At 53.8% G+C, this 114,058-nt stretch carries 115 protein-coding genes, 1 tRNA gene and 2 riboswitches; of the genes, 27 read left to right on the top strand and 89 right to left on the bottom strand.

Going from position 1 to position 114,058, the window contains the following annotated elements; all coding sequences use genetic code 11:
- Window positions 1-20: 20 nt before the first annotated feature.
- Both B9A13_RS00570 and B9A13_RS00565 read left to right on the top strand, forming a co-directional pair.
- The gene (locus B9A13_RS00570) at window positions 21-1,181 is read left to right on the top strand and encodes an FtsW/RodA/SpoVE family cell cycle protein (protein WP_242942738.1); all 1,161 of its coding nucleotides are present in this window, start codon (window positions 21-23) and stop codon (window positions 1,179-1,181) included.
- Window positions 1,182-1,424: 243 nt separating this feature from the next.
- Window positions 1,425-2,750, top strand: coding sequence for an Ig-like domain-containing protein (locus tag B9A13_RS00565; RefSeq protein WP_143806826.1), 1,326 nt, complete (start codon window positions 1,425-1,427; stop codon window positions 2,748-2,750).
- A gap of 589 nt (window positions 2,751-3,339) precedes the next feature.
- On the opposite strand, the gene B9A13_RS00560 is transcribed toward B9A13_RS00565, so the two are convergent.
- Complete coding sequence (locus tag B9A13_RS00560) at window positions 3,340-5,094, bottom strand: Rqc2 family fibronectin-binding protein (RefSeq protein WP_084233096.1); 1,755 nt, start codon at window positions 5,092-5,094, stop codon at window positions 3,340-3,342.
- A gap of 45 nt (window positions 5,095-5,139) precedes the next feature.
- A complete protein-coding gene (locus tag B9A13_RS00555) occupies window positions 5,140-5,556 on the bottom strand; it encodes a Mini-ribonuclease 3 (RefSeq protein ID WP_084233095.1) in 417 nt (138 codons plus the stop codon).
- A 228-nt stretch (window positions 5,557-5,784) separates the two neighbouring features.
- On the opposite strand from B9A13_RS00555, the gene B9A13_RS00550 reads away from it, so the two are divergent.
- The 4 genes from B9A13_RS00550 to B9A13_RS00535 all read left to right on the top strand — a co-directional run bounded on the left by B9A13_RS00550 (window position 5,785) and on the right by B9A13_RS00535 (window position 8,070).
- Window positions 5,785-5,860, top strand: a tRNA-Ala gene (locus B9A13_RS00550).
- A gap of 114 nt (window positions 5,861-5,974) precedes the next feature.
- A complete protein-coding gene (locus tag B9A13_RS00545; RefSeq protein WP_084233094.1) occupies window positions 5,975-6,598 on the top strand; it encodes a hypothetical protein in 624 nt (207 codons plus the stop codon).
- Between the two features lie 30 nt (window positions 6,599-6,628).
- Entirely contained in the window at window positions 6,629-7,093 is a 465-nt protein-coding gene (locus tag B9A13_RS00540; protein WP_084233093.1) for a WapI family immunity protein, read from the top strand.
- A gap of 530 nt (window positions 7,094-7,623) precedes the next feature.
- Entirely contained in the window at window positions 7,624-8,070 is a 447-nt protein-coding gene (locus B9A13_RS00535) for a hypothetical protein (protein ID WP_143806824.1), read from the top strand.
- A gap of 192 nt (window positions 8,071-8,262) precedes the next feature.
- On the opposite strand, the gene B9A13_RS00530 is transcribed toward B9A13_RS00535, so the two are convergent.
- The 5 genes from B9A13_RS00530 to B9A13_RS00510 form a co-directional block, all read right to left on the bottom strand.
- The gene (locus B9A13_RS00530; protein ID WP_084233091.1) at window positions 8,263-9,618 is read right to left on the bottom strand and encodes a sensor histidine kinase; all 1,356 of its coding nucleotides are present in this window, start codon (window positions 9,616-9,618) and stop codon (window positions 8,263-8,265) included.
- Entirely contained in the window at window positions 9,615-10,301 is a 687-nt protein-coding gene (locus B9A13_RS00525) for a response regulator transcription factor (RefSeq protein WP_084233090.1), read from the bottom strand. Before B9A13_RS00525 ends, B9A13_RS00530 begins: the two co-directional genes overlap by 4 nt.
- Before the next feature lie 57 nt (window positions 10,302-10,358).
- On the bottom strand, window positions 10,359-10,643 hold the full coding sequence (locus tag B9A13_RS00520; protein WP_084233089.1) for an SHOCT domain-containing protein: 285 nt from the start codon (window positions 10,641-10,643) through the stop codon (window positions 10,359-10,361).
- A 21-nt stretch (window positions 10,644-10,664) separates the two neighbouring features.
- Entirely contained in the window at window positions 10,665-10,850 is a 186-nt protein-coding gene (locus B9A13_RS00515) for an SHOCT domain-containing protein (protein ID WP_084233088.1), read from the bottom strand.
- A 135-nt stretch (window positions 10,851-10,985) separates the two neighbouring features.
- Window positions 10,986-11,318, bottom strand: coding sequence for a cupin domain-containing protein (locus B9A13_RS00510; protein ID WP_084233087.1), 333 nt, complete (start codon window positions 11,316-11,318; stop codon window positions 10,986-10,988).
- A 281-nt stretch (window positions 11,319-11,599) separates the two neighbouring features.
- On the opposite strand from B9A13_RS00510, the gene B9A13_RS00505 reads away from it, so the two are divergent.
- The 3 genes from B9A13_RS00505 (at window position 11,600) to B9A13_RS14355 (ending at window position 13,171) form a co-directional block, all read left to right on the top strand.
- Entirely contained in the window at window positions 11,600-12,703 is a 1,104-nt protein-coding gene (locus B9A13_RS00505) for an Ig-like domain-containing protein (RefSeq protein ID WP_143806823.1), read from the top strand.
- Window positions 12,704-12,781: 78 nt separating this feature from the next.
- Window positions 12,782-13,033, top strand: coding sequence for a universal stress protein (locus B9A13_RS14360; protein ID WP_084233085.1), 252 nt, complete (start codon window positions 12,782-12,784; stop codon window positions 13,031-13,033).
- Between the two features lie 3 nt (window positions 13,034-13,036).
- Window positions 13,037-13,171 (top strand): universal stress protein, encoded by a 135-nt coding sequence (locus B9A13_RS14355; RefSeq protein WP_341456010.1) that lies wholly within the window; start codon window positions 13,037-13,039, stop codon window positions 13,169-13,171.
- A gap of 243 nt (window positions 13,172-13,414) precedes the next feature.
- Here B9A13_RS14355 and B9A13_RS00490 read toward each other — a convergent pair whose 3' ends face one another.
- The 4 genes from B9A13_RS00490 to B9A13_RS00475 all read right to left on the bottom strand — a co-directional run bounded on the left by B9A13_RS00490 (window position 13,415) and on the right by B9A13_RS00475 (window position 17,933).
- Window positions 13,415-15,385: a methyl-accepting chemotaxis protein gene (locus tag B9A13_RS00490; protein WP_084233083.1), complete on the bottom strand. Its 1,971-nt coding sequence runs from the start codon at window positions 15,383-15,385 to the stop codon at window positions 13,415-13,417.
- Window positions 15,386-15,413: 28 nt separating this feature from the next.
- Complete coding sequence (locus B9A13_RS00485; protein WP_084233082.1) at window positions 15,414-15,908, bottom strand: chemotaxis protein CheW; 495 nt, start codon at window positions 15,906-15,908, stop codon at window positions 15,414-15,416.
- A 181-nt stretch (window positions 15,909-16,089) separates the two neighbouring features.
- Entirely contained in the window at window positions 16,090-17,112 is a 1,023-nt protein-coding gene (locus tag B9A13_RS00480) for a protein-glutamate methylesterase/protein-glutamine glutaminase (protein ID WP_143806822.1), read from the bottom strand.
- Between the two features lie 5 nt (window positions 17,113-17,117).
- A complete protein-coding gene (locus B9A13_RS00475; protein ID WP_084233081.1) occupies window positions 17,118-17,933 on the bottom strand; it encodes a CheR family methyltransferase in 816 nt (271 codons plus the stop codon).
- A gap of 277 nt (window positions 17,934-18,210) precedes the next feature.
- Between B9A13_RS00475 and B9A13_RS00470 the strand changes: the two genes are divergently transcribed.
- Entirely contained in the window at window positions 18,211-19,425 is a 1,215-nt protein-coding gene (locus tag B9A13_RS00470) for an EAL and HDOD domain-containing protein (protein ID WP_084233080.1), read from the top strand.
- Between the two features lie 301 nt (window positions 19,426-19,726).
- Here B9A13_RS00470 and fliY read toward each other — a convergent pair whose 3' ends face one another.
- From fliY to fliF, 15 genes are all read right to left on the bottom strand, one after another.
- Window positions 19,727-20,977, bottom strand: a complete 1,251-nt coding sequence (gene fliY / locus B9A13_RS00465; protein WP_084233079.1) for a flagellar motor switch phosphatase FliY — start codon at window positions 20,975-20,977, stop codon at window positions 19,727-19,729.
- The gene (fliM, locus tag B9A13_RS00460) at window positions 20,970-21,965 is read right to left on the bottom strand and encodes a flagellar motor switch protein FliM (RefSeq protein ID WP_159447974.1); all 996 of its coding nucleotides are present in this window, start codon (window positions 21,963-21,965) and stop codon (window positions 20,970-20,972) included. The genes fliY and fliM overlap by 8 nt, the downstream gene beginning before the upstream one ends.
- A 45-nt stretch (window positions 21,966-22,010) precedes the next feature.
- Window positions 22,011-22,430 (bottom strand): flagellar basal body-associated FliL family protein, encoded by a 420-nt coding sequence (locus tag B9A13_RS00455; RefSeq protein ID WP_084233077.1) that lies wholly within the window; start codon window positions 22,428-22,430, stop codon window positions 22,011-22,013.
- A 37-nt stretch (window positions 22,431-22,467) separates the two neighbouring features.
- Window positions 22,468-23,229 carry an OmpA/MotB family protein gene (locus B9A13_RS00450; protein ID WP_084233076.1) on the bottom strand — a complete coding sequence of 254 codons (762 nt, stop codon included), beginning with the start codon at window positions 23,227-23,229 and terminating at the stop codon, window positions 22,468-22,470.
- Window positions 23,204-24,022, bottom strand: a complete 819-nt coding sequence (locus B9A13_RS00445) for a motility protein A (protein WP_084233075.1) — start codon at window positions 24,020-24,022, stop codon at window positions 23,204-23,206. The genes B9A13_RS00450 and B9A13_RS00445 overlap by 26 nt, the downstream gene beginning before the upstream one ends.
- Before the next feature lie 84 nt (window positions 24,023-24,106).
- Window positions 24,107-24,307 (bottom strand): flagellar FlbD family protein, encoded by a 201-nt coding sequence (locus tag B9A13_RS00440; RefSeq protein WP_084233074.1) that lies wholly within the window; start codon window positions 24,305-24,307, stop codon window positions 24,107-24,109.
- A 115-nt stretch (window positions 24,308-24,422) separates the two neighbouring features.
- Window positions 24,423-25,277: a flagellar hook-basal body complex protein gene (locus B9A13_RS00435; RefSeq protein ID WP_084233073.1), complete on the bottom strand. Its 855-nt coding sequence runs from the start codon at window positions 25,275-25,277 to the stop codon at window positions 24,423-24,425.
- Window positions 25,278-25,303: 26 nt separating this feature from the next.
- Window positions 25,304-25,921 carry a flagellar hook assembly protein FlgD gene (locus B9A13_RS00430; RefSeq protein ID WP_159447973.1) on the bottom strand — a complete coding sequence of 206 codons (618 nt, stop codon included), beginning with the start codon at window positions 25,919-25,921 and terminating at the stop codon, window positions 25,304-25,306.
- A gap of 36 nt (window positions 25,922-25,957) precedes the next feature.
- Window positions 25,958-27,313, bottom strand: coding sequence for a flagellar hook-length control protein FliK (locus tag B9A13_RS00425; RefSeq protein WP_084233071.1), 1,356 nt, complete (start codon window positions 27,311-27,313; stop codon window positions 25,958-25,960).
- A gap of 34 nt (window positions 27,314-27,347) precedes the next feature.
- Window positions 27,348-27,989 carry a MotE family protein gene (locus B9A13_RS00420; protein WP_084233070.1) on the bottom strand — a complete coding sequence of 214 codons (642 nt, stop codon included), beginning with the start codon at window positions 27,987-27,989 and terminating at the stop codon, window positions 27,348-27,350.
- A 19-nt stretch (window positions 27,990-28,008) separates the two neighbouring features.
- Window positions 28,009-28,476, bottom strand: a complete 468-nt coding sequence (gene fliJ / locus B9A13_RS00415; RefSeq protein WP_084233069.1) for a flagellar export protein FliJ — start codon at window positions 28,474-28,476, stop codon at window positions 28,009-28,011.
- Window positions 28,477-28,482: 6 nt separating this feature from the next.
- Window positions 28,483-29,796 carry a flagellar protein export ATPase FliI gene (gene fliI, locus B9A13_RS00410; RefSeq protein ID WP_084233068.1) on the bottom strand — a complete coding sequence of 438 codons (1,314 nt, stop codon included), beginning with the start codon at window positions 29,794-29,796 and terminating at the stop codon, window positions 28,483-28,485.
- Window positions 29,793-30,569, bottom strand: a complete 777-nt coding sequence (locus B9A13_RS00405; RefSeq protein WP_143806821.1) for a FliH/SctL family protein — start codon at window positions 30,567-30,569, stop codon at window positions 29,793-29,795. The genes fliI and B9A13_RS00405 overlap by 4 nt, the downstream gene beginning before the upstream one ends.
- A complete protein-coding gene (gene fliG, locus B9A13_RS00400) occupies window positions 30,562-31,566 on the bottom strand; it encodes a flagellar motor switch protein FliG (protein ID WP_084233067.1) in 1,005 nt (334 codons plus the stop codon). The genes B9A13_RS00405 and fliG overlap by 8 nt, the downstream gene beginning before the upstream one ends.
- Before the next feature lie 5 nt (window positions 31,567-31,571).
- Window positions 31,572-33,161, bottom strand: coding sequence for a flagellar basal-body MS-ring/collar protein FliF (fliF, locus tag B9A13_RS00395; protein WP_084233066.1), 1,590 nt, complete (start codon window positions 33,159-33,161; stop codon window positions 31,572-31,574).
- 246 nt (window positions 33,162-33,407) lie between these two features.
- A riboswitch (cyclic di-GMP riboswitch) is annotated at window positions 33,408-33,494 on the bottom strand.
- Between the two features lie 506 nt (window positions 33,495-34,000).
- Here fliF and B9A13_RS14515 point away from each other — a divergent pair.
- On the top strand, window positions 34,001-35,911 hold the full coding sequence (locus tag B9A13_RS14515; RefSeq protein WP_084233065.1) for a flagellin N-terminal helical domain-containing protein: 1,911 nt from the start codon (window positions 34,001-34,003) through the stop codon (window positions 35,909-35,911).
- 277 nt (window positions 35,912-36,188) lie between these two features.
- Here B9A13_RS14515 and B9A13_RS00385 read toward each other — a convergent pair whose 3' ends face one another.
- The 31 genes from B9A13_RS00385 to B9A13_RS00240 all read right to left on the bottom strand — a co-directional run bounded on the left by B9A13_RS00385 (window position 36,189) and on the right by B9A13_RS00240 (window position 62,462).
- Window positions 36,189-36,413: a carbon storage regulator gene (locus tag B9A13_RS00385; protein WP_084233064.1), complete on the bottom strand. Its 225-nt coding sequence runs from the start codon at window positions 36,411-36,413 to the stop codon at window positions 36,189-36,191.
- Complete coding sequence (gene fliW / locus B9A13_RS00380) at window positions 36,385-36,870, bottom strand: flagellar assembly protein FliW (protein ID WP_159447972.1); 486 nt, start codon at window positions 36,868-36,870, stop codon at window positions 36,385-36,387. The genes B9A13_RS00385 and fliW overlap by 29 nt, the downstream gene beginning before the upstream one ends.
- Window positions 36,871-37,045: 175 nt before the next feature.
- A complete protein-coding gene (locus B9A13_RS00375; protein WP_084233062.1) occupies window positions 37,046-37,651 on the bottom strand; it encodes a DUF6470 family protein in 606 nt (201 codons plus the stop codon).
- Between the two features lie 82 nt (window positions 37,652-37,733).
- Entirely contained in the window at window positions 37,734-39,242 is a 1,509-nt protein-coding gene (flgL, locus tag B9A13_RS00370; RefSeq protein WP_143806820.1) for a flagellar hook-associated protein FlgL, read from the bottom strand.
- Window positions 39,243-39,289: 47 nt separating this feature from the next.
- A complete protein-coding gene (gene flgK, locus B9A13_RS00365; protein WP_084233060.1) occupies window positions 39,290-41,047 on the bottom strand; it encodes a flagellar hook-associated protein FlgK in 1,758 nt (585 codons plus the stop codon).
- Window positions 41,048-41,101: 54 nt separating this feature from the next.
- Window positions 41,102-41,608: a flagellar protein FlgN gene (locus B9A13_RS00360; RefSeq protein WP_084233059.1), complete on the bottom strand. Its 507-nt coding sequence runs from the start codon at window positions 41,606-41,608 to the stop codon at window positions 41,102-41,104.
- A 29-nt stretch (window positions 41,609-41,637) separates the two neighbouring features.
- Entirely contained in the window at window positions 41,638-41,934 is a 297-nt protein-coding gene (flgM, locus tag B9A13_RS00355) for a flagellar biosynthesis anti-sigma factor FlgM (RefSeq protein ID WP_084233058.1), read from the bottom strand.
- Window positions 41,935-41,974: 40 nt separating this feature from the next.
- Window positions 41,975-42,403: a hypothetical protein gene (locus B9A13_RS00350; RefSeq protein WP_084233057.1), complete on the bottom strand. Its 429-nt coding sequence runs from the start codon at window positions 42,401-42,403 to the stop codon at window positions 41,975-41,977.
- Between the two features lie 40 nt (window positions 42,404-42,443).
- A complete protein-coding gene (locus tag B9A13_RS00345; RefSeq protein WP_084233056.1) occupies window positions 42,444-43,202 on the bottom strand; it encodes a flagellar hook-basal body protein in 759 nt (252 codons plus the stop codon).
- 4 nt (window positions 43,203-43,206) lie between these two features.
- A complete protein-coding gene (gene flgF / locus B9A13_RS00340) occupies window positions 43,207-43,965 on the bottom strand; it encodes a flagellar basal-body rod protein FlgF (protein WP_159447971.1) in 759 nt (252 codons plus the stop codon).
- A 101-nt stretch (window positions 43,966-44,066) separates the two neighbouring features.
- Complete coding sequence (locus B9A13_RS00335) at window positions 44,067-44,384, bottom strand: hypothetical protein (protein ID WP_084233054.1); 318 nt, start codon at window positions 44,382-44,384, stop codon at window positions 44,067-44,069.
- A gap of 78 nt (window positions 44,385-44,462) precedes the next feature.
- Window positions 44,463-45,950, bottom strand: a complete 1,488-nt coding sequence (locus B9A13_RS00330; RefSeq protein ID WP_159447970.1) for a DUF342 domain-containing protein — start codon at window positions 45,948-45,950, stop codon at window positions 44,463-44,465.
- 294 nt (window positions 45,951-46,244) lie between these two features.
- Window positions 46,245-47,003: a sigma-70 family RNA polymerase sigma factor gene (locus B9A13_RS00325; RefSeq protein ID WP_084233052.1), complete on the bottom strand. Its 759-nt coding sequence runs from the start codon at window positions 47,001-47,003 to the stop codon at window positions 46,245-46,247.
- 77 nt (window positions 47,004-47,080) lie between these two features.
- On the bottom strand, window positions 47,081-47,737 hold the full coding sequence (locus tag B9A13_RS00320) for a flagellar brake protein (protein WP_159447969.1): 657 nt from the start codon (window positions 47,735-47,737) through the stop codon (window positions 47,081-47,083).
- Window positions 47,738-47,781: 44 nt separating this feature from the next.
- Entirely contained in the window at window positions 47,782-48,978 is a 1,197-nt protein-coding gene (locus B9A13_RS00315) for a flagellar biosynthesis protein FlhF (protein ID WP_084233050.1), read from the bottom strand.
- 29 nt (window positions 48,979-49,007) lie between these two features.
- Entirely contained in the window at window positions 49,008-51,047 is a 2,040-nt protein-coding gene (gene flhA, locus B9A13_RS00310; RefSeq protein ID WP_084233049.1) for a flagellar biosynthesis protein FlhA, read from the bottom strand.
- Entirely contained in the window at window positions 51,044-52,135 is a 1,092-nt protein-coding gene (flhB, locus tag B9A13_RS00305; protein ID WP_084233048.1) for a flagellar biosynthesis protein FlhB, read from the bottom strand. The genes flhA and flhB overlap by 4 nt, the downstream gene beginning before the upstream one ends.
- On the bottom strand, window positions 52,132-52,926 hold the full coding sequence (gene fliR, locus B9A13_RS00300; RefSeq protein WP_084233047.1) for a flagellar biosynthetic protein FliR: 795 nt from the start codon (window positions 52,924-52,926) through the stop codon (window positions 52,132-52,134). The genes flhB and fliR overlap by 4 nt, the downstream gene beginning before the upstream one ends.
- 49 nt (window positions 52,927-52,975) lie before the next feature.
- Window positions 52,976-53,248, bottom strand: coding sequence for a flagellar biosynthesis protein FliQ (fliQ, locus tag B9A13_RS00295; RefSeq protein WP_143806818.1), 273 nt, complete (start codon window positions 53,246-53,248; stop codon window positions 52,976-52,978).
- 52 nt (window positions 53,249-53,300) lie between these two features.
- Window positions 53,301-54,059 (bottom strand): flagellar type III secretion system pore protein FliP, encoded by a 759-nt coding sequence (gene fliP, locus B9A13_RS00290; protein WP_242942737.1) that lies wholly within the window; start codon window positions 54,057-54,059, stop codon window positions 53,301-53,303.
- Window positions 54,060-54,116: 57 nt separating this feature from the next.
- Window positions 54,117-54,548 carry a FliO/MopB family protein gene (locus B9A13_RS00285; RefSeq protein ID WP_084233046.1) on the bottom strand — a complete coding sequence of 144 codons (432 nt, stop codon included), beginning with the start codon at window positions 54,546-54,548 and terminating at the stop codon, window positions 54,117-54,119.
- A 46-nt stretch (window positions 54,549-54,594) separates the two neighbouring features.
- Window positions 54,595-54,903, bottom strand: a complete 309-nt coding sequence (fliE, locus tag B9A13_RS00280) for a flagellar hook-basal body complex protein FliE (RefSeq protein ID WP_084233045.1) — start codon at window positions 54,901-54,903, stop codon at window positions 54,595-54,597.
- Between the two features lie 66 nt (window positions 54,904-54,969).
- Window positions 54,970-55,404 carry a flagellar basal body rod protein FlgC gene (gene flgC, locus B9A13_RS00275; RefSeq protein WP_084233044.1) on the bottom strand — a complete coding sequence of 145 codons (435 nt, stop codon included), beginning with the start codon at window positions 55,402-55,404 and terminating at the stop codon, window positions 54,970-54,972.
- A gap of 177 nt (window positions 55,405-55,581) precedes the next feature.
- A riboswitch (cyclic di-GMP riboswitch) is annotated at window positions 55,582-55,665 on the bottom strand.
- Between the two features lie 104 nt (window positions 55,666-55,769).
- Complete coding sequence (gene flgB, locus B9A13_RS00270; RefSeq protein WP_143806817.1) at window positions 55,770-56,177, bottom strand: flagellar basal body rod protein FlgB; 408 nt, start codon at window positions 56,175-56,177, stop codon at window positions 55,770-55,772.
- Between the two features lie 120 nt (window positions 56,178-56,297).
- Window positions 56,298-56,750, bottom strand: coding sequence for a YaaR family protein (locus B9A13_RS00265; protein WP_084233042.1), 453 nt, complete (start codon window positions 56,748-56,750; stop codon window positions 56,298-56,300).
- A gap of 24 nt (window positions 56,751-56,774) precedes the next feature.
- A complete protein-coding gene (locus B9A13_RS00260) occupies window positions 56,775-57,194 on the bottom strand; it encodes a hypothetical protein (RefSeq protein WP_084233041.1) in 420 nt (139 codons plus the stop codon).
- On the bottom strand, window positions 57,191-57,598 hold the full coding sequence (gene fliS / locus B9A13_RS00255; protein WP_084233040.1) for a flagellar export chaperone FliS: 408 nt from the start codon (window positions 57,596-57,598) through the stop codon (window positions 57,191-57,193). The genes B9A13_RS00260 and fliS overlap by 4 nt, the downstream gene beginning before the upstream one ends.
- 100 nt (window positions 57,599-57,698) lie before the next feature.
- Window positions 57,699-59,594, bottom strand: coding sequence for a flagellar filament capping protein FliD (gene fliD / locus B9A13_RS00250; protein WP_084233039.1), 1,896 nt, complete (start codon window positions 59,592-59,594; stop codon window positions 57,699-57,701).
- Between the two features lie 79 nt (window positions 59,595-59,673).
- Window positions 59,674-60,684 carry a hypothetical protein gene (locus B9A13_RS00245; RefSeq protein WP_200809656.1) on the bottom strand — a complete coding sequence of 337 codons (1,011 nt, stop codon included), beginning with the start codon at window positions 60,682-60,684 and terminating at the stop codon, window positions 59,674-59,676.
- Window positions 60,681-60,842 (bottom strand): hypothetical protein, encoded by a 162-nt coding sequence (locus B9A13_RS14025; protein ID WP_159447967.1) that lies wholly within the window; start codon window positions 60,840-60,842, stop codon window positions 60,681-60,683. The genes B9A13_RS00245 and B9A13_RS14025 overlap by 4 nt, the downstream gene beginning before the upstream one ends.
- A gap of 21 nt (window positions 60,843-60,863) precedes the next feature.
- A complete protein-coding gene (locus B9A13_RS00240; RefSeq protein ID WP_084233037.1) occupies window positions 60,864-62,462 on the bottom strand; it encodes a flagellar hook-length control protein FliK in 1,599 nt (532 codons plus the stop codon).
- Window positions 62,463-62,734: 272 nt separating this feature from the next.
- On the opposite strand from B9A13_RS00240, the gene B9A13_RS00235 reads away from it, so the two are divergent.
- The 4 genes from B9A13_RS00235 to B9A13_RS00220 are packed head-to-tail and all read left to right on the top strand — an operon-like array spanning window position 62,735 to window position 66,336.
- Window positions 62,735-63,364 (top strand): chemotaxis protein CheC, encoded by a 630-nt coding sequence (locus B9A13_RS00235; protein WP_143806816.1) that lies wholly within the window; start codon window positions 62,735-62,737, stop codon window positions 63,362-63,364.
- A 3-nt stretch (window positions 63,365-63,367) separates the two neighbouring features.
- The gene (locus B9A13_RS00230; RefSeq protein WP_084233036.1) at window positions 63,368-63,847 is read left to right on the top strand and encodes a chemotaxis protein CheD; all 480 of its coding nucleotides are present in this window, start codon (window positions 63,368-63,370) and stop codon (window positions 63,845-63,847) included.
- Between the two features lie 58 nt (window positions 63,848-63,905).
- A complete protein-coding gene (locus B9A13_RS00225; protein ID WP_084233035.1) occupies window positions 63,906-64,265 on the top strand; it encodes a response regulator in 360 nt (119 codons plus the stop codon).
- Window positions 64,266-64,314: 49 nt separating this feature from the next.
- The gene (locus tag B9A13_RS00220; RefSeq protein WP_084233034.1) at window positions 64,315-66,336 is read left to right on the top strand and encodes a chemotaxis protein CheA; all 2,022 of its coding nucleotides are present in this window, start codon (window positions 64,315-64,317) and stop codon (window positions 66,334-66,336) included.
- A 224-nt stretch (window positions 66,337-66,560) separates the two neighbouring features.
- Here B9A13_RS00220 and B9A13_RS00215 read toward each other — a convergent pair whose 3' ends face one another.
- From B9A13_RS00215 to B9A13_RS00205, 3 genes are all read right to left on the bottom strand, one after another.
- The gene (locus B9A13_RS00215; RefSeq protein ID WP_084233033.1) at window positions 66,561-67,208 is read right to left on the bottom strand and encodes a response regulator; all 648 of its coding nucleotides are present in this window, start codon (window positions 67,206-67,208) and stop codon (window positions 66,561-66,563) included.
- Between the two features lie 28 nt (window positions 67,209-67,236).
- Window positions 67,237-68,460, bottom strand: a complete 1,224-nt coding sequence (locus B9A13_RS00210; protein ID WP_084233032.1) for a sensor histidine kinase — start codon at window positions 68,458-68,460, stop codon at window positions 67,237-67,239.
- Window positions 68,461-68,612: 152 nt separating this feature from the next.
- Complete coding sequence (locus B9A13_RS00205; RefSeq protein ID WP_084233031.1) at window positions 68,613-71,246, bottom strand: S-layer homology domain-containing protein; 2,634 nt, start codon at window positions 71,244-71,246, stop codon at window positions 68,613-68,615.
- A gap of 364 nt (window positions 71,247-71,610) precedes the next feature.
- Between B9A13_RS00205 and B9A13_RS00200 the strand changes: the two genes are divergently transcribed.
- The 4 genes from B9A13_RS00200 to B9A13_RS00185 are packed head-to-tail and all read left to right on the top strand — an operon-like array spanning window position 71,611 to window position 75,571.
- Window positions 71,611-73,095: a spore germination protein gene (locus tag B9A13_RS00200; protein ID WP_242942736.1), complete on the top strand. Its 1,485-nt coding sequence runs from the start codon at window positions 71,611-71,613 to the stop codon at window positions 73,093-73,095.
- Window positions 73,092-74,225: a Ger(x)C family spore germination protein gene (locus B9A13_RS00195; protein ID WP_084233029.1), complete on the top strand. Its 1,134-nt coding sequence runs from the start codon at window positions 73,092-73,094 to the stop codon at window positions 74,223-74,225. The genes B9A13_RS00200 and B9A13_RS00195 overlap by 4 nt, the downstream gene beginning before the upstream one ends.
- 2 nt (window positions 74,226-74,227) lie before the next feature.
- The gene (locus B9A13_RS00190) at window positions 74,228-74,440 is read left to right on the top strand and encodes a hypothetical protein (protein WP_084233028.1); all 213 of its coding nucleotides are present in this window, start codon (window positions 74,228-74,230) and stop codon (window positions 74,438-74,440) included.
- A gap of 21 nt (window positions 74,441-74,461) precedes the next feature.
- Window positions 74,462-75,571, top strand: a complete 1,110-nt coding sequence (locus tag B9A13_RS00185; RefSeq protein ID WP_084233027.1) for a GerAB/ArcD/ProY family transporter — start codon at window positions 74,462-74,464, stop codon at window positions 75,569-75,571.
- Between the two features lie 96 nt (window positions 75,572-75,667).
- On the opposite strand, the gene B9A13_RS00180 is transcribed toward B9A13_RS00185, so the two are convergent.
- From B9A13_RS00180 to B9A13_RS00120, 13 genes are all read right to left on the bottom strand, one after another.
- Entirely contained in the window at window positions 75,668-76,330 is a 663-nt protein-coding gene (locus tag B9A13_RS00180) for an S-layer homology domain-containing protein (protein WP_159447966.1), read from the bottom strand.
- Window positions 76,331-76,370: 40 nt separating this feature from the next.
- The gene (locus B9A13_RS00175) at window positions 76,371-77,546 is read right to left on the bottom strand and encodes an aldo/keto reductase (RefSeq protein WP_084233025.1); all 1,176 of its coding nucleotides are present in this window, start codon (window positions 77,544-77,546) and stop codon (window positions 76,371-76,373) included.
- Between the two features lie 57 nt (window positions 77,547-77,603).
- Window positions 77,604-78,908 carry an MFS transporter gene (locus B9A13_RS00170; RefSeq protein ID WP_084233024.1) on the bottom strand — a complete coding sequence of 435 codons (1,305 nt, stop codon included), beginning with the start codon at window positions 78,906-78,908 and terminating at the stop codon, window positions 77,604-77,606.
- A 330-nt stretch (window positions 78,909-79,238) separates the two neighbouring features.
- A complete protein-coding gene (locus B9A13_RS00165) occupies window positions 79,239-80,105 on the bottom strand; it encodes an MSCRAMM family protein (protein WP_084233023.1) in 867 nt (288 codons plus the stop codon).
- 4 nt (window positions 80,106-80,109) lie between these two features.
- On the bottom strand, window positions 80,110-80,967 hold the full coding sequence (locus B9A13_RS00160; RefSeq protein ID WP_159447965.1) for a carboxypeptidase-like regulatory domain-containing protein: 858 nt from the start codon (window positions 80,965-80,967) through the stop codon (window positions 80,110-80,112).
- 269 nt (window positions 80,968-81,236) lie between these two features.
- Window positions 81,237-81,593 (bottom strand): NifB/NifX family molybdenum-iron cluster-binding protein, encoded by a 357-nt coding sequence (locus B9A13_RS00155; protein ID WP_084233021.1) that lies wholly within the window; start codon window positions 81,591-81,593, stop codon window positions 81,237-81,239.
- Between the two features lie 2 nt (window positions 81,594-81,595).
- Window positions 81,596-82,432: an Mrp/NBP35 family ATP-binding protein gene (locus tag B9A13_RS00150; RefSeq protein ID WP_084233020.1), complete on the bottom strand. Its 837-nt coding sequence runs from the start codon at window positions 82,430-82,432 to the stop codon at window positions 81,596-81,598.
- A gap of 105 nt (window positions 82,433-82,537) precedes the next feature.
- Window positions 82,538-83,398: an ATP-binding protein gene (locus tag B9A13_RS00145; protein ID WP_084233019.1), complete on the bottom strand. Its 861-nt coding sequence runs from the start codon at window positions 83,396-83,398 to the stop codon at window positions 82,538-82,540.
- Window positions 83,376-84,248 (bottom strand): nucleotide-binding protein, encoded by an 873-nt coding sequence (locus B9A13_RS00140; protein ID WP_084233018.1) that lies wholly within the window; start codon window positions 84,246-84,248, stop codon window positions 83,376-83,378. Before B9A13_RS00140 ends, B9A13_RS00145 begins: the two co-directional genes overlap by 23 nt.
- Window positions 84,238-84,603 carry a NifB/NifX family molybdenum-iron cluster-binding protein gene (locus B9A13_RS00135; protein ID WP_084233514.1) on the bottom strand — a complete coding sequence of 122 codons (366 nt, stop codon included), beginning with the start codon at window positions 84,601-84,603 and terminating at the stop codon, window positions 84,238-84,240. Before B9A13_RS00135 ends, B9A13_RS00140 begins: the two co-directional genes overlap by 11 nt.
- A gap of 96 nt (window positions 84,604-84,699) precedes the next feature.
- Window positions 84,700-85,074: a DUF134 domain-containing protein gene (locus B9A13_RS00130; protein ID WP_084233017.1), complete on the bottom strand. Its 375-nt coding sequence runs from the start codon at window positions 85,072-85,074 to the stop codon at window positions 84,700-84,702.
- A gap of 70 nt (window positions 85,075-85,144) precedes the next feature.
- Complete coding sequence (locus B9A13_RS00125) at window positions 85,145-85,435, bottom strand: DUF5320 domain-containing protein (RefSeq protein ID WP_084233016.1); 291 nt, start codon at window positions 85,433-85,435, stop codon at window positions 85,145-85,147.
- 115 nt (window positions 85,436-85,550) lie between these two features.
- Window positions 85,551-85,907: a NifB/NifX family molybdenum-iron cluster-binding protein gene (locus tag B9A13_RS00120; protein ID WP_084233015.1), complete on the bottom strand. Its 357-nt coding sequence runs from the start codon at window positions 85,905-85,907 to the stop codon at window positions 85,551-85,553.
- A 359-nt stretch (window positions 85,908-86,266) separates the two neighbouring features.
- On the opposite strand from B9A13_RS00120, the gene B9A13_RS00115 reads away from it, so the two are divergent.
- The 4 genes from B9A13_RS00115 (at window position 86,267) to B9A13_RS00100 (ending at window position 90,761) form a co-directional block, all read left to right on the top strand.
- Window positions 86,267-86,482: a DUF378 domain-containing protein gene (locus tag B9A13_RS00115; RefSeq protein ID WP_242942735.1), complete on the top strand. Its 216-nt coding sequence runs from the start codon at window positions 86,267-86,269 to the stop codon at window positions 86,480-86,482.
- Between the two features lie 270 nt (window positions 86,483-86,752).
- Complete coding sequence (locus tag B9A13_RS00110; RefSeq protein WP_084233013.1) at window positions 86,753-87,529, top strand: hypothetical protein; 777 nt, start codon at window positions 86,753-86,755, stop codon at window positions 87,527-87,529.
- Window positions 87,530-87,552: 23 nt separating this feature from the next.
- On the top strand, window positions 87,553-89,745 hold the full coding sequence (locus tag B9A13_RS00105) for a DUF3160 domain-containing protein (protein WP_084233012.1): 2,193 nt from the start codon (window positions 87,553-87,555) through the stop codon (window positions 89,743-89,745).
- The gene (locus tag B9A13_RS00100; RefSeq protein WP_084233011.1) at window positions 89,739-90,761 is read left to right on the top strand and encodes a CapA family protein; all 1,023 of its coding nucleotides are present in this window, start codon (window positions 89,739-89,741) and stop codon (window positions 90,759-90,761) included. The genes B9A13_RS00105 and B9A13_RS00100 overlap by 7 nt, the downstream gene beginning before the upstream one ends.
- A 176-nt stretch (window positions 90,762-90,937) precedes the next feature.
- Here B9A13_RS00100 and B9A13_RS00095 read toward each other — a convergent pair whose 3' ends face one another.
- Entirely contained in the window at window positions 90,938-92,377 is a 1,440-nt protein-coding gene (locus tag B9A13_RS00095; RefSeq protein WP_159447964.1) for an FAD-dependent oxidoreductase, read from the bottom strand.
- 553 nt (window positions 92,378-92,930) lie between these two features.
- Between B9A13_RS00095 and B9A13_RS00090 the strand changes: the two genes are divergently transcribed.
- Both B9A13_RS00090 and B9A13_RS00085 read left to right on the top strand, forming a co-directional pair.
- On the top strand, window positions 92,931-94,250 hold the full coding sequence (locus B9A13_RS00090; RefSeq protein WP_084233009.1) for a GntP family permease: 1,320 nt from the start codon (window positions 92,931-92,933) through the stop codon (window positions 94,248-94,250).
- Window positions 94,251-94,302: 52 nt separating this feature from the next.
- Complete coding sequence (locus B9A13_RS00085) at window positions 94,303-95,259, top strand: 3-hydroxyacyl-CoA dehydrogenase family protein (protein ID WP_084233008.1); 957 nt, start codon at window positions 94,303-94,305, stop codon at window positions 95,257-95,259.
- Between the two features lie 245 nt (window positions 95,260-95,504).
- On the opposite strand, the gene B9A13_RS00080 is transcribed toward B9A13_RS00085, so the two are convergent.
- The 5 genes from B9A13_RS00080 to B9A13_RS00060 all read right to left on the bottom strand — a co-directional run bounded on the left by B9A13_RS00080 (window position 95,505) and on the right by B9A13_RS00060 (window position 99,701).
- Window positions 95,505-96,167, bottom strand: coding sequence for an aspartate/glutamate racemase family protein (locus B9A13_RS00080; RefSeq protein WP_084233007.1), 663 nt, complete (start codon window positions 96,165-96,167; stop codon window positions 95,505-95,507).
- Window positions 96,168-96,296: 129 nt separating this feature from the next.
- Complete coding sequence (locus B9A13_RS00075; protein ID WP_084233006.1) at window positions 96,297-97,103, bottom strand: helix-turn-helix transcriptional regulator; 807 nt, start codon at window positions 97,101-97,103, stop codon at window positions 96,297-96,299.
- Window positions 97,104-97,281: 178 nt separating this feature from the next.
- Window positions 97,282-97,629, bottom strand: a complete 348-nt coding sequence (locus B9A13_RS00070; RefSeq protein WP_242942734.1) for a hypothetical protein — start codon at window positions 97,627-97,629, stop codon at window positions 97,282-97,284.
- A gap of 37 nt (window positions 97,630-97,666) precedes the next feature.
- Complete coding sequence (locus B9A13_RS00065; RefSeq protein WP_084233004.1) at window positions 97,667-98,614, bottom strand: phosphodiester glycosidase family protein; 948 nt, start codon at window positions 98,612-98,614, stop codon at window positions 97,667-97,669.
- Between the two features lie 16 nt (window positions 98,615-98,630).
- Window positions 98,631-99,701, bottom strand: a complete 1,071-nt coding sequence (locus tag B9A13_RS00060; protein ID WP_242942733.1) for a bifunctional glycosyltransferase family 2/GtrA family protein — start codon at window positions 99,699-99,701, stop codon at window positions 98,631-98,633.
- 329 nt (window positions 99,702-100,030) lie between these two features.
- On the opposite strand from B9A13_RS00060, the gene B9A13_RS00055 reads away from it, so the two are divergent.
- On the top strand, window positions 100,031-103,555 hold the full coding sequence (locus B9A13_RS00055; RefSeq protein ID WP_084233003.1) for an S-layer homology domain-containing protein: 3,525 nt from the start codon (window positions 100,031-100,033) through the stop codon (window positions 103,553-103,555).
- A gap of 126 nt (window positions 103,556-103,681) precedes the next feature.
- Here B9A13_RS00055 and B9A13_RS00050 read toward each other — a convergent pair whose 3' ends face one another.
- Together B9A13_RS00050 and B9A13_RS00045 are read right to left on the bottom strand one after the other, a co-directional pair.
- The gene (locus B9A13_RS00050; protein ID WP_159447963.1) at window positions 103,682-105,871 is read right to left on the bottom strand and encodes an S-layer homology domain-containing protein; all 2,190 of its coding nucleotides are present in this window, start codon (window positions 105,869-105,871) and stop codon (window positions 103,682-103,684) included.
- A 24-nt stretch (window positions 105,872-105,895) separates the two neighbouring features.
- A complete protein-coding gene (locus tag B9A13_RS00045; protein WP_084233001.1) occupies window positions 105,896-106,450 on the bottom strand; it encodes a hypothetical protein in 555 nt (184 codons plus the stop codon).
- 139 nt (window positions 106,451-106,589) lie between these two features.
- On the opposite strand from B9A13_RS00045, the gene B9A13_RS00040 reads away from it, so the two are divergent.
- The gene (locus B9A13_RS00040) at window positions 106,590-108,305 is read left to right on the top strand and encodes a sensor histidine kinase (protein WP_159447962.1); all 1,716 of its coding nucleotides are present in this window, start codon (window positions 106,590-106,592) and stop codon (window positions 108,303-108,305) included.
- Here the strand turns inward: B9A13_RS00040 and B9A13_RS00035 are convergent.
- From B9A13_RS00035 to B9A13_RS00005, 8 genes are all read right to left on the bottom strand, one after another.
- Window positions 108,298-108,960 (bottom strand): response regulator transcription factor, encoded by a 663-nt coding sequence (locus B9A13_RS00035; RefSeq protein WP_084232999.1) that lies wholly within the window; start codon window positions 108,958-108,960, stop codon window positions 108,298-108,300. The two genes, B9A13_RS00040 and B9A13_RS00035, sit on opposite strands and share 8 nt — an antisense overlap.
- 27 nt (window positions 108,961-108,987) lie before the next feature.
- The gene (locus B9A13_RS00030) at window positions 108,988-110,100 is read right to left on the bottom strand and encodes a nitrogen regulation protein NR(II) (protein WP_084232998.1); all 1,113 of its coding nucleotides are present in this window, start codon (window positions 110,098-110,100) and stop codon (window positions 108,988-108,990) included.
- 212 nt (window positions 110,101-110,312) lie between these two features.
- Window positions 110,313-110,840, bottom strand: coding sequence for a hypothetical protein (locus tag B9A13_RS00025; protein WP_143806814.1), 528 nt, complete (start codon window positions 110,838-110,840; stop codon window positions 110,313-110,315).
- Between the two features lie 618 nt (window positions 110,841-111,458).
- On the bottom strand, window positions 111,459-111,899 hold the full coding sequence (locus tag B9A13_RS00020; RefSeq protein ID WP_084232996.1) for an SMI1/KNR4 family protein: 441 nt from the start codon (window positions 111,897-111,899) through the stop codon (window positions 111,459-111,461).
- 12 nt (window positions 111,900-111,911) lie between these two features.
- Entirely contained in the window at window positions 111,912-112,229 is a 318-nt protein-coding gene (locus B9A13_RS14210; RefSeq protein WP_200809655.1) for an HNH endonuclease, read from the bottom strand.
- Window positions 112,199-112,486 (bottom strand): hypothetical protein, encoded by a 288-nt coding sequence (locus B9A13_RS14205; protein WP_200809654.1) that lies wholly within the window; start codon window positions 112,484-112,486, stop codon window positions 112,199-112,201. The genes B9A13_RS14210 and B9A13_RS14205 overlap by 31 nt, the downstream gene beginning before the upstream one ends.
- 297 nt (window positions 112,487-112,783) lie before the next feature.
- Window positions 112,784-113,464 (bottom strand): metallophosphoesterase family protein, encoded by a 681-nt coding sequence (locus tag B9A13_RS00010; protein ID WP_200809653.1) that lies wholly within the window; start codon window positions 113,462-113,464, stop codon window positions 112,784-112,786.
- A gap of 88 nt (window positions 113,465-113,552) precedes the next feature.
- A partial coding sequence (locus B9A13_RS00005) for a ParB N-terminal domain-containing protein (RefSeq protein ID WP_207651218.1) occupies window positions 113,553-114,058 on the bottom strand: 506 nt, incomplete at its 5' end.

The raw sequence follows: 114,058 nt of genomic DNA, 5'->3' as shown, positions 1-114,058 counted from the left end.
CGGGGAAAGGAAGTGAAGCCGTGAACAGCGCCGGATCCGTTCTTCGGGATTTTTTCAAAAAGGGGGACATGCTCCTTCTGTCGTTGTGCTGCGGCTCCACTTTATACGGAATCCTTCTCATCGCAAGCGCGACCCATTCCACGGGGAGCCTGCGGTATGTGATCATACAGGCGGCCGCCCTGGTCCTGGGCGTTTTTCTGTTTGCCTTCTTTACCTTTCTGGACCTGGATCCGATCCTGGAAAGGTGGCGCTGGATTTTTCTTTTCAATGTGATCTTTATCGCCTCCCTTTTCGTATTCGGCGTGGAAGGCGGAACGGGAAACCGCAGCTGGCTGCGCCCGTCCTGGTTTCCCGTGGGGATCCAGCCGGCGGAGGTGGTGAAGATCACCTTTATCCTACTTATGGCGCGGCAGATGTCCTATCTCAAATCCTGGGGAATCAGCTCGCCGGGCTCCGTATTTCAGATGGGTGCGCACGTCCTGTTCATGGCGGGACTGATCTACGCCGCATCTAAAGACGCGGGAATGGTACTGGTGTACCTGTTCATCTTCCTGGCCATGGCATTCGCCGCCGGAGTGAAGCTGCGGTGGTTCATCCTGGCTTTTGCCGCTGGCGGCGGCGGGTTTGCGGCGGCATGGATCAAAGGCTGGATACCGGAATACATGCGAAACCGGATCCTGGTCATCTTCGACCACAGCCTGGACCCGCTGGGCATCGGCTGGCAGCAGAACCGGAGCGTGCTCGCCCTGGGTTCCGGCGGACTGACGGGGCAGGGGCTCTTTCACGGGACGCAGACACAAAAAGCCAGCACAACGGCGCTTCCCGCAAAGCACACGGATTTTATCTTTTCCGTGGCGGGAGAAGAGCTGGGGATGATCGGGTGCGTGCTCATCATCATCCTTCTGGCGGCCGTCGTCATACGGTGCATCTATGTGGCGGTGAACGCCAAGGATGATTTTTCCGCCCTGATCTGCGTGGGGATCGCGGGGATGCTGATCTTTCAGATCGTGGAAAATATCGGGATGTGCCTTTTCCTCACCCCGGTGATCGGGCTGACCCTTCCCTTTTTCAGCTACGGCGGGACCTCCATCGTCTCGCTCTTTGCGGCAATGGGCATCATATCGGGAGTTAAAATGCGATCGCTTCCGCGATGGCTCAGGGGCAGGAACGACAGGCGGTAGGCAAAAATCTGCCGGAAAAGGATACTATTGGTATAATATAACAAATTGTAATGAGAAAGCACCGGAACAACTTTGTTCCGGTGTTGCTTTGTTATATATTATGTAAACTTAGAACGCCCGTTTCCCCTGCGGTTTTTTCGGAAGAATTTATTGGACAAGACGGTATATTATTGCTTTCGCGGCAAACAATAACTGTGATCTTATTCCTTTCGGCCCACCATATTCATCAAGGAGGTCACAGCTTTGAAAGAAATCGCTAAAATCGCGCGGCGCGCCGTCCCATTCTTCCTCCTTTGCGCCTTTGCGGTACTTTTCATCACGCCGGCGTCGGCATTTCTCTTCGGGTTCGGAGGCGGGGACGAGACGGCGGTGTCCGCATTTTCCAAAAACGCCGTATCCAACGAAGCCATCACCTTTGAAGCGGGAGATTTTGCGGCCAAGCCCGCCGTGGACAGCATCATCATCACATCTCTGCCCGACTCCGAGACGGGCGTCCTGAAATTCGCCTCCCAGGACGTTCAGACAGGATATGTGGTATCCATGAGCGCCATCGAGGGACTGAAATTCTATCCCTCCGCGGCGGACGAGACCACCACCAGCTTCACCTTCCTTCCCATATCGGGCGGGGTAACGGGGACGGATCCCGTTACGGTGACGCTGCACCTGCTGACCAAGGAAAACAGCGCTCCCGTAGCCAGGAACCTGGAACTGAAGACCTATAAAAACATCGCGGTGACGGGCAGCTTTTCCGCCATCGACCCGGACGGCGACACCCTCACCTATCAGATCGTGGAGAAGCCCGCCAGGGGCGAGGTGATCCTGGCGGACGACGGCACAGCTGCCTTTGTCTACAAGCCATATGAAAATAAGACGGGCAAGGACAGCTTCACCTACACCGCCGTCGACTCGGTGGGCAACGTCTCGGAATCCGCGATCGTCAATATCAAGATTGACAAGGCCAGGACCAGCGTAACCTATTCCGACATGGAGGACAACCCCGCCCACGCGGCGGCGATCCGCCTTGCCGAGATGGAGGTGTTCACCGGGGAGGCGCTGGGCGACCAGTACTTCTTCCACCCGGACACTCAGGTGACGCGGGGCAGCTTTGTGGTAATGGCCCTGACGGCGGCAGGGATTACGGACCTGTCCCAGGTGAGCGCCACGGGCTTTGCCGACGACGGCACCATTCCCTCCTGGATGAGGCCCTATGTAGCAACGGCGCTGAAATCGGGCATCATCAAGGGCGTATTTGACGATGAGGGAGAGATCGCGTTTTCCGCGGACGCGCCCATCACCTTCGCGGAGGCAGCCGTGATCTTGAACCGCGCCATGGGCTTTACCGACGTGACACCGGCGGCGGTCTACACGGACGAGGCCATGATTCCGGCCTGGGCGTATCAGGCGGCGTATAACCTGGAGTCCACCGGCGTCATCATCGCGGACCGCACGGGTTCTCTGAACCTGACGCGGCTCGTCACCCGGGGAGACGCTGCGGAGATGATCACCGCTGCCCTGGACGTGGTGGAAGCCAGAGAGACCTCCGGCGGGCTTTTGAGCTGGTTTAAGTAAAAAGGCATACCGGGCAGATGCGGTTTCATAGAAACTATAAACCAATGATCGAAGAAGCTAGCGAAAACTCCTCCGTTTCCGGAGGAGTTTTCGCTAGCTTGTCGGAAAAGGCGGAACGCCTTTTCCGATAAAAGGGCTTGCAGTCTTCCGCGCGCCTCGCCGTCCGCAACAGGCGGACGGTTCGACGCTTGCAGCCTGAGAAGTATTTTCGGGCACGTACACGCCGCACCCGAAAATGATACGATTTTATTTCACCGCTCCGGCGGCGAAACTCTGCGAGGCTTTTTCGACAGACTGACGAAAACTCCTCCGTTTCCGGAGGAGTTTTCGCTTTGTCATTTAAGGGTTCTTAACGGGCTGTAAGAGCCCTGGGGTTTATAGAGAGAATACCGAAAACCGACTCTTTGTAACAGTATATCGGGGAAGGAAAAAATCCGCAATCGCTAAATTATACAAATTTATATATGTTAATTATATATTATTCGCCAGAAGCCATGTGAGGCGAGGGATAGCAGGAATAAAACATTGACATTGCCGATGAGTATCATTGAATCGAACCCATAAAATACTTCCCGGAAGGAGAAAGCGTTCAGCCTTTCGAAAGGGATTTTAAGAGGGCCTCTTCCGGACGGGCGGAAATGGTCTTTTCGCCGGTGTAAATCACCATGCCGGGTTTTGCTCCGGCAGGCTTTTTCACAAAGCGGGCTAGAGTGCAGTCCACGGGGACCAGGCCGCCGTCTTTGCCCTTTGAGTAATACGCAGCGAGGGAGGCGGCTTCCAGGACGGTCTTCTCATCGGGGACTTTTCCGTGGGAACGAATCAAAACATGGGCGCCGGGGATATTTTTCGCGTGGAGCCAGAGGTCGCCCTTTTCCGAAGAGCGCAAGGTAAGCTCGTCGTTTTGCCGGTTGTTCCGGCCCACCTGGATGAGAAAGCCGGAGGAGGAGGAAAATTCACGGGGCCCGGAAAGGGACATCTTTTTCGGCCTGGAACCAGATTTCTTTCTGGAAAGATACCCGGTGTCCAAAAGCTCCCGGCGGATCTCCTCCAGGTCCCTCTCTCCTTCCGCGCGATGAAGCTCCTCCTGGACGCTGTCCAGATAGGAAAGCTCCGCTTCCCCAAGAGTAATCTGCTCCGCGAGGATTTTAGCGGCGGTTTTGGCCTTGGTGTACGATTTGTAAGCCCGGGCGGCGTTTTCCTGAGGGGAGAGAAGGGAGTCCAAAGGGATCTCCACTTCCCTGTTTTCGGGATCGTAAAAATCCTCGGCGGTAAGGGAGGACATGCCCCGGCTCATCCTGTGAAGATTCGCCGTCAGGATATCTCCACGGCGGCGGAAAAGGTCCCTGTCATATGTTGCCTCCAGCTCTTTGCCCTGCTGAGCCAGACGGCGGGCGATCCTGTCCCTGGCGGTGGAGACGGCCTTTGTGAGTTCGGCGCTTTTCCGGCGCATGCTCTCCCGGGATTCCCTCTCCCCGAAAAAATAATCCAGAAGGGCGGAAAAGCTCTCCATCCGGCGAAGCTCCGCCAGGTTACCGTACTGGGTTATGGGGAAAAAGGAAAAGTCGAAGGGCGCGCCGTCCCTCAGGAGGATATAAGGCTGGGTCCGCCCCTCCGAGATATAAGTCTGAAAAGAATCCAAAACGGAGAGAAAGCGCTCCTTCTGCGCGAAATCCAGCTGACACAGACGGGCGTCCGCTCCGGAAACGGCCAGGAAAACCAACTCGCGGCAGACCAGGGGAGAAAAGCCGGCAAAGGTTTGAATCAGCCAGCGGTCCAGCTCCAGTTCCGGAGGGGCGGCGTCCAGAAGGCGGCCCCGCTCCTCCCCGCCGGTATTCAGAAGAGACAGCTTTTCCTGAGGCGCGGGAGGATGGTAGTACAGGCCCGGCAGAAGACGGCGCTTGGTTGCCTCGTCGGGAGAGATCCTGTGCAGGCAGTCCAGAATGCGGCGGTTTTCATCCAGCAGGAGAAGGTTCGCCCCCCGCCCCATGGCTTCCAGCACCAGGGTGCGCAGGGTGGGCTCCCCCATTTCGTCCGCGGAGGAAATGTCGATCTCAACGATGCGCTCCATGGGGGGCTGGCGCAGGGCCAGGATCTTTCCGTTGGTGAGGTGCCTTCGCAGGAGCATGCAGAACATGGGGGGCGAGGCGGGATTTTCCCTGCCCAAAGACGTGAACTGAAGGCGGGAACCGCCCGGAGAGGCGGAAAGAAGCAGCCGGAGGTTCCCGCGCAGGGAGAGGATCACCTCGTCCCGCTCGGGCTGATGTATTTTGTCAATCCTGGCTCCCACGAGCCGGGGCGAAAGTTCGTTCATTACGGCGCCGAGGCAGACTGCGTCCATGGGCATATTATTTCTCTCCCGTGTATCAGATAGCAGCTTGAGGGCTGGAGTTCACTTCCCCGCTTCTTCGTCCCTCAGGATATTTTCAAAGAGCTCATTCAGACGGCCCCTGCGGCCGTGAAGGTAGAGCCAGCCGAACAGGGTTTCCAGGGCGGTGGCCGTCTGGTAGTCCTCGCGGCTGGCGTTTTTGGGAACCGCATGGACGTTGGCGTTTCTGCCGCGGCGGAAGACGGCCTGTTCCTCCTCGCTCAAGAGGGGCAGGAGGCGGCGCGCGGCGGCGGCCTGGGCCGGAGCGCTCACCCGGGAGACCGCGGCTTTATGAAGCTTACCCGAGGTAGCCTTCCCCTCCAGACAGAGGCGGGAGCGCACCATGAGCTCAAAAACGGCGTCACCCAGATAGGCAAGGCCCAGGGTGCTGATGGAACGGACGGCGTCCTCGTTCAGCCGGAGATCCAGATAATCGGTCAATGGGATTCCTCTTCTCATATCAGTTTACAAAAACAGTATACTACAGCCGGGCTCCTCCGAACACCCCCTATTCTTCCGCCTTCGGGACATACTATGAAGACACAGGATCCGTACCGCGGAGGAAGAAAGGATTTTTGGCTAAATTGCAAAATCGCCATATTGACAAGCCGCGCCCCCTATGTTAAAATACCACTTGTTCGGCAGGAATTGCACGCCGGACAGACACTCGGGGGCGTAGCTCACCTGGGAGAGCGCTTGAATGGCATTCAAGAGGTAGTCGGTTCGATCCCGATCGTCTCCACCAAATCTATCAACCGAAATTGATACAATAGGGCCAACCTGAAAAAGGTTGGCTCTTATTGTTAAAAAATGTTATAATAAACCTAAGTAATTGCATTGGTAAGGGTGGCGACCAACAATGGAACAGATGTGCGAAGAAGCGATAATCAAATTTCTAAAAGAAAATTCAGAGCCGTTGCCGAATCAATCTTATGGCATCGGCTATAGAGCTGCCATATATTTAGTAGACGGAACGTATTTACCTTGTATCATCTTTCGAAACTCCAAGATAATTGTTGAACATGCAATAAGGCGTTTCAAAGATGAGCAAACCGGAAAAAGCATCTTCAAAGACGCAAAACACGGGTACTATGATACTGTAAAGACGTTCGTTACCAAAGGAAACTGCGTTAATGCTTATGACATTGCAAAAGTCGAGAAAAGTAAGTATGCCTTCCCTATCTCCACCCTGTATAAGATACACGGAGAAGCTCTTATGAGTTGGACAGGGTTTGTAGCAAAAATGAAAGACGGGAAGTCATTTACCTTCGGGACTACATTTCTAACGGAATTCTTCGATATGCCTAAAGGGTATTCAGTTGATGATATTGTTGAGATAATTAATCATAGCTATATATCAAAAACAGGAGAGGTTAAGTCATATTATGCGGATTCCTTTAATCCTCTTGGTGAAAATCCCGTTGATGACAATGACATTTATAGAGAACGCCCATATTTTGAATGTTATTTAGATAATCTGTGATTGTAGTTATTTTCGAGGGTGGTGAACAATATGCTTCCGCTTCCGATGCTTGCGTTCAAATTGGAAGGTAATGATTGTTATATTGAGCTTACAATTGAAGAAGTCTGGGGTTATCCCAATGAAACAAGCTACGGCGGCGGCTACGGAGCAAAAGGGCAGTTAACCATTAAAGCTGGCGAATATAGTGTTGATAACGCGACTCATTATTTTACAACAGGTGAGCTATATAGGTTCATGCAGGAACTGCAGCAATGCTATAATAAGCTGGAGGGAGAGATCTATTTAGATAATACCGAGCATGAACTCGACTTGAAGTGTACGTTTAATAGAAAAGGTCATGTCGTGATTAACGGACGCTTTCAAAGTAGACCAGACATTCAAACTTTTCTCATTTTCGAACTTCGCACAGACCAAACTCAAATACCCGCTGCTATTTTTGCCCTGAAAAGGGTGGCTGAAATATTCGGAGATGATAAAGGTATTAAGGGAAAATAACCATGCACCCCCCTCGGCGATTTTGCACCCCCAAAAAAAGGGAAAATTGAATTATATCAATCTCGTACTCTAAATACACAAAAAAGAAGGACAAGCTTTGCTTGTCCTTCTTTTTTGTGGGCTTCGGCAGTAAAACTGCCTTCGCTCCGATTTAAACATTTTACGGCGGAAATGAATTCCACCTATGGAAATTCTGCGCTGCGCTGCGAATTTACGCGCCGCTCGGCGCGCCCCGCCGGAGGCGGGGTTGGAGGGACTGGCGAAACCTGTCCTTCTTTTTTTGTGGGCTTCGGCAGCAAAGCTGCCTCCGCTCCGATTTAAACATTTTACGGCGGAAATGAATTCCGCCTATGGAAATTCTGCGCTGCGTTCCGGTTTTATGCTTCCAGCCCGACCCGCCGAAGGCGCAGAAAGAGGAAGGATGGACAGGCGGCCGGTACGATGTCCGCAACATCGCGACTTCGAAACATATAATAGGATAGCGCAGCGCTTCCAAAACAGCAATCGTACTGTGAGGACGGTGAAAAAATGTGTCGTTAAAATTACTGAAAATCGTTTTTGGCAATGCGCAAATAGGAATAACAACAGATGGCGGGACTTACGAGGTATTTATAAACGCTACCGGTTCGTCAAGCGTGAAAGGAACCATCGTGGTTGCATCCAAAACCGTACAGGGAGGAGTTTCAACCGCCCCCGCCGGATCTGTCGTTCCAATCGGCGTTATATATGAAACCGGAATCGATGTGGGACAAAAGGTTAAAGTGGTGACTTACGGAAAAGCGCAGGTCCTTCTGGCGTCCGACCAGACGTCTTCAACCGGGTTCTGGTGCGGCGTCAGCAGCGCTGAAGAAGGAAAAATGTATCAGGAAGCAAACGCTCCTATCGGAACATCCGCGCATAATCAGGAGATCGGGCACAGCCTGCAGACCGTTTCGACAGCCGGAGCCTTATCTCTGGTGCAACTTCATTTCAACTGATATCCATTTCTTCCGTCGTTCATTCCTTCTGGAGGACTCCGGCAGGTCGAAGGTGTTTTCTATATCGGCGCTTTCATAAATAGAACAGACCACGGAGCACAAAACACCCAAACATTAAAATTTGGTTGTTTTGCTATGAGCTTTCGTTTTGAAGGAACATGGTAGGAGGCTTAAAAAGACGAGCGTGGGTTCTCATTCCTGACCGCTTAACCCGTCCGGAATCGTAATGGTGAATCTGCTTCCGGAGCCGGGTTCGGACTCTACGCGGATGGAAGCGCCGATCTGAGCCAGATTTTCCTTCGCGATGAAAAGACCCAGGCCGTCCCCCTGCCCCGCGGAGGAATTCCGGCCTCTGAAATAAGCGTCAAACAGATGAGGAAGGTCTTCCTTTGCAATCCCGATCCCGGTATCCCGGACCGAGATCTCTATGCCATTGCCTGTTTTTTCGCAGGAAAGCTCGACGGTACCGCCGGGCCCGGTGAATTTATACGCGTTGGTCAAAAGATTGTAGACGGATTGGCTGAGTTTGTATCTATCGGATGTAACCGTCAATTTTTGATTGCCGGTCAGCTGCATGAGAATCTTTTTCTTTTCAAACTGCACTCTCATGCCGCCGACGATCTGGCTGAGAAGCGCATGAAGATCGATCTCCTCCGTACGCACCTCTTCTGCCGGCTGATCGGCGTCTATGAGCATGCTCATGCTGGAAATAATGGCTGAGATGCCGTCCACCTGTGACTGGCATACTTTTATTTCATCGGCCGACATATTGATAACGCCGTCTTCCAGTCCTTCCAAATGGGTTTTCAGGATGGTCAGAGGGGTCCTCGTCTGGTGCACAAGCTCATCGACGATTCTCTTGCGCCCCATCTGCTTAATTTTCAGCCTCTTGTGAAGAGCTTCGAGGCTTGACTGGATGACACGGATCTCCCTTATTTTTGACGGCTTGAAATCCGTTGTATCTCCCATATCAATACTCAGCGCCTGGGCGGCGGTGTTAGTCAGATCCCGGCTCAGCCGTCGGCTGGTGAACAAGCCGAAAATCAGCAGCACGATCATAACGATCGCGAAGGATACGACGCTGTTTCGGATGAGGGCCGCTTTGAACATCGTAGAAACCAGGGAATTGTTCAGGGCGCTGTATCTTGTGATGAGAAGCATACCGATGACCGTGCCGCCGTCGGTTATCTCAAAGCTGTCGATCTCTTCGGAGCTTTTGCGTATCATGCCGCCCATCATGCCGTATCTGTTGCCGGCGGCCTCGGCGCTGGCGGCCAGTTCCCCGCCGGCATCGTAGAGCCTGATGGCGATGATGGGATCGTCCAGATGGGATTCCAATTGGACGGAAAGCTGAGGCCCGGTAAGGCTTTGGTCGATGAGCGCGTTTTTCGCCAGCTGCTGAAGCTGACCGATATGGTAATTATATATGTCGGTGTTGTAGGAAAGAAAATACCGGTTAATCAGCGAGGACAGAATCAGGGAATTGACGGATACGGCGATCAGGGCGGTCAAAGCCAGAACGAAAAGCCACTGACGTCTGATTGTCAATGCCGCTCACCTCCCAGAACATAACCGGCTCCATATTTCGTTAATAGAATCCGGGGATTTTTCGGATCGCTTTCGATCTTCTGCCGAAGCCGCTTGATCGAGCTGTCGATATTCCGGTCGTAGCCCTCGTAGTCATACCCGTAGGCAAGACGGATCAGCTGTTCCCGGGAGAGGACCTGGCCCCGGTATCTGAAGAAAGCCTGAAGAAGCACAAATTCCGCCGCGGTGATGGGAATTTCCGAGTCTCCTTTATAGAGCTTCATGCTTTTGGTGTGAAGACTAAAATCCTCGAACCGATAGACAATCTCTTCCGAGCCGCGGTAAGTCCGCCGAATGACGGTGTTGACCCGCTTTACGACTTCCTTAACGCTGAAGGGCTTGACAACATAGTCGTCAGCGCCTATGTCGAAGCCCTTCAAGCGATCGATTTCCTCGGTTCTGGCCGTGAGCATGATGACCGGGACATCCGATATTTTCCTGATTTCACGGAGCACGTCGAACCCGTCGATCCCCGGCATCATGACGTCCAGCAGAGTGAGATGAATTTTCTCTCGGTTGAAGATTTCCAGCGCTTCAAAACCGTCTTTTGCAGCAAAGGTCTTGTACCCTTCGTTTTCAAGGTATTTTGAAACGACGCTTCTGATCTCCTCCTGGTCTTCAACGATCAGTACGTTGTATCCCATTCCTATCACCCTGTTATATTATACTTCCCACAGCCTTCGGCCACAATGGCCGGAGTATCATTTTTCCTTTATGACTTTTTTCATTCTGACGTACTCTTCTTCCGTGATTTCGCCTTTCACATAGCGATCGTTAAGCAGCTCCAGGCTGCTGTCCGTGTGACCGCCTTCATGACGCCTGCGGGCCTGCTTGACCAGCGTTACGACGGCTATGACGATGAGCGCGATGAGGGCAAGAGCGCCGAGAATCATCAGAAAGCCCCCGCCACCGTGCATGTAGCCGCCCATGTATCCGGCCCCGCCTTCAAAACAGCGGCTGAGAACGCCGGTTCCTCTTAACAGCATTTCAAAAATACCTCCTTGTTATTATTTGCTTTTTATCGTAATGCGCAGTCTTCTGTAAGTTTCCTCATCGATTTCTCCGCTGACAAACCGCCTTCTCAGTGTCTCCTCGGCATCTGAGCAAGTTGCGTAGGCGTAGCTGTAGGAGCGCCCCGGTCTATTAGCAAAGTAAAGGATTGCCAGGATAACACCCAGTGGTATCAATAACATAATTTTCGCCTCCCAGGTCTGATTTATGATTTTATTATCGGCCGGAAATATGGCACAATTATGGCAGCAAAAAAACACCGAAAACAATTCGTTTCGGTGTTTTTAATCTGGCAAGAACCGTCCGGTAAGCCGGATCTATTTCAGAAAATCCTCCCGGATCGGGGAGAAAACGTCGATGGCGACCAGAGGCTCCAGAACCTTGACGCAGTGGGGCACGTTAGGGGGCATCACGATGCTGTCGCCGGGGTTCATGGGATAGACCTTATCCCCCACCGTATATTCGGCTTTTCCGGAGATGACGATGCTCATCTGCTCGTGGGGATGGGCGTGCATGGGAATGGAGGCCTCCAGGGGGACCTCCCAGTAGGTGGTCATTACGGTGTCGGAATAGGCCAGCACTTTCCGGACGATACCGCCGGCAAGCTGCGCGGTTTTTACGCTGGAGTGGTCGAAATAGATCTGATTCATGATTAACCCCTTTTCAGATGTGCGGCAGCCGGAAAAAGAGCCGGCGGCGGCACGGTTTTTTACTCAAAGCCTATCATAACAGCGACAGCGGAAGAAAGCAAATGGCGCTTTGCGTCAAATGCAGGATTTCCCGCCGAAAACACGCGCTGCACGCCGGGATGCCTGAAAACCCTGCGGAAGTAAACGGTTTGGAAAGCCGCATTTTGTTCATTGGATTTCATGCAATGAGGGTGATATAATACTTGCAAAATCGGAAATTGGAGCAAAGGAGGAAATGCGGCGTGAAAAAAGTCAGGAAGTATTTTGTTTTCCTGCTGGCGGCGGCAATAGCGCTGTCCGCGGCCTCCTTTGCGGTTTCGGCGGAGTCCCCTGTAAACCACCCGCCGCGAATCGACGCTTCGACCCAGACGCTTACCCTTCGGGAAGGCACGCAGGGCAGCGTCATCCTGGCGGCGGCGGACGCGGACGGCGACAATCTGAGATGGTATGCGGATGCTCCTGCAAAAGGCTGGGTTTCGGTCCTACCCGGAATCGGCTCCATTTCCGTTACATACACACCCAAACCAAACGCAACCGGCAGCGACTCCTTTACGGTCCATGTGTCCGACGGCAGGGGCGGGAGCGACAGCGCCGTCATCACCGTTGCCGTGGAAGAGCAAAAAACGCTTCGTTATACGGCGCTGGGAGATTCAATCGGAACGGGGACCATATATCCCGGAAAAAGGATCGAAACCTACGTCACTTATTTTTCGCAGTACCTGGAAACGGAATACGGGTCCGGCAACGTAACTGCGGAAAATTTCTGCGAGGACGGGGACACCACGGGCGATCTTCTGAATTGGCTGCAGGTCGACGGCTCCCGGCTGGTGCAGTCCGTGATGGACGCGGACGTGATCACCGTGAGCATCGGCGGAAACAATCTGATGCAGGCCTGCGCAGACGGTTCGGCATTGGGAGTATATGATTTCAATTCCATCGATATCGCCAGGGCGGAACTGGGTCGGGCGGATTTTCAGACGCAGTTCCCGAAGATAATAAAACGGATCAAGGCGCTCAACCCGGACGCCGCAATTCTCGTAAACAGCCTGTATAACCCCTACAATCCTTCCGACGCGGCGATGAGAGATACGGTGGAAAGCTTTCTGTTCAACGCCGGGAGCGGAATCAACGACGTGATTTACGCAGATACGGGGCTGGGTTATTCGGTAGCGGACGTCTACACCGCCTTTCAGGCGTACGCGGAAGAGGGTGACATGGGCGCGGTCACCTATTTCTACCCCACCGATCTCTGGGGGCGCCTGACGCGAAACCCGCATCCGAAAGCGCTGGGACAAAGCATCCTGTACCGTTTGAATGCCGAAGAATACAAAACGGCGGTTTCATAGCGGAACGGATACGCAAAGATGGAGGATAAAAAGGCATATTATACAATATAAGTAAGGCGCGGATTCGCACAATTGTAAATGTTGCACGAATACCGCTCCAGACATGCATTGTCCTTTGCAGTCAAGCTGGCAAAGCTGTTTCATTCAGAGATTGAAATTATACATGTATTTGAACTCCCCATGGCCTACAGCAGGACGGAAGGAACCAACCCGTATAAACTGGAGAAGGATAAAAGCCTGTTTTCAGCCGGAACGGAAGGCGTCGACTGCGGTCAGGTGCCGGTCAAAAAGAAAACCGTAAGGGGATATCCCGCGACCGCGATCCTGTAAGAAATTGAAAGCGACAAGGACATCGGGCTTGTGGTAATGGGATCCCGGGGGCACAGTCCGATGGCGGGAGCCATCCTCGGCAGCGTGACCCAGCGTGTCCTGGCGGAAGCGACCTGCCCCGTTATTGTCGTAAAGTAGGATCCAGAAAGGAACGCCCCTTCCCCGATTGATGCAGACGCAAAGAGCGATTAATAAAGATACCTTATAAGGATACCCCCTGAGACGATTCGATTCCAGGGGGTATCCTTTTTTCCTGATGCAAAGGGCGATTTCAGCAAATAAGAACTGATATAACGAACCGAAGAAAAATCCGGCCGCCGGAAATCCGGCGGCCGGTATAGATCCGACGACGCGAGGCGCAGGAAAAACGGCAAAGCGGAATCAGTATTTGCCGAATTCCCCGTCGTCCAGCGAGATCATCGGTTTACCCGCGGGCATGCGGACTTTTTTCTCAGGGCCCGCGTCCCTGCCTTTGTTTTCGGGCAGCCTGGCCTTTTTGTCGATCATTTCCTGGATGGCGCGGATGAGGTCGGGACTGAGACTGTCGAGGCTGGCAAAATGCGTCTCCATGATTTCGCGGAGCTTCACCTTGTTTACCGTCTGCTTGAGCATATCCGCCTGGCCGGAGAGCTCCTCGCTGGCGGAAGCGCTTTCCTCGGCGGTGGCGGAGTTGGTCTGGATCACCTGGGATACCTGCTCCACAGCCTGATTGACCTGGGAGATGGCCAGAGCCTGCTCATTGGAAGCGGAGGCAATCTGACCCACCAGTTCGGCGGTTTTTGTGATGCTGTCCACGATCTCGTTGAGAGCGACCTCGGTGCTGTTGGCGATCTTCGTTCCGGCGGCGACCTTCTCAATGGAGCCTTCTATCATGGTGGTGGTCTCTTTGGCGGCGCCGGCGCTCTGCTGAGCCAGGTTCTTGACTTCCTCGGCCACCACGGCGAAGCCCTTGCCGTACTGCCCGGCGCGGGCGGCTTCCACAGCTGCATTGAGGGCCAGGATGTTGGTCTGGAAGGCGATATCGTCAATCACCTTGATGATCTTTGAAATGTTGTTGGAGGCCTCGTTGATGTCGTGCATGGCCTGGACCATTTCCTTCATCTGCTGGTTGCCCTTGACCGCGTCGTCCTTGGCCGTCTGGCTGAGCTTGTCCGCCTGGACGGCGTTGGCGGCGGTCTGCTTGACCTGGGCGGACATCTCTGTGATGGAGGCTGTAACCTCCTCCACGGAGCTGGCCTGCTCCTCGGAACCACGGGAGAGAATCTGGCTGGATTCGGAAATCTGACCGGCGCCGGCGGAAACCTGCTCCGCTGCGGTATTGATTTCCCGGAAGGTTTCATTGAGGGAAGCGATGATGGTATTCATAGACTCGGAAATGAGATTGAAATCTCCCTTGAACTCCCGAACCGTCTGCAGATTGAGATTCCCGTGGGATATTTCCGAAAGGGTGCTGCCAATCTCCGCGATGACGTGATTGAGCGTTTCCACAAGAGTGTTGACGGAGCTTTCCAGTTCGCCGAATTCTCCCAGATAAACGCCTTTCATCTTGTATTTGAGATTTCCCTGGCACATCTGGGACATTACGTCGATGACCTCCTTGATGGGAGTCGACATGGCATCCATGGTCTTATTGAGGCCGCGGATAATATTGCCGTATTCACCCGCGAACGCATCCGGGTTCTCCCGGGCACCCAGATTGCCTTCCGAGGCGGCTTTGGAGAACCTTTCGGTGGAATCTACGATGGACTGAACCGCTTCCATCATACGCAGGATAGAGGGAACCAGATTATCGTTGGCCGATCTCCTGCCGATCTGACGGACTCGCTCAATCTGGTGCAGATTGCCGTCGGAGACCTCCGTGATAATGTTGATGACGGCCGCCATTCTCTCCTGCACGGTGTTGAGGGCTGTGGCGAAGGAGGCAAAAGCGCCCTTGTACCGGTTGTCCATGGAAACGGTGTAGTCGTTGACGGCCATGAGTTCCAGGATATGGCCGGCACCGGCGAAGGGATCGGCCACCGCTTCCACGGCGGCGTTGATATCGCCGCCCATTTTGGCGTACCGGCCGGAATACCCGGACGTATCGATGCGGAACTCCAGATTGCCCTCCCGGATATTGGAGGAAAGGCTCTCCGTGTCCTTTTCCAGCCCGCCGATTTGCTTCGCAATCTTTTCAATGCTTTGGTTGGCTTTCAGGAAGGTCTCCCTGTAAGCCGCGGACGCCTCGTTACCCGCAGCGACGTTCAGATCCAGATCCGTCTCCCCCGCTGCGAGTTTTTCAAGATTCCGTTCCAGCCGATGGATTTCCTGCTGCTGATAAAGAATAATATTGTCTCTTCTGGACGGTCCCATATTAACACTCCTGCCTTATCGTTTTATATCAGGCAATCTGGCCGATTGCCTCCATTTCGTTGTCGTTCATCAGTTTTACGCATTCCAGAATCAGCTTGACCTCACCTTCCACCTTTCCGATGGCCTTGAGATACCTGTTTTCAGTCCCCTGGCTGATTTCCGGCGGAGGCACAATGTCATCGTCCGCGATGGAAAGAACTTCGGACACGTTGTCCACAATCAGCCCGATGGAGACATCCTTCATCTCCACGACAATGATGCAGGTTCGGTCCGTATAGTCCGCGGGAGGTTTTTTAAACCGCAGGCGGATGTCGATGACCGGTATGATCTTTCCCCTGAGATTGATGATCCCCTTTACATAGTTGGGCAGTTCCGGCACCTCGGTGATCGGCTGGATCCCGATGATTTCGGTGACGAATTTGATTTCGATGGCGTAGACTTCCTTCCCAAGGGAAAAGGTCAGGAATTTTCCTTTTTGGGTGTCTTCCTCCAGTTCCAGGATTTCTTCCTGCGTTTTTACCATATCTGCATCTCCTCCCATCCTCGTTGCACGCAGGCAAGAGGTATATTCCGCGGCAATCGGACAGCGCGCAGTTGTCCGGAAAATCGGCGGGTATTATGTATATCGAACGATTTCCGGTTTTTATTAACAGATATCAGTAAGTATTCCTGTGCTTAATCAGGAAAATGTGACAGACAAACGATTACTGTTCGGCAAGCAAAGAGCAAATCTCCTCCGGAATGTCTCCCAGAGAGGCCTGTTTTTCCACCGCGCCCAACTGAAAGGCGACCTTTGGCATGCCGTATACGACGCAGGATTTCTCATCCTGGCCGATGGTGCGCGCGCCGTTCACCCGCATTTCCAGAAGCCCCTTGGCTCCGTCTCCGCCCATTCCGGTGAGAATCACACCCAGGGCGTCACCCTTCGCCGTCTGGGCCACCGAGTGAAAGAGTACGTCCGCGGAGGGACAATGCCCGTTCACCTTTTCCCCCTCGAAGCATCTGACCCGGTAACCGCTGCCGGAGCGCTCAAGCACCATGTGATTATTGCCCGGCGCGATGAGGACGCTTCCCTGCACAACCGCGTCACCCGTCTGGGCTTCCTTCACGTGAAGCGCAACGGTGTTGTCCAGCCTCTGGGCGAAGAGCTTCGTAAAAACGGGGGGCATATGCTGAACCACGACGATCCCCGGCATGTCCCCAGGAAGGGCTTTCAGAACCGACAGGAGCGCCTCCGTTCCGCCGGTGGAAGCTCCGATGGCGATGATTTTGTTTTTCCGGAAAGGCCTGCCGCCGGAGACGGTTTTCAGCGCGGGCTTCCCCCACTGGGACAGGTTGGCCGTGGACGCCGTTTTGATTTTCAGGATCAGATCGTTTACAAAATGATCAAGGCCGCCTCCGGGGTTCATATCCGTTTTGGCGACAAAGTCCACGGCGCCGGCGTTCAGAGCGTCGAAAACACTGGCGTTGGCGCCGCTGAGCACGATTACGGGGAGGGGATACTGAGGCATGAGCTTCCGAAGAAATTCGATCCCGTTCATCTTGGGCATTTCCACGTCCAGCGTCATCACGTCCGGCATGAATTCCACGATCTTGTCGCGGGCGTCATAGGGGTCCACGGCGGTGGCAACCACCTCGACGCCGGGATCCGCAGAGAGCTTCCTGCGCAGAAACTCGCGGTACATCAGAGAGTCGTCCACAACCAGAACCCTGATTTTTTTATCCATCCTTATCACAACCCCTTCCGATAAATTGCGGGCATCACATACTGAAACTGCGTCTCCTCCCTGCCGATGGATTCCGAGTGCCCGATAAAGAGGTAGCCCCCGGCTTCCAGGGAATCGTAGAACCGGTTGACAAGCGCGGTTTTAGTAGCCATATCGAAATAGATCATCACATTCCGGCAGAAAATGACGTGAAACTTTTTCCGGAAAGGAAAATATTCGTTCATGAGATTGAAATACCGGAAGATCACTTCGTTTTTCAGTTTGTCCGTAATCTCGCTCTTCTCCTGGTCCTTTTTAACGAAATTGGACTTCCAGGCAGCCGGGAGGGCTTCCAGGCTTTTTGTCTTGTACTCCCCTTTTTTGGCGGCGTCCAGCACCTTGCTGGAAATATCGGTGGCAAGTATCTTGGCATCCCACATAGGTTTTTCGCTGCCGAAAAAGTCCTGAATAATCATGGCGAGGGTATACGCCTCCTCACCGGAGGAGCAGCCGGCGCTCCAGATGCGCAGGTCCTTTTCCGGGACCGACCTTGCCAGCTGCGGCAGGACATAATCCCGGAAATAAAAGAAATGATCCGGTTCGCGCATGAAAAAGGTGTGGTTCGTCGTTATCCTGTCCACCAGCTCCGAGACGGCCCGGCCGGTTTTGTCGGAGGTGACATAGGCGTAGTATTCCGAGAAGGTTCCGAAGCCGTACTGCTGAAGGATGCTCTGAAGCCTGCCCAGCACCAGGGTCTTTTTTCCGGCGCCCAGCTTGATGCCGAAATTTGAGAAAATATAGCCCGTGAGATGTTCGTATTCCTTTTCTGTAATATCCGTCATATTCCATCCCTCAATATCAAGATCGCGCAAGGAGGGCGGAAATCCTGCCGCGCCACAGCGCAAATTCCGCCGTTATGATTTATATCGGGATTTTTTTCGAATCACTTAACAGGCCGTACCGATTCGCGGTTTTTAATGCCGATCGGCAACATTTCGCTTTTATATTGAAATCTGTTCATAATTGATATATACTGGCAATTAGTACTATATCGATAATACTGCCATTTTGAATTAAATCGAATGGCTATTTTTTTGTCGAAAGGCTGTGGTTGCCCATATGTCCGCGTTTTTGGCAAGACAACCCATATTCGACGTCAAACTGAACGTAATCGGCTATGAACTGCTTTACCGTTCCAGCGAGAAGAGCGCTGCCTACGACGGCAGCGATCCCGACATGGCTTCCATGGAAACCATCATGCACGGGCTGGACGACGGCATAAAAACCCTTACGGACAACCGGCTGGCCTTCATTAATTTCACCGAGACGCTCCTTCTCAACGAAGCTGCAATCATTTTACCCAGGAGCCATCTTGTTGTGGAAATCCTGGAGGGAATCCTTCCCGTCAAGGATGTCGTAAAAGCCTGCAGAAAACTGAAAAAACAGGGTTATATGCTTTCGCTGGACGATTTTGTCTTTTCGGAGGAATACCGGCCGTTTCTGGAACTCGTGGACATCGTTAAAATTGATTTTCTCAATCGCAAAGAAGAGGAAATCAAAAAAGACGTCAAGCTTCTGTCCGAATACGGCAACATCCGGCTGCTGGCGGAAAAGGTGGAGACACAGGAAATCTTTTCCGTCTCGAAGGAGATGGGGTTTACCTTGTTTCAGGGTTATTTCTTCAGCAAACCGGTGATTATGGAGAGAAAATCGATTCAGCCCGTACAGATCAACCAGCTTCAGATGATGCGTTGCGCGATGGACCCTCTGGTGGACTATAAGAAGCTCGCCGCCATCATTAAAAACGACACCGTTCTCTCCTACCGGATCCTGAGACTTGTGAACTCGGCCTATTACGGAATGAAATACAACATAAAGAGCATCCACCACGCCCTTGCGATCCTGGGACTCAACAGCATCAAGAAATACGTCACATTGTTCGCGGTCAATACGATGAAGGAAGAAAAACCGGAAGAGCTGATGCGGATTTCCCTGATCAGGGGTCATTTCCTTGAATCTTTGGCACCGATCATCCGGAATAAAAAAGCGAAGGAAGACCTGTTTCTTCTGGGACTGTTTTCCTTAATCGACGTTATGTCAGACACCCCGATGGAAGAAATCGTGGAAAAAACAAAGATGCCGGAAAAGGTGGCCCAAGCGCTGACCACGGGCAGCGGGAAGTATGCCGAACTTCTGAGCATCATTAAAAATTACGAAAAAGGAAACTGGGCGGACGCCATTGATACCGCCTCCGAGAACAATATTTCTCCCAAGGAGCTGTACAAGCTCTATATGGAGGCGGTCCTGTGGGCGGCGGACATCCTGCGGTACTAAGAGACCTATAGTTGCGGCTTGACGCAAGGAGAAAACCGCGGCGGAAAAAGAGACCGAAAAAACCCGGGCAGCGAACAGCTGCCCGGGTTTTTTGAGACCGTCGAAAAACTCTGTTTTCCGACGGAAACGGGAGAAAGTTCGCGCCTTTGCGAAGGCGCGAAAAGTATGCCTTGCGGAAAGTGAATTCCCGCAAGGCATTGGGATTTCATCTTTTTTTGAATTTCGGTCACGGAACGCACCGCGAAATCCCAAAAAGCTTTTCACCGATGGCGAAAAGGACGATGGGACTTTTTATGTTTTCTTACTGCGGATAAACGCGATCGCGGTTCATGATGATATCCGTAATCCGGACTCCGTAATTTTCGTCGATCACGACCACTTCTCCCCGGGCAACCCGTTTCCCGTTTACCACAACTTCCACCAGCTCCCCAGCCATCTTGTCCAGGACAATGACGGAGCCGATTCCCATATTGAGAATATCGCTGATGCTCTTCTTCGTCTTTCCCAGTTCGACGGAAACCTGAAGCGGGATATCGCTGATGAGATCGATGGAGGAGCTGAAGGAAGCCTTGGAATCGCTTCCCCCTTCGTCGAAGGACTGAAAGGAACAGGGTGTGACCCGGACGGGACGGGCGGGTTCTTCCCGGGCAGACGGCTTCCTGCCGGCGGAGCTGGCGCCTTCCTTTTCTTCCGGCGGCTTGTCGGCGGGTATGTTCATTTTGGTTTCCTCACTTTTGCGTTGCGAAACCGGGCTTTTCTCCGGTTCCGTTTCCGGCCTCATAAGAGCGGCGGACAACTGCTTACCGACTTCTATGGGCATGATCTGCATCAGCTTACTCTTTAAGACCCCCTCGATTTCCATATCGAAGCTGACCTTGATCACAAGGTCCGAATCGCCCAGCAAATCCTTGACATCCGCTCCGACGCTGATGCGCACGGCTTTTGGAGGCGTAATATCGATGGGTTTGCCCAGCATGTTGGAAAGAGAGGTGGCGGAGGAGCCGATCATCTGATTCATGATTTCGCCCATGGCGCTCAGGTGGATCTCATCCAGCTGGACATCATCCAGGCTGCTACCGCCGGAGCCTCCCATAAGTAGATCGGTGATGAGAATGGAATCGCGCTCCTTTAAAATCAGGAGATTTTTTCCCGTCATCGCCTTGCTGTATTCCACCGTTGCCACCACAAAGGGAGACTGATAGATCGAGAGGACTTCCTCCGCTGTGTATACGCAGACCTTAGGCGTCGTAATTGTGGTCCTGTGGCCGAGAAGGGTGTACATGGTGGTGGCGGCGGCGCCCATGCAGATGTTCCCCACCTCTCCCAGGACATCAATTTCCTCAGAGGTCAGATACTGGGCGCTTTTATCCAAAAGCAGCATTTCTTCATCCAGCACGTCCGCATCCGTCGCCCGGTCCTCAGGATCGGGACGAAAACTTTCTTCCGCGGCGGAGGCTGCAGCCTGCCCGCCGGCATCCGCCGTATTGTCTTTTACCGGAGGAACCGTTCCGTTTAACATCGCATCGATCTCTTCCTGCGATAGATTACTCATCCTCCTCAACCCCCTTTATCACGTCCGTTACTCTGACCGCGTATTTGAGCCCCTTCGTACCTATGAAAGCATGAAATTTCGGAATGTTCTGCACCTTGACCGTAAGGGGCTCATTCAGCTTGTGCTCCAGCTGAATCACATCGCCCACCTGAAGACAGGCAATATCTTTTGCCGAAGCGGAAGTATCGTTGAAAAACGCATGGATTTCCACGGGCGTGCCATATATCTTGTCTTCGATATCTTCCGCGGCGGGAACGACCTTCTTGCCCTTCGTACCGGAATACCAGAGACGGGCGTTGAGCTGTTTTGCCACAGGCTCTATGGCCATATGGGGAAGGCAGATGCTGATCACTCCGCTTACCGTCCCCATGGTCACATTGAGGGTAATCACCGCTACGGGTTCGTTGATATCCACGATCTGGGCAAACTGGCTGCTGGTCTCAATCCGTTCCAGCCGGGATCTGAATTTTATCACCTTTGCCCAGGCCTCATCGAAGAAAACCAGCATCTGACGGATCACACGCTCAATGATGGCAAGCTCGATTTCAGTGAAGGCTTTCTTCGCCTGGGAATTGTTCGTACCGTTTCCGCCGAAGAGCCTGCTGACGACGCAGTCCGCTATCTCCGGAGAAAGATGAAACAAAATGGAACCTTCCAGGGGAGGAGAGCTGACAACCGCCAGGACAAGAGGCGACGGAAGAGCATTGTTGAACTCATAGAAAGTCAGTTCCTCGATGGACAGAAGCTCGATCTCGCTGGTGGAATGAAGCGCGGTGGTAAAATAGCTGGCAAGGAGCTGGACAAAATTCTGCATCACGATATTGATGGTGCGGATCTGCTCTTTGGGAAACCGGTTTGCCAGCCTGAAATCGTAAGGCTTAACGGAAAGCGAGTCCTCCTCGTCGGCGGCAAGGCATTTTGCTCCGTCGCCCGCGGCCAGTTCGCTGATAAGCCTGTCGATTTCAGACTGTGATAATATATCGCTCAATCGTATCTCTCCCTTCGCCCAAAAGCAGATCGGCACAGAAAAATATCACTGCATCACAAAATCGTTGAAATATACCGTGACGATACTGTCGATCCCCAGCGCGGCATTCAGATCGCCGGACAACTGAGAGCGAAGCTTGTCCTGGATGTCATCGCTTCGGAGATCGTCCTCGGTGAGGTTTCTCAGCTGAAAGAGAATGGTGTCCCGAATGACGTACTCCTTATCTGCCAGCTCTTTGGAAACTTTTTCGCTGCTGAGCATCAGAACGATGGTGGACTTAAACAGCTTGTTGCTGTCCTTCACGTTTGTGATGAAGGAATCCTCCAGGGGATAGGAATAGAGATCTTCCAAAGCCGGTTTTTCATCTACGTTTTTTTCGGAAGACGGTTTTAGAATAAACAAATAAAATGCCGCGCCGGCCGCGATCAGCACCACGGCCGCTATTATGATGATTTTTTTCTTCAAATCCGATTCTCTCCTTTATTGGGCGAAAACCGCTCTTTCAGCTCTGCGATATCAGCTTTTCGATCACAAAATCCACACGCCGGTTTGCAGCCCTTCCCTCCGGGGTGCTGTTACTGTCCACAGGCTGATATTCGCCGTAGGCCGCGGCGGAAAGCTTGTCCATGCTTATCCAGCCGGACTGAATGAAGTATTCCAAAACCGCGTTGGACCTTCCCATGGACAGTTCCCAGTTATTCTTGAACTCCGAGGTATGGATGGGCACGTTGTCGGTATGTCCCTCTATCCGCACCATGCGAACGGCGGAGAGATTGTTGCCGATGAGCTGAAAAATATGGTCCAGCACATCTTTTCCGTCTTCCCGGATGTACGCTTTCCCGGAATCAAAGAGAACGACATCCTGGAAGCGGACCAGAATCGAATCATCCTGTTTGGCAACAAGAATTTCCGCCTCCCAGTCGTTATCCTCCACATAGGTTTTTATGGCGTAATACAGCGCGTCAAATTCGTCTTTGTTTTCATCCTTTACGTTGAGCGTATCTTTGGAATCCTCGTCGGTGCTGACGATCCCCTCCACATGGATGGGATCCTCCCGCACCGTCTGCTCGGTGAAGGTCTCCACCACCCTGGTGCTGCCTCCGGTAAAACTTCCCACCAGGGCCTGCCACTTGTTGTTGTCAATGGAAGAAAAGGAATACAGCAGAACGAAAAAACAGAGGAGATTGGTCACAAGATCGCCGTAGGTATCCATCCAGTTATAGCCGCTGCCTTCCTCGTCATGCGCTCTCCTGTTCCTGGACATGTTCCGCGCCTCCCTTCTCGCCGGCGCCCAGAGAAACCTGGGGTTCCTTCAGCTGGGCACGGGACAGGAACGCGTTGAGTTTTTCCCGGATGATCCTGGGGTTTTCCCCGTCCTGAATGGACAAAAGACCTTCCAGGATCATCTCTTTGCGCAGGTATTCCCTGCTGCCTATGGCCTTTAGCTTTTTGGAAAGCGGATTGAAAACCAGGTTTGCCAGCATGGAACCGTAAAAGGTAGTAATCAGCGCTAGGGCCATCTGGGGTCCCAGAGTATCCATATCCGAAAGATTCTTGAGCATATTGATGAGGCCGATCAGGGTCCCGATCATACCGAAGGCGGGGGAATAGGCCGCCATGGCGTCCAGGACCGCCCGATTGTCCGAATGGCGCTCCTTGATGAAATCCAGCTCGGTTTCCATGATGCCTTTGATGAGCTCCGGATCCGAACCGTCCACGATGAGCATGATGCCCTTTTTCAGGAAAGGATCCTCGATCTCCTGGGCATAGTTTTCCAGCGCCAGGATCCCCTCTTTTCTCGCGGTGTTGGCCATGCCGATGAGAAATTCCACGTCGGCGCTGGCGTCATCCGTCTCCTTTTTAAAGGCGTTTTTCACCGCCTGTATGGCGTCTTTCAGCCTTTTTATCGGAAAAGAGGCGATGGTGGCGCATACAACTCCTCCAACCGTTATAAAAACCGAAGGAGCGTTGATATACGCGCCGATGGAACCGCCGCCGATATAAAAGCTGATTACCACACAGGCAAGACCGGACAGAATCCCGATTATAGTTGACATAATTCCTATCGCCTCAATATATCCACAGGTAGGACCCCATTATTTCCGGAACGAAACCGGTTCCCTGGCGCTCCTGACAGCAATTCAACGCGGAAGGTATTGGACATAAATCCTTCGTTTGTGTTCCACGATCCGGTTTACGACTTCCTCCGCCGATTCGGCGACGGTGAGTTTTTTCCCGCCCTCCAGAGACAGGATCGTATCGTGGTTTTCCTCCATGTACTCAATCTTGTCCTCATTGAGCCAGAACTGCTCCACCTGGTTGATCCTGGTAAGCTTTATCATAACGCCTCCAAAATTGAAATCGTACGGTACGGCGCCGTCCGGGTCTGCTGCGGGACGCTTAACGTCCCGCAGCAGACTCTTCATGGCCCGTGCAGCAGATCAAGGTACGACGCATTTACGAGCGCTTCAGATTGACCAGTTCCTCCAGCATGGTGTCGGAGGTGGTGATCACTCTGGAATTCGCCTGGAATCCTCTTTGCATGATGATCATGTTGGTGAGCTCGGTGGCCAGGTTTACATTGGACATTTCCAGGCTTCCCACCGCAAGGGAGCCGGCAAAATCTTCGTTGGCGTAATCCAGCGTGGGAGTGCCGGAATTGGCGGATTCGGCGTACTGGCTGCCGCCTTCCTTTTCAAGGCCTGAAGCGTTTGAGAAGGTGGCGAGCACCAGTCTTCCGATGGTGACGGTGGCGTCCGTGGCGGGATCGTACGCCGTGATCAGGCCGTTTGAATCAATGGCATAATCGATGTAAGTATTGGAAGCGCCTGTCATCTGAATCGTGGAAAGATTGGCGAGGGTCTGAGTGTAGTTCGTCACGTTGGGATCGTTGCTCAGGTAGCCGAGCACGAATTCTCCCTCGTCGGTCACAAGATAGCCGTCGGAGTCGGCTTTGAAGCTTCCGTTGCGGGTATAGTAATCCTTCCCGTCGGAACCGCGGATGATGAAATACCCTTCCCCGGTGACGGAAAAATCCAGGTTGCCGTCGGTGGTCTGGGTACTGCCCTCGGTCATGTTGGTCTTGACCGCCGAAATGGACATGCCAAGCCCCACCTGCTGGGCGTTGGAGCCGCCCGTTGTGGCGGAGGGAGCGGTGGCGGTGCTGATGGTCTGGCTGTAGATATCGGTAAAAATCACACTGCTTGCCTTAAAGGCGGTGGTATTGACATTGGAGATATTGTTTCCGATGATATCCATGGCCGTCTGATGATTTTTCAGACCGGATACCGCGGAAAAAAGGGAACGCATCATAGTGCATATCCTCCCATTTCATCATTTCAGAGAGATTCGGAAATCTCCGTAATGGAATCGAGTAAAATCTGAGTGCCGTCCACCGCGACACAGACGGCTCCGTCTTTCATGGAAACCCCCGTGACCGTGCCCGTCACCGACCGTGCGGTCCCGGTTTCGTCCTGAACGGAGCCCGTGACGGTCTTCCCGATCAGAAAGCCCGCGTTTACCAGAGAAGAACCGGTTTCCACGGCGCCGGTGTCAAAAACCTGCAGGATGCTGTCCACGCCGACGGTAGTGTCGCCTATCACGGCGTAATAAGAACCGCCGCTGCTCACGACACTGTCTACGGCGCCGCAGCAATAGCCGGTTTCTCCCGTTGCGGAATCGATGACCTGGGCGCAGGCATATTTTCCCACAAGGGCATAGGCGCTGATGGCGGATACGCCCGAGTTGAGAGACTGCATCTGCTCCAGGGAGGACATCTGTGCCAGCTGGGTGACAAACTCAGTGTCCGTCTGGGGATTGAGAGGGTCCTGGTACTGCAGCTGCGCCGCCAGAAGAGTGAGAAAGGTTTCGCTGTCTACCGCGAGATTGGAGGAATCCGAACCAGAAGCCGCTTTGGTATTCAGTTCGATTCCGTTGGATACGGCGGATATTGCCATTTCATTGCCTCCTATTGATCGCATGCTCACGCATACCTACGCGTGGAAGATCACCGTGCAGCCTGTTATTTCCGTTTCCGCCCAGGCTTCCGGGCTTTCAAAGCCGGGAAAATCGTAAGCGGTGGAAATGCCTCCGCTGCCTTTATAGCTTTGGGCCGTACTCTCCCGGCCGGAAAAACCGCCCGACATCCCGCCGTCCGGCTGCTGCCCTATCATGTCCGAGCAGACGACGTCCACGCTCTTGAGGCGTATCCCGCTGTCGTCCAGCTTGCTCACCAGTTTTGCCACTTCGCTGGACAAAAGACTCTGAACGGCGGAATCCTTGGTTCGAATCTGCGCGTGAATCCCGTCTTGCTCCGAGGTAAGAGAAATGGAGAGCTTGCCCAGGTATTCCGGTTCCAGCTGGATTTCAAACCGGCCGTCGGCCTGCTGCCCGAAGGAGGAGATCATATCTGAAAAACGCTCCAGAGCATTGGAAACGGCCGCCTCCCCGACAGAAGAATCCGACGAGTGCACAGTCTGGGCCGCGGTATACGAACTGCCTGCGGCAGACGGTTCCCCGGAAAGCTCTTTGACGGCGGACCTTTTTATTTCCTGAACGCTTTCCTTTTCTCCGTGCCCGGAAGAAAGATTGGAAGATTCCCCGGAAGCGGCGGAGTTTTTCAATACAGATTCGGAAACTGTCTCCGAGGCTCCGCCCGCCGGGCCGGTGGTTTCTTCGCTTTTTGCGGTCTGCAGAGAAGCGGAAGACAAGGGCTCCGAGCCTTCCGAAAGTTCCGATTCGGATCCGGAACTCCGGACAGCCGCGGCATTCACACTGCCGGCTGAAACCGCGTCCGCCTGCCGCGCAGATGTCTCCGCTGCGGATTCCGTATTGCTGATATTCTCCAAGGGGCACGAAAGGCTGCTTTGCAGTTGCGTATTTGTCGCAGTTTCGTCTGTACTCTGCAAACATTCCGTCATTTGCGGCATCCGTGCCACACCGGTTTCCATGGTTCCATTGCCCTCCGCCTGCGGCGGGATCACGGTTCCGGGCACCAAAGACGCGATATCCGTATCGCATGAAAAATCGTTTCCCTCGAGAATGTCAGCAATCCCTTCCGAAGTCTCGCCCGTCTCCCCGCCGGAAACGGCAGGAGAACCCTGAGGAGTTTTTATGCAGAAGGGGGCCAGGCCCAGAAAAAAGGAGACACTTTCCTCCAGGCGCTTTTTTTCTTCCGAATCCGGGGAGACATCGTCCGCTTCCGAGGCGGAGGCGCTTTTCGTATCCGAATCCGTGCCGGAGGATAAAAACAGGGAAAACCCGTCGTCATCACTGGCGCCGGAGGATTTTTGCGGGGAAGCTTCGGGAAGGATTGCAACGGCCGACTGAATGGATGATGCTGACGTCATACTATCACCTCCTTTCCATTGTTTATCAACAAGCTCATCCGAGCATGTTTTCGGTAATCTGGGCTGCCAGCTGCGCGTCCAGGCAGTTTAGCACCTCGGCGGCCTGCGCGGATTTCATGTAATACAGGACAGAGGCCATGTCCCGGACGGAGCCCAGCTGCGAAAGAGCAGAGGCCGCCTGGGCGGCGTCCATACCGGAGTAGATGGAGCCAACCTGCTTGATCTGGGTGATCTGTTCTTCCGACAGGTCGGCAAGATAAGACTCCAGGGAGCCGTCCCGGCTTGTTTCCTCCTGGGAAGCCTGGAGCTCCTGCTCCTGCTTAGCGAGAGATTCCTCTTTCGAGACGAGCTTTTCCTCTTTCGCGGAAAGTTCCTGCTCCCGCTGATCCAGCTCCTCCTGCAGAGTTTCGGCGGACTGATAGGCGGGATCCATGGAGGAGAGGGCAGAGAGAAGCTTGTCCCTGCCGCCGAGCAGGTTTTTTGTCAACATCAAAACGGAGCCTGCCACCAGGGCAAGGACCAGAAGGACGACGACAACCGTCAGGACGGCTTTCGGATTTGCCTTCTTTGGGGGCCCCTTTTTCTTGGGTTCCCGTTTTGCCTGGGCCTTTTTTCCCGCTTTTTTATCTTCCGGCTCCGCCGGTTTTGCGGTGATGCCCTCTTTTTTTTCAGTCATCAATTTTCTCCATATCCTCTTAAGCGTCCTGCCCGGATGCGTTGGCCGCTTCGGCCGTTTTCCGGTAGGACATCAGATCTCCCAGTTCCTTTTCCTCTTCCTTCGCGGCTTCCTCCAGAAAAGCGCGGTACTGCTCTTCCCGAAGCTTTTCCAGCGTCTCCATCTCCTTCAATACGGCGACGAGCTCCGACTGAAGAAGCTCCCTTTTCCGTTGTGCCTCGGCGAGAACCGCATTTACTTTGCGGAGCATGTCCTGGATATACTGTGCGAAATTTCCGTACCAGGCCATCTGGGAGGCGGGCATCCCTGCGGAAACGGTCCGGCGGTATTCTTCGCTGTCCTCTTCCAATTTCCGCTCGAAGCCGGTTTTCTCTTTGGTAAGCCGGCTTATTTCCGCTGAAAGCCCGGACAGCTCCGCCTTCTTCTGCTTTTCCTGGGTCTTCTTGAACTGATACACCGCCTGCAGCGTAAAACGAAATTTCTTCATCGCCCGTTATCTCACGAGCTCCGACAAACCTTCCAGAATGCCATCGAATGTGCACTCCTCCTCCACCGACTGCTGCAGAAACCGGTTGATGGGTCCGTTCAGGGTGACGGCTTTGTCTATTTCGGGATCGGAGCCCTTTTTGTACGCTCCGATATGAATCAAATCTTTGGCGTCTTTGTAAACCGCCAGGTTATTTTTCAGAAAACCTGCGTTTTTATAGTGCTCGGGGGAAACGATGTCCCGCATCACGCGGCTGACGCTGGAGAGAATGTCGATGGCGGGATAATGGTTTGCCGAGGCCAGGGACCGGGAAAGAACGATGTGCCCGTCCAGGATGCCGCGGACGGTGTCCGCTATGGGTTCGTTCATGTCGTCGCCCTCCACCAGGACGGTGTAGAGCCCGGTGATAGACCCCTTGTCGGAGGTGCCGCTGCGCTCTAAAAGTTTAGGGAGAAGGGAGTAAACGGAGGGGGGAAATCCCCTGGAGATAGGCGGTTCGCCCACCGCCATGCCGATTTCCCGCTGGGCCATGGCAAAACGGGTCAGGGAATCCATCAGCAAAAGAACGTTATAACCGCAGTCCCTGAAATATTCGGCGATGGCCGTACCCACCATGGCGGACTTGAGGCGCAGCATGGCAGGCTGATCGGAGGTGGCCACCACCAGGATGGACCGTTTGAGGCCCGCTTCCCCCAAGTCTTTCTCAATAAAATCCTTTACTTCCCTGCCGCGCTCCCCCACCAGCGTGATCACGTTGATATCGGCCACGGTATTGCGGGCGATCATACCCAGAAGGGTGCTCTTTCCCACGCCGCTTCCGGCGAAGATGCCCAGGCGCTGCCCCCTGCCGACGGTTAACAGACCGTCGATTGCCTTGACCCCAAGGGGAAGAACCTCGTGAATCCGGCTTCTGGAAAGGGGCTTCGGCGGTTCACGCTCCACGGAATAATACCGGGAGGGACACACGGGGCCTTTCTCATCTATGGGACGGCCCAGGGCGTCCAGTACCCTGCCGATATACTGCTCTCCCACCGGGACCTCGAAGGGCCGGTTGGTGGAGATCACGCGGCTTCCCAGACCTATGCCGTCCAGCTTGCCGAAGGACATGAGGAGAACCCGCCTGTCCTTGAAGCCAACCACTTCGGCGTCGGTAAATGTGTCGCCCCTGTGGGAATATACGCGGCAGATATCGCCGATTTTTACCGTGGGCCCGTTGGATTCCACGGTGAGCCCAACGATTTTGGCGACTTTACCGCCGTATTCCAGGGGATCCAGGCTGCGAAGGACGTTCCGGTACTTTTCCAGAGATATCTCGCTCATCGTTCACCGCCTTTTTCGCTGCGGAAGGCAAGCTCGATGTACTTGAGCTGAGAGGAAATCCCGGCGTCCACCGAGCCCCCTTCGGACTCGATTACGCAGTCGCCCGGACGAAAGAGGGGTTCTTCGGCCACCGCGGTCACAATCCGATCGCTTCCAACGGCAAATTCCGCGCTCCCCGCGGGAAAATACCGCTTATAATCCTCCTGGCTTACCCGGATAACGATTTTCCCTTCCCGCTTCATCTGGGCCAGGGCATTTTTGATCAGTCCCTCAAACAACTTATCGTCTTTTTCCAGCTGTATGTTAATGACTTTTTTTGCCGTCTCCATCACAAGAGACAGGATTTCGCCTTCCAGCCCATCCAGTTCGGAGGCGCGCGCCTGCTCTATCTTTGTAATCAGGAACTGAAGGCTGTCCGTTTTCTTTCGGCAGCTTACCTCGATTTTTTCGTCCGCCTTCCGAAGCCCCTCGGCGTACCCCGTTTCCCTGGCGTTATCCAGGACCCCGCGGGCATCGTCCCTGGCCTTTTCCAGAATACCATCCGCCTGCTTCTCAGCGCGGGAGACGATCCCGGACGCCTTTTCCATGGCTTCGAATTCCATCTGCTGCAGCTCTGTCTGCGCTTTTTTCAGGGCTTCCCTGCTCTTCTGGAGGGCAATCTCGTCCTGCCGCTTTTCACCTGCCTGAGGCTCCGGGCGGGGCGCCTGCACGAGGTTTGTGTAAACGGACTCTTTCCGCTCAAAATAGACCATATTCCGGTCGATCCTAAACAATCAGGTCATCCCCCTCGCCGCGGGAAACGATAATCTCTCCCGAATCCTCAAGCTGCCGGATTACATTTACAATCTTCTGCTGGGCGGCTTCCACGTCCCGCACCCTCACGGGGCCCATCACCTCCAGATCGTCCGCAATCATTTCCTGCAGCCGTTTGCTGACGTTGGAGAATATCGCCTTCTTGACTTCCTCGGTGGCTCCCTTCAGAGCGACGGTGAGGTCGGAGTTCTCGATCTCCTTCAGTACCCTCTGAATGGCCTGGTTGGAAAGCTTGGCGATATCCTCGAAGACGAACAGGCATTTGCGGATTTCCTCGGCCAGCTCTCCGTCCCGGGCATCCAGGCTTTCCATAATGAATTTTTCCGTTCCCCGGTCGATGGAATTGATAATCTGTACCACGGAATTGATGCCGCCGGCGACGGTTTTATCCGTGGTTCCCAAAGAGGCAAGCCGCCGTTCCAGAATCCGCTCCGCCTCCTGGATATACTCGGGCTGGACGCTTCCCATGTTGGCGATCCGGTAGATCACTTCCACCTGCACGTCCTGGGGAAGATTCGAGATAACCTCGGAGGCCTGCTTCGGCTCTATGTAGGAGAGCAGAAGAGCGATAATCTGGGGATTTTCATTATAAACAAGATTCAGGATATGCATGGAGTCGGCTTTCCGGATGAACTCGAAGGGACGAACCTGCAAGGATGAGGAAAGACGGCCGATGAGTTCTTCCGCACGGTTGGACCCGTAGGCTTTTTCCAGGATACTGCGGGCATAGCCGATCCCGCCCTCGGATATAAACTCCTGAGCCAGACAAATCTCATAAAACTCCTGCACGACCACCTCCTTCTGCTTGGAGGTGACGCGGTGGACGCCGGAAAGGGCGAGGGTCAGCTGTTCGATTTCGTCTTCGCTCAAAAATTTGTAGACCTGAGCCGCATAATTCTCTCCCAGGCAGATGAGAAGGATCGCGGCTTTTTCCCTGGCAGTCAAATTTCCGTCCATAGCCGTCACCTTGCCTCGGCGGTGAGCCAGTTGCGAAGAAGCTGCGCCACCGCCTCGGGATTTTTATCGATGTATTTTCGGATCTTTTCCGCTCCGGGCGTTTTTTCAACCGACTCGATATCGGCAAGGGATTTGATTTCCCCGGTGTCGTCCTCCAGCAGTACGTTCAAGGTTCCGCCGCCGGACGTGACCGCAACGGGTTTCTCCACGCGGTAGGAAACCACGGATCGGGCAAAACGCAGGACGAGGAAAAACAGGGCGATGATGGTGGCGGAAATGATGGCCGTTTTCAGAAGATCCTTGTTTTTCAGCATATTTGCCAGAGAGGACTGGTTTTCGAAGAGATCCGTTACGCTGCTGTCATCGTCGGAAATCTGGAAGGGCAGGGTTTCCACGGATATGAATTTGTCTTCCACGCCGATGGCCATGGCCACAAGATTTCTGATGTTTTCCGAATAATCCTCGGAATAAGCGCCGCTGTTGATGAGCACAGCCACGGAAAGATTGTCGATTTTCCCCTGCTGTTTTTCAATCTCGGTCTGGGTTTGATTCAGCTCGTAGTTGACCGTTCTGGAGATGGTGGAAAAATCGCCGGCATCCGCGGACTCGTACATATATTCCGGAACGCCGACCCCGTTGCTGTCGGTTCCGGCTGTTCCCGTGGCCGTCCCGTCTCCCTGGGTCTTCTGATACAGTTCCTCCATGCTCACGGCGAGACCGCCGTCCTCCCCTTCCACGGGAGGCGCAAATTCCACGGAGGAAACCGTCTGTTTATCAAAATCCAAAGACACGTTTACAGTGGCGAGGACATTGTCTTTGCCGAAGACGGGCGTCAGAACGGACATAACCTGCTGGGTAAGGGTATCCTTCACCTTCTGGGTCAGCTCATACTGTGAAGTCGTATAGACGGTATCGGAGTCCTCCCCGGTGACGTCATACTGATGCATGCCGGAGTCGATGATGCTGATATTGTCCAGGGTAAGACCGGGGACGCTTTTGAGCACAAGGTTTGCGATCGCTTTGACCTGGCTGTTGGACAAGCTCTGGCCGCCCGACACTTCCAGCAGGACGGAAGCACTCGCCTTCTGCTCGTCGGAGGACAGAACGTACAGAGAATCCGTCGGCATATTGATCATAACGATGCAGTCCTTGATGCCGTTGAGCTTCAGAATGGTGGAACGAAGATTCTCCTGGAGCTGATACTGAAGATAGGTCTTCTTTTCCATGTCCGTGGTGCCGAAGGAGGATGCGTTGGAAAAAAGATCATAGTTCAGTCCGCTTTCCGGGTACCCTTCGGCAGCCAGCTCCATCCGGACCTCATCCGCGGAAGAGTTGGCTATGAGAATCGTGTCGGAGCCCTGAGCCTTCGCTTTTACTCCCTTCTCCGATAAAACAGAAAGGATCTTCCCGGCCTCGGCAGATTCCAGGCCGGTGTAAAGGACCTCGTACTGAACACGATTGAGCAGGACAAAAGCAACGACGACGCCTCCCAGCACGACAAGTGCCAGAATTCCAAGGAGCCACTTTTGCTTTTTGTCCTTTTTGGAAAGAAAATCCGAAATTTGCCGACGGACGGTTTCCAAAAGACGGTTCATCCCAATTCCTCCTTATTCCACAGACAGAATAAAAAAACAAATTTAAAGTCCATATTCAAAAAACGGGCGAAAATGATTTCAATATTGCGCAATAATAAGAGGTTTTACCTGAACAAAGGAGGAAAAGCTGTAAAAAGGGTTAAAAAAAAGACCCATTTAGATGTCTAAATGGACCGGTTTCTGAACATTCAACCGATGACAAAGGAACGATCGGTTTCCCGCATCATGTTCCTCCGCACTTCAAAAGTCGGCAACCGGCTGTCATGTCCAAAAATGGATTTAGACCCTTGGCTTTGCGTATTCTGTCTTTCGGCAGAATTGCTATTATCGTTTTGATTGGTTTTATTCCCTATTCATTTTACAGATATTTCTTATCAGTAGTATCAGTATAAGCCGCCGAAAGCCTTCTGTCAACTGATATTCGAGTGTTTTCGACCGATTCTGTATTTTTGAAGAAATGAACAAATTATAATAATATTCGCCGCAAAAACATGCGCTATTAATGAAATAAATTGCAATTATATGGATTATTATTAAAAACAACTAAAATATTTTCTACAGAAATTACAGAAAAAAAACTAAACAAACAAAAGAAACTTACGATAATACTATTTTAAATTGTTTTATCACACCGTTTCTTTCTCATTGCTAAAAAACAATATACGAGTATTGCTCTGCCGGAAGCGCAGATTTGTCTAAAGTCGAAGGGAAAAAGCACGATAGGACAGTTGAAGTGAAACGAGTGGATTCGAGAAGGCGCCAGTCGAACCGCTCCTTTCGCAAAACAGCGTCCCAGGTAAGGATACCGGGATAAAAGACGCTTCAAGGAGGAAAAAATCATGCGTATCAACACCAACCTTACGGCACTGAACACCTTCAACTCCTATACCGCGGCAAACAACAAAATCGCAGACTCGGTGGCAAAACTTTCTTCCGGATACGCCATCAACAGCGCGGCAGACAACGCGGCCGGGCTTGCCATCTCAGAAAAAATGAGAGCGCAGATCCGCGGGCTCGACAAAGCCTCTTCCAACAGCCAGGACGCCATTTCCCTCGTACAGACGGCTGAGGGTTCTCTTGAATCCGCGGGCGAAATTCTCCAGAGGATGCGTGAGATCTCCGTCCAATCCTCCTCGGACACAAACGAGGACGATATCGACCGCGACGCACTGCAGGCAGAGTTTTCCCAGCTGCAGTCCGAACTGGACGAGATCGCCCAGGACAGCACCTTCAACAACCAGAATCTGCTGGACGGCTCCCTGTCCACAAAGAAACTGTCTTCCGGCAGCAGCACGAGCCTTTCCGGCTCCGGCATGAACGTAAGCTTCGGAAACGCGAGCGCGGGCAAATACACCTTCGGCGTGCAGGTGGTAACGACTCAGGAAGCGCAGACTGCTTCCGCTCCCGACGCGGCCCACTCCAGCTTTGCCACATCGACACTGAGCAGCAACTTCTCCGACGCAACCGTAACCATTGGAACCGCGGCGGGTGAATCCTCGCTTTTAAACGGCAACTACAGTCTTTCGGCTTCCTATGACAGCTCTTCCGACAAGATCACTGTAACCGCGACCGGCGATAACGGCCAGACCTTCACTAAGGAACTGACGGATGACGATATCCCGGCACTTACGACCGGCAGCGCGCTGAGCATTAATTTCGGCAGCGATTCCTTTACGGTATCCCTCACTGCAGCCGACACACTGGTCGCAGGAGCGGACGCCAGCACCAGTGAAATGTCCGCTCTGGCCGACGCCATCGGCGGCACGTTCACCATTGGCGGAGGCTCCGACGGCGCGGAGGAACAAAAAGCAGTTATGGCGAGCCTGACAGGCGCCGGCAGCGTGGAACTTACCGCAGGTATGTCCAGCGTCACCTTCGACAACGGCGTCACCGTCAGCTTCCAGGAACTGACCGCCGCCGACCTGGATACAACCGTAACGGGCGGAACCACCACCTATACTCATACCGGCACCATCGGATCGGTAACCGGCTTCGCCAGCGCAGCAATCAACGTAGCCTCCCTTCCCAACACGGTCAACTTAAGCGGTTCCGCGACCTATGACAGCGGCACTGATACGCTTACCCTCGGCGCTTTTTCCGGCACGGTTTCCAATGTGGCGGACACCGCAAACGGAACCATCACAATGAGCGACGGCACAAACAGCTTCACGATCACCCTTACCACCGCCAGCGGAGCGCAGGCGGCGGACACCATCGGGGCCAACCTCGTATCCGCGGGAGTATCGGTATCCAGCTCCGGGACCACTACCGGCGGAACCTACAGCTTTGAAGACGTATTCGGAACCGCCACCTCCAACGTGTCCACCTCCAGCATTGAGGTCAAATCCGCCTCGAACAACGGCCTGACCATTCAGGTGGGAGCGAATTCCGGCGACGAGCTGGAAATCAACATCGACCGCGCAGACGCCGAATATCTCGGCGTGAAGGGTCTTGACGTATCGACTCGGGAATCGGCCTCCAAAGCAATCGACGCCGTGAACGACGCCATCAACCAGGTTTCCTCCCAGCGGGCCTATCTCGGCGCCATTGAGAACCGGCTGGACTACAAGATCGACAACCTCCAGACCTCTTCCCAGAACCTGACCAGCGCCGAAAGCTCCATCCGCGACGTGGATATGGCCAAGGAAATGACCAGTTTCACCAACGCCAACATCCTGTCCCAGGCGGCAACCGCCATGCTGGCCCAGGCGAACGCCCTTCCGCAGAACGTGCTCTCTCTGCTGGGCTAAAAAGCAAAAACAGAAACATACAAAAAGAGACCGGGCCTTTTGGCCCGGTCTCTTTTTGCGCTCGGCAGAGCAGGCGGCAGAACATAAGCGCAACGGTTTGCCCGTGATTTGGCGGATGGCAGGAAGATCCCTTTTGCAAGAGCGGAAGCTTCTGGACTTTACAAGGTCAGGCGCCGGAAAGGACTATGCCGTTTGTCAAGTATTATGTTAACTTATTTTCAAACGGAAAAGCCGCCGCAATCCTTAAATTGCGGCGGCCAGATACGGAAATAGAGTTTTATTTCTGCAGCGCGGATTTCAGATCGAACGTGACAAGGGGGGATTTGACGGCGATCCTGTTCTCGTCCCCTGTCTCACGGATCAGCTCTTCCCGGAAAATGCGCATGCTGATGGGCGCTTCCACCCCCACCTTGACCTTATCGCCGTCGATCCCCAAAATGGTGATCTTTATCGTGTCTCCGACGATAATGCCTTCATTTTCTTTCCTGGACAAGACCAGCATGCGCCTGCACCTCCTTGAATATTTTGCAGATGGAATGGAACGCAGGGCTGCGGACCGAGTAGTTTTTCCTGTCGATGATGATCTGCTTGCCAAGGTTCATCCTGGTGTTGATCAAAATGGGCGCCGCAAGATTGACGGTCATATTTTCGATCTCCTCGGGGATCACCAGCACATTGATCACATGGAGATCCTCCCTCGCCTTGAGGGAAAGCTCCATTACGTCGTTGTCGCTGATATCGAACACATAATCCCGAAGGATCTGGAACGGCTCAATCACCGGAAGAGAAATCATGGGATCGTCAACCGCCTGAAGCCAGTTGATGGGATAGGTCCTGTCATGATGAATGAGAGCGAAGCGCTTGATATACTCCAGCCCGGGAATCCCCTGGGGAAAGGAGATCACTTTTGCTTCGTCGATCTCTATATCACCAAACCGCATACTTTTTATTATCATCATAATCACCTTCATTTTTTCAAAAGGAAAACCGGGAGTGCCGTATAAAACGACATTCCGCTGAAAGCCGCGCAATGCGTGAAGTCCGGAAAAAGCGGGACATCACTGAAGCAGCATCCGACATTTGAACGCAAACACGTGGAATATGTGGATCATCAGCATCTTCACTTTAAACATATCATACCTCTGCATCTATCTTTCTGCCTGCAGGATTCGGTATATCTAATTCCGAAACAGAAATGCGTATAGACGGTTCTCTTGCAATCTCAACCTCAACCGAGTACGGAGGTTCCACATAAATCTCCGGGCTCAACTCCCCTTCCCAATCGATGGAAAAATCATATCCGGACCACTGGATGTCAAGCGTTCCGGGATCCCCATCCATTTCTACAGCACCCGGCGGAACGGGACTGTGCCCCATGTCCGGGTCCGACGGCGAGAGCATTTCATCTTTTGCCGTTCGGCCGATCCGGTTTCCGCCGGCGGCGGTATCCGCTATGAATCTGGATTCGTTCACCGTGTCCCTGACGGCTACCAGGGCTTCCGTTTTTGCCTTTGCGGCCGCGTCGGAAATAAGCTGATCGTAAGTCTTAAGACCGGTGTTTTCCTTCAGGGAGCTTAAATCCAGAAGCACCTCGGGATCCTGCCGCGTTACGGACATCTCCGGAGGATTGTTTTCTATCTTCATGCGACGCTGCGGAGACTCCACATGAAGACGCGCATTTTGAACATCGACGGAGATCAAGGCGCTCTGCTGTTCAATCTCCAGTTTTGTGATCTTCATTCTGCATCCCCTCCGCAAGCGTCTGCGCAAAAGCCGGATACGGCGGAATCCTGACACGGGAGATCTGAAAACCGGGAATCCGCTAATTCAGAAAATCCAGCAGTGAGGTCTGGATGATTTCCGAGCCGGCGGAAAGTGCCGCGTTGTATACCGTTTCGGCGGTAGTGTAATTTGTAATCACCTCGGCAAGATCCGCGTCCTCCGCATCGGAGCGCATCTGGGTATAGTTTGTCACGTTCGCATCGTAACGGGCGGAAAGCGTTTTCAGCCTGTTTTCCTTGGCGCCCACTTCCGCCTCCAGTGACAGGACACGGCTCTGGGCATCCTGCAGATTTGTAATATAGCCGGATAGCTCGTCGGAACCGGCGCCGCTCTCCAGCGCCTGATAGAAGCCGTCCAGGATACCGTAAACGTTGTCGCTTCCCCTGCCGAGAAGCTCGGCGCCGGAAATGCTTACCTGCATCGTCTGGCCGGAACCCACGGGAAGGGAAAGCACGTCCGCCGCCTCCAGATCCAGCGAGGCTGTGGAAACAGACACGGCGGAATCCGCGGCTGCTTTCATGTCGTTTACGGAGGTTTGGGCGGCTGAAGCCGCAGAGTAAGCGCTGTCGGAGAGATCCTTCACGTCCTGAGCAGCGGCCTTGGCGGCGGAGACGGAATCGTCATAGGCCGACTGCGCCAGTGTAACTGCGCCGCTGTCTCCTGATAGCTGCGCCTGTTCCAGGGCGTCATGAGCGTCCTTTGCCGCGTCGGCGGCAGCCTGGCCGACCGATATGGCATTTTGAAGGGCGGAGACCGCGTCCGACAGGTCGTCTCGGGTGGAGGAAACGGTGCCGGAGAGGCCGGTGAGAACGGATGCGTCCGATGCATCGACGTCCGCGCTGCCGGCGATATCCAGCCCTCCGGCCGACGCGACCCCGGCGGCGGAAGCGACGGTCGAAAGGGATTCGGCGAGAGCCGCCGCGTCCCGTAAAATCGAGTTATACTCCGAGACATCCGACGCCTGAACGGATGTGTTGAGATCCGATGCGCCGCTCATGGCATCGGAGGCATTCTTTGCAGCGGAGGAAATGTCGTCGGCGGAAGCTTCGTTACTCATGTTGATGCCGTTGTAGTACAAATCTCCCGCAGCGTCCACCGCAAAGGGCAGCTCGCCCCCGGAGGAACCGGCAGCGTTGTATCCCGCGAAGAGATAGCTGTCTCCGTAGGACGCGTTTGCAACGGAAAGCACTTCGTTGCGCAGAGCCTTGATTTCCTCGGATATACTGGACAAATCGTCGTCGTTCAAAGTGCCGGAATTGGCGGAAACCGCCTTTTCGTAGGCATCCTGAAGGATTCCGTTGAGCTCGCTTACGGATTCCTCCGTATCTGTGAGAAGGTTTCGGGCGGTGCTCACGTTCCGCTGATACCGTTCGATTCCACTGAGTTTATTACGAGCGGAGAGGCTCTGGGTCGTGCGGACGGGATCGTCCGATATGCGGTTGATGGCCCGGCCGGTGGACTCCTGCTCCAGATATTTGGAAAGACGGTTCATATTCCCGTTGAGGTTGCACAAATAGGTGTTGGTCATCATCGATCTTGTGATACGCAAGAGCTTTCCCTCCCCTCTTCCTCAAAAGATTTTTAGAAAGGCGAATATTACAGACCGACCGTGCCGGTCCCGTTAATCAGCTTGTCCAGCATCTGATCCATGGTCGTTATCACGCGGGAGCAGGCGTTATAGGTCTGCTGGTACATAATCAGGTTGACCGCTTCTTCGTCCACGGAGACGCCCGATATGGACTGGCGCTGATTCTCCGTACTCTCCACCAGAGATTCCCGGGTATCCAGAAGGCTCTGGCTGCCGCTGACCGTCTGCCCCAGGTGGGAAATCAACCCATCGAGCATATCGCCGTAGTCGGTATTGTTTATCAGGTCGGCAAGGAGCAGCGCGACTTTGTTGTTGGAAGTCTGAGTGCTGTCCGTGGAAAGGTCTATTTCGCTGTCCGAGCCGGCGATGTTCCAGACACTTGACAGAACGGAGTCCGAAACGCTGAAGTTCCCGGCGGTCACAAGCGCGTACTGATTTCCGAAATCAGCAAACAGATCCACGTCCGTACCGGTGACGGAGGAAAAGCCGTTTTCCTCGTCCGGATAGGTGTATCCCTTGTTCATGCATTCGTTGACGGTTTCCGCAACGGTACGGGCCAAATCGTCCAGACGACCGATGTAATACGGGACGCCGGCGTCGCCGGAGGTGTCTCCGCCGCGGAGGCTCAGGTGGGCAAAGAGTTCTCCGCCTGAAACCGTATCAGTATTGAGGTAGGTTTCGCCCAGCTTCAGGACAGATTCCATGTCCGCTCCGTCAAACGCCTTTACCGCTTCTTCCGAGACAGAGCCGCAGGTGCTGCCGTCCACCAGGCTATCGGTGACCTGAGTCATGGAGGCGCTTACATAATCGATGGAGACGGAGGCGGTTCCGTCTGCGTTCACATTGCAGCTTATTTTACCGGAAATCTGCTGCAGAGCCGAGCAAATTCCATCTCTTTGGGTTTCCTGGTCGGGCGTAATGATGCCGGCGGAGAGTACGCCGCCGTTGAGGATGGAAAGCTGCTGGCAGAGAGTATCAATCTCGTCCGCGGCGGAGGTTATGGATATGCTGCCCGCCGTCTTTCCGTCCACCAGGGCCTCGCCGGCGATCCATACGTTCACCATTCCCTTTGCATCCTCGGAGCAGGTGAAGTCCGAATAGCCGGAGAGCTTATCCAGAAGAAGGTTCCGCTGATCCCGAAGATCGTTGGCAGTCACTCCGGAGCGTTCATAATCACAGATGGTGGCGTTCAGGTCGGCGATCTGGGAGGCAAGACTGCTGATCTGCTCTGCAACGGTGCGCACGGAGGTATTCTGGTCGTTGTAAAGGTCCACCATCTCGCCGTAAATCATATTGAAGTTGTCCGTCATGGACCGGGCCGTCTGCTGTACGGTGGTCCGGGCGGCCTCGCTGGTGGTATCGCCCGCGAAATCGGACAGCGCGTCGAAAAAATCGGAAATGGAGGCGGTGAGGCTGGTATTGTCGTCCAGCTCGTCAAAGAGATCCTCCAAATAGGACAATCCCTGGGTGCGGTATTCGCTGGAACAGAAATCCGAATACTGACTGCGGTACTGTTCGTCCAGGTAGGCACTGCGGAGCTGGTCCACGGACAGCACTCTGACACCCTGGCCGACGTTGCTGCTCTGCGTCACCTGGCGTATCACGTAGCCAGCGCCGGAAGGGGGCGCGGAGGAGGTGATCACCGACTGACGGGTATACCCCTGGGTGTCGGCGTTGGAAATATTCTGCCCCGTGATATTCAGATTGATCTGGGCGGCGTTCAGTCCGGATTTCCCGATCTGAATTCCCAAAAACGTTGACGACATACTCTCTCCTCAAAGCCGAGGCCGGCTTATTTCCCCGTCGGCGACAGATGCGCGTTACACACACCTGTCGAAGATCCCCGCGTCCCCAGGGCCATCGCCGATTTTCCCGCTGCAGTTGTATACGGCTCCGGTCCCTTCCGGGCGAAGCATCGCGCGGAGCATTTCGGAGGTATATTTCTGCTTTCGGAGGATGAGCTCCCGGTTTACACGGTTGTTTTTCTTCTGTATTCCAACAAGCCCGCCGAGTTCGTCCCGGACGGACAGCATTTTCTTTTTTAATTCCGGATCTTCCGTAAGGTCGGCAAGATCCTTCAGACTGAGCTTCCGCCCGCCTGCTCCAAAAGAAAGGGAGAGCTTTTCAGAAAGAGCGGCGCGGTCGTTTTCCAGACCGGCGAGCTCCTCCGTAAGGGTTTCTTCCTCCCGAAGGGAGACTTTCAGCAGCTCCAGGTCCCCTGAAATGACGGCTGCCTTCTTCCGCGATGAGGCGGACAGCAGCTTTAAAAGAACGTCTTTCTCCAGAGAAAGAAGGCCAAAGAGCTCGCCAAAACAGGTTTTATCCATATGCGCTCCTTCGTCTGTCCGCTGATCCGTCAAACGGTTTCGTCAAAAATGTGTCCCAGCATTTTTTCGGCAATCTTGGAGCTGTCGACTTTGTAGGTGCCGTTTCGGATCTGACTGGCAACCTGATCGATATGCTTTTTTTCTTCGGGGCTTCTGGTCTCAAGGCTGTCCTTCACGTCGGCGATGACGGAGGCAAAATTCTGCGCGCCTTCGGAAAGCTCCACCCTGTCCACCGTGCCGGTCTGCTGAGAAGACTGCGTGCGATTGATCTGATTGCCCTTGTAGCTTTCCAACATGTTTCCGGGCGTTATGGAATTGATTTTCATCTTCGATCCCTTCCTTTGAATTCTCCTGTGAGATTTAAGATTAATCCTTTTGATACGTATGCATGCTCCGGCTGTTCCAGGCCCTGCGCGCCGGGTCCTCCTTCGGGTTCTCTTTTACCTGGGAGGAGAGCTTCGCGGCCTCGGCGGAAAAGGCGGCGGCGCATTTCCGGCAGAGGCGGCCTCCGTCGGTGGGGGCGCCGCAGGCCTCGCACTTGACATAGTCTCCCAAAGAGACGGTTCTTGAGGAAATGCGCCCCTCTTTCAGAAAGAGGCGGATCACTTTTTCCGGAACTTCGGTGTTTTCCAGGATATCAGCAATGCTGACATTCTCGGGGTTCTCATAAATATATTCCCGGACCTTTACAAAATCGCGGTCCAGCTTCTCGCTGCAGGCTGAACAGATATCGGTCCCGATACTCTGAAAGAGCCGGCCGCAGTATTCGCATGTTTTTACCGTATACCCGCTCATTTTACCGCCCTTTCTTGTACATGGATACGAGGGCGCCGACTCAGCGGCGCAGGTTACAGGCCACTCCCGTCATTTCGTCCGCCGTCTGAAGCGCCGAACTGGAGAGGGAAAACAGCCGCTGGGCGCGCATCAGCTGCGTCAGCTCGGTTCCAAGGTCCACATTGGAGCCCTCCAGGGCACCCTGAATCACCGTGCAGCCGTCAGGAGCGGAAGAATTTCCGGAGGCGGCGGAGACGGCGAAGAGACCGGAACCCCGGGGAGAAAGGCCAGCGCTGTTTTCAAAGCGGTACAGGCCCAGCTTCACTGAGGTGTCACCTGTGGAAATCGTCCCGTCGGAAGAAACCGTTATCTGAGAAGTCTCTCCCGAGAGCTTTATCTTTTCCCCCTTCTCGTCCAGAACATAATAGCCCTCGTCGCTCACCAGATAGGAGCCGTCCTGTTCCGAAGACACGGAAAAAGAGCCGTTTCTAGTATACAGCTTTTCTCCCGAGGAATCCATCAGCTGAAAAAATCCGTCCCCTTCCAGGGCGAGATCCAGAGGATTGCCTGTGGTGCGGGTGGCGCCCTGACCGAAGTCAATATTCGTGGCGGAGAGCCTCACACCCGTCCCCTTCTGAAGGTTTGACGACGACTGAGGATCCCCCGGGTTTTTCATGGCGGTATACAGGGTATCCTCAAAGCTCACCGAGGTGGTTTTAAAGGCGACGGTATTGACGTTGGAGATATTGTTGGCTATCGTATCGATCCGTTTCTGCTGGCCGGAAAGGCCCGTGGAAGCGGTGTAAAGAGACTGCATCATACAACTACCTCAGACTTCCCAAATCGTTGACGGCGAGGCCCAGGGTCTCATCCGTCATGGTGAGTATCTTTGCGCTGGCCTCGTAGGCCCGGTAAACGGACATCATATTCACCATTTCGTCGGCGATGTCCACGTTGGAGCTCTCCCGGAATCCCTGCATCACGGTGCAGTCCTGCGAATTTGAAGGCGTCTCTCCGCTGACGGAGTAATAAAGGCTGTCCCCCTGTTTTCGCAGGTCCTCCGTGCGCTGAAAGGAAACCACGCGCAGGGTGTCGATCGTCTTGCCGCCCGACGTTACGGTCCCCGCGGCATCCACCGAGAAATCGGAGGATCCGACCGGGATAGCGCCGTTATTTCCCAGGACGTAATCGCCGTCTGCCGTGACGAGATATCCTTCGGCGTTAACGGTAAAGCTCCCGGAGCGGGTATAGCGCTCGCCGGAGGCTGTCTCCACGGCGAAATACCCGTCTCCGCTGACGGCCAAATCGGTGGACTTGCCGGTGGACTCCAGACTTCCCTGGGAAAGATCCGTCACCACCTGGTCGACGTGGGTGCCGAAGCTGTAAGGCCCGACTTCGCTGACGGCGTTCACCGTACCGGGGTCGTTCAGCCGTTCCAGGAGAACGGTTTCAAAGGAGGAGGATATCAGGGAATCCCGCTTGAAGCCGGTGGTGTCGGCGTTCACGATATTGTTGGTGAGCACGTCCATTTTCAGACGCTGGACCGTCATCCCCGTGGCCGCCGTATAAAGACCTCTCAGCATAGTCTCATCTCCGAATCCCAAAGTGCATACCATGACTCCTGTCAATACTATCGCACTTTCCGAAGCGGAACTTAAATAAAATTTTCAGCGGGAGAAAATACTCAGATCCGGATATCTATTCTGGAAGAAGGCGGAATATCCAACAGCTGCTCCTCATCGCCTTCGTCCGGCCCGCTTTCGGCCTCCCGCTTATTTTCCTCAGACTGCTGCCGTTCAGATCCCCCGCCATCCCGGGAAATAACGGCTTTTTCCGCGCCCTCCGTCTGGGTGACGGAGGTTTCCCGGAGCCGCTCCTCCTCGTTTCGCTGGAGAGTCAGATAGTCCTGCATTCGCTCGCCGCTCTTCTGGTTGGCCGCGACCTTTGCCACGTCTGAGGTCCGCTGGGCGGCAATCTGCATATCGATTCCTCTGACGGACATTTCCGTCTCCTCCTTTCCGAATGGTGCGATGCGGACGGACGCATCCGTCCCTGAAGATGGTTTGCTATTGAGAGCTTATTATTCCAATTCGCAGGCGGAGAAGGAGACTTCCTTCCCGCTGAAGCGAAAGGTGGCAAACCGGATGGGAGAGGTCACTTTGTACTCGCCCAGGGAAATGGCAATTCTGACCCCGGGGTATACCGTGTCCATCACATGAACCTTCCCTTTTACCGCGCTTCGGATCTCCTCTTCCGTTTTTTCCATTTCCGCCGTATATTCCGATATTTTCTGTTTATCCTGGAGCATACCGACGAAAACCGTCCGCTTCAGAGCTTCTTTTTCGGGAGGCAGACTCTCCATTTTGCCGAGATAGGAGAGTATCTTCTCGAATTTATCCTGCTCTTCCCGGAGACGCTTCACCTCGTTGGTGAGAAAACTCAGCCGTTCCCTCTTTTCCAGGGCGATACCGACCTCTATGCCTGTTTTCAGGCCCGCGGAGGAACCGATGCTTTTCGCCTGGATACTGTTTTGCGCCCGGGCGGCCCCGCCGATGATGCAGCCGTATTTGCCCCTGACGGTGATGCTGCCGCCGCTGGACAGGCGGCAGTGCAGGATCGCGTCGGCCACGATATTTCCGCCGGCTCTCACCGTGGTCCTCTCTATGTACTTTGCGGTGAGATCGCCTCCGGCCTCCACGGAGCCCTTGTCGTTGCCCTGCATCCCGCTTTTGAGAAGGATGCTGCCTCCGGCGACGAGCTTCGCTCCTTCCACGACCCCGTTTACTTCTATATTGCGGGTAGCTTTTATGGTGAGTTCCGAAATGACGTTTCCGCCGATCACCACATCCCCGTCGAAATCGATATTCCCCACCGTAAGGTCCGCGTCTCCCTTGACGAAAAACCGGTCGGAAACCGTGACGGTATGATTGACAAAGTCCACGCGGCCGGAAATCTTCGCCGTCATAACCAGGCGTTCCTCGTCCAGCTCCACGTTCTTTCCTGCAGGCATTCTGGCTTCTTTTCCGGGCTTCTGCTTCAGCAGGCGGCCACGGACCGTGTATCCGGGAGATCCTTCCGCAGCGCGCTCACGGGTCACCAGCACCTGCTCCGCCTTTACCTGCTCAAATAGGTCCATCGTCCGGTAGTCCACGCGGCCGTCTTTTAAAATCACCGGCGCGCCGGTAAAATCCGTGCTGAAATGAAAGACAAGCTTTCCATCCGTTCCGTCCACCGGAAAAATGCCCCTGGCAGCGGGAATCTCCATCCCGTATTCCCTGTTTTCCACACAGCGTCTCAGGGCCTGCTCGTCCACGCCGTAAACGATCCCTTTATCCGCAAGAAGCTGCGCGACACCGGGAAGAGACGGCGGCTCGCCCCCGTCTTCCGGCGGAATAAGCGTAAGGTATGCCGACATTTCGTCCTCTGCAACGATGACGGAGGCATCCCAGCCGAGACGAAACTCCTCCTGCGAGGGCGCTACGAGAATACGGGAGGAAGGATTTTCAAGGACCCCGCGCACCGCTTCGCTTTGGACGTTTTTCAGCCGTTTGCGCCCCAAATAGTCCAAAATCGCTTTTTCAAGGTCCGGTGATGCCTCCGGGGCGCCCGGAGAAACCTCCAGAAATACTCCGTCTTCCTCGTAGGACAGACGGTATCCGGGTAAACCGTTTCTGGGGCCGGTTTCCCCGCTCTCAGAACTTATTGGCGCATCCGGACCGCGATGCAGTTGTCCTTCACCGGGGTCGGAGGCGCGTGATTTTACATCCGCGCCGGGGATTGGCTCCGGGATACCGGGGGCAGTGGGATTACATCGGCCGTCGCCGGCAATGTTCGAGTGGTTTTCCATCGTTATTCCCGCCGTTCAAATCATTTTTTTCAGCTTATAGCCGATCCGCGAGAGGACTTTGGAATGGATCTGAGACACTCTCGACTCGGTCACCTTCAGAATCCCGGCGATCTCCTTCAGGGTCATTTCCTCGTAATAGTAAAGCGCAATCACCAGTTTTTCCTTTTCGGGAAGCGCGTCGATGAGTTCCGCCAGAATCCGGTTCATCTCCTTGTTCTGGAGTATCACCGCGGGATTGCTTTCATCAGAATCTGACATCTTGTCCGAAAAGTAGGTGTCGGTCACCATGTCCTCAAAGTACATGAGGTTGAAAATGTGGGTTTTTTCCATCACCTTCTGGTACTCGGCACCCGGCATGTGCAGGTACTCCGCGACCTCTTTTTCCGTAGGCTGGCGCCCCAGCTTATATTCCAGCGCCTCCGAGGCGTGGTTGATCCGGTTGATTTTCGTGCGGAGGCTGGAGGGGGCCCAGTCCTGTTTCCGCATGTAATCCAGGATCTCCCCGCGGATGCGCGTGGTGGCGTAGGTCTCAAACTTCACTCCATAGTTTATATCGTATTTATCCACCGCGTCGATTAATCCAATCATCCCGCAGCTTATCAGGTCCTCGCTGTCATTGTACATTTTGTATTTTGGCATAATCCTGCGCACGATTTTCTTCACCAGGGGAATATAGGCGGTTAGGATCCGGTTTTTCAGTTCCGGATCTTTGCTGCCGGAATACTGCAGCCAGAGTTCACTGAGATCGTCGAAGGTTTTGACATCCATGTCCATACTTCACCCGTCCAAAACAAAATAATCTGCCGCCCGAAGCGCGCCATGCTCCTGCCGACAAACAGGCGGAAAGACCTCTACAATCTGTCTTCCCTCTGGCACCGGGCAACGAATTTGCTTAAAAGCCTTTTGTCCTTTGTGGTAATGTCCGAAAATACAACGCCGATTTTGTACTTCGGATCTTCGGCATCGGGGAGCTCACAGTGGACCACCTCCGCCCGGATATCGGAAATCTCTTCGCTGAAGCCAAAGCGGTTGAGCAGGATCCTGCATCGGAGCTCGTCCCCGACAAGATAGCGCTTGGCGGAATAAAACAGCATTCCGAACTCGCTTACGTTCCGCGTATGCGTCCAGCAGAGCACCGGTTTGGCGTTTCCAGCGGACGGATCTGGCGGGTTGGCGATGCATACGTCCAGCATGACATTTTCCCGATATGCCCTTCTTCTCTGAATCCTTCTGAGCTCCGAGACGATTTTCACCCGGTAGAGAAGAATCTGATCGGTTGTCTCACGGCTGAGGATAAGACAGTCGAATTCATAAAGCCCCCTGGGATTGGTGCTTCGGAAGGCGTAGGTGGAACCGAGATCCAGGCGGGCCATCCTCAGACGGGACCAGGGAACGGAGACAAGAAACTCATCCTCGCCCTCCTTGCGTTCCACCATGGTCACATACCATTTCCCGTCAAATAAAACCTGGACCTTATCTCCGATTTTCAAAAAGGAGTGGATACTCACGTCCTCTTTCCTCTCATAAAAAATGAAATACCGCCATTTTATACTCAGAGAGCGCTTTTCAGGATCCTTCCCGCGATCTCTGCGGGCCTTCCGGGGAAGATCCGGTCCGTTCCGTCCCGGCCGGACGCCAGATAATACAGAGGTTTTCCCGTCAGGCAGCACAGGTTCAGGATCATCCCCAGGCGGCTCACCTCATCGATCTTAGTGACAAGAAGCCCATAGTCGCTTAGAAAACGGCAGCCTTCGGCGACATCTTTAAAAGATTCGAAGGAAGAGGAGGCGCTGACAACCAGCAGGACCTCGTTTACTTCTCCCAGGCGCATGAGCGTCCGGATACCGGCCTGATATTCCGGGCCGACGGGGAGCATACCGGTGGTGTCGATGAGCAGAAGGTCCTTTTCCGGCTCCGCTTTTTTAACTTCGGCGATCTCCTCCGGAGCGGAAATGGCTTTATAGGAGATCCCAAGAAGGTCCAGATAAGGCTTCAGGGGGTCCACGGCTAGGCTCTTCATGAGCTCGGCGTATTTTTCCCCGTCCATGGGGCAGCCTGCGGCCAGCTCCCGAAGCGCCGCAATCCTGGAGGTGTCCGAGTTGACGACGCCGATGTCCATATTACGAATCCTGGAATACCTGGACACCAGCTTCATGACGGAGGTGGTTTTCCCGGCGCCGGTGGGTCCCAGGAGAAGGACTGTCTTTTTTGTATTTCCCCAGGACGTCTCCCGGGGGACGGGGATGCGAGCCTCGATGAGACGAAGAAAGACGTCGCAGACGGAAGCCTCCTGCTGCTCTTTGAGTATTTTTACAGCATCCGCGCGGATGGGACGAATAAACTCGTCGGCAACGCCGGATTCTTTCATACACCTCACCATGCTTCGGACCTCCGGCCAGAAATTGCGCTCTTCCCTTCCGGGGGAGGCAACCTTATCGGGAGAAGGGGAAGCGTCCGCGCGGGGAGAGGCTTTTTCCGGCGAACGGGACAGCTTTTCCTCCTTCCGCTGCAAAATGGCGGCTTCCCCATTGGAGCGGAAACCGGAACTTTTCCGGACGGCGGGAATGCCGGAGGGATCGTACCCCACGAGAATCTCGTAATACGGCTTGGAAAACAGGTTTCTGATGCCCTTTTTCTTTACCTTCCGCGTGTCCAGGAGCACGGCGTCCTGCCCGAACTCGCCGGAGATCCGCTTGATGGCAAGGCACATGTTTTCCGCTTCAATTTTCTTTACGAGCTTAATGTTCATCTGTCTGCCTGCACGCGGTAAAAAAAGGATCAGGCCTGCACCGCGACGACTCCTTCCGCATGAATTTCAGCCGACTGTTCCACTTCGCCGTAAGAGAGCACCGTGAGATCGGAGGCAACCTGCTCCACAAGGCGCCTGAACTTGCGGCGGACCAGGGGGGAGGTGAGCACGACTGGGGTTTTGCCCTGATTGTTGATTTTTTCAATCTGATTTTTGAGGCTGCGGAGCATGGACTGAAGCTGCGCCGGGTCCATGGCCACGAAGGGCCCCGCCTCGTTTTGCTTGGAGCGCTCCAGGATCAGCTGTTCCAGCCTGGGGTCAAGGGTGATCACCGAGGCTCTTCCGTCGGTTATGAACCGCTTTGTGATGAGGCGCTTGAGATTCTGGCGCACGTATTCGGTGAGAAGGTCGGTGTCCTTGGTGAGGTTTCCGTAGTCTGCCAGGGTTTCCACTATGGTGGCCATGTCCCGGATGGGAATCCCTTCGCGAAGAAGATTCATGAGTACCTTCTGGATATCGCCCAGAGAAAACATCTTCGGATATACCTCGTCCACAAGGGCGGGCTGCTGCGTTTTGAGAGCGTCAAGGAGAGTCTGCACCTGCTGGCGGTTCAACAGCTCGTGACCGTAACGCTTGATCAGCTCCGTGAGATGGGTGGCGATGACAGATGGGGGGTCTATGGTGGTGTAGCCCAAAAGCTCCGCCTTTTCCCGCTGATTCTTGGTGATCCAGAGGGCGGGCATGTTGAAGGCGGGATCCGTGGTCTCGATCCCGGAAATGGTCTCCTTTGCTCCGGCGATGTTGATAGCCAGAAAATGGTCGATCATGACCTCTCCCCGGGCAATCTCGTTTCCCTTGATCTTAAGGACATATTCGTTGGTACCCAGCTGAACGTTGTCCCGGAGGCGGATGGAGGGGACGATGATCCCCATTTCCAGGGCGCACTGGCGGCGGATCATGACGACCCGTTCCAGGAGATCTCCGCCGAGATTCGCGTCCACCATGGGAATGATCCCGTATCCGAATTCCATCTCGATGGGCTCCACCTGAAGAAGGTTCGTCATATTCTCCGGCTTTCGCTTTTCCTTGGCAAGCTCCTTCGCCTTGTCCTCGGTGCTCTTCTCCTCCTTCTTTTTGGTTTTGCTGATGGAGCGGTAGCCGAAGAAGGCAAGGCTCACCGCCACAAGAGCGGCGGGGATCTTGGGAAAGCCCGGGATCAGGCTGATGATGGCGATAATGGCGGCGGATATGATCATGACGTAGGGTTTGTCGAAGAGCTGCTTGGAAACGCTGACGCCAAAGCTGTCCTGGGAGGTGGAGCGGGTCACCATGATGCCCGTGGAGGTGGAGACCAGCAGCGCGGGAATCTGACCTACCAGGCCGTCTCCCACGGTGGCCACGGCGTAGATGCTCAAAGCGTCGGTAATCTGCATTCCGCCCATGGTGACGCCGATCACAAGACCGCCGATGAGATTGATGAGCATGATGATGATGCCGATGATGGCGTCGCCCTTGATGAATTTACTGGCGCCGTCCATGGCTCCGTAGAAATCCGCTTCCCGCTGGATATCCTCCCTGCGTTTCCGGGCGGCGGCCTCGTCAATGGCGCCGGTATTCAAATCCGCGTCGATGGCCATCTGCTTTCCGGGCATGGCGTCCAGGGTAAAGCGGGCGGCCACCTCGGAAACCCGTTCGGAACCTTTTGTGATCACGATAAACTGAATGGCAACAATGACGATAAATACGATGAAGCCCACCACGAGGTTTCCCCTGGTGACGAAGTTTCCGAAGGTGGCGATCACGCTCCCGGCCTCGCCGCCGTTGCCCAGGATCAGCTTGGTGGAGGCGACGTTCAGGGCCAGGCGGAAGAGGGTCACGATAAGAAGGATCGTTGGCAGGATGGAAAACTCCAGAGGGTCTTTGATGTAAAGGGTGGTGATGAGGATGAAGATGGAGACGGTTATATTGATGACCAGAAAGACGTCCAGGGCGGAAGTTGACAGAGGAATGATGAGCAGCATCACCACGGCGAGGACTATCCCGGCAATAAAAACATCGGCCGCTTTCACGCTCTTCCCCCCCTTGCCTTGTTCTTCATCTGGTAGACATAGACCAGAATCTCCGCCACCGCGCGGTACAGGTCTTTGGGGATCTCCTCCCCGATTTCGCAGTTTTTATAAAGCGCCTGGGCGACGGGACGGTTTTCCACCACTTCGATGCCGTATTCGGCGGCCTTTTCCCGGATCCGCAGCGCCACGAGATCCTGCCCTTTGGCAAGGACCAGGGGCGCTTTGTCCTCTTTCTCTTTATAACGGACGGCGACGGCAAAGTGCGTGGGGTTGGTAATAACGACGTCGGCTTCCTTCATGCGCTGCATCATGCGCCTTCTGCTGATCTGTCTCTGACGGGCGCGGATCTGCCCCTTGATCTTGGGGTCTCCCTCCAGCTGCTTGAATTCCTCTTTGACCTCCTGCTTTGTCATCATGAGGTCCTTTTCGTTGCGCCACCACTGATAAAGATAATCCGCGGCGGCGACGACGGCGAGAACCGCACCCATTTTAAGCGCAAGGGTCAGGGCGGTCTGCATGAGCTTCGGAAAGGACTGGGACACCTCCATGCTCATGAGAGAGGGAAACTCGGGCATGAGGCTTTGAAACGCTCCGTATACGACGACGCAGAGAAAAGCGATTTTTGCGGCGGCTTTGAGCATCTCCACCACGGAGCGAAGGGAAAAGATCCGCTTGAAACCCTCGATGGGATTCAAACGGTTGAGCTGGGGCATCAAGGTTTTTCCCGTCACGAGAAAACCCGTCTGAAGAATTTGAACCAACGCGCCCACAAGCATCGCAAGGACAAAAATCGGCCAGACGATGCGCAGACCGTCCAGCGCGGCGCTCAGAAACACGTTTCTCACGGCGGCGGCGTCCAGGTTTTTCGACGCTGAAACCAGATAGTTTTCGGAGAGATATTTGACCATCAGGGAAGAAGCGTTTTGCATGAAATGCTTCCAGCCGACGAGGATTACGGCAAAGAGGGTGATCACGGAAGCGGCAATGCTAAGCTCGTTGCTGCGGACAACCTTGCCCTCTTCCCTGGCTTTTTCCTTCTTTTTCTTTGTGGCTTTTTCAGTCTTTTCACCGCTGCCCTGCCCGCTCATTGCAGCACTCCAAACGTGTCAAACAGCCGTTCCACCGACTGGAACATGTCCGTAAAAACCGTATTGCTGAATGCGACCATGGCGGGAACGGTGAGGATCAGCACCAGCAGGCAGACGAGAATCTTCACCGGAATGCCGATAACAAACATGTTCATCTGAGGAACGGAGCGGATCATGACCCCCATGGCAAGCTCCAGGATGAGGCCGGAGGCGATGATGGGCATAGCCATCATAACCGCAAGCAGAAAGGACAGCGAGAAGGCCTCCACAGCGGCAGAGGCGAGGTTCGCGGAAATCTGCACGTGTCCGACGGGTACTTTCGCAAAGGTGGAATACAGGATGGAGATCCATTTCAAATGCCCGTTCACGGAAAAAAACACGATCAGGTACACGACGTTCAGGAGATTTCCGGTCATGGGGACCTGAGAGTTGTTCTGAATATCGTAAACGCTCACGATGCCAAAGCCCACCTGGGTGTCAATCAAATGTCCTGCGATATACACCAGGTCAAAAAACATGGTGACGACAAAGCTCAGAACAAATCCGAAGGCCAGTTCCCTGACGCACAGGAGGATATAACCAAGCGTCGTTTCGTATACAAGGCCCTGCTCCGGAAACGGAAAGGCCAGAAGAAACAGATAGGTCAAAAAGATGCAGAAGGAGGTCTTGATGAGCGAGGGAACCAGCTTTCTCCCGAAAATCGGAGAAGGCAGGAGAATAGAGCTCACCCGGAGGAAAAGAAGGAGCGTATAATCCCAATGCCCGAGGGCCTGAGTCAGAATCTGCGACATCACGGGCCTCCTTCTTCTGCCGTTGAATTTTCGCGGACGGTAAGCTCCGTCAGCTGAGATAGAGAAGGATTGACTCGTAGAGGCGGACGGTGAAGTCCGTCATGGAGCCGAGGATCCAGCCGCCGAAAATAAGGATGGCAAGAAGGATGCCTATGATTTTGGGGACGAAGGAAAGGGTCTGCTCGTTTATCTGGGTGGTGGCCTGGAAAACGGATACGATAAGACCGATGACGAGGGCCACCAGAAGCATGGGAGCCGCCGCCTTGAGGGTCGTTCCGATCGCGTCCTGCAGAATGGATATCACTTCGGCCTGACTAATCATATTAACCTCCCCGCGAACTGCGCCGCCCGCTGCTGATTATTATCAATTTGCTCTATCCGAAACTTTGAATCAGGGTCCCGAGGGTAAGGGTCCAGCCGTCCACCAGCACAAACAGAAGGACCTTGAAGGGCAAGGATATCATGGCGGGAGGCAGCATCATCATACCCATGGCCATAAGGGTGCTGGCCACCACCATGTCGATGACGATAAATGGGATATAGAGAAAAAAGCCGATCTGAAAGGCCCGCTTCAATTCGCTGGTCATAAAGGCCGGAATGACGTCGTGATCGGGGATCTGAGAAACGTCTTCCACATTTTCCAGCTTGTCCAGCTTGGCAAAAAAGTCCAGATCCGACTTATAGGTCTGCTTGAGCATGAACTCCCGGACCGGCACCATGGCCTGTTTTCCGAATTCCTCCAGGGTGATCTGGCCCTGGGAATAGGGCACGTAAGCCGTCTGATTGATCTGTGAAATCACAGGGCTCATGACGAAAAAATCCAGAATCAGAGCCAGGCTGATGATCACCTGGGTGGGAGGAACGTTCTGCATCCCGATGGCGCTTTTGATGAATCCCAGGACGATCACGATCCTCGTAAAGGCGGTGAGGCAGACGAGCAGAGTGGGAATCAGGGCCAGAACCGTCAGAAGAATCACAATATCGAGAGTCTGGGTATTGTCTCCGAAAACAGATTTCACAACGTCATCGGGCGCTCCCAGAGCCGGAGGAACCGCCATGGAGCAGACGAGAAAAACCAGAGCGAACATGGCGGCGTATCGGTATATTTTTACGGATTTTCCGCTGTGCTTCAATCTCTATCCCCGCTTTCCGGTCAAGTCCCGAATTGTAATTGCCGCCGACCTACTCCCCTAATCGGGATTTTTCCCGTCGGCGGAACGCCGGGCCTTTTCCCAGAAATCAGAAAAAGACGCGCCGGAATCCCCGTTTTTCTGTTTTTTCACAAACCTAGACATGAGGTATTCCTTCATGAAGGCGCCGGCGCCGGAGACGGAATCCGAAAGAGCGCCGGTTTTTTCCTTCAAAGGTTCCAGCTCCTCAAGATCTTTCTGATCGATGAGCTCCATCCCTTGATTGGTGACGCAGATGAGATAGGCCCGCCCTCCCATGGCGCATAGGACCAGCATCTTGTCCTTCGACAGGGAAAAACGGTCCAGTACCTTCAGATACCGTGTTTCGCGGAATCCTCCGTTTACGCGTCCGGCCAGATATCTGGTGGCGTAATAAGAGGCGAATATCACCAGAAGCACAACAGACAGAGCGCCCAACGTCTGCAAAAACATCTCTTCTCCCCCAGTCAGACCAGCAAAAACAGAGTCCTGCGAAAAATCAGACCTGCATGTTCAGAATTTCCTTATAAGCGTCCATCACTTTGTTGCGAATCTCGATGGTGAGGCTCAAAGCCAGCTCCGCCTTCTCGGAATCAACCATGGCGGAGGCGATATCGTCCTCACTGCCGGTGAGAAGTGAAAGAGCGGAGCTTTTATCCTGCAGATCCGTGCTCTTGGCCAAATCGTAAGCGTCGCTTAAAAATTCGGAGAAATTGCTGTCGCCGGCGCTTTTTCCGGAGAGGTTTCCGGAAGAATTCATGAACCTGGTGGCAGAATTGAGCGCCTGAATATCCATGTCGTACAACATTTCTCTTTTCCTCCTTCCTCATCGCGCATATGTTCGGAAGCCGCAATCCGAAAAACGTGAACTTCCCTATTCCCCTATTTCCAGGGCTTTGACCGCCATGTCCTTCGATGCGTTGAAAGCGGTAACGTTTGCCTCGTAGGAGCGGTAAGCCGACATCATGTCCACCATTTCCGTGGACAGATCCACGTTGGGCATTTTCACGTACCCGTTTTCATCCGCGTCCACGTTGTTCGGATCGTATTTCAGCGTAAAATCGGACTGGTCTTCCCCCACACGTGATACATATACTCCGCCGGCGGATGTTCCAGCCTCCCCGTTTTCCAGATAGGAGGAAAAGGGTTTGTTTTTTTCGCTGAGAACGATATACTTCCTGCGATACGGCTCTCCCGAGTCCGTCCTGGTGGTATCAATATTCGCGATATTTTCCGAGATCACATCCATGCGCAGACGCTGGGCGGTGAGCCCGGAAGCGCTGATATCCAGCGAACTTAAAAAACCCATGACACTGCCTCCTTCATTTTTTACTGCGCCGAAGCGTACGGTTATTTTTATCAGCGAAAAAAGGGATAAAAAAAATCCATTTAGTTACCTAAATGAATTCATCGCATAGTGAAAAAAACCGGCAAAAGGAGATAATCCCCCCTTGCTCCGTTTAGAACACGATTATTTGAATAACATTTTGGCAACCGGCTGTCATAGCCTTGCGGCTTTAGACCCTTGATTTTGCGTCCCTGCTTTTCAACAGGTTTGCCTTTATCAATTGTTACAACCATCATAATACTGGTTTATTTTTCCGGCGTCAAGATGTTTTATGATAAATTTCTACATTTTAAACAAAAAACTTACAAAATTCGGCGAATCATTTTTCAATTGCCTCCGGTAATCGCCAGGTTCAGCCTGCGAAATTCCGAGTTCAGCTTGCTCACGAGAGTATAGTAATGCAGGCTGTTCTGGGCAAGATCCACCATCTGTGCCTCAATGTCCACGTTGTTATCGTCCGTGCGGTAAGCGGTGGTTTCGGAGGTGGTGATCACAGGTTCCGCAGAGGAAAGACCGGCGGAGCCCCCGCTCAGATGCCCGTCACGGGTGGTTTTCAACTCCAGGCCGCCGGTGGAAATGGCGGAGGCCAGGACGTCCTCAAACTCCACTTCGGAAACCTTGAAACCCGGCGTGTCCGCGTTGGAGATGTTGTTGGAGATCACTTCGTTTCGCAGCCAGTCCGCGCCGATTCCCTTTTCCAGCAGATCCGCGGTCTGAAATAAATTTCCCCACATGGACAAAGCTCCCTTCCTTCACGGTTTCCTTCAATCTAGCACGTTTTATTCCCACAGTCCAGAAGAAAATCGGATTTTTCCGAAAAGCCGTTCCATCCGATGGTTTCATACCACCGCGTTTTACGAAAGAATATCCAGTAAAAGGCCCCGGATATCGTCTATTTTGGCAAGGATTTCGATCTCATCGCGGTTTTCCCGCAGAATCTCCCGGCCAAGTTCCTCCAGCTTTTCGTCAATCTTTCGTACGGTCGCGTATACAAAGTGCCTTCCCCTTTTATCAAAGGCGTTTTCCTTCTGAAAGGCGTACGCGTTTCCCACCACTTCACAGAGGATCTCGGAAATCAGGGTACGGTAACGGGAAAGCTCCCCAATGTCCGCTTTCCGGGCGAGAATATTTCCCTGCTGTTCCAGCCGGTTTTTCAGGTCTTCCAGATGCTCCTCCAGCTGCCGACGGCCCTCTTCCCTGTACTGGTGATCAAACGACGGTTCCCGGAAGGAGGCTTCCCGTTTCCGGACGACGGTCGGCCCCGCTTCCATGCCGCGGTCCGTTCTTTCCGCGTATTTTACCTTCAAGCTTCCATCTCCCCCGCTCCCGCGTCAGACGGATTTATCAAATTCCACCATCGGGAAACCGAAGCCGCTTTTCAGATAATACATTCCCTTTGCGCTGCGGCGAAGACGCTTCGTTTCTGAAAGGCAAAACTTCATGTTTTCTTCCACCTGATGCACCGTTCTTGCATTGAGCAGCTCCGCCTGCTTCACGAGCCCCTCGATTTCTTTGACGAGAGAGGCTTCCCTGAGAGTCGGAGGCATTTCCGGCTCCATGTGAACACCGTCTGAATCCTTCAGGCGTTTCACCGCTTTTTCGCATCGTTGCAGATCTTCCAGAAAGCGCGGCATATCGTATGAATCCACAGCATCCTCCAATTCCCGCATAACGGAAAGCAGGCCGGCAAGGCCGTCTTTTTTCCGTCGCAGCCGCTCGAAGCGGACCGCCTCATTCTCCACGCCGATCATTGCAGACTTTTCGACGCCATACCGTTCCTCTGACGCCGGGCAACCTCCTGCCAGGTATCCCGCATGGAATAGAGCATCCCGATCACGGGCTCGAGCCGGTCCATGTCCTTGCGGGCGTTTGCGATACGAAGTTCCTTCAGAATAAACTCGTAAATTTTCAGCAGCTGGGGGGAAATGGAGAGGCTCATGTCCAGGCAGCCGATGAGCTCGCTGATTATCCTCTGCGCCTTCTGCAGATGACTGTTTACAGCGCCGATGTCCTTTTTATCCTCGTAAGCGATTGTGGCGAGACGGACGTTTTTTATGGCGGATTCAAACAGCATCGTCACGAGCTCGGCGGGACTTGCCGTCATAACCTCCTGCCTCAAATATTCTTTGCGGGGGTCGGAACCGAAGTACTGCATAACACTCCCATTGCCGCGCTCCCGTCTCTTGGAGGAGGGTGGAGCCAAGCGGCTGCCGCGAATCCAGGCGGGCGGCTCGCCGAATCATTCAGTGACTTTGTCAGGAGGACAAGAGAGAAGACAGCATGCTCGAAATGGAATTGAGACGGCTGAGGGACTGCTCCATAACGGAAAATTTCTCATAGTATCTGTCCGCCAGGTCGTCCAGGTCGTCCTCCATGTCGCTGATTTTGGTCTCAAGACCGCTGATTTTGTCCGAGGTAGCGTCCTCGTCGTCTCCTGCGACATTCAGGTAATTGTTTACCGCGTCGGATATTTTATAAATAAAGCCCCTGGAGTCTTTATCGGAGGCCGTGAACATGGACACCGCCTGATCGGGGTTTTTCTCCAGGGCGGCGGTGAGGGCATCCTCGTCCAGAACGATTTTGCCGGCGTCGTCGGAATAATAGCTTGCGGTCGTAATCCCGAGGGACGCCATGGTCTTTCCGCTCCCGGCCAGGGAGGAGAAAAAGGAATTCTTCAGATTCCTGAGAAAACCCTCCAGATCCTTATTGTTCCGCAGCAGTCCGGATTTCGCCTTATCGTTCCAGGATGCAATCTCATTTTCACTCATTTCGTCCTCCTGCTCGGAAGTCAGGGGCTTGTAATCGGCGGAATAGTCCTTCTCATCCAGGAGAGAGTTCAATTTGTCCGTCAGGGTATTGTAAGCGTCGACAAAGGTCTTGACGGCTTCCACCGTGGCCGTGAAGTCCCGGCTGACGGTGAAATCCGTCTGCTCGTCCGTGGCTTTTTTCAGGGTATAGGTAAGGCCGTCGATGGTAAAGCAATTGCTGTCCCGCGTCACCTCGACGCCCTCGATGGTGCAGACGCAGTCCGATCCGACCTCTCCGTAACTCGTGCCGAAAACGGTGCCCGTGTCAATGCCGAACACGCCGCCGGGCCCGAATGCGTTTCCGGAATTATTTTCGATCGTGATGGAAGCATCGGCGCCGGAGTCGGAGGAAACGATGGAAAATGTGTCCGCCGTGCCGTCGTAGCTCATTTTGACGCCGGCTCCGCCGGAATTCACGGCAAAGGTCATGTCCAGAATGGACGTGTCGGAGCCGAAGGTGAAGGATTTTCCGTTGATGGTAAAAGACAGCTCCCCGGAGGTGTCCAGCAGGGTGTTGGAAACCGCGGCGTCCAGCTCTCCAAGGGTGGAGTACCGTGTGATGCCCTCCCCGTTTTCCAGAATGCCGCCGGAGCTGGCAACCGAGGCGGCGTACGCATCCCCGGTGGTCCCTTCGGCGATCCCGAAGGCTCCGTTTTCTCCGAATGCGTTGCCGGAAAGGTTTTTAATTGTGACGGAGCTGGAAGCTCCGCCGTCATCCGCCGCAATCGTGAAAGCATCGGTGAGGCGGCTGTATTTCATGGTGACGCAGGCGGTCTCGTCCGCGTTTACCGTGTTGATCATTGCCTGAAGCGTGGTGTCGGAAGAAAAGGTGAAGGCGGCGCCGTTGATTTCAAAGGATATGTTTCCTCCTGCGTCGAACTCCAGACCTGCCGCAAATTTAAGTCCGCTCAGCGCGGTGGTGTTGTATTCGGAAATACTTTTTCCGTCCGAGGATATTCTGCCGGAGCTGGAAACGGAAGCGTTTTTCGCAAGCTGCGTCACGCTGTTTACCGTATAGCTTCCGGTCGTCGCGCCGGTTCCCGCCGAGACGGAAACGGCGGAATCATCGCCGCAGTCGACCTGAAAGCTCTTATAGGCGGTGGAAGAAAGCATGCTGCCGCTTCCCGAGGAGGTAAGATAAGTGCTTTTAAACTCCTTCACCAGATCCGAAACGCTTCCCAGGGCATCGTTGTACCACTCCAGAGAAGTCTTTTCCTGATCCTTGGCGTCCACCTTGGTCTGCTGGACCTCCATCAAATCCTTCACAATGGCGTCGGTGTCCAAATTGGAATAGATACCGGTGATGCGGGAGGTGCTGCTGTAGACCGAGCTGATATCCGACATGACAATTTCGCCTCCTTCCCGCCAAGGGTTCACCTGTCTATACTATCGAAAGAATTCTCCTTTTCTAAAGAAGAATTTATCATTCGTGAACGAAATAACGCACCTGGGAGAGCCGGCCGGCCCCGTAAACGGAGGAAATATAGGCATAGGAGAGATTGCTGCTCCCGGCCTGGGAGACGGTGACTCCCAGTTCGGGAGCATAGCTTTGGTCCCGGGAGGGGCAGACCACCTGGACATGGCCCGAGCCGCCGCTTTCATTCTTCCAGGCGGTAACCGCGGGGCAGCCGCGGTTTGCGTACTCCTGGGCCGTTTTTGCGTCCACCTCCGTCCATCCGTACCGGCTTCCGTATTGGGTAAGCCAGGAGCTGATCCCGTTGGCGGAGAGCTCCGAGGCGCCTTTCACGTCGGGATACTCCCGGGGCGCTCCGGTTTCCGGGTCCACATAGTGGGGGATTTCGGCGCCCATGGCGCCCGTCACATCCCAGACGTAAATATTGCAGTAGGTATCGCTTCCGTTCTTATGGGGCCGGTAGCGCTCGGCGGTCTCCACCTGAAACTGGGAGAGAACGGCGTTTAAAAGCTCCGGGCTGCGGCAGCTCTCATCTCCCGTCACCGAGGGAACCGCCGCCATCCACGAACTAGCCGGCAATACCGCCGAGCCGGAAGAAACCGGGGATTTCGCAGAAGCACCCGCGGAGGAGACGGAAAGGCCGGAAAGCGAGGATAATCCGGAAGCGGAGGAATAACCGGAGCCGAAGGAGGCTCCCGTCATGCCGGATAAAAGCATAAGAGCCAGCTCGCTGCGGTCCAGCGTGCCGTTTTCCATGGCGGTGAGAAACGCGGTAAAATCGCTTTCCGAAATACCCGAACCCTGGAGAGAGGGGAAAACGCCGGAATCCGCGTTGTCCGACGACAGCGCGGAGGAAAGCTGAGAGGCCGCCTTCTCCTGAATGAGAGCCGAAAGGAGCAGCGCAAAGTTTTTATCCTCCGTCAAAGAGTTTTCATTTTCCGAACGGGAAGAACTCTGCGCCTCCAGGCCGGAGCTTTCAGACGACGCTCCGATTCCTCCCTGATTGATTCCGTCCATCATTGAGTCTCCTTTTCTTTCTCGAAATCCCTGTCGATTTCAGCGACAAATTCCATCACGCAGGAGGCGATTTCATACAGCTCCAAAGGAAGATCCGGTTTATTTTCCCGCTCGCCTGGCGAAAAGGGCGAAGCAGACGGGGAGGTCTCTTTTTCGTTCATTTTTTCCACTTCCCTCTTCCGTCATGCACGGATACTTATTTTTCCGTGCCATCCATTCCCGGTATCCGCCAGCTCCCGTATGGCGTTTACCGGGGTGACGGGCTTCGCATCCGAGAGAAAGACCGCCCCGGAATATTTGAATCCCAGGGGAGAAACCAGCCGGTACAATCGCTCCGTGCGTTCTTTCATAGCCTGCGCCGCCGCGGTATCGCGGAGAGTGAAGCGGAAGGAAATGCCGCTTTCCCGCACGCGGACGAGAACCTCCACGCGGCCCAGCCGCTGCGTGTCCAGCACTAAAAGCAGAGAGGTTTCCTTCGGGTTTTCCTTTTTCAGGCCCTTGCGTTTCCGAAAAACGTACAGCTCGGCGGTGGCGCGGTACGCATTTATCATAATGGGTATCTGCAGATAAGTAAACAGCCGTACGGAACGAAAAAGCGACTGCGCTTCCAGCAATCCGGCGGCTTCCCGGAAAAATTCCCCGTTTCCCGGAACTTTTATCTCTTCCTGGGAGATCATCCGCAGAAGACGCCCCGAAAGTTCCTCGCCCGCTCTTTTCAAAGCCTCCGGAACCTCCGCGCGGGCAAAAAACAGCTCTTCCCCGGCCCGGACGGGAGACCTTCCGCCGTCTCCCCGAAGACCGCCCTCCGGCGGGGACAGAAACAGATGCGCTTCCCCGTCAGACCGCCCAGAGCCGGCTCTACTATCTTCTCCGGAGAGTATCTTTGCGGCGGAAGCCGGAATTACAGAAGCCTTTTCCGGACCCGCCGGGGCGGGACTGCCGCCGTCGGACCGTTCAAAATCCATAAGCGCCTGTTTTAAAGCAGTTAAAAGGTCCCCGGGTGCATCCGTCCCGCCGTCTTTATCGGAAACAGGTCCCGGAAACCGGGAAAAACCTTCTTTCCCTTCCAGGGGCACCGGCGTTTCCGCGGAGGAAGACCGCGGCACCGCGGGTTCTACAGAAAGCTCCGGTTGCTCCGAGGATGCTTTTTCGGCTAAAGCAAAACCGCCGGGAGCATCCTCAACAGACTGGCGCATCAGGCCGATCAGGCGGAGCAGCGAAGCGCCAACCTTATAATCCGAACGGCTCAAAGCATCCAGAATCCGGGCGGATTCCGGACTCAGCGGAATTTCGTTTGCGGCGGAGAAGGCGGCGGGGGGCAAAGAAAGAAACGGATATCGAGAGCGGACGGTTTCCGCCTGTTCCAGGAGAGCCGCGACGGGGCTCAGCGAATCCTCCGACAGAGCGTTTAGAAGCATATTCATATCTTCCTCCGGCGCAGTTACGGGCAGAGAAACACCGAGCGCGGCAAATGCTATTGGAATTTCCTTCTCCGGCGAGGATACCTCCAGCAGGATGCTTTCCCCGTCGTTATGAAGCACCGTAAGTAAAACAGTGTCCCCTTCGCGAAGGACAACGCCGTCGTCCAGCCTTGCCCTTACGAGTGCGCCGTTTTGCAGAAGAACATTGGCGTTTGTCCGGGAGGCGAATAGGACGGTGGCCTCCAAGGTGCCTCCCCGGGGAAGAATCGCGCCGGTTTCCCCGGATTCTTTTGCAAGAGAAGCGATATGCAGCCCGTCCGGGCGGGGAACGGCACGGAAAACGCCGTAATCCATCTCCATGGCAGCCTCCGCGCACCTATCGGCCGGGGCGGCCAAACACCGGTGCGTCACAGTAATTTCAGATTCCAGTTAATATATCGGAAAAAATCACGAAATACTTAATGTCCGCTGAAGCAAACAAAACCGGGAGGAACCGAGAAAAGAAGACGCTTCGGTTCACGCCGCTTCCGTTTCTTCCGGGCGGCAACTTTGAAATGAAAGCTCCGTCCGTAAATTAGAATTCAGACGGGAACGTATTGTTTTTTTAATAGAAATACACGGGAGGTGCGGTTTTGCAGAACATATTCGAATCCCTCACTCCTGCGCAGATCGACGCGATGAGGGAAATCGGAAATATCGGAGCGGGAAACGCCGCCACGGCCCTGTCCGGCATACTGGGCAAGACCGTGGAAATGACCGTCCCGGAAATCAGGGTCATCCCTCTGTCCGGCGTCCAGGATATCCTGGGTTCTCCGGAAAATCCGGTGGTTGGCGGCATGGTGGATCTGACGGGGGACATGACGGGTCAGGTCATGCTGATCCTTGGGATCCGGGAGGCCTACACGGTGGCGTCTTTGCTGTGCGGCAGAAGCGAACAAAACGACAGCGTCGGCATTTCCGATCTCACGGAACTGGACATTTCCGCTCTGGAGGAGGTCACCAACATCCTCTGCGGCTCCTACCTTTCGGCCATCTCCTCGCTTTCCGGACTCAACACCACACCGTCGGTTCCCTATATGTGCATCGATATGGCGGGGGCGATGCTGAGCATCATCGCCGTGGAATGCGGAAAAACGAACGACTGCGCACTGTTTTTTGAAACCTGCTTTTCGGAGGCGGAGGACGCCATGGCCTGCCATTTCTTCCTGCTCCCGGACCGTGAGTCCTACAAGAGGCTCATGGCGTCACTGGGGGTTTCCTGAAGGATGGGGTCAATTATTGTAGGTATCGCTGAAATGAAGGTGGCTAAGTGCCCCGACACCATCACGACGATAGGTCTGGGTTCCTGCGTGGGCGTGACGCTCTACGATCCCAGGCTGCAGATGGGAGGGCTTCTCCACGTCCTGCTTCCCTCCAGCGGGGGCGAGCCGGTATCCGTTGCGGCCAAGTACGCGGACAGCGGCATCCCGGAACTTGTGAACAGGCTGCTGCGCATGGGCTGCAGCAGGAACTCCCTGGTCGCGAAAATCGCGGGAGGCGCCAATATGTTCCATTCCACGGGCAAGTCCGATATTTTCAGAATCGGGGAGCGCAACGCGGAAACCTGCGCAAGAGTTCTGGCGGAGCAGAAGATCCGCCTTGCTTTCCGGGATACGGGAGGAAATTACGGCAGGACCATCGAGCTGGACACGGGGACCGGGCGGCTTCTCATCAAGACCATCGGCCACGGAATCCGGTACGCCTGACGGCGAATAAAGCAAAACGGGAAAAAGCCATTTTCATGAATTTGAGGAGGACAGGTACATGTTGAAGGTTATGGTTGTGGACGACGCCGCTTTCATGAGAATTTCCATCAAGAACATGCTTACCAAAAACGGATTCGAAGTGGTGGGCGAGGCGGAGAACGGAGCCGTCGCGATTGAAAAATACACCCAGCTGAAACCCGACGTGGTCACCATGGATATCACCATGCCGGAAATGGGAGGGCTGGAAGCTCTGAAAATCATCATGGGCATGGATTCCGCGGCGAAGATCATCATGGTTTCCGCCATGGGGCAGGAGGCAATGGTGCGGGACGCCGTATTGTCTGGCGCCAAGGGATTCATTGTGAAACCCTTTAAGGAAGAAGGGCTTCTTTCGGCGCTGAAAAAATTTCAGGCGTAGTTTCGGCCACTTACGAACGCGGCCATTTTGAATTGCGGGGTGAAAAGACATGAGCGCGGACGATTCCATGCTGGATATCTATATTTATGAAAACGAACAGCTTCTGGAAAAGCTGGAAAACCTCATGCTGATCGGAGAGAGGGAGAAATCCCTTTCGGCGCCACAGATCGACGAGGTCTTCCGGATCATGCACACCATCAAGGGTTCCTCCTCCATGATGTCCTTCGACAACCTGTTTCATCTCACTCACTCGGCGGAAGATCTCTTTTCCCAGATCCGCGACGGCGGAGGCCGGTGCGACGACTGGAGCGAGGTTTTCGACATCGTATTGAGCACCATCGATTTTATCAAGACCGAGCTGGTGAAAATCCAGTCCGGCCAGGCCTGCGACGGAGATCCGGCCGCTCTCATCGGCAGGATGGAGAGCCTGGTTCACGCTCCGCAGCAGGAGACGCAAACGGAGAAAACCTCGGGGGAGCAGCCGGAAGCCGGCAGCGTTCCGCCGGCGGCGGAAGCCGTCCCGGCCCACTGCCCGATTTATAAAATCAAGGTAAAATTCGAGCCGGACTGCAAAATGGAGCATATCCGGGCTCTGGGGATCGCAGCATCCCTGGGGCCGCTGTGCCCCGGAATTTCCCATGTCCCGGAAAATCTCGACGGCGAGGAAGCCTGCGCGGAGATCGTGGAAAAGGGATTTTTGCTCTATGTGCAGACCTTTGAGAACCCCGACAAACTGAAACGGCTTCTGGAGACCACCCTATTCGTTCAAAACTTCAGCGTGATACCTCTGGAAGCAGACAACGAAGAGCTGCCGGAATCCATGCGGGAAGCAAAAGAGACAAAGTCCGCCGGAGAGAACAAAGCGGCAGCGGCGGCCTCTCCCGCCGAAAGCGGAGCAAAGCAGAATTTTATCAGCGTCAACGTCAATAAGCTGGACAGCCTCATGGACCTGGTGGGCGAACTGGTGACCACCGAGGCGATGGTGACCAGAAACCCGGACCTCGCGGGCCTGCACCTCAGCAATTTCGAGGCCGCCGTGCGGCAGCTGCGTTCTTTGACCTCGGAGCTTCAGAGCATCGTCATGTCGGTGCGCATGCTGCCCGTATCCACCGTCTTTCATAAGATGCAGCGGATCGCGCGGGACACCAGCAAAAAGATCGGCAAGGACGTGAACCTCGTACTGGTGGGCGAGGAAACCGAGGTGGACAAAAACATCATCGACAGTCTTTCCGATCCGCTGATGCACCTCATCCGCAACTCCATCGACCACGGAATCGAAGACGCCGGAGAGCGCGCGGCGGCGGGAAAACCGGGACAGGGGCAGGTTACCCTGGAGGCGAAAAACATCGGAGAGGATGTCATTATCCTCGTTTCGGACGACGGGCAGGGGCTGGACAGGGATAAAATCCTGAAAAAAGCAAAAGAAAAGGGACTGCTGTTTCGCCCGGAGGGCGAGCTTACCGACAAGGAGATCTTCAACTTCATCTTTCTCCCCGGATTTTCCACAAAAGACTCGGTATCGGGGATCTCCGGCCGGGGCGTCGGGATGGACGTGGTGCGAAAGAGCATCGAAAAGCTGGGCGGCTCCGTCTCCGTGGACAGCGAGATTGGAAAAGGCACCACCATCTCCATCCGGATCCCCCTGACGCTGGCGATCATCGACGGAATGCACCTGTCCGTGGGGGAAACGGACTACATCGTGCCGCTGATCTCCATCCGGGAATTTTTCGTGCCGGATATGAAAAACGTCTTTCTGGACACGGAGGGCAACGAGATGATCCTGGTCCGGGGGGAATGCTACTCCATCCTGCGTCTGTACGAATTTTTCCATATCCAGTCCGACGTCCGGGAACTTACGGACGGGATCCTGGTGATGATCGAGTCGGAACGCAAGACCTTCTGCATTTTGGTGGACCACATCATCGGGGAACAGCAGGTGGTGGTGAAGCCTCTGCCGGAATACGTCCAGAAGACCGCAAAAAACTTAAACGGGATCTCCGGATGCACCATCCTTGGGGACGGCAGGATCAGCCTGATCCTGAATGTCAACAACCTCACGGCTGTAAATTAAAACTCACTTCCATAAGTATCTTGATATAACAGATGAAGCAGTATGGGTGCCCCCCGCCTCCGGTGGGGGGCACCCATACTGTCCTTTTAATCTTTCTATTGGATAATGATATAAAGGCGAATATACATCCTGTAATCAAAATAACGGGGCACAGCGGATACCGCTGCGCCCCGTTATTTTGATTACACAAAGCCTCTCCCCCGTCCCGCGGCCGGAGAGGAAATCTATTTCACGTTTCCTTCCAGACTGCTGATCATGCGGACGGCCTCCTGGCGATTTTTGACCTCCAGCTTGGAATACAGGGTGCTGACATAATTTTTAACCGTGCCGAGGCCTATGCCAAGAAGCCTCGAGATTTTTTCATTGCTGCAGCCGCTGCGGATGAGGCCGGCTATTTCCGTTTCCCGCGCCGTAAGGTTGTAATCGGACAGGCAAAGCCTGCGCTTTTCCCTGGGAATCCTGGCGATAAGGCGCGCGGCGATGGGCGCCGGGATCAGAATGTTGCCGGAAACCGCCTCCCGCACCATGCCGATGAGCTTTTCTCCGGACATATCCTTGAGCAGATAGCCGTCGGCTCCGTTTTCAAAGGCTCCGAAAATATATTCGTCGGGATCGAAGGTCGTGAGCATCAGCACAATGGTCTCCGGATGTTCCCGCTTGATCGATTTGAGCACCTCGATCCCGGAAAGGTCCGGCATCTGGATATCCAGCAGTACGACGTCGGGCCGGTGCTCCCGGGTGAGCCTCAGAGCATCGGAACCGCTTTCTGCGGCGGCCACCACCTCAATATCCGGTTGGGAGTCGAGAATGATGCGAATTCCGTCGCGAATCAGAATCTGGTCGTCCGCCACGAGAACGCGTATGTTGGACATAATGCGCCTCCCTTCTTCGATGGAAGCCTTACTGGGATTCGGACAAACCGGCGGAGTCTTCGGCACTGGAACGGACAGGCAGAAGGATCTCCAGCTCGCCTCCGCCGGGCGAAGTCAGGCTGACGCGCGCTTCGAGGCGCCGGGCGTTTTTCCGCATTTTTATAAGACCGAAGCCCGGGGACAGGGTTAAAAAACCCTTCCCGTTGTCGCGAAGGAGAAAGCGGAGATACGGCTCTTCCAGGGAAAGACTGAACTGAAACTCCGTCGCTCCGCCGTGCCGGATGCCGTTTGTCAGGCCCTCCATCAGAGCATTGTAAAGGAATGTCTGACGCGCGGCATCCAGTTCGGAAAGAACTCCGACGGCCGAATCCGAAATGCTGCGCCCGATGCGGATCCCCGCGCGTTTTTCCGTCTCCCCGATGAGCCCCAGCAGGGATTCCGGAAACCCGCTGAGATTTTCCGCGGCAGTCTCCCCTCCCCGGATGACATCCCGGAGGGACTGCATGGCTGTCTGAAGCTGCTGGGTAACCGTATCCAGACGTTCCCTGGCGGCGGCGGGATCTATTCCCGCCTGCACACGGGCGGCCTGCACGCCTACTGAGGCAGTCGTCAGCAGGTGCCCCAGCTTGTCGTGAAGCTCCTGCAGGAGCTTTTCCCTGGCCCGCAGGTCTGCGGTTTTTTCCAGCTCCAGGGCGTAAGCCTTCAATTCCGCGTTAGCACCCTCCAGCTCCTCCGTCTTTTTTCTCAAATCTTCCGCGAGAAGACGGTTCTTTTTTCCGGCGGCAATGTTATGCCGCGCGTTTATGAGCACCGCCACATAGACGGCGCAGGCTAAAAGCGTGGCGTCTATCTCCGCCCAGAAGTCAGCTATACCAATGGGGGCGATTTTCATATACAGCATCGCCGTATAGCAGGAGAGGGAAACCGCGGTGAAGACCAGAGAAAAGGAGATCCCATAGGCCAGAAAGGCGTCGCCGATCACGATGAAGAGATACAGCTCCACAAAACCGGTACTGTCGAAGTACTGGATGCAAAGCGCCAGAAGCAGCTCTGCGGCAAGAAAGAACTTTCCTCGGGGGTCCTTGTATTCCGGGGTGTAATACCTCCGATGAAACCAAAGGGCCACCGCCGCGAAAACAGCATACAGCGCCAGGGCGGGGAATTTCTGCTCGTTGAACCAAAGCAGCACGGCGCCCGCTATGAGGGCTATGTACAAAACCCAGGTGAAAAAACGATGAGTCGAATCGTCCATGCGGTCTCCTTTCCCTGCGCATAACAACCGGAAACCCGCCCGAATACCGACCCGGGAACCGGCCCGGACACCGGATATAAGGACTGCCCTGCAGTTATTATATCAGATTACCGGCGCACAGGAAAGGAGCCGCACGGATCCGGGCGGCGTGATCAGGAGGCGGTTAGGAATCTTACGGTGTAGGTCAAGCTGGTGGCGCCGTCTTCCGCCAGAACGATGATGCTGGTGATCCCGACGCCGGAATTAAGTGTCAATCCCGGATTATGGGTGATGCTCGCGTTGGGGTCCTTAGTTGTGCCGGAAAGAGCGATGACCGAGGAAGGATTCGTCCCGGCAGGCAGGACAATCGTATAATCGTGGTTACTCGACGAGAAGCCCGGTACGGAAACAAAGGAACCGCCGTTCACGCTGTAGGACAAGGAGGAAAGGGTCGGGTCGTCATTTTTATTGATGATGATATTCACGGGATAGGTCCTTTTTGTGATCCCGTCTTCCGCCGTCACCGTGATAGAGGAGGAGCCCGTTCCGCCGGAGAGGGTTACGGTCTGCGGATCATACGCGATCTGAGCGCCGGAGTTCGCTGCCGTTGCGGTGAGGGCGACCTGCGCCGCGGTATTGGTCCCGTAATCCAGGAAGATGTACAGGGTCGTTTCTTCAATGTAGACGTACCTTCCCGTAGGAGCGCCGCCGTCCACGCTGTAGGTAAGATAGGAAAGCGTCGCGTCGCTGCTGGGAAGCAGCGTGAGGGTATAGGTCTTATGGGTCACGCCGTCCTGGGCGGTGACGATCACCTGATATCCCGTTTTGAGGTCTGTCGCCACCGTGGTTCCGTCCAATTCGTAGGTTTCAAAGACCGCGCCGGCGGCAGGGGTAAGCGCCGCTTCAAAGGCGGATAGCGTCGTGGACCCGGGAATGCCGGTAATGGTGCCCGCGGCGTCGTCTACCGTGCCGATGGAGGAGGACAGCGTGGCTATGTGACTGGGCTCAGCCGTTTCAAAATTAACGACATAATTACGGGTGAACACGCCGTTTTCCGACATCACCAGAATGGAGGCCGAGCCTTCCCCGCTATCGAGGGTGACGCCGTCATTCTCGATAATCGACGCGTAGGAATCCGAGAGGGTGCCGGACAGCGTAATCACGGCGGAGCTTCCCGTCCCATAGGGCAGGGTAACAGAATACGTGCCGGTATCGGGGTCAAAGCCCGTAAGCGCTACGGAAGATCCTCCGCCCACTTTGTAGGACAGGGCGGAGAGCGACGCGTCGCTGCCCAGTGCAGCCACATATACCGCGTCGCTGGTCACGGAGCCGGAATAGCCGCCTGTCCCCGTGGCGGTGACGCGGATCCATTTTCCCGTGTCCGTGGTTCCAATGGTATAGGTATATCCGGTCGCGCCTTCCAAATCTTCAAAATCCACACCGTCTGAAGAAAGGCTCCACTGGAATACCGCCGTTCCATCTTTCGGGACGACCGAGCCCGCTGAAAGCGTTTCGCCGTTTCTGGCCATTCCCTGAATCGGGCCTAGGGAAGTGAGAGGAACCGCGGCGGGAGGTTCGGGGGAACTATCGGCTGCGGGAGCGCCGGTCACGGGGATGCCGAAAGAGTTTGTGGGATATGAAGCACCCGAGGAGAGGCTCACCGTCAGAGGACTGTTCCCGTCAATGACGACGCCGTCCGATTCAATGACAGCCGTTGTAATCAGGCCGACATTTGTGACCGACGCCGGCGCTTCCACCATCAGCAGGGCGACTGAAGATGCGGAATCGACGAACAGCTCCGCGTCTGCGCAGCTTACGGTCATATTTTGCACAGCGGCCCCGACGGCGCGGACGGTAACGCCGGATGTGATAGTAACGTCCGTAAAAGTACCGGTGAGAATCACGTCGTCGCAGCCGTCATCCACGTAAACCGCGAAGACAGAGGCACCGCCGGATGTGACGACGCGGATCTCGCCCGCCTCGGTCTTTTCTATGATGATATCCGACAGGGCGCTGCCGCCTTCGATATATACAGAATTGGCTCCGCCGCCGCGGATAAAGGTTCTTCCGGTGACCACAACATGATCCAGTGTCACTTCTCCGTCTCCGATGCCTTCCGCTAAAATCAGATCCCCGTCAATCGTCATGTCCCGGAGCACCGCGCCGGAGGTGTTCACGATGACAACGCCGGAAACGTCTTCGGAGTATTCCTGTGCACGGTTACAGATAAGCGAGACAATATTGTCCAGAATCTTCACCGTTTCCGCTCGGGTGATGGGCCTTTGGGGATCGAATTTCCCGTTACGGCCCCGGATATATCCATCGTCGGCCAGAGCGTTTACATATCCCCGCGCCCAGACGGAAATTTCCGCGGCGTCTGTGAAACCGGAATCCGAGGTATCCTCCCCGATGCCGAACACGCGGCAGAAGAGAACGGCGGTCTCTTCACGGGTCATGCTGTCATCCGGGCGGAGGAAACCTTCGCTTCCCAGCAAAACCCCGGCGGCGTTCGCTTTGAGGACCGCCTGCGTATAGTATGCCTGACTCAGGTCCTCAAAGGTGTTTTCTGATGCCGTACCGTATCCCATGATGCGCTCCAGCACAATGGCCATTTCACCCCGTGTGATGGGTTCGTCAGGATAGAAACTGCCGTTCCATCCCATCAGGATTTCCATATCACTCCAATTTTCGATCTCCCGCTGCGCCCAGTGCCCCTCCACATCGTAAAACACACCGAGGGCGGAAACAGGAAGCAGAGTCAGGACAAACGCAGCCGAAAACAATATGCCAAGAAGCCTTCGTTTCATGGTAACCTCCTCCTTACATCCACCCGGCCCGCAGGCCGGGACGGAACCCCGACAATCCTACAATTTGATTATATTTTGCGGGGAAATCCATTGGAAGTTACTTCCTGAAAGAAAAGTCATATGACTTTTCTGAATCAAAGGCGGGTAGTATAAACTTTTTTCTGCTACAAATGATATAAAAAGTGAAATTCTCACCAAAGGATCGCTCGATGTTGCGTTTCACCCGGGATTTATCTTCGCAGCGGCGACGGCGACATTCCACTGCTTCCCGTTTTAAGTTTTTTCCCTGCATCCCTCTGCCCAATTCCGTCGAAGAGCGATCGCTTTTCGTCCCGATATTATAATGACAGGATATGTGAATCACTTGGAACAGGAAAAGACGAAATTATCCGACCGGCTGGATGAAAATATAGAGCTTATGAAAATATTATTTCATAACGACGGGACCCTGCGGTACCGCTATATTGAAAATCGGTACAGGCCGTTAGTCAAATGCTGTCTTTTCTATATCGACGGCATGATAGACAATAAACTGATGAACGAAGATATTATCCGTCCGCTCCTTCTATACCCGTTCGAGCGGAAACCGGCCAGCATGATTGACGACATCGCCAATAAAATCACTTTTTCAAACAATGTGGAAAAAACCGACGATATCGAAGAGATCATCCGGTCCGTAGTCTACGGTGATACAGTCCTGTTTTTAGACGGCAGCGACGTAGCCCTCATTTTTAATACGAAGGGCTGGATCACCCGCTCCATTTCCGAACCGGAAGGGGAAAAAGTGCTCAGAGGACCGCGGGAAGGCTTCAACGAGGCATTGCTGATCAACCTGACCATGGTTCGCCGGCGGCTGCGAACGCAGGAATTGAAAATGGAGTTTCAAACCTTCGGAACGAGGTCGCAAACCAGAGCCTGTATCTGTTATCTGGGTAATCTTGCAAATCCGCAGATCCTTGAAGAATTAAAAAAAAGGCTCGAGACGATCCAGATCGACGGTACGCTGGATGTCAACTATATCAACGAATATATAAAAGACGCCCCGTATTCGTTTTTTAAAACGATCGGCACTACGGAACGTCCGGATATCGTCGCGGGCAAACTTCTGGAAGGCAGGATCGCGCTTTTTTTGGACGGAACTCCGGAAGTGCTGACGCTCCCCTTTCTTTTTATTGAAAATTTCCAGAGCGACGACGACTACTATACCAATTATTATTTTTCGTCCATCGGCCGGCTGCTGCGGATCTTTTCTTTCTCCGTGTCGATCAGCGTTCCGGCCATCTATGTTGCCCTGGTCGCGTTTCATCACGAATTGCTGCCCACGGATCTGACTCTGAGCATATCGGTTGCAAGGTCAAGCATAGCGGCGCCCACCTGGCTGGAGGCAATATTAATGCTGCTTATGTTTGAAATCCTGCGGGAAACGGGCCTGCGGGCTCCAAACAGCATCGGGCAGGCGCTGAGCATCGTGGGCGCCCTGGTCATCGGGCAGGCCGCGGTGGAAGCGAGGCTGATCAGCGCGCCTATGGTCATCATCGTGGCCTTTTCCGGCATCACCGGCATTATGCTGATGCGAATGAAGGGTTCCATCATCATATTGCGTTTTATGTTTTTATTCCTGGCCTCATTTATAGGCATATACGGTATTATTTTTGGCATGATGGGTTTGCTGATCCATCTTTTCAATATGCGTTCCTTTGGGATCCCCTTTATGAACAGCTCCGTGGCAGACGATTTTCAGGACAACAAGGATACTTTTGTCCGGGCTCCCTGGTGGTACATGATCAAACGCCCGAAATTCATGTCGCAGGATCCGGTCAGAAGCGCTTCGGACGGTGATCCGGGATGAAGAAGCGCCTGTTCCTGTTTTCTCTTATCCTGCAGCTCCTGTTTCTTTCCGGATGCTGGGACTACAAAGAATTGGACGACGAGAGCATCGTAACCGGCATGGCCATAGATTATATGGACGGCTATTATCATGTGACGTTTGACATTGCCGATACGCAATCCGCAGGCAAAGACAAAACGACTAAATCCAAGTTCATCGAATCGGACGGAAAAACGGTGTTTGACGCCGTCCGGAATGCCATCAATCAATACGACCGAAGACTGTATTTCGGAGACTGTTCCATTCTGGTTATCAGCAAAACGGTTGCCGAAAGCGGAATAGCACCGGCGACGGACTTAATGACAAGAGACGCCGAAGCCAGAATCACAACGCTCCCGATTATCTCCGATCAGGAAACGGCAAAGGCGATCATCATGCAGCAGGGAGCTTCCAACGAAATCTCGTCCTATAAAATCAAGAATTCTCTCAGCGCTGAATCCCGGATCCTTTCCAGGGTCCCCATGGTAACGCTGTATCAGGCAAACGGCATGATAGCAAGCGACGGGGTGTCCCTGGCATTGCCGCTGATCACACTGAACGAGCAGCAGTGCGCTCAGCTGAACGGGATGGCTATTTTTCATAAGGATAAAATGATCGGGACCATGCGGATTGAGGATTCATCGACGTTTATGTATATTAAAAACAAGGTTAAAACCGGACTTTTCCTGGTAAGCGTCAATTCAGAAAATCCGAATATCACCCTTGAGATATACCAAAATTCCACAAAAATCACGCCGGTCATTGAACAGGATCGCGTGACCATAAAAATTGAGACGGAAACGACATGCGCGCTGGCCGAGAATCTTTCTGATGTGTATTACGATACGCCGGAGAAGTGGGCCGAGCTGGCAAACACAGCTTCGGGGCAATTGGAACACTCCATCGGAGAACTGGTACGGGATGTGCAAAAAAATAATGAAGGCGATATCTTCGGATTCGGATCTGAAATCAACGCAAAATATCCGGATGATTGGGACCGGATCAAGGGAGACTGGGACGCCCGGTTCAAAGACGTAACCGTTGAGGTTCATTCTCAATTTAAGATCATTAATTCCGCTTTAGATAAATCAAGAGTCAAAGTCGGTGAGTAAAAATGCCATATATCATTATCTGTCTGGTATTTTACCTGTTCGTTTTACTGCTGGACATGATACCCGCGTTTAAAGAAAAGAGCATCAGGCTTAAGATAATTTATACGGTTGTATTTGCCGCAACGCTGTCGGTCAACGTATTATACGGCTTGGGTTTTCACATCCCCAGTCCCGCGCCCCCCATCGTGCATCTGATCCAATCCATTTTCAGTTAAATATAAAGTTGGGATAAAAGAATGAAGGAGATCATTAACCGGAAACAGGCAGTCAGCGTTCTCGCCATGTTCCTGATGGGAACCAACACCGTTTTGGGGGCAGGCTCCAATTCCAGAGATACCTGGCTGTCCATTTTATTAGGAGCGCTTTTTTTCGCGCCGGTCGCTCTGGTTTATATGAGGATAACAAACCTGTATCCGGGCAAAAATCTGTATGATATCATCCTTATTGTCTTCGGAAAGATTACAGGTAAAATCATGGTTGCCATCTTTACCCTCTATGCCATCCATGTAGGCGCCCTTGTATTGAGGGAATTTACGGAATTCATGCATATCGCAGCCATGTCGGGAACTCCGCAGGTCGTATTTCTGATTTTGATGCTGTCTCTCTCAGCATGGATGGTGAAAAGCGGCGTGGAAATTCTTGGCCGGTTCAGCAAGTTTATCCTTCCGATCATTCTGGCTGAAATCGCAATCACTTTTATCATCGCATTGAAGGATATGGATTTCAGCAATCTTATGCCGGTCGGACATTCCGGATTTGGAAGCATTGCGTCCGAAGCTTATTCGCTTTTCATTCTGCCTTTCTCGGAAGCCGTTATATTTCTGACCCTATACCGGTCCGTTAAAACGGATCAAAAACGAAATTCCATTCTCGTTTACGGAACCGGGATCGCGGTTGTCTTAATGATGATTGTCATTATCCGGAACATAGCGGTTTTGGGTCCCGAAAATTTAAAATTACTTTATTTCCCCACGTATACGACGGTCAGTGTTTTATCGTTAGGAGATTTTTTTACCCGGATGGAAATCCTGGTGGCTGCGGTTTATCTTTTATGCGGGCTTGTAAAAGCAAGCGTGTTCCTTTTTGCGGTATCTTTCGGCATGTCAAAACTATTCAACGTTGAAAATTATAAAAGCATGGCGTTTCCGGCCGGGCTCATCATGCTTACGCTCGCTTCCATCATATACAGCAGCATCAGCGAATCCGTTGAGTTTTTAGAAATATTCAGATATTACGCCACTCCGTTTCAGGTTATTTTACCCGTTATCATCTGGCTGGGCGCCGAAATTAAAAATTTTTTAAATAAAATAAATCCAAAAACGCCGCTTGATCTGTCAGACTTATAATATCCTGAGCCGAATGCCGGGGGTAAAATAACGGGAGCACGCCGTTTGGCGTGCTCCCGTTATTTATTCATTTGTGCGTGACTGAAAAGCTTCGTGTTACTTCGCCATGATCTGAATAAATCCGGCGATGAGCTGTGAGACCTCGGCGCGGGAGGCAGGATCCCCGGGATTGAGATTGCCGTAACCGTCCCCTTCCATGATGCCCGCGCCGCAGGCCCACTGAAGGGCGGGGTACGCGCAGTCGGAGATATCGAAGGCGTCGTCGTAGGAGAGAATATTGGTGTCCTCGCCAACGGAAACGTCATATCCCATGTACTTTGCGTAATTCCACAGCATGATTGCCAGCTGTTCCCTGGTCACGGGGTTTTCGGGAGCAAATTTCCCTCCGCCGATACCGTTTACGATCCCCTTTGCCGAGGCCCAGGAAACGGCGTTTTCATACCACGCGCCGGCAGGAACGTCGGCAAAGCCGCCGGTGTAGCTTCCGTCGTCCCCGGACAGTCTTTTAAGAACGGTGACGGCCATCCCTCTCGTCATGGAGCCGCCGGGGACGAACCTGCCGCCTCCCACGCCGTTCATTAGGCCCCGGGAAGAAAGGTAAGAGACAGAGTCGTAATACCAGGAGCCTTCCGCAACGTCGGAATAGGGATTGACCCAGGAGTTTTCAGCGCCGCTTTCCGCGGCAGCAGCTGTAAATGAGATACCCGAAAGCACCAGCACGGCGCACAGGAGCAGGCTTAAAAGTTTCTTTTCTTTCATGGTTTCCTCCGAATACTTGAAGTGCGATCGGAACATCCGTTCAGATTTTCAGCAGCCGATAGATCCGCCCCACGATTTGATAGGCGGGGGTTTCCATATCCCGGGCCGCTTTTTTCAGCTCCGCACGGATGGGGATCGCCTGGGGACAGTGGGTCTCGCATTTCCCGCAGCCGATGCAGCGGGAGGCGCCGCTGGGCGTCCTGCGCATGGCGGTGGTCATCATATATTCCTTCCTGGCCCTTTTGAGCCCATCCACGGGAATTTCGTTCCAGCAGCGGAAGACGCCGGGAATATCCACTCCCTGAGGGCACGGCTGGCAGTAGCCGCAGCCGGTGCAGCCCACACGGACGGCACCGGAGATTTCCTCTTTCAGGCGCGCGATCAGGCGGAAGTCCCCGTCGGAAAATTCCCCGGCCCGAACGTCCGAGGCAACGGCGCAGTTTTCCCGCACCATTTCCAGCGAGTTCATCCCGGAGAGGACGCAGGTCACGCCCGGCTGGTCCCACAGCCAGCGAAGGCCCCATTCGGCTGCGGAACGGCCCCTGCCGGATTCCTCAAGGATTTTCAAGGCGCTTCCGGGAAGCCCCGCCGCCAGCCGGCCGCCACGAAGAGGTTCCATCACGATGACGGGTATCCCCTTTTTCGCGGCGGCTTCCAGACCACGGCGTCCCGCCTGGCTGGTCTCGTCCATGTAGTTGTATTGAATCTGGCAGAAATCCCAGTCGTAAGCGCCCAGGACCTCCAGAAAGCTGGCGGTATTCCCATGAAAGGAAAAGCCGATATTGCGGATCTCACCGGACTGCTTTTTCCCGCGGATCCATTCCTCGATGCCGTATCCCCGGAGTTTTTCCCAGGAACCGATGTCGGTGAGCATATGCATGAGATAAAAGTCCACATGATCGGTCTGCAGACGCCGGAGTTCCTCGTCGAAATACCGGTCCATCCCGCGGTTGGAGCGCACCAGGTAATGGGGAAGCTTTGTGGCGATGTTCACCCGGCCGCGGCAGCCGTTTCTTTGAAGGATCCCGCCGAGGGCAGCCTCGTTTCCGGGATAGACATATGCCGTGTCAAAATAGTTGACGCCGAGGCGGATGGCCTCCATGACCTCCTCCTCGGCTTTTTCCAGATCGATACCGGAGCCTTTGCGGGTAAAACGCATGCACCCGTATCCCAGGACGGACAGGGGTTCCCCGTTTTTCGCGGGTCTGTACTGCATGAAGTCCTCCTTTCCGGCGGCTTTTCCAAGAGCTTGAAAAGCCGCGAATCAAATTTATCATTTCTTGAATTCCGACCCATACTCCGACGGCGACCGGGAGGAGGTCAGCCTTGTCCGGCCCTGCGGAGCAGAAGACGCCTCGCCGTGCCGGACAAAGAGCATGGTGAGCAATGAGCAGAGAGAAAAAACGGCGGCGTACGGGAACAGGGTCATGTAGGAAAGACGTTCAAAAAGAAAACCCGACAGGATGGGCGTGATGATCTGGGCGCTCATGGAAAAGGAATAGTATAGGCCCGAGTACTTCCCCATCTCCGACCGGCTGCACATCTCAACCACCATGGGAAAGGAGTTCACGTTCACGAATGCCCAGCCCGCGCCGATGAGGGTGAGGCCCAGGGGCACCAATAAAGAATAGCGGCTTAAAAAAGCCTCCGCCAGATAGGAAGCGGTGAGAATCACCACTCCCACAAGTATGGTGTTCTTTCTGCCGATCCGGGCGGCCAGATGACCCGCCGGAAGGTAGCTCACCACCGCGGCCCCGAAGGGAAAGATCAGAAGGACCGCGAAGCTTCCCCCTTCCAGGCCCCAGACGTTGGCCGCGTACCGGGAAAAAGCGGTGGTGACTGCGTTGAAGGCAAAATACCAGAAAAAGACGGAGAGCAGAACCAAATAGAGGCTCCGCTTTACGGCCGGAGTGAGGATTTTCCCGTCTTCCATCTCCAAATCATCCGGGGAATCCGCCTCGCGGCCTTCCTCCGCAGGCTCCGAAGCGCGGGTCTCCCGCACCCTCAGGGCAAGAAGGCCGACGGACACGGCCATGACAAAAGCCACCGCAAGAAAAGCGGGCGTATAGTCCGGGCGTTCCTCCCCGGGAATCAAAACGCCAAGAAGGCTCAGGGTAATGACGCTGCCGCAGGCGCCCATCAGGTTGACCACGGCGTTTGCCTTGCTCCGCAGAGGCGCGGGAGTAAGGTCCGGCATCAGGGCTGCGGCGGGAGAGCGGTAAAACGACAAGGCGAGTAAAACCGCCCAGAGTGCGCCGAAAAACAGGGGGAAGCTGCCGATCCTTTCGGCAAAGGGAAGAAAGAGCATGGATACCACGGTCACGGCGGTTCCCAGCAGGATGAAGGGGCTGCGCCTTCCCATTCGAAGAGTGCTTTTATCCGACAGAGAACCGAAAAACGGGATCAAAAATATGCCAAGGATGTTATCCAGGGCCATGACGGCGCCCGTCAGGGTATCCCCCAGGTGAAAGGTCCTCGTCAAGATCAGGGGAACGACGGTCTCGTAGAGCTGCCAGAAGGAACAGATGGAAAGAAACGCAAGGCCGATGAACACGGTCTTTCCATAATTGAGTTTCATACCGCCATCCCCAGTACGTCGAGGAAAATTCCGGGCATAATCCTTATATCAGGGACGAAGATCGGCCCGGTTATCTGGAATTGTATCACACGGGCGGCGGAATGCAACGGAAGATTGCAAAATAAACGATAATATTAAAACGGCGCAAACCAGAATCCGCAATCAGCTCCGTCCGTTTCGGGCGTGCTTTAACGGAAATTAACGAAGCCGGAATTACATACTTGATCAAATGCTTTAAAAGCGGCACTGCTACTGGAAATATTGTTTGAAAAGAATAACGCGGCTGTCTCAAACAAAGGGAATTGAGACAGCCGATTTCAGATTGTGATTTTATTCTTTTTCAGGCAGGGGCGGACCGTGAGACTCAAGCTTTGCCTTAACGACGTATTTTCCGGGTTTCAAGCCTGTAAATAGATAAAACCCCATGTGGTTTGATTTTTGAATTTTGATAAGACGGCTTCTGCCGTACTCGGTCAAATAAAGCGCAGTCAATGCATGCGGAACTGCAGATCCGTTAAAAACGACTTTCCCACTTACCGTACCGGTTGCAGATAAATCTATATAGAGGTAAAGATCGGCGCAAACCATTTCTTTTGGCAAGACCGAAAGATGAATTTTCTCAGGGAATGAAAACCCCTCCCGGAAAGCAGAGATCCAGTATTGGCCCGGTTTGAGTCCGCTGACCAGGTATTCACCGTCTGCGTTCGATATGGTAACCGCGGAAGGATAATCCGCATCGTTACAATTGAAAATATAAACCAGCGTACCGGGCAGCGGTTCATTTTTCTCATCGCGTATAACCCCATAGACCGTTGCTAATTCAACGCTTTTATCTGGCTGTAATTGAAGTGTGACATACATGCTTTTATGCGGCAGCAAAGATATTAAGCGGCTTTGTGAAATCAAATAACCGTCGGCCGCCGCAATTATTTCGTAAACCCCGGGCTTAAGCGCGTTAATGAAAGAGTAATATCCATCATGATCCGTAATGGTGTGATACAGCGGATTGAAATTTTTATCAAATACTTTAACTGTTGCTCCCGAGACCGGCCTGCAGCCGCTTACGACCTTCCCGTGTAATTTCGTGCACAATAGGGGCGGTGCTCTTTCTAATGACAAGTTTATCGAGGCTTCATGCCCTGATTTAAGATAAAACTCATCGGACTTGCACAGCAGGTATATATCTTTGATAGCCATGTTTTTACTCTGCCTTTTGAGCAAAAGCCTTTACGACATAATTTGCTGATGCTACAGACCCGAATAGATACCTGCCTGCGCTGTTTGACTTGGTTAATTTTAAAAGTGTTTCGGTCGCGCCTGTGATCCCATACAGTGCAACGATTGCGCTTCCTATCGGGAGCAGGGTGCTGTTATCTGTTATAATTCCGCTCACCGTTGCCGTATTAGAAGTCGCATTGGCGACAAGCGTCATGTCAAGAGAAGCTATTTCCGTGTCGGACAGAGTGGTCGTACCGCTCGTTGTTTGATTATAACCGTTCAGATTCGCCACGATGATATATTCGCCGTTAGCCAAATATGGCGAAACGTATTGTCCTGACCTGTTGGTATGGGTTGTGGAGACCAAAGTCTGCGTGGTACCAACCACCGAGTACGTGTTTACGTTTACATTTTCAAGAGGCGTCAATGTTCCTGCGGCCCGTATGATACCATACAGCGTATTCAGCGCCGCGTCCGGATCGACTGCAAGAGATATATCGACAGTAGTAGGGCGGTTTGCAGACACGGTTACCGGTATGACAAGAGGAGTAAAATAACCGTCCTTTGCCGCAGTGACCTTGTACGATCCCCTTACAATCGATGAGATCGTATATTTACCCTCCGGGTTTGTGATCGTATGCGCTACAGGGTTATCGGAACTATCAAACACCTTAACGGTTGCGCCGGCTATAGGTACCGTACCGGAAGTTACCGTACCCGAAATAACGCCTTCTTCTGAGACCGTGCTGGCAATCAACTGAAAATTCTCTGTTATTTCCTCTGTTCCGCTTACAGGAAACTGAGGACTTGCTTTTAAATAATACTTGTCAATTGTAGACATATTAACTCTCCTAAATTTTTTAGGCTTACAGCCTTTCTGCATAATATGGTTCTTAAGATGGCTTGGTGATTGATTCAGCGGTCTGATAGAATCTCTCTGCAGACAAACTCTTTTTACGGGAACATAATACCGTTTAATGGGTAATCTCTTACGGCGAGGCGCTCCTTACCAAAAAAAATAAAAAAGGCACCGATTAGTTTCCTAAACGATGCCTTCTATCATATAAACCGTTAGATCGTGCTGACAAACATCATAAGCGGACCGTCCGCCTATCCGTTGCAATCGCCGTGGTGCTGATGCTCGTGACAGACCGACCCCGTAGACTTCAGCTCGCCTTTCAGGTAGCTTAAGACGGCTTCTTTCGCGTCTCCCGAGGCGCCCACCACGACCTCCACGTTCCGTTCGTTGAAAATATCCACGGCTCCGCCGCCCATTCCGCCGCTGATGATGACGTTAACGCCCCTGTCGGCCAGAAAATTAGGCAGAAAGCCGGGCCTGTGGCCGGGATTGGGAACGGACTCCTCCCGGACGACGGCGCCGTTTTCCGTGTCGTAAAGATTGAAATTGGTGCAGTGCCCGAAGTGCCCGGTCACCGCATTGCCTTCGCTGGCAACCGCGATTCTCATGTTCATTTTTCCACCTTGCTATCCAGCAGATCGGCCGCTTCATCCAGCCAGGACCCTACAAAGAGCTCGATAAGTCCCTTGTCGCAGTTGAGGGAAAGGTCTGGGTCCACGGGCAGCTTGGCCAGCACCTGCAGATTGTGTTCTTTTGCGATTTCGTCGATATGGCTTTCGCCGAAAATCCTGTATTCCTTCCCGTTGTCCGGGCACTTGAAATACGAAAGATTCTCCACCAGGCCCAGTATGGGAATATTCATCATCTCCGCCATCTTCACGGCTTTGGCAACGATCATGGAGACGAGCTCCTGGGGAGAGGTGACAACGATGATCCCATCCACCGGAATGGACTGGAAGACGGTAAGAGGCACGTCGCCGGTTCCGGGAGGCATGTCGATAAACATATAGTCGACATCCCCCCAGATGACATCGGTCCAGAACTGCTTGACGGTGCCCGCGATGAGGGGGCCGCGCCAGACCACGGGGTCGGTGTCATTGGGCAGAAGCAGGTTGATGGACATGATATCGATGCCCGTCTTTGTGCGGACGGGGAAGATCCCCACATCACTGCCGGAGGCCTTTTCCTTCAGGCCGAACATCTTGGGGATGGAAGGCCCCGTCACGTCCGCATCCAGGACGGCCGAATGGTATCCCCTGCGGTTCATGGTGACGGCCAGCATGGAGGTGACCAGAGACTTGCCCACGCCGCCCTTTCCGCTGACGACGGCGATCACCTTTTTGATTTTGCTCAGCTCATGGGGACTCTCATGGAGATCCTGGGACTCTGTCCGCTCCGCACATTCTTCCCCGCAGGCGCCGCAATTGCCGCTGCACTGTTCGCTCATAGCATACAACTCCTTACATGCATTCATCTATTGACTCAAGCAGGGCAGCGGCTTTTCCCACGGATGGAAACCGGCGCCCGGCATAAGTTTTCTTAATTATTTCCATCAGGAATACAACAGATCCATGGTGTTCCAGAACACCGACTTCACAGCCAGGCCTGCCGGACAGTCCACGTCGGCCACCGTAAGGCCCCGGTTGACAGCTTCTACGGCCGCCGGGTCGTATGGAATCTTTCCCACCAGAGGGATGCTGTTTTCCCGGCAGAAGGACTCAATCTTTTTTGTATTCGAGAGACTTACGTCCGCCTTGTTTACACAGACGGCCGTCTTCACCTGAAAGAATCCGGCGGTTTTCAGGATGCGTTCCATGTCGCTGATTCCCGAAACCGACGGCTCGGCGACGATGAGCACCATATCCGCCCCGGACAGGGACGCAATGACGGGACACCCGATGCCGGGGGATCCGTCCACCACCGCGAAATCGGCGTCCTCCGGCGCCGATTCCGTCATCCGGCGCTTCACCTCGGTCACCAGTTTTCCCGAGGTCCCGCTTCCCGTATACAGTTCCGCGGTGGAAAAAACCCCCTCTTTGCCGGAATACAGCATCCGCTTTCCGGCCTCGGCGGGGACCATGGAAATCGCCTTTGTGGGACAGACCTCGCCGCAGACGGCGCAGCCTTCGCAGGCGAAAGGATCCACTTTGAAATCAGGAGAGATGGCTCCAAAGCGGCAATGCAGCCTGCATTGGCCGCACAATGAACACATGGTTTCATCAATAATCGCTTTTGGAAGACCAAAATATGCTGTTATATCAGGATTATTCACACGATTTATAATCAGGTGTAAGTTGGGAGCATCCACATCGCAGTCGGCACATGCCTTCGCCGCGGACAGACGGACAAAGGCCCCGGCCACGGTGGTCTTGCCGGTGCCGCCCTTGCCGCTAAGAATCAGAAGCTGCTTCATTTGACACCTCCAGGTAAACCGTCCTGAGAAGATCGGAGAATAGAGATTCGTACCGGGAGTTTTCCCTCGAGGCAATGCTGCCCTCGGAATTGAGAAGTCCAAGCTCCTTATCGTAGGGAATCGTCCCCAATACGGGTATTTCATTTTCCAGGCAGTATGCAGCCGAGGGATTTTCACCGGGCATGCATTTGTTTAAAACCACGCCGTAGGGCTTATGAAAAAGCTTCACAAGGCGGTGAACCATGGCAAGGTTATGCGCGCCGAAAACCGAGGGTTCCGCCACCAGGATGCAGTAATCGGCGTCCTTGATGCTTTCCATCACCGTGCAGGCACTGCCGGGCGGGCAGTCGATAAAGACGGGCAAACTCTCCTCCCCGGCTGCGTCCTCCAGAAGCTTCCGGATGATGGGAACGCCGGAGGCCTCTCCCGGATTCAGGATCCCCGTGGTGACGGAAACGCTGCCGGAGGGACCCCGCTGAATCCTGCCGATTTCCTTCCCGCGCTCCGAAAAAGCTTTGGCGGGGCAAAGAAGAACGCAGCCTCCGCAGGAATGACAGACCTCTTCAAAGAGAACCGGCTTTCCCTTTAAAAACGCCAGGGCGTTGAACCGGCAGAAATCCGCGCATTTCCGGCAGCCCACGCACCTAGCTTCCTCCAGGACGGGAATGCGCACCGCAACGGTTTCTTCCGAAAGAGGGAAGGGTTTCAAAAACAGGTGCCCGTTGGGTTCCTCCACGTCGCAGTCGATATAGCGGCTTTTCCCCGCCACGGCGGCGAGATTCACCGAGATGAGGGTTTTGCCGGTGCCGCCCTTGCCGCTGAGAACGGCGATCTTTCGGTTACCGGCCATGTCCGTGGAACCCGGGATGCGTCTCCAGGAGAGGCTGCAGGTTTCCCGCCCGGAAGGCTGCGACATTGTCCGATGCGGAGCCGGCGGTGGTCTTATACATCCGGACCCCGGCGGCGGAGAGCACCTGGGCGGCGTTTTCCCCGCAGCGGGGAGTCAGAAGAACTTCCGCGCCGGCATCCACAATGAACTGGGCCGCCTTGATCCCGGCGCCGCCCTGGCTGGCAGCCGCGGAGTTGTCCATAAAAACGTTCTCTCCGGATACGGTATCGAAAATCATAAAATACGGCGCGCGTCCGAAGGATACGCATACGCCAGTTGAAGGCTTGTTTTCATCCACTGGTATCGCTATTTTCATTTTGTCCTCCATTTTCTGTACTGCAAAAAGTTCATCCGGCAGTCCTTTCTGATCAGCGGGCCGGTCTCCCATTCCTAAGCAGACGCATCGCCGGTGTCAGAAGCCTTCCGGCCCGCCTTCCCCGAAGCCATGGCCTCCTCTGTGCCTGCGGCAGCTGCCGCAGGCGGTCCCAAGACCGTCGCACAGGCGGTATTCCCCTCCGTCGATCCAGAGGGGCCTGCCGTTTACCAGAGAATCGGCAAGCTTTTTTCTGGCATCGTTATAAATACCCTGGACTGTGGTACGCGCCACGTTCATCCTCTCGGCGCACTCCTCCTGGGTCATTCCCTCCAGGTCTATGAGCCGGATGGTCTCGTATTCGTCCACCGTCATGTTGACCGAACGATTCATGTCCGCCGGGGAATCCAAAGGGCCAAACCTGCGGTTTGAAGGCAAACAGCATACTTTTCGCCATTTTCTCGGTCTGGGCATACGATTTTCTTCACTTCCCTATTGTAAGCAGAAATTACCGGGATACCACCCGGCAATTTCCGCTGTCAGTTTACAGAATTTCCAGCTGTTTTTCAACGGCATCCAACTGATTCTTCAGAGCGTTCCTCCGCTCCTGCAGGAACTCCTTTTTCGTATCGTCAGAAACGGGATCCGCAGAAAAACTGCGTCCGAATCCGCGGCCAAAGCCGCGTCCGAACCCGCGTCTGCACGCAAGCCCAAGGCCTAAACCCAGACCCAGACCCGCGCCGTACTTCCAGGCGCCCGAACCCGCGCAGGGTCCCATTCCTCTTCCGCTCATAGCTCCGTATCCCATAGGACCGGTACCGTCTCTTCCAGGCATTTTTATCCTCCTTTTCTTTTCTGACATATGACATTTTCATTTTATTATACCCGATTTCAGGCGGCTGTCAACCGCGCGATGACAAAAGGGCAGCAAACCGCTTGCGCATCTGACGTCAGCTGCCGCTCCGGCGCTCCCCCTGACGCCGACATACGGCATCGGGGTCGAACTCCAGACTGCCTTTCAGGAGGGCTTCCACCGCCTTGTCCGCTTCGCCGGTCACGCCGGAGTACAGACGTATGCCGGCATCCGCAAGGGCGCGTTTTGCCCCCGTACCAAGGCTGCCGCAGATCAGGGCGTTCACTTCCAGCTTCCGGAGTATGTCGGGCAGAGCCCCGCCGCTGCTGCCGTTGGTGTTCACCGTGGTGGCAAGGCGCACTTCCCCGCCTTCGACGTCGTAGATTTTAAAGCGCACCGTATGGCCGAAATGCTGGTATACCTTTCCTTCAGCGTAGGATACCGCTATTCGCATCCGCTTCTCACCTCCCAAAAGATCGTCTTCCGCCCTTTTATCCCGCATTTTCATGGATGCGGCGGCGGTCACAGATTCGGATATTACTGACATATGTCATTTAACAAGTCCAGTATACCATATTACTGACATATGTCAATAATCATTTTTTATTTTTTTCTCCCGTTTCCTGATATAATACCTGCTTTTATTTTCTAACCGGCGAAATACGGAAGGATTACCATTGGCGCCGGATAGATAAAACGATGATTACCGGGAAAAATACGACAGGATGCGATACTATTCAAATACCCCTGCGCCGGACGGGAACCGATCTATTTTTCCCGCCGGAAAAAGGGACCAACAGGAGGAAACCACAATTGAGTAAAACGGCATTGACCCTGGCCATCATCGGCGCATTGGACTGGGGATGCATCGGACTGTTCCGTTTCGATTTCATCGCAGCAATCTTCGGGGGACAGACGGCAACCATCAGCAGGGTAATCTACACCATCGTGGGTCTGGCGGGTATCTGGTGCATCATGCTTCTCTTCCGCGACCGGGAGGAAGAAGTCACGGCGGAGCACCATGAATAACAAAAAGGCGCCGCTGTCACGCGGCGCTTTTTTGTTGCCGCGCGCGGAGAGAGCTTCCGCAGGAAACGGGCCAAAACAGCAGAGGCCCTGCGCTTTGAAAGCCTGTTGCGGAAGGGATCTCATGCTATTGCTACATTCCTCCGTTTTTTTCATGAGGCTTGTTAGGATCTCATCTTCTGCAGGAGCGCACGAGTGGCAAATTCAAACAGGATATGTTAGAATATAGGAAAAGAAGGGGCGTGTTTTTAAGCGCTGCGAAAGGACTGCCGCATGAAGGCCTGGAAAAATATCGGGATAGGGATCGTCTTTGCGGCGGCGCTGCTGCTGATCTCGGCGCATCTTTTTTCGCAGAGAACCGCTCCGGAAGGATCGGCCGAGCTTCGGGATATCGTTTCCTTCTGCGTGGGCGACGCAAACGGGAACGGAACGGACGATCTGCTGGCGATATCCGGGAGCGGCAAAACGGACGAGGGGGAGCGGAACGGCCAGTTTCTGCTGATCTGCGACGCCTCGGCCAAGGAAGATCTGGACACTCTGGGCTACATCCCGCCGGAAAAGATACGAAACCGCATCGACCTTGCCCCGATCCGACCCATGAAGGTCCAGCTGGGGGACGTCAATGGCGACGGGATCAACGAGGTCTCCATCTGCGTTTACAAAACGACGAAATTCCACCCCGTATTGGCAAAACGTCCGTTTTTTTTCGATTTGAAAAACGGCAACCTCATCCCCTTCTGGCTCGGCTCCCGGCTCTCCCGCCCGTTCGACGACTATATCCTGCGGGATTTAGACGGCGACGGAGCGGACGAAATCATTTCCATCGAGGAACTGGAGAACGGCGGGCGGGTGCTTGCCCTTTACAACTGGAGAGGATTCGGTTTTGAAATGCTCACTGAGTCGAAGGAGTATGACGGCACGCTGCGCTTTGCCTACGATCCCGCCGAACAAGCAGGAGAGGGTGAAATCCGCGCGGTTTTATCCTCCTACGGGGAACAAAAGGCACTTGTTTTTCGTTTAAAAGACGAAAGATTCATTTTTGCAGAGTAAAATACAGAATTGAGGGATTTCAGATGAATACGTCCAAAAGGATTCTCAGAACGGCGTCTCTGGCCCTGTGCGCCGCTTTGCTGGCAGGCGTCGTTTCCGGCTGCGGCCAGAGCACCGTCCAGGCCACGCCGACGCCTGCTTACGGCGCCATCAACTTGAGTTTTCAGCCGGATTTCAACAAGGCGGGAGAGGACTATACCCCGGTGGAGGTCACGCCCGTCGTCGCCGACTATGCGGTCAATCCGGACCTCTCCAACGTTGTGAACCTTGACCAGTTCCCCAATCTCACCGCCGAGCAGAAGGAGAAGCTCGCGGCCAACGGATTTGTCGCCGCCCCCGGCAGCCAGGAGCAGCTTTTTTACATCTACGAGGACAACACCTATAAGAAGATCCCCAATTTTGTGACCACCGACTCTGTCCTGCAGGTCTATCACATTTTTTACGACTACGCGCTGAGGAGCACGGAAGGGACGTCTTTAATCCCGGAAGCCATGACGCTAAACGAAAACATGCTCGCGCAGCTTCAAAAGGAGTATGAGGGGATCACCGATTCCGCGGTCAAGGCGGAAGCGATGAAGGTACTGGGTTATTTCGGCGCGGCGCAGCTTGCCTTCGGCGGGACCCTGCCGGAGAACTTTCCCAGCGAGGTAAAGGATCTCGTGGAAAGCGAAATGGAGCTGGTGAACGCTGCCGACGGCAGGCATCCCTCTCCCCTTTTCGGCTATGAAATTGATTACTCTCTGTTTACTCCCCGGGGGCATTATACAAGGAGCGATGAACTCAAACAGTATTTTCTGGGCATGAGCTGGTACGGCGTTGTTCCCTTCCCGCTGTATGAAAGCGACGGGAAGACGCGGGACACCGAATCCGCCATGCGCGCCATTATCGCGGCGACGGCGCTTTGCCGCCTGCCGGAGAGTGACGGCGGAGCGCTGTGGGAGAATCTCTACAGCACGACTTCGTTTTTCGTGGGAGAGGCGGACGACGTCACCCCCTATCAGATCGCCGAAATCGTACAGAAGGTTTACGGGGACAATCCGGATCTCAACGAAATCGCGGACGAGGGCAAAATGGATTCCTTCTACACGGAGGCGGAAGCGCTGCCGGAGCCGCAGATCAACGCCAAGAACGATCTTGCCCTCGCTAACGGCGAAGACGTCCGGTCGGGGCTTCAGATGAGGTTCATGGGCCAGCGCTACATCCCCGATTCCGAAATTTTGCAGGAGCTTACCGAGTCGGTCGTCCGGCCGTTTCCCACGGGGCTGGACGTGTTTGCTGCCCTGGGTTCCCAGCGTGCGGCGGACCTGATCGCGCAGATCTACAAGCCCACGGAAACCTGGCCGGAGTACACCGAGCATTTTAACAGCATGAAGGAAAAGTTCACAAATCTTTCCGATTCCACCTGGCGATCCAACATGTACTACGCGTGGCTGTGGACCCAAAATTCCCTCACGGGAGAATACGGTCAAGGGTATCCCATGTTTATGCGCAACACGGCATGGCAGGACAAATCCCTTGCCACCGCACTGGGAAGCTGGGCGGAGATGCGCCATGACACGATCCTTTACGCCAAGGGCTCCGCTGCGGAATGCGGCGGCTTCGACGAGCCGCCGGTGGTGCGGGCTTACGTGGAGCCAAACGCGGAGCTGTATAACAGGCTCCTCTGGCTGACGGCCTATTCCCGGGAGAACCTATCGGCGCGGGGCGTTCTGCCGGACAACATCGCGGACACCTGCCAGAGGTTCGAGGAAATGCTGACCTTTTTGCGGGACTGCTCCGTCAAGGAGCTTCAGGGAGAGGATCTGACGAGCGAGGAATACGACAGCCTTCTCACCTACGGCGGCCTTCTGGAAAGCCTCACCTCCAACTGCACGGAAAACGGCTACAAGTGGTTCCAGATCGAGTCGGAGACAGACCGCAACATGGCGGTCATCGCAGACGTCCATACTGCGATTCCGGGCGGATACCTGGAGGAAGGCGTGGGGTCGGCGGCGGAACTTTATGTCATCGTGCCCATGGGCGGAGAGCTGTACCTGACACGGGGCGCCATGTTCGACTACTATGAATTCGTATCCCAGGAGAGGCTGACGGACGAGGCCTGGCAGTCGATGCTCAAGACGGACGCGCCCGACCGGCCGCCCTTCGTTTCCAGCTTTACGGCGGGCGCGGCCACGGAGGTTCCGGCTCCCGACGAGCCCTATTCCACAGGATGCTGAACAACAGAAAACGCAAGGCGGCGGCTGTTACGGCCGCCGCCTTGGGGATTACGATTCTTTTTTCCGTATTTCATACCCGCATGGCGCGCTTTTTCAGGGGAGAGGCCGTGATATCGGTCTGCGGAGACATCCTATTAGACCGGGGAGTGGCCGAGGTACTGGAACAAAACGGCGAGGACTATCCCTACGGGGAGGTTTCCGCTGCGTTTTTGAAGGACGACGTCACCGTCGCCAACCTGGAATGCCCGCTTACGAACCAGAGCGGCGGAGCCATGAAATCGCCGCGCTTTGTCTTCAAGGCGGACCCCGGCAACGCCAAAGCCCTGAAAGCCGCGGGGTTCGAAGTTCTTCTGCTGGCAAACAACCACACGATGGATTACCTCAGCGCCGGCCTTACGGACACGATGAAGGCGCTGGACGGCGCGGGGCTTTCCTACGCGGGCGCCGGAGTAAGCGAGGAGAAAATCCGGCCGTGCTTTCTATCCAAAAACGGCGTACGCATCGGGATCTTGTCCTACAGCTCGCTCCCGCCGGAGGGCTTTGTTTACGACGGCAGCAGCGCCACCATCGCATACGCGCGGGCGGGATATCTGGACGGCATGAAGCGGGATATCTCAAAAGCTGCGGAGCAGTGCGACTTTTTAATCGTCTTTTTTCACTGGGGCACCGAATTTACGCATGAAGCGAGCTCTTTGCAGGCGGAAATCGCCCATGCGGCCGTGGACGCAGGAGCCTCCGCCGTGGTGGGGACCCATCCTCATGTGCTGCAGGGCAATGAGACTTACCGAGGCGCGCCCATCTACTACAGCATCGGCAATTTCGTATTCGACAGCCAGACCGAGGAAGGGACGGACGAGGCCATGGTCCTGCAATTCACCGTGAGCAAGAAAGGGATCGTATTTACCGAGGAGCTTCCCGTTGTTATAGAAGACTGCCGGCCGCAGTTCGCGGACGAGCAGAAGGCCGAATCCATACGATCGGATCTGATCCGATATTCGAGCATAACCCAATCGTAAGGCGACATGCACTCAATTGAAAAGAACTTACCATTACGCAATGTGCCGCTGAAAAACGCATATATTTCATAATTATAAGGTGTTCCCCCCGCCGTTGGCGGGGGGAACACCTTTATACTGTCAGTTATACTGTCAGTATTTTTGCGCATTTTGCGAATCATGCGACAGCCTTACTGTTATTTTATCGCCAGGTCGGAGAATTTGCCGCGGTAATATACCTTCAGGTCGTGCTTTGGAGGGCCCTCCAGCAGTTTTCCCGAGGTATCGAACCGGCCTCCGTGTGCCGGGCAGTCCCAGGTTTTTTCCGCGGAATTGAAGTTCAGCTCGGTGCCCATATGGGTGCAGCTAATATCCAGAATCGTCACATCGTCGTTATCGTCCCGGTAGACGCCCGCCTTCCTGCCCCGGAAATTGACGACGCGGCCCTCACCCCGACGCAGCCCCACAATGCTCTCGGTCCCTTCCAGCTTGGACAGGATGAGTTCTCCCACCGGCACAAATACTCCGGAGAGGGTTTTCCCCAGAGAGCTTATATAATCCGAACGGTTTCTGGAGTAAAGCTCCTGGAAGCGGCACTTCCCTTCCAGAATCCATTCCGAAATCAGCATGCCCGACAGCGTTCCGCTGGACATGCCCCATTTGCCGAAGCCGGAGGCCACGTAGATATCGGAATTCTCCGAGATTCTGCCGATATAAGGGATCTGATCAGGAGTCTCATAGTCCTGGGCGGACCAGCGGGCCAGGACCTTCCCGACGCCGGCAATCCTTCCGGCATACTCTTCCAGCGCCGCGTAATGCTTTTCCATGTCCGCTTCCCCGCGCCCCGTGGGATGGCTCTCCCCGGCCACAATGAGAAGCCGTTCGCCGTTTTCCGTGTGGGAGCGGACCGAACGGACGGGGTCCCCTGCGCTGATATAAGCCCCCTCCGGCCAGTCATTTTCAGCCTTCACGGCTATAGCATAGGCCCGCTTTGCATAAAGGCGGGTGAAAAAGAGATTCGGCCCGTCGTAAAAGGGATACTGGGTGGCCATCACGATGTGCTTTGCCCGGATCCGGACGCCGTTTTCGCAAAATACGCTCTTTGCCTCCCCGTTTTCCAAACGCTCCGCTTTCGTGCCGCAGTAAATTTCGGCTCCCAGGGCGACGGCAGCGGCGGCAAGAGCCCCGACATACCGCACGGGGTGAAAAACGGCCTGATGCCCGTAGCCCAGCGCAAGGAGGGAGCCGGGAGGAAAATCCGGGTTTTCCGCAAGCTCCGCATGTATCCCGAGCTCTGCGGCCGCCTTATATTCCGCTTCCACCACTTCCCTTTCCCCCGGCGAGGCGGCAAACAGAATCGCGGTATTTCTCTGAAACTGGCATTGGATGGCGTGTTCCTTTACACGCTCGGCGACAAATTCCACCGCTTCCGCCTGAGATTCCGCGAAAAGACGGGCGGCATCCCTTCCGTATTTTCCGGTGAGATTTTTATAGATCACTCCGTGCTGTATGGTTACTTTTCCCGTTGTGTTCCCGGTGGAACCGGCACAAAGGGTTTCCGCCTCGATCAGCACCGGGCGCATTCCGCCTTTGGCAAGACAGTAGGCGCAGGTGACGCCTGTAATTCCGCCTCCCAAAATGAGTACTTCCGTATCCAGGTTTTTTTCAAGACTCGGATAAATTCTTTGCTCCGCTGTTTTATTCCAGTAAGACACGTTTTCACGGTCCAAGATATCTCCACTCCTTACCCGCCTTCCCATCGGCCGAATTTGCCATTATTATGCGCAATATCCGACGGATTACTATTACGGAGGCGGAATCCATACCATTCATCTTTAAAAAGAACCTCAGCAAGCTCCGTCCTTTACTATGGCGGAATCCGTTCATTTTTGTCAGATTATTTGTTTGAAAATATAATTCATATATGTTATAATGGTAATCCTGGATACCAAAGAATTCAATTCCTCGGGCGATTCGCCCGAGGAATTATTCGGGTTTTTTAATCACCCGATTCACGGCAGACGGCACTATAATCCAACAGTTCCAGAAAGTCTTCCGGCTTTTTAACAGCGTTACAGAATGAATTAACTTTGCCTGATTTCCAAAAATAAAGAAAGGAGAGCGGCTCACTGCAGGAAAAAGGGCTTTATATATTCAAGATAATACTGTATAATAGGGAGGTAGATTATTATGGGCATTTTAGGAATCATCATCAGCCTGGCTCTCATCATCTTCGGTGCATACAAGGGCTGGCATATCTTCCCCATCGCCGTAGTGGGCGGCATCCTCGTGGCTCTTTTCAACGGCATGAATCTCTGGACCGCCCTGATGACCAATTACGCGTCAGGATGGATGAGCTGGGCGGGAACCTATTTTCTGCTCTTCGCCCTGGGCGCCCTGTTCGGAGAAATCATGGCAGCCACCGGAGCAGCCACATCCATCGCGTATTTCATTTCGGATAAGATCGGCGCCAAGAGAGCGCCTTTCGCGATTGCCATCATTACTCTGCTTCTTACATACGGCGGAATCAACTCCTTCGTTATCGCCTTTACCCTTTACCCCATTGCCGTGATCATGTTCAACGAAGCTAAACTTCCCCGCGCCCTGATGACCGCAGGTCTGATGCTGGGCGCCGGTACCGTCACACAGACAGCCATGCCGGGTACTCCTTCGGTTCAGAACCTGGTGCCTACTTCTATTTTGGGGACCAATGCATACGCGGCGCCGGCCATCGGCATCGTGGTTTCGATCTTCTTTATCGTGGCAGGCTTTCTTTATATCGCGCAGCAACAAAAAGCATACACCGCACGGGGCGAAGTTTTTGTGCCGATTCCACAGGACAGCGTCGTTCTCAAAAATAACGGAGAGGGCATACGGGAAGAAGTGCCGAGCTTCTTCGCCTCCCTTGTTCCCATCATCATCGTTGTCGTGCTGATCTTCGCACTCCAGAATGTGGTCGTTGCTCTGGCGGGCGTTACCATCGCCCTATTTTTCGGATGCCTTTCCTGCTATCTGCTCTTCATAAAACGTGTCAAGAATATCAAGAAGGTCATCAACACAGGCTTCTCTTCCAGCATCATGCCCCTTATGAACACGGCCGCCATCATCGGTTACGGAACCGTGGTACAGGCTTCCCCCGCGTTCCAGCAGCTGATTGTCATGGTGGAATCACTGAATATGAACGCCTATGTGGCAACCGGTATCGGCGTCAACGTTCTGGCCGGCGTCACCGGATCTTCTTCCGGCGGCCTGAAAATATTCTTAAACGCTATGGGCCAGTTCTATCTTGACAAGGGCGTCAATCCCGAGGCGTTCCACCGTGTCGCCGCTATCGCCTCCGGCGGTCTTGACACCCTGCCGCACAACGGCGCCGTTATCTCCATGTTCGCTATTTTCGGAACAAACCACAAGGAATCCTATAAGCACGTGTTTGTTCTCTGCTGCCTGATCCCCATTATCGGCACCATCATCGCCATTCTCATGGCTAATGCGATCTATCCCATCGGCTGAGACGGCCCGAAAAAAGGAATCCGGCATTTTAACATAAGGAGGAAATAGGTCTATGGAAATCAAAAAAGTCGCATGTATCGGTTCAGGAGTCATCGGATCCAGCTGGGCGACGGGGTTTGCTCTGAAGGGGTATCCCGTCATGCTTTACGACATCGACGAGAAGTTCCTGAAAACGGCAAAAGAGCGCATCGCCGCGAACCTGAAGTACCTTGCAAAGAATAAGGTCATCACTGAAGAGCAGATCAAGGAAATCATGGGCAGAGTCAGCTACACCACGGATATGGAAACCGCTGTCAGGGATGTACAGTTCATTCAGGAAAGTGTATTGGAAAACTACGATACGAAGCACAAGGTCATCGCCGAAGTCGAAAAATACGCTCCCGCGGACGCCATTTACGCCTCCTCCACTTCCGGACTTCTGATTACGGAAATCGCAAAGTATGCCAAACACCCCGAGCGCTTCATCGGCGGGCATCCCTACAATCCGCCACACCTCATCCCGCTGGTGGAGATCACCAAGGGAGAAAAGACCACCGACGCAGTCGTTGAGGCCGGAAAAGCATTCTATAAATCCGTTGGCAAGGAGCCGGTGGTCCTCAACAAGGAGGCGCTGGGCTTCATCAGCAACCGCATCCAGCAGGCTGTTTTCCGTGAGGTAACCGAGCTTGTGACGCGCGGAGTCTGCAGTCTGGAAGACGCGGGCAAGGCAGTCACCTTCGGCCCCGCACTCCGCTGGGCAATCATGGGCCCCGCCGAAATCTTCCAGCTGGGCGGAGGCGAAAAGGGCATCGACGGACTGTTCAAAATGGTGGAAGGCTCCGTCAACATGTGGCTGGACGACATGGCCGACTGGAAGCGCTATCCCGCAGGCTGGTGGGACTATTGCCGCAAAGAAGTGGACAAGTCCATCGCCGCCCGTCCGAAGGAAATCGGCAACACGGACGCGTCTCTTGCGGAATATCGCGACGACATGCTGATTGCCCTGCTCAAGCTGCACAACAAGCTGTAAAACTAATATCCAATAAATAGATTAAACAAGACGTATGGCTGCCCCCCGCCTCCGGCGGAGAGCAGCCATACTGTTTCACATGTTGTATCAGCATTTTTTATTGATGTCAAGTATACTTTTCATTTTTCAAAAAAACACATCTGTGTAACAGAAAAGGCCGCGAAACATTTGTTTCGCGGCCTTTTTTTGGCTGAGCTCCCTTCCCTGCCGATCACGGTCAAAGGTACCGGCAGAAAACCGGTAACCTATTTCGCTCTTTCCTCTATCTTTTTCATGAGAAACTCCATGCTTACGGGAGGGCTTGTGAGAACAGGAACGGAAAGATCCTTCAGCAAAGGCACAGCGCGCATCTGGGACATCTGGGACAGAACGATAACATCGCTGTGCGGCGCCATGGATCTGGCGCAGGCGGCCACCAGGCGGTTGTGTTCCTCGTCGTCTCCCCTGGCGCAGGCGTCAAACGCTCCCTCCGCCACACGGATCTCGGCTTCAAAGGACATTCCATTATTCCGGCAGCGGTCCAAAACGGCGGACACGCTCTTCACCGTAGGGCCGAAGGTCACAACAACACCCAGGCGATGATAGGCCCTTGCGGCGGTTTCGAACATGGCGACATCCGCCGCCACCACGGGAACATCCGCCATTGCGGAAATGAGGTCGATATGGGGCGAAAAAATGGTACAGGAGAGCAAAATTCCGTCCACCCCCAGTTCCTCCGCCTTTCCCACCAGGGAAGCCATCCGCCGGAGGTTGGCGCCGGAAATCCCGCCTTCCTTTTTCGCAAGATAGGACATACCCTCGTCCATCAAATGAAAAAGCTCCACATCCGGAAACAGTGCGGCGGCCGTCTCCTCCACGGGGGCAAGGGATACGCGCGTTGCGCTGATAACTGCTATGGTCCGTTTCATTTGATCTCTCCTTATTTAACCGTATTTCCCGCTGCGGCAGCAGCTATAAAAATACATTGGGTATTTCTCTCAGAAATTCCTGCCTGCGTAAGGTTTTTTACTATACGGTCCGTAATGCGGTGATTTTCGTTAAAGGACGGTTTTCTCCTTCGGGTTGCCGTTTCTCCTGTCCGAATGCAGGAAGCGGCGGCGGTATTCCGAGGGAGTCATGCCCGATTTTTCCCGAAAAAGGCCGGCGTAATACCCATGGTAATTGATGCCGCAGGCAGAAAACGCCTCTTCCACGGAAAGATTGGCATCCATGAGAAATTCCTTCAGCTTGTTCATTTTAATGCTGATATAGTAGTCATGGGGCGTCATTCCCACATGTTTTTTAAAAAGCCGGAAAAAGTACGCATAGCTCATGCTGACTTCCCGGGCCGTTTCCTGCGCGGAAAATTCCTCTTTCCAATGGCTTTCTATGTATTCCACCGCTTTGGTGATATCGCTTCTCTCGCGATAGCGCCCCTTGATGGTAAGAATGTTGGCGAGAAACAGGATATTTCCTTCGGCGTCTTTCACGGGATATGTCAGGATATCCTGCACAATCTGCTCAATATAGCGCGTTTCCAGCTTGTGAACACGTTTAATGGCCTGAACGGGTACCTTAACGTCGGGTGTAAAAACGGTTTCCCCGGAAAGCGCGCGCCGCACCGTCTCCAGAAGGCCGTCGTCCGCCACGTTGGGATCCTTCAAGAGGTTATACTGCCCCAGAATTTTGGAGGGGTCGTCTATTTCAAACTCCTGGAAAAAGGATTCGTTGGCAAAGATCATGGTTCCGTCGGCGGTATATAGCTGAACGGGAAACGGGAGATGATCAAGAAAACTGGCAAAAATCCGATTGTCAATGGGGAGATCGAAAATTGCTTCAAAGTCGTGTTCGTTGGGTCTCTCCAAAATATGCCCTCCTTACCCGCCGGAATTTCCGGAATGTGAAGATGAATCTTTAGCCGTCCAGAACATCATAAACTAGAAAACGGCATATGAAAAGACCCCAGAGCTGTTTTTTATGCATAAATGCGTGAATTGTCACATCTATGCCCGCTCCGGGGTCCCTATTCCTATTAATTGCACTTCATGTTTTCCTTTGAGGATGAAAAACCGCCCAAAAATATGCGGCCGTTCCCGAAATGGCCAGAAGGATACCCGCTGTCCAGTAGACCGGGATATACGGGGAGTCAGTGCCGTATATCTCCAGGACGCCGCTCATGCAGCTGCCCACGGTGAGGGCGGCTATGCCGGAGTTGTAAAGATTCCGAGAGACCCTGCCGGGATACGGGGATTTGAGAAGGGCAATCCCGGCGAAGGGCAGGACTCCGCCCAGGAGGGGAAGCAGGAAAAGGTACACCATGAAATCCGAATAGACGCCGTGGCTGAAGCGTTCATAGACAAAGCTGAAAAAGGCGCAGAACAGGGCGAGCATCAAATAGCTCCGCATGGAGCGAAAGGCACGTTTTCTGTCAGTACCCGATATAGACAATATCGCTCACGCTCCTTTCCCGGATGGTTTTGCCGTCCGTGGTGGGATTGTTGATTACGGAGCCGCAAAATACCATGGTGGAAGAGCCGCCGCCGTCCAGGTTATAGGCGGTCTGAACGCCGAGGCCCTGGAGAAAGGAGGCCAGCTCGTAAAGGGTAAGGCCTTCGCTCTCACTTGTCCTGCCGTCGGATACCACGAAGACGTAATGCAGGCTGTCAATGATCCCAACGGCCGTACGGGGATTGCTGGTCATGGCCTTATCCACTTCTTCGCTTTTCGTCACGGTTATCTCGCCGTCCTGCAGAAGCCCCGGGCCGAAGGACAGAACCTGCTGCGCCCCATCTTCCAGAAGCTGCGCGGCGGAGACGGACCCTTCCTTCACAATCTCAAAAGACCCGTCCTGATTAATCACCAGATCCTCCTGGGAGGAACCGGCGGAGGTATCCCGGTACAAAACGCCGTTGCGGATCACATAGCCTGAATTTCTGGCGCCGTAAAAGTCTCCGTTTATCGCGAGGATGGCGCCGGTCTCCTCCGCGACGGCGGAGGTTTTTTCCGTGACGTTCTTTCCGTAGCTGCTCTCCGCAAAGGCGGTTTTAAGCGCGTCGGGATCGGAGAGGACCACGTCCGCCACATAGATCGTGGTGTTATACTTTTTGTATTCAGAGATGGTGATCGTAATATTCCCGTCGGAGTAGGAATTTTCGGTTACCGCCGCGTCCTCCTGCGATCCATCGGAGGAGACGGGCGCGGAAGACTCATCCGTAACCGAAAGCTCCGCATCCTCCGAACCCTGTGAGCTGTCCCCCACCACCACCACATATACCCTGGAAATGGCGAAAGTGTCCAAAAGAACAAAAAGAGTGAAGCCCGCCAGAAGAACGGAAAACAAAGCCGCCCATACGTAGGGCTTTTTTAATATTTTCAAGGAAGCTTCCTCTCTTTCATTCCGTCCGGACCCCGGTTTTGCCGTCCGCGGGCCTTTTTTTTCGGAAGATCACGAATTTCTGAACGATCCAGCTGACGGAAAAGAAGGTGACCTCGGTTAAAAGCTTCGCCAGATACCGATTGGCGCCCAAATCATTGACAAGATAGCTCAGAAGCAGTGTGTTTCCGGCCAAAATACAGGCCGCCAGGGTAAAATACTGCGCCGCCGCTTTTACCGGGGAAACTTCGCTTTTAAAGACCAGCTTTCGGTTGATGGTGAAATTCACGGCAGCGCTGACCGCGCGCGCCGAGATATTGGAAATGGGGATACCGGGAGCACCGAGACCCGTTGTGAGATATGCAAGAAGGCTGTAAACGCCGTAATCGGTTATAAATCCGATGAAGGAGGAGGCGGCAAATTTGAAGATCTCCCGGTAAACGCGGAAGGAGTCCCTGAGGGTGTTAAAATGGGAGGCGGAATTGCCGTCCAAATATATCGTCTGAATGGGAACCTCTTTCATGGGAATCTCCCGGCGGGAGCATTCCAGCAGGACATTCATTTCGTACTCATACCGTTCCCCTTCCACACTCAAAAGAAAGGGAATCAGGTCCGGCGTAAAGGCACGCAGGCCCGTCTGGGTATCGCTGACGCGGCGCCCGGTGGAAAGGCGGTAGACCAGCCTTGTGATGCTGTTGCCCAGAAAGCTTCTGGCCGGAACGCCGTTTTCAAAATTGCGGCAGCCCAGTACGAGAGCCCCCCTGCTGCGCAGGGCTTCCCCGCTCACACGCAGGGCGTCCTCCACGCTGTGCTGCCCGTCGGCGTCCAGGGTTACGATCACGTCCGCATCCGGGTATTCCTCCCGGATGAAGGAAAGACCCGTTTTCAAAGCGCGGCCCTTTCCGCGGTTTTTCTCGTGGGTGAGAAGAGAAGCATAGAATCCCGCACGGCAGAATACCGGAAGATACGCTTCCCCGCTGCCGTCATCCACTACGACAGGCAAAAATCCGGAAACGCAAAGCCTGCGCGTTATTTCCGGGAGTTCTTCCCCTGGCTCGTACGCCGGTATCAGCGCAATCTTCTGCATCATACGCTCCTTTCTGGTTCTTCCACCGGCTGAATACGGAAAACGGGAGCCAGCCGGTTATATCTATCGGCAAGAAGTGGTTTGCCGAGATCCCTTTTGTTTAAGCAAACTATATTCGGAAAAGTTGAATATTTTTTGAACAATGCATGAAACTTCTGAAAACCATTTGATAAAATCATCTAACTTGCTCCCTCTCATGAAAAAGTATGATTTTCATTACTATCGCGGATATAACAGCGTCTACTCTAATCCCAGATCACGTTATATAATGAGAGCATGGGTATCTGGATCCGGAAGCGGTATAAATTTAAAATAAGTTGGTGAGAAGGATTATGGTTAAACGGATTATTGCTTTGATTATCGTCTTAGCTCTCATCTTGGTAACACCTGGGTTCGCACCAACGGCGGACGCTGCCGTTGAGACAGTTCCGGAAACGCTCAATGGAGTCAGCTACCAATACAACAGCCGTATTAAATTTTTGGATCTGTCTGTTGCTACGGGAACTGAAAGCGGCGTAAAAATCCCCGGAACAAGCCTTGCCGCGGGAGACGTACTTGTGGACCGGGAAAACCAAAGAAGTCTTAAAATCCTGAAGGTAAATCCGGACGGAACCTATCTTACGACAAAACCCACCATGGCCGAACTTTTTTCCGAATTTACCATTCCTCATCAGGTGATTCTGCCAAACGCAGCCAATATCACGGATTATACCGTCAAGGGAATTTCCGTGGCCCAGTATATTTCACAATCCAATTCCGGAGAAAGCACTAAAATCATGAGCGGCACCAACAGTACCCTTATGAATCAGATCTACGGTATTTTCAGCGACCGGGGAAGCAGGATTTACGAATACGACGGAGTCTATGAATTCACTCCCTTTGGAAAACCCGGCAGCGGCAAGGTGAAGCTTTCGCTTTCAGGCGCAATCGGCGTCAGCCCGGGGATCGTTGCGGAATATTCTCTTTTTGACGGATATGAGTTCGGATTTGTAAACGCAGCGCAGTTCATTGACCTGAACATCATGTTCGATGTGGCTATCCAGGAGGAGCTTTACCTGCCGGTTTTCGCGGTAAATGTTCCTATTGCGGGACTGGGAAACGTACGCATGGGCGTATTCCTTGTGGTGGATATGGATGGGAATATCACGCTGACGATCCGGGCCGAGGAAGGAATCGTTGCAAACGCTTCGGTATATGGAAAAACAAAATTCGGCATACCCACGTCCTTTCATGTGAATACCGGCTTTGATAAATATTTCGGAGCAGAGTGCGACCCTATGGGGTATATCCACGCGGGTCTTTACATCACACCCCTGGTTGGGTTGGAAATTCTGGACGTTGACGTCTTCGGAGCCCAGCTCCGCCTGGGTTTATACGGTTACGCGGATATCACAGACACCACCATGAATTACGGCGTCGACTTTGTTGTGAATGCATTCGTTACGATCATGGACGACAGAACCAATCTCATTAACATACAGATACCTATTATTGAGCGGAATAAAAGCTTTCGGGCATCTGACGACGTCATTTTCTACTTCAGCAGACTCTGCGTTTATCAGGACAGAATCAACATAGCCGCCATGACAAAACGTCTGGCGGGAACCTCGGCTCCCAACGCACTTCCCTTCAGTGACAAGCTGCCCTTCGCCAACCGGGACCTCGAAATCTGGTATTATAGGAATGGGAATGATCCTCTTGGCGGCCAAAACCAAAATCCAGACCTGAAAATTCCCTTGAAAACAGACGCCAATGGCTGTATTTCCCTGGATTTAGCGAACTTCTTAAATTATGTGCCAGCCTCCCAGTACAATACTTTGAGCGCAGCGCTGAAGAATTTGGGCTATACAAACGGAATCGATGTTCAGCGAGGTGATAGCATCAAGATACGGGCGCCGGGATTTCAGGGGGAGACAGACCTGATCCAAAGCGTTACCCCCTTCGGCAGAAGCAAGGAACCGGGTCAAAGCGATTTTTACGGCAACAGCAAAATACGGGGCGATTTCTTTGAGGACACCGTAGAGTTCACCACGCTTTCCGGGCCTGATCTCACAGTGCTTGACGTTCCAAACACCGAGGTTCAGTTCGACACCGCCAAGCGAATCTATTACGAGGGCGACGTTACGGTTTATTCAACGGATATCAGTACTAAAGCGACGGAAAAGGCAACGTTCAGCGCAAAACGGGACATAACAGAATATTCGCTGAAAAAGACCGGCTACTTTGTGACTTCCCTCATGGGCGACATGGGGAATTACAACATCAAACCCAACAATGAGCTGCGCTGGCAAATCAACGTTGACGGCTTTGTCTACGGCACTTACGAGTCTACGGGCGCAGGAGGCTGGGCAACGGAGCACCACGTTTTCGTCCGGCGCATGACGGAGGATCAGCAAGTAGCAATCGAGGACCTAAACGGCAACACCATCGGCATTCAGCACAACGTCCTGCTCCGGGTTGTCGCTGTGAATAAGGGCGGCAGCAGAGCTTATAAGGCATCGGCAAAGATCTACTATGCACTTGGAGCGGTACCGGTCGACTTTGTGCAGGGGTTACTTCCCATTCAGGATCTGGGATATGTCAAATTCCCCGCGGCCAATATGCGTTATCCGAACCATTTCGAGTACTATCCCGACAACCCTTTCCCTGTTCTGCTCTATGAAAAGAAAGACGCGCCGGATCTTCAGATCGGTGCAGCCGACGTATACAGCACGTCCGAAGGGACCTTCACTTCCGGAGAATACCGCTGGCGCTGGGAAGAAATTAAGCCCGGAGTACCGGAAACCATGTCTGTGCAGGAGATCAATATCACCCAGGATGCAACGGGAGCACCTGTTTCCCGTGCGGAAACAGTGGTAAAGACAAATCGGGTCTATATCCTCCCGGCGGGAACAGATATCAGCGCGTTTTCGGGAATCCCCATTTCTTACACGGTAACCAGCGAATCCGCCGGGGAAAGCATCATTGAGGAAAATGGGAACACCGCAGGAGTCCGAGATATCTTCGCTATGCGTCATATCGTTTCAGGGCTTACGCTGGAAGGAATTCCGCTGGAAAACCCGCCTTACTCCCCTCCCGCTCCCATCATATATAATCTGGACGAACTCACGGATGAGGATTTGAGTGTATTCGATATCGAATTCCAGATGGAGCTCATGAAAAATCACAGCGACCGTTTCGTAGTCAGCCCTCTGGACGAGTCAATTATGGGACAATATAAGGCCAGCCCCGCGGTATATCGAAACACATCGGTAAGAGCTCCCGTCACCATCCGAAACACTGCGGCTCTTCCCAAATGGGCCGCGGGTTATATCGCGGCAACGGTGAATAACGGCATTCTCCGGCTGGACGCACAAGGAAATTTCCCGGCGGGAAAATATACAACCCGCGCGGAGTTCTCAGCCGCCATTGTAAATGCTCTGGGATTAACCGCTCTCGATACGGTGAAAACAGGATTTCCTTTCACCGACGTCAAGGCTGACGATCCGAACTTAACGGGTATGAAGATTGCCTATCAGTGCGGCATTATCAACGGTACTTCGGCCACCACCTTCCAGCCGGGAGCACTCATCACACGGCAGGACGCTGCCGCGATGCTGATGCGCGCTTTCGGCCTGGGAAACAAGCGTCTCATTCCGATGAACACAACCGGGACCCTTGCCCTGTTCAGCGACCGGGCAACGGTAAGCGCCTATGCTGTAACAACACTGGAGCAGGCTGTCCGCCTCGGATTTTTCAATGGCTATACGGATGGGACATTCCTGCCGAAGAACAATATAACCAACGAGCAAACGGCAAAGATCACCTGGGAGCTGAAGCTCAAGGCCGAAACCCCGGGAGCGCAGTGGACCTGCTGAATCATTCCTGAAATGCAAAAGCCCCGTGCCGCTTCCGCTGCACGGGGCTTTTCTATTGATTCATCATCGGTTGCTGCAAAGAGAAAAATGCGATATTCTATAAAGAAAAAGCATCTTTACCGCAAATTATCTCACATATGGGTAATTACCGGTGGTGATGCCCCAGATGGTTGAGAAATCCCAGCCGGAGAATGTCGCCTGGGTCTTCATCTCCGCGGTGGTTTTGGGGATTCCTTTTCCCGCATCGCTCTGGCCGGAGGTCTCCTTGTCGTAATAGCAACGGGAAATGCTTCCGCCGCTGTTGTTTCCCACAAGGCCGCCCATAATTCCCGTGCCTGAGACGAGGCCGACGGAGTAACTGTCCGCTACGGTGCCCTCATTCCAGCCTACGAGGCCGCCCTCGTTACCGTCTGCCGTTACCGCCGTTAAGGATTTACAGTAAATCACCGTTCCAGCCGAGTGATTGTACCCCACGGCGCCGCCCGCCATATTGTCGGCGGCTACGGACATACCACTGACGCAGCGGGAAACGGTTCCCTTGTTCTCACCGGCGATGCCGCCGACATACATGCCCCCGCTTACGGAGGACGTGCCGGAGGAGCGGGTAACGACTCCGATGTTGAGTCCTGCCAGACCTCCCACATAGTTTTCGCCTGAAATTTCCGCTTCCGAAAAGCACATATAGATCATGCCGTCATTTCTGCCGGCGATCCCACCCACGCAGTGGTATCCGCTGGCAATTCTGCCGGATACCACGACGCGGTCCACCCGGGAAGCGCTTCCCGTCTGGGAAAAGAGGCCCACATAGTTGCCGGGAGCGGATGTGATGTTCAGCGTCACGGTTTTCCCGTAGCCATAGAGGGTTCCGTCAAACTCCGTCCTGATCCAGGCGTTTTGCGGTAGAGTGATGTTCGATGCAAGGCCGAAGTACATATTTTCCGTGGGGATCGTGTTCAGGAGAAGAAGCTGGTCCTCCGTGGCTATCTGATAGGGAGACGAGGCGGTGCCGGTGCCGCCCGCAAACCCGTAGGTCGCGGGACCGACTGCAGCGCTCAGTGCGCTGCCGCCGGCCGAACCGGAAGCCGTTACCCGAAGTTTGATGTATTTCCCCACATCCTCCAGGCAGAGCGTATAGGAGGACGAGGTTGCACCGGATATATCCGCGTAGGTTCCGTCCGCCGCGGAGGAGGACATCCACTGATAGGAGAGTGTCGGCGGGGATGTCGGCACTCCTCCGAAATAGGCGATCATGCTTGCCGCCAGGGTCCCGTTCAGCTTTGCGTCCCCGGTGACGCTCACGCTGGAAACGGTGGGCGTCAGAACCAGCACCAGCTTATAGGTCACGTTGACGCGGATGTTGATATGGGTCAGGTCCGTACCGTCGGACACGGTGACGACAAAGTCGTCTATGGAATTGGAGGACACGTCGCCGGAAACATACCGGATCCTCCCGTCCGTCGTGAGCTCCGCGGTGCCGTAGACCGTGGAATAAGGGTTGATCTGTCCGTTGATCTTCACAACCTCCAGGATATCCCCGTCCACGTCGGACGCCAGCTGATCGGCGGAGATGATCAACTCCGTCTGCTCCTGCACAGTGAATTCTACAGGATTTGACAAAGCTTCCGGCGCCGTGTTTTCCGTCGTACCGCCTGTTACAGGAGATGCCAATAAGCCCTTATAGAGCCTGTTTACCAGGAGAATGCTCTCCTGTACCGTGGTGTTTCCCAGAGGATTGATCCGATTCCCGCCAACGCCTTTCATGATTTCCAGGCCGTTTAACAGCCGTACGTCGGATAGGGCCCAGGAGCCGATCTGATCCTGGTCGGCAAAAACGAGGGAATCCGTCCCGGAAAGGGCGGCATAGGACTTCCCCTCCATGGAATCCAGCACCCGGGCGGCGCGCATCATCATGGCGGCGATCTCCTGACGGGTGATAAAAGCCAGGGGATCAAAAACTCCGGCGGCTTTCCCGTTGACGATACCCATCTGATATGCCTTGGTCACGTAAACGTTATCCACGTCGCCGAATGGATTTGTAATGGTGAGGGCAACAGAGGAGCCTGTCGCCGTCTCCACCATATTCACGATCTGCATGCAGAAGAGAACTCTGGTGATATTCCCAAGGTAGTTACCGTCCGCCGCGGGGGTAACAAGGCCGTTTGCGCGCGCCTCCTCCACTTCCGCCAGAGCCCAGCTGCTGGGCTCATCCACCGCGGCTGCCGCGAAGCCGGCGGACAGCAGCGACAGGGACAGAACCAGGGCCAAAGCTGCGGAAAGCCATTTTTGTGCAAAAACCTTTCTCCGTTTTCCGGTCATCGTTTTCCCTCTTTTCATTTGATTTTATTCTTCGGCAGTTACCACGACGATGGTGATCAGATTCCCTTCCGAGTCGCTGTCGGGATTGATATTAGCCATCATGCTGATTTCCATGCCTTCCGATTTTCCTGAGAGAAGAACCATATTGTCAGATTTCTGGGAGAGCTCGTCGGAGTCAAAGGTCAGATTATCCTTGTAAAAATCGTAGATGGATGACAAGTCGTCGTCCGTCTCAATGGCCAGGGTATAGACATTGTCCTGATAGCCGGCCAGGGTAACAAGACCTTCCGGGTACAAAGGCGCAAGTTCCGTCGGGTACCCGTCGGGAATCGTGACGCCTCCTTCCAGGCCAACTTCATAGTGCATACTTCCGTCCTTGCTGGAAAACTCCACTTTCTGCTCATCCTCGTTGTAATTTACCTGGACATCCTGGGTTTCCGTGGGCGCAGGAGTTGTCTCCGCGGCGGCTTCCGTCCCGGTGGGAGCAGCCGTCGCCGCACTGCCGCCGCAGGAAGCGGTAAAGATGGCCATCAATACCGCCAACAGGATCAGGCCCGGCTTTGTCATCTTTTTGCGCATGGGTATACCTCCTCTTTCAAATTCGGTACTTTTATTATAATAAATGGGACTTGGAGGAAACAGTGCCGCGAGTCACTGCATGAATGACTCGCGGATATACTTCCATTTTACGGTAAGCACGGGAGGTGAAATTTACGCTATGGATCTCACATTCGCCTATGAGACATACTATCTGGTTGAGCTGCAGATCGCGTCCATCTTTCTGCTGGTGACGGTGAACACCGCAATCTGGATGAAAGCAAAGAAGATTCCTCTGCTTTATTCCTACCTCTCAGTGCAGGGAGCTTTGCTTCTCTGGATGACGGCGAAGATTCTGAAAAACGTCTCCCCGACTGTGGAGCTTAAATTTCTATTTGTCGTAATCCAGTATGTCGGCATCTGCTCTCTGGGCGTTTTATTTTTCGCCTTCGCGTTTTATTACGCCAAGGGGAGATTTCCTGCCGGAAGAACCCTGGCCGTGCTTTCCGTTTTCCCTTTTATCACCCTTCTGATTCTCTCCACCAATCCTCTCCATCATCTGTTTTACTCCCGCTTTGACTTCTGGGGCGACAGCTTCGGTCCGGCCTTTTACGCGCATCAGGCGTATCATTACGTACTGATCGCGGGGGGAATCCTCCTGTGCGGGAAAAACTATTTTCACCAGTTCGGGGAAAAGCGGCTGCAGGCAGTTCTGTTTTCCGTCGCGATCCTCGTTCCCCTGATTGCCAACATCCTGTACGTCTTTGGCTGGGTGGAGCCTCTCTTCGGGTTCTCGCCCCCCTGCGACATCACGCCCATCGCCTGCAACATCTCGCTTTTCATGTTTGCCCTGGCCGTCTTCCGATACCGGTTTTTCGACGATCTGAAGATCACCTGGCGGGCCGCGATGGATCTGCATCCGGACGGGATCCTCCTTCTGGACGGGTCCGGGCGGGTTTCGGATTACAACAGCACGTTTCAGACCCTCTTCGAAGGCGGGCAGCTTTTCGCCAGGAATCCTTCGGACTCTGCCCGGCGCCCATCGGAAGCATCCGTCCGTCGGTTTCAGACAGCAGGGTTCCCCGCAGGCAAAACCTGCTTCGGGAGCCATGTCTACGAGACAGAAACGGGAGGCTTTATCCGGATGAAATGCGGTCCCGTGGAAAACCGCGGCCGGCACATCGGCACATTCCTTCAGTTTTCCGACGCGACGCTCCGGCAAATGCTGCTGAAGGAATCGGAAAAGCGCAACGAGGCGCTCTCCAGGCTCAACCGGATCCTGGAAAACGAGGCCGGCGTACAGAGAGCCCTCATTGTGACGAGGCGGAAAAACTATATCGCCCGGGAGGTGCACGACATTCTGGGGCACTCCGTGGTGCTGGCCATCACCATCCTGGAAACCGCCAGGATGTCTCCCGCGGCAGGAGACGAATTAGCGCAATCCATACGAAACGCCATGGAACCTCTGAAAAACAGCATAAAAAGAAATCCCGCCCGGGAAACCCCGGACGGGGAGAATTCTGGCGGCCTGCGGGATATGCTCTCCGCGCTGAAGGAGGACGCCGAAAAGGCATCCGTATCGGTGGAGATCTCCATTTCAGGAAGACTCCCCGAGCTTGCATCGGAGCGCGCGGAGGCGGCCTACAAGGTCTGCCGCGAGGGAGTGACAAACGCCATCCGTCACGGGGGCGCGGACAGGGTCGACATCATCCTGAGGAACGCAGGCCATGGATTGGAAATCTACGTCATGGACAACGGCTCCGGCTGCGGCAAGATCGTCAAGGGAATGGGCCTTTCCGGAATGGAGGAGCGGCTTGCTCCCCTGGGGGGAAGACTGGAGTTCAGCTCCCCGGAGGAGGGAGGGTTTTCCCTCCGGGCCTTTCTTCCCTTCATATAAGCTCGTTTTTCAGGGCAAAAACGGCCATCTGGGTCCTGTCCTTCTGGCCGGTGATGCTGAGAATGCGGGAGATCCGATTTTTGATGGTGCCCTCGGAGAAATTGAGAAGCTCCGCGATTTCCCGGTTGCTCTTCCCGGCGGTGACATATTTGAGAATCTTTCTGTCGGTGATGTCCAGGCCATACTCGTCATAAATCTCGTCGGCCATGTCCAGCTGGGCCGACCTGCCGGCGACGGACGCGCACACATGCCTGCGCAGCACGGCGGCTACGCTCTCATGGGCGACGAAAATGCCGTCGCAGACGCTTTTAATGGCGGAAATCAGCATCTGAGGACGGATGTCCTTCAAAATATAGCCGTCCGCTCCGCCCGAAAACGCGCGGAGTATATTTTTTTCGTCTCCGAAGGTGGTGAGAAGAATGACCTTCGTTTCAGGGAATTCGCTTTTAATGGCGTTCAGGGCGTAAATCCCGTCGTAGGACGGCATTTTGATGTCCAGAAGCACCACGTCGGGAGTATGTTCCCGGCACAGGCGGAGGAGCTCCTCTCCGTCGGCGGCTTCGCCCGAAACGAGAAATTCCCCGTTCTGGGAAAGGATCATGGACAGCATCTGCCGGATCAGCGTCTGATCGTCCGCAATGGCAACCTTGATCATATCTCTTTCTCCTTTCCATGGCTTAGTTCAGTCTGTGAGGTCACTCACCGACTTGCGGATCTCGGACATTACCATCCTGCAGCTTTCGATCATCCTATCCAGCCTTTCGCCGAGAGCCGGGTCCTCCCCGCGTACGGCCGCGGTTTCCATCGCCTCCAGGCCGATTAAAAGCTCCGCGATGCTCTGCCCGATACGCTGCTGAATCTCCATAGCGGCGCGGTATTTCTCCTGCTCGTTTTCCAGGCGGGAGGTCGCATCGATATACCGCTTCAATTCTTCGTTCTTTTCCTTCAGAGCCCGGTTTTTTCCCTCCAGGTCCCGCAGAAGCTTCGTCCTCTCGGTGACATCCGAGAAGGTCATGACGGTGGAGGGGCGGGTTTCGTTCCCCGCCCGGGCGGCGCTGACGCGGAAATACCGAAGGCCGGAGCCGCTTTCCAGAGCCAGATCGAAAGGCTCAAATTCCGGCAGGAACAGGGTCGGAAGCGAGGTGTTGGGCCCGGAGTGCCCGGCAAGATACCCGTAAAGTTCCCGCAGGGAGGACCTCTTCCCCAGGAAAGGAAAGAGCTTCAGGGCGTTTTTATTGCTGTCCATGAATCTGTCGGAGCTGTCGAATAATATCACGGCGTCTTCGATGCGGTCGGCAAACAGGTCTATGGACAGATCGGAAAGCCCGGTAAAGATATCCCTTCTCCCCCAATAGGCGAAAGTGGAAATAACCGCAAAGGCAAGCTCGGGCGACAGATCCGAAACCCAAAACGAGACAGGAAAAAACGGCAGAAGCGTAAGCACGGCATCAGCCAGGAAAACCGCGGCGGAGAGCGCTGTGAATTTGCCGTCTTTGTTTTTCCTGCGCAGGAAGGCAAAAAACAGCGCCAGGACCGGAAGCAGAAGAAGTCTCACAATCCACTGCGCCTGCGCGCAGATCTGCGCCACGGACAATACGGGCGCCACCAGCTCCAGGATTTTGCCCACAATCCAAAGAAGAAGGAGCGCCTGTACGGCAAGATAGACGGCCAGCAGCGCGTCCTTCCTGACCCTCACTGCTAAAAAAGCATTTATCAGGGCCGATAGAATCACGCAGGCCGTCAGCGCCGCGATATGGGAAAGGGTGTAGAGCGTATAGACATCCATGAAGTCCAACGGCGGCACCACCTTTTTTCCATTATACCTTGGTATCGGAAAAATTTGAAGTGCCGGGTTTCCGTTTTCCCATGACGAGTGTCCATTGATCATTCCAAAAGCGGACCGGTTCCGAAAAACCCGTTTTCAGGGTTTCTCCGGCCGGTCCGCCATTCATCTTATCATTTCATCCGGCGGCATGCCGCTTCTGATCTGTCTGCCTGCTTTTCATTTTACCGTACGTCATATTCCTCCGGCTGCAGCGCAGGTTCTCTTCCGGTCAGATATTGAATCATCAGGAAAATGGCCAGGATGCGCCAGGCAATATAACAAAGGAGGATCCCGATTTGATTCGGACCGTGCGAATTAAATACCAGGTTATAGCCGTACATGACCACGCATACGGTCTCGGTACAGAGAAGAGCGGTGAGCACGGCTTTGTTCCTCTTTCCGTAAAAAACAGAGGCCAGGATGATCTGGGAGGCACACAGCGGAAAATCAAGCAGGTATATATTCCGGGGGGAGCTTATCATATCTGTGATGATATCCCCGTAATAGACGCTCAATATGGCGATTGAAACCAGAACAAATAACATCAAAATACAGTTCAGTATGACGATATAGGATATTTCAAATTCTCTGCCCTTCCATTTGAGGCCCTTTTTCAGAATCAGATACAGGATTGCTCCGAGAAGCAGAATCAATATCATCATACTCAAATAGAAATACGCCATCACGGCGCAAAACACGATTGAAAACAAGATCAGTCCCTTTCGAGACTCCTTTGCCTTATCCTGCAAAGCCGCATCAAAAAATGCGGAGCCATTCGCTTTGTCGGGAGAATCCCATTCTTCCGCAGCGTCCTTCCCGCCATGTTTCGTTTTCCGCAAACGATTCAAGCCGTCATCCCCTATTGGCGCGCCGCCCGATTCTTGATTCTGTTAATAATACCATAATTTACTTTTCGTATGATATTATATAAATGCAATCCATTAAAAACAAGCGGTATAAAATTATTTTGTCAATTCCAGGGGATTGGAGCCGTTCCTACGCTGTCACGAGGCCCGTCTTCGCCGCTGCGGCAAGGGCGGGGGTCAGGAACGTCCGCGGAAGCAAGCATACTGTGCCTTTGTTTAATTAGATTTTCCTGTTCCAATAAAATCGGGCAAATCTACTGCGTCGAAAATGGAGCTGGATAAAGCGCCGGGGCCGCAAGCGGCCCCGGCGCAACGCACATCAGCCCGCAGTGCGGGCTGAAAGGCGCTCCCGAGCAGGGTCAGATTTCGTGCGATGGAGTCGCATTAGGTGTCGTGCTTTGCGAAAAACCGCATGTGTCAAGGGCTTGATAGGGGTCGTGAACGGCCCCTATACAATTAAAATTACAAAAGACCTTTTGCAAAATCGGAAAATGTATCTGCGATAAAGTACATGTTTGATTCATCATTTGAACTCGGGAATTCATAGGTGTGATCCCAGTAACATATACCGGTATTATCACCTGAGCACATCAAAACAAGGAATCCATGTTCAATACTATCGCCTATGACGACGGCCCCATCCAGCATGTCGTCCTTAAACATGGCCATCCATGTATCAATGTTCGCATTTTCATGAGTCGTGCCAATTCCATATAGAACATCAACATGAATCGTTCCTTTAAGGCTTTTCACGAAAACTTGGCATTTCTCATCTTTTTCTATGATTCCTCCGTTGTATTCCAGTAGGAATTTAATATAGTCATTGGGCAGTCGAAGATGATATTGGTTTTCAAATGCTCTGATTGTTTCTATTTTCGCAGTGCCAAATTTATCTATTGTCATTTGCCTCACCTCTTACCTTTTTATTGCTGACATTCCACCCCTGTGGGTAAACTGCATATGAATTTGCTTATTGACTTCTTGCAATGTTCTTCCATCCTCAAGATGGTGCCATACATTATTTATGGGGTCCATGCGCCCTCCGGTTATCATATCGGCATTTTTGAAATCTCTGTAATAATCTGTGAACCCGCCAATATTCGCTTCCTGAACAACATGTCCTGAGCCTTTGAAATCTGGATAGCCATTTTTGTATGTAACTGAAACACCTTGTGGGTTGGTATATTTCCACGTCCCATTATTTATTTCAATTTTCCTCCACCATTGAGCCACTTGTTGACGGCTGGAGAATTTGACGGCTTGGCATTTAGGAGATCGTCCGGTATTTTCGACCCTTGGGTAAAAGTCTTCCCCGCGCTCTCAAGAAGCTCGTCGGCGGACCTGGCGGCGGACTTGAGGATGCCGCCGGAGTCTTCCGCTTTCCGGACGGCGGAGACGAGAAGGCCCCACTCGGCGGCGTCGTCCGCGTTTTTCGCGGCGCCGTGCAGCAGATCGGTCACCGTGTCGCCGTACTTTGCGATTCCTTTCATCAGCCATTCGGAGGCTTCGGGGCTTATCTTCGCCGCGGCGGCAAGGGCGGGGGTCAGTGTCTCCGCGAAAGCAAACGAACTGTGCCTTTGCTTAATTAGATTTACCCTGTTCCACTCAAATCGGGCAAATCTACTGCGTCGAAAATGGAGCTGGATAAAGCGCCGGGGCCGCAAGCGTCCCCGGCGCAACGCACATCAGCCCGCAGTGCGGGCTGAAAGGCGCTCCCGAGCAGGGTCAAAGTTTATATAGTGGGATCAATAATAGAGTATAATTTTTTCAAAAAAGAATCATATTTTTTACACAATTTCCTGCATTGTTTCAAAGAGGCAAAAATATCTGTTATCAACTATTCTGTCAACATGATAATGTCCAAAAAACCACTTTTTAAAATTCAACATTTTATTTATGCTTTCAAAAAAACAAGTTAATTCATTTTCTTCATATTCGGGTTTTACTTGTCTTTGGATAGAATTGGGTGCGCAGTGGGTAACGATATAATCTACTTCCCAATCAACAGTATTCAAATTATTCATAGCAATTTGATATTCTTCTGGAGATGGCATTTCTTGCGGCCACCAATTTTTCTCTTCTTTTCTTAATTCTCTATCATGAGAACTTGCTCCGCCCATTGTAAATATTTTCTTATCATTTATATGAAACACTTGTCCGCGCATTAAATGGAAGAGTTTCTCATTAATTCTATGAGCATTTCCACCACAGAACTGTATAATTGGAAATTCTTTATTCAGCATTCTGTAATTTTCATGATTTCCATCTACAAATAATGTTGTAAAGTTTTTTTCTTTTAACCATTTTAGCCAATACTGTTCTTCATTACTGTTATCCCAGACGCCCCCAAAGTCCCCGCAGATAATTACATAATCTTCGGCAGACAGGTTTTTTTGCGTAGGGAATCTCTTGTTGCCTAATTTAATTATATCTATCGGTATATGGGTATCTCCTGTTATATACATCATGATCTGTTGCTTCCTTTTCTTTCGGTTACCGATATGCCACAATATCTCTATATTGTGGCATATCGGTAACCGGTTCATATTTTTGATTTCAATTGCCCCAGAACAAATCTTCAAATGTTCCATAACTCTTGTAGGGTAGCTTAACCTCTTCTATCGGGACCTCCGTGATACCCAACTTCTTTGCCGCCAGCAATCTGTGATGTCCATCGACAACATACATGTTACCATTATACTTTATATATTTTATGGATTCTTGAATGCCATTGACTTTAATGTTATCCATCAAAGCGCTGAATTCCTTGTTGCTTAACATTTTAGAGTGCGTGGGAGTTAGTTTAAACGATTTAGCAGTAACTACATTCCCCGTGCCCTCAATGAGCTCATCGGCGGACTTGGCGGCGCTTTGGGCGGCGTCCAGGGCTTCGTCGGCGTTCCTGGCGGCGGATTTGAGAATGTCGGCGGATTCCTCCGCTTTCCGGACGGCGGAGACGAGAAGGCCCCATTCGGCGGCGTCATCCGCGTTTTTCGCGGCGCCGTGCAGCAGATCGGTCACCGTGTCGCCGTACTTTGCGATTCCTTTCATCAGCCATTCGG

Origin of the sequence: Papillibacter cinnamivorans DSM 12816 (genome assembly GCF_900176335.1) — a bacterium.
Lineage (GTDB): Bacteria > Bacillota > Clostridia > Oscillospirales > Oscillospiraceae > Papillibacter > Papillibacter cinnamivorans.
The sequence above is the reverse complement of the archived record's forward strand: the minus strand, read 5'-3'. Positions and strand labels throughout refer to the sequence as shown.

What these genes read in the sequence shown, in the direction of transcription:
- flgM (WP_084233058.1), bottom strand. Translation starts at nt 41,934, where the DNA reads ATGAAAATCAATTCCATAACGCCCGGAAACATGTTGGAAAGCTACAAG.
- B9A13_RS00215 (WP_084233033.1), bottom strand. Translation starts at nt 67,208, where the DNA reads ATGTCCAACATACGCGTTCTCGTGGCGGACGACCAGATTCTGATTCGC.
- B9A13_RS00145 (WP_084233019.1), bottom strand. Translation starts at nt 83,398, where the DNA reads ATGAAGCAGCTTCTGATTCTTAGCGGCAAGGGCGGCACCGGCAAGACC.
- B9A13_RS00120 (WP_084233015.1), bottom strand. Translation starts at nt 85,907, where the DNA reads ATGCGAATAGCGGTATCCTACGCTGAAGGAAAGGTATACCAGCATTTC.
- B9A13_RS00165 (WP_084233023.1), bottom strand. Translation starts at nt 80,105, where the DNA reads ATGGCTATCAAAGATATATACCTGCTGTGCAAGTCCGATGAGTTTTAT.
- B9A13_RS00110 (WP_084233013.1), top strand. Translation starts at nt 86,753, where the DNA reads ATGAAGGCCTGGAAAAATATCGGGATAGGGATCGTCTTTGCGGCGGCG.
- B9A13_RS00085 (WP_084233008.1), top strand. Translation starts at nt 94,303, where the DNA reads ATGGAAATCAAAAAAGTCGCATGTATCGGTTCAGGAGTCATCGGATCC.
- B9A13_RS00325 (WP_084233052.1), bottom strand. Translation starts at nt 47,003, where the DNA reads ATGGACATGGATGTCAAAACCTTCGACGATCTCAGTGAACTCTGGCTG.
- flgF (WP_159447971.1), bottom strand. Translation starts at nt 43,965, where the DNA reads ATGCTGAGAGGTCTTTATACGGCGGCCACGGGGATGACGGTCCAGCGT.
- B9A13_RS00435 (WP_084233073.1), bottom strand. Translation starts at nt 25,277, where the DNA reads ATGATGCGTTCCCTTTTTTCCGCGGTATCCGGTCTGAAAAATCATCAG.
- B9A13_RS00260 (WP_084233041.1), bottom strand. Translation starts at nt 57,194, where the DNA reads ATGATCGGCGTGGAGAATGAGGCGGTCCGCTTCGAGCGGCTGCGACGG.
- fliR (WP_084233047.1), bottom strand. Translation starts at nt 52,926, where the DNA reads ATGTCGCAGATTCTGACTCAGGCCCTCGGGCATTGGGATTATACGCTC.
- fliY (WP_084233079.1), bottom strand. Translation starts at nt 20,977, where the DNA reads ATGAGTAATCTATCGCAGGAAGAGATCGATGCGATGTTAAACGGAACG.
- B9A13_RS00090 (WP_084233009.1), top strand. Translation starts at nt 92,931, where the DNA reads ATGGGCATTTTAGGAATCATCATCAGCCTGGCTCTCATCATCTTCGGT.
- B9A13_RS00140 (WP_084233018.1), bottom strand. Translation starts at nt 84,248, where the DNA reads ATGGCCGGTAACCGAAAGATCGCCGTTCTCAGCGGCAAGGGCGGCACC.
- B9A13_RS00010 (WP_200809653.1), bottom strand. Translation starts at nt 113,464, where the DNA reads ATGATGTATATAACAGGAGATACCCATATACCGATAGATATAATTAAA.
- B9A13_RS00160 (WP_159447965.1), bottom strand. Translation starts at nt 80,967, where the DNA reads ATGTCTACAATTGACAAGTATTATTTAAAAGCAAGTCCTCAGTTTCCT.
- B9A13_RS00050 (WP_159447963.1), bottom strand. Translation starts at nt 105,871, where the DNA reads ATGACCGGAAAACGGAGAAAGGTTTTTGCACAAAAATGGCTTTCCGCA.
- flgK (WP_084233060.1), bottom strand. Translation starts at nt 41,047, where the DNA reads ATGTCGTCAACGTTTTTGGGAATTCAGATCGGGAAATCCGGACTGAAC.
- B9A13_RS00210 (WP_084233032.1), bottom strand. Translation starts at nt 68,460, where the DNA reads ATGGACGATTCGACTCATCGTTTTTTCACCTGGGTTTTGTACATAGCC.
- B9A13_RS00520 (WP_084233089.1), bottom strand. Translation starts at nt 10,643, where the DNA reads ATGCTGTTAAGAGGAACCGGCGTTCTCAGCCGCTGTTTTGAAGGCGGG.
- B9A13_RS00470 (WP_084233080.1), top strand. Translation starts at nt 18,211, where the DNA reads ATGTCCGCGTTTTTGGCAAGACAACCCATATTCGACGTCAAACTGAAC.
- B9A13_RS00135 (WP_084233514.1), bottom strand. Translation starts at nt 84,603, where the DNA reads ATGAAAATAGCGATACCAGTGGATGAAAACAAGCCTTCAACTGGCGTA.
- B9A13_RS00190 (WP_084233028.1), top strand. Translation starts at nt 74,228, where the DNA reads ATGCCATATATCATTATCTGTCTGGTATTTTACCTGTTCGTTTTACTG.
- B9A13_RS00480 (WP_143806822.1), bottom strand. Translation starts at nt 17,112, where the DNA reads ATGGATAAAAAAATCAGGGTTCTGGTTGTGGACGACTCTCTGATGTAC.
- B9A13_RS00180 (WP_159447966.1), bottom strand. Translation starts at nt 76,330, where the DNA reads ATGAAAGAAAAGAAACTTTTAAGCCTGCTCCTGTGCGCCGTGCTGGTG.
- B9A13_RS00510 (WP_084233087.1), bottom strand. Translation starts at nt 11,318, where the DNA reads ATGAATCAGATCTATTTCGACCACTCCAGCGTAAAAACCGCGCAGCTT.
- B9A13_RS14205 (WP_200809654.1), bottom strand. Translation starts at nt 112,486, where the DNA reads ATGAAAGGAATCGCAAAGTACGGCGACACGGTGACCGATCTGCTGCAC.
- B9A13_RS00185 (WP_084233027.1), top strand. Translation starts at nt 74,462, where the DNA reads ATGAAGGAGATCATTAACCGGAAACAGGCAGTCAGCGTTCTCGCCATG.
- B9A13_RS00195 (WP_084233029.1), top strand. Translation starts at nt 73,092, where the DNA reads ATGAAGAAGCGCCTGTTCCTGTTTTCTCTTATCCTGCAGCTCCTGTTT.
- B9A13_RS00055 (WP_084233003.1), top strand. Translation starts at nt 100,031, where the DNA reads ATGGTTAAACGGATTATTGCTTTGATTATCGTCTTAGCTCTCATCTTG.
- B9A13_RS00175 (WP_084233025.1), bottom strand. Translation starts at nt 77,546, where the DNA reads ATGCAGTACAGACCCGCGAAAAACGGGGAACCCCTGTCCGTCCTGGGA.
- B9A13_RS14025 (WP_159447967.1), bottom strand. Translation starts at nt 60,842, where the DNA reads ATGAACGAAAAAGAGACCTCCCCGTCTGCTTCGCCCTTTTCGCCAGGC.
- B9A13_RS00100 (WP_084233011.1), top strand. Translation starts at nt 89,739, where the DNA reads ATGCTGAACAACAGAAAACGCAAGGCGGCGGCTGTTACGGCCGCCGCC.
- B9A13_RS00150 (WP_084233020.1), bottom strand. Translation starts at nt 82,432, where the DNA reads ATGAGCGAACAGTGCAGCGGCAATTGCGGCGCCTGCGGGGAAGAATGT.
- B9A13_RS00450 (WP_084233076.1), bottom strand. Translation starts at nt 23,229, where the DNA reads ATGTCCAGGAACAGGAGAGCGCATGACGAGGAAGGCAGCGGCTATAAC.
- B9A13_RS00315 (WP_084233050.1), bottom strand. Translation starts at nt 48,978, where the DNA reads ATGAACATTAAGCTCGTAAAGAAAATTGAAGCGGAAAACATGTGCCTT.
- B9A13_RS00475 (WP_084233081.1), bottom strand. Translation starts at nt 17,933, where the DNA reads ATGACGGATATTACAGAAAAGGAATACGAACATCTCACGGGCTATATT.
- B9A13_RS00080 (WP_084233007.1), bottom strand. Translation starts at nt 96,167, where the DNA reads ATGAAACGGACCATAGCAGTTATCAGCGCAACGCGCGTATCCCTTGCC.
- B9A13_RS00125 (WP_084233016.1), bottom strand. Translation starts at nt 85,435, where the DNA reads ATGCCTGGAAGAGACGGTACCGGTCCTATGGGATACGGAGCTATGAGC.
- B9A13_RS00430 (WP_159447973.1), bottom strand. Translation starts at nt 25,921, where the DNA reads ATGGCAATATCCGCCGTATCCAACGGAATCGAACTGAATACCAAAGCG.
- fliD (WP_084233039.1), bottom strand. Translation starts at nt 59,594, where the DNA reads ATGTCGGATATCAGCTCGGTCTACAGCAGCACCTCCCGCATCACCGGT.
- B9A13_RS00070 (WP_242942734.1), bottom strand. Translation starts at nt 97,629, where the DNA reads ATGCTCGCCCTGTTCTGCGCCTTTTTCAGCTTTGTCTATGAACGCTTC.
- B9A13_RS14515 (WP_084233065.1), top strand. Translation starts at nt 34,001, where the DNA reads ATGCGTATCAACACCAACCTTACGGCACTGAACACCTTCAACTCCTAT.
- B9A13_RS00560 (WP_084233096.1), bottom strand. Translation starts at nt 5,094, where the DNA reads ATGCCCATGGACGCAGTCTGCCTCGGCGCCGTAATGAACGAACTTTCG.
- B9A13_RS00445 (WP_084233075.1), bottom strand. Translation starts at nt 24,022, where the DNA reads ATGTCAACTATAATCGGGATTCTGTCCGGTCTTGCCTGTGTGGTAATC.
- B9A13_RS00240 (WP_084233037.1), bottom strand. Translation starts at nt 62,462, where the DNA reads ATGGAGATGGATTACGGCGTTTTCCGTGCCGTTCCCCGCCCGGACGGG.
- B9A13_RS00350 (WP_084233057.1), bottom strand. Translation starts at nt 42,403, where the DNA reads ATGAGCGGGTATACGGTAAAAACATGCGAATACTGCGGCCGGCTCTTT.
- B9A13_RS00485 (WP_084233082.1), bottom strand. Translation starts at nt 15,908, where the DNA reads ATGGTAAAAACGCAGGAAGAAATCCTGGAACTGGAGGAAGACACCCAA.
- B9A13_RS00420 (WP_084233070.1), bottom strand. Translation starts at nt 27,989, where the DNA reads ATGACTGAAAAAAAAGAGGGCATCACCGCAAAACCGGCGGAGCCGGAA.
- fliJ (WP_084233069.1), bottom strand. Translation starts at nt 28,476, where the DNA reads ATGAAGAAATTTCGTTTTACGCTGCAGGCGGTGTATCAGTTCAAGAAG.
- B9A13_RS00155 (WP_084233021.1), bottom strand. Translation starts at nt 81,593, where the DNA reads ATGAGAATCGCGGTTGCCAGCGAAGGCAATGCGGTGACCGGGCACTTC.
- B9A13_RS00105 (WP_084233012.1), top strand. Translation starts at nt 87,553, where the DNA reads ATGAATACGTCCAAAAGGATTCTCAGAACGGCGTCTCTGGCCCTGTGC.
- B9A13_RS00335 (WP_084233054.1), bottom strand. Translation starts at nt 44,384, where the DNA reads ATGTCCGTCAGAGGAATCGATATGCAGATTGCCGCCCAGCGGACCTCA.
- flhB (WP_084233048.1), bottom strand. Translation starts at nt 52,135, where the DNA reads ATGAGCGGGCAGGGCAGCGGTGAAAAGACTGAAAAAGCCACAAAGAAA.
- B9A13_RS00545 (WP_084233094.1), top strand. Translation starts at nt 5,975, where the DNA reads ATGGAACAGATGTGCGAAGAAGCGATAATCAAATTTCTAAAAGAAAAT.
- B9A13_RS00425 (WP_084233071.1), bottom strand. Translation starts at nt 27,313, where the DNA reads ATGACGTCAGCATCATCCATTCAGTCGGCCGTTGCAATCCTTCCCGAA.
- B9A13_RS00385 (WP_084233064.1), bottom strand. Translation starts at nt 36,413, where the DNA reads ATGCTGGTCTTGTCCAGGAAAGAAAATGAAGGCATTATCGTCGGAGAC.
- flgB (WP_143806817.1), bottom strand. Translation starts at nt 56,177, where the DNA reads ATGTGGGGAAATTTATTTCAGACCGCGGATCTGCTGGAAAAGGGAATC.
- B9A13_RS00060 (WP_242942733.1), bottom strand. Translation starts at nt 99,701, where the DNA reads ATGATGCAGAAGATTGCGCTGATACCGGCGTACGAGCCAGGGGAAGAA.
- B9A13_RS00205 (WP_084233031.1), bottom strand. Translation starts at nt 71,246, where the DNA reads ATGAAACGAAGGCTTCTTGGCATATTGTTTTCGGCTGCGTTTGTCCTG.
- B9A13_RS14360 (WP_084233085.1), top strand. Translation starts at nt 12,782, where the DNA reads ATGTTGCACGAATACCGCTCCAGACATGCATTGTCCTTTGCAGTCAAG.
- B9A13_RS00170 (WP_084233024.1), bottom strand. Translation starts at nt 78,908, where the DNA reads ATGAAACTCAATTATGGAAAGACCGTGTTCATCGGCCTTGCGTTTCTT.
- fliE (WP_084233045.1), bottom strand. Translation starts at nt 54,903, where the DNA reads ATGTTGTACGACATGGATATTCAGGCGCTCAATTCTGCCACCAGGTTC.
- B9A13_RS00225 (WP_084233035.1), top strand. Translation starts at nt 63,906, where the DNA reads ATGTTGAAGGTTATGGTTGTGGACGACGCCGCTTTCATGAGAATTTCC.
- B9A13_RS00525 (WP_084233090.1), bottom strand. Translation starts at nt 10,301, where the DNA reads ATGGGATACAACGTACTGATCGTTGAAGACCAGGAGGAGATCAGAAGC.
- B9A13_RS00375 (WP_084233062.1), bottom strand. Translation starts at nt 37,651, where the DNA reads ATGAAGATCACAAAACTGGAGATTGAACAGCAGAGCGCCTTGATCTCC.
- flgC (WP_084233044.1), bottom strand. Translation starts at nt 55,404, where the DNA reads ATGGGTTTTTTAAGTTCGCTGGATATCAGCGCTTCCGGGCTCACCGCC.
- B9A13_RS00020 (WP_084232996.1), bottom strand. Translation starts at nt 111,899, where the DNA reads ATGACAATAGATAAATTTGGCACTGCGAAAATAGAAACAATCAGAGCA.
- B9A13_RS00045 (WP_084233001.1), bottom strand. Translation starts at nt 106,450, where the DNA reads ATGCGCAAAAAGATGACAAAGCCGGGCCTGATCCTGTTGGCGGTATTG.
- B9A13_RS00540 (WP_084233093.1), top strand. Translation starts at nt 6,629, where the DNA reads ATGCTTCCGCTTCCGATGCTTGCGTTCAAATTGGAAGGTAATGATTGT.
- fliG (WP_084233067.1), bottom strand. Translation starts at nt 31,566, where the DNA reads ATGGACGGAAATTTGACTGCCAGGGAAAAAGCCGCGATCCTTCTCATC.
- fliQ (WP_143806818.1), bottom strand. Translation starts at nt 53,248, where the DNA reads ATGATTAGTCAGGCCGAAGTGATATCCATTCTGCAGGACGCGATCGGA.
- B9A13_RS00285 (WP_084233046.1), bottom strand. Translation starts at nt 54,548, where the DNA reads ATGTTTTTGCAGACGTTGGGCGCTCTGTCTGTTGTGCTTCTGGTGATA.
- B9A13_RS00440 (WP_084233074.1), bottom strand. Translation starts at nt 24,307, where the DNA reads ATGATAAAGCTTACCAGGATCAACCAGGTGGAGCAGTTCTGGCTCAAT.
- B9A13_RS00130 (WP_084233017.1), bottom strand. Translation starts at nt 85,074, where the DNA reads ATGCCCAGACCGAGAAAATGGCGAAAAGTATGCTGTTTGCCTTCAAAC.
- B9A13_RS00230 (WP_084233036.1), top strand. Translation starts at nt 63,368, where the DNA reads ATGGGGTCAATTATTGTAGGTATCGCTGAAATGAAGGTGGCTAAGTGC.
- B9A13_RS00490 (WP_084233083.1), bottom strand. Translation starts at nt 15,385, where the DNA reads ATGGGACCGTCCAGAAGAGACAATATTATTCTTTATCAGCAGCAGGAA.
- B9A13_RS00515 (WP_084233088.1), bottom strand. Translation starts at nt 10,850, where the DNA reads ATGTTATTGATACCACTGGGTGTTATCCTGGCAATCCTTTACTTTGCT.
- fliS (WP_084233040.1), bottom strand. Translation starts at nt 57,598, where the DNA reads ATGCAGTACTTCGGTTCCGACCCCCGCAAAGAATATTTGAGGCAGGAG.
- B9A13_RS00360 (WP_084233059.1), bottom strand. Translation starts at nt 41,608, where the DNA reads ATGGATAAAACCTGTTTTGGCGAGCTCTTTGGCCTTCTTTCTCTGGAG.
- fliW (WP_159447972.1), bottom strand. Translation starts at nt 36,870, where the DNA reads ATGATGATAATAAAAAGTATGCGGTTTGGTGATATAGAGATCGACGAA.
- B9A13_RS00035 (WP_084232999.1), bottom strand. Translation starts at nt 108,960, where the DNA reads ATGATCAAGGTTGCCATTGCGGACGATCAGACGCTGATCCGGCAGATG.
- B9A13_RS00245 (WP_200809656.1), bottom strand. Translation starts at nt 60,684, where the DNA reads ATGATGGACGGAATCAATCAGGGAGGAATCGGAGCGTCGTCTGAAAGC.
- B9A13_RS00220 (WP_084233034.1), top strand. Translation starts at nt 64,315, where the DNA reads ATGAGCGCGGACGATTCCATGCTGGATATCTATATTTATGAAAACGAA.
- fliI (WP_084233068.1), bottom strand. Translation starts at nt 29,796, where the DNA reads ATGAGCGAGATATCTCTGGAAAAGTACCGGAACGTCCTTCGCAGCCTG.
- fliF (WP_084233066.1), bottom strand. Translation starts at nt 33,161, where the DNA reads ATGAACCGTCTTTTGGAAACCGTCCGTCGGCAAATTTCGGATTTTCTT.
- B9A13_RS00040 (WP_159447962.1), top strand. Translation starts at nt 106,590, where the DNA reads ATGGATCTCACATTCGCCTATGAGACATACTATCTGGTTGAGCTGCAG.
- B9A13_RS00345 (WP_084233056.1), bottom strand. Translation starts at nt 43,202, where the DNA reads ATGATGCAGTCTCTTTACACCGCTTCCACGGGCCTTTCCGGCCAGCAG.